The organism is Salicola sp. Rm-C-2C1-2 (assembly GCF_040196175.1).
Lineage (GTDB): Bacteria > Pseudomonadota > Gammaproteobacteria > Pseudomonadales > Oleiphilaceae > Halospina.
Genome location: NZ_JBEFNF010000001.1, coordinates 1086512 through 1200812 on the forward strand (window position 1 = coordinate 1086512; position 114301 = coordinate 1200812).

Annotated in this window: 111 protein-coding genes and 5 tRNA genes (2 of these 116 cut by a window edge); 48 read left to right on the forward strand and 68 right to left on the reverse strand. The window is 58.9% G+C overall.

Translation table 11 applies throughout. From position 1 onward, the window contains the following. Positions 1 to 1293 carry the 3' portion of a putative bifunctional diguanylate cyclase/phosphodiesterase gene (locus tag AAF659_RS04945; protein ID WP_349750575.1) on the forward strand. It extends 540 nt beyond the left edge of the window, so the window shows 1293 of its 1833 coding nt (coding positions 541-1833); its start codon lies off the left edge, out of view; it ends in the stop codon at positions 1291 to 1293. Between the two features lie 10 nt (positions 1294 to 1303). Here the strand turns inward: AAF659_RS04945 and AAF659_RS04950 are convergent, their stop codons facing one another. Then, positions 1304 to 1684 (reverse strand): PilZ domain-containing protein, encoded by a 381-nt coding sequence (locus AAF659_RS04950; RefSeq protein WP_349750576.1) that lies wholly within the window; start codon positions 1682 to 1684, stop codon positions 1304 to 1306. Positions 1685 to 1782: 98 nt separating this feature from the next. Here AAF659_RS04950 and AAF659_RS04955 point away from each other — a divergent pair, with 98 nt between their 5' ends. Then, positions 1783 to 2715 carry a DMT family transporter gene (locus AAF659_RS04955; RefSeq protein ID WP_349750577.1) on the forward strand — a complete coding sequence of 311 codons (933 nt, stop codon included), beginning with the start codon at positions 1783 to 1785 and terminating at the stop codon, positions 2713 to 2715. On the opposite strand, the gene msrA is transcribed toward AAF659_RS04955, so the two are convergent. From msrA to AAF659_RS05030, 15 genes are all read right to left on the reverse strand, one after another. Then, the gene (msrA, locus tag AAF659_RS04960; RefSeq protein WP_349750578.1) at positions 2712 to 3296 is read right to left on the reverse strand and encodes a peptide-methionine (S)-S-oxide reductase MsrA; all 585 of its coding nucleotides are present in this window, start codon (positions 3294 to 3296) and stop codon (positions 2712 to 2714) included. The genes AAF659_RS04955 and msrA overlap by 4 nt on opposite strands. Positions 3297 to 3301: 5 nt before the next feature. Further along, positions 3302 to 3841, reverse strand: coding sequence for a peptide-methionine (R)-S-oxide reductase MsrB (gene msrB, locus AAF659_RS04965; protein ID WP_349750579.1), 540 nt, complete (start codon positions 3839 to 3841; stop codon positions 3302 to 3304). A gap of 122 nt (positions 3842 to 3963) precedes the next feature. After that, positions 3964 to 4881, reverse strand: a complete 918-nt coding sequence (locus tag AAF659_RS04970) for a glycosyltransferase family 2 protein (protein ID WP_349750580.1) — start codon at positions 4879 to 4881, stop codon at positions 3964 to 3966. A 217-nt stretch (positions 4882 to 5098) separates the two neighbouring features. Next, positions 5099 to 6586, reverse strand: a complete 1488-nt coding sequence (gene prpD, locus AAF659_RS04975) for a 2-methylcitrate dehydratase (RefSeq protein WP_349750581.1) — start codon at positions 6584 to 6586, stop codon at positions 5099 to 5101. 195 nt (positions 6587 to 6781) lie between these two features. Then, positions 6782 to 7906, reverse strand: coding sequence for a bifunctional 2-methylcitrate synthase/citrate synthase (gene prpC / locus AAF659_RS04980; protein WP_349750582.1), 1125 nt, complete (start codon positions 7904 to 7906; stop codon positions 6782 to 6784). Positions 7907 to 7943: 37 nt separating this feature from the next. After that, positions 7944 to 8825, reverse strand: coding sequence for a methylisocitrate lyase (prpB, locus tag AAF659_RS04985; protein WP_349750583.1), 882 nt, complete (start codon positions 8823 to 8825; stop codon positions 7944 to 7946). Positions 8826 to 8899: 74 nt separating this feature from the next. Further along, on the reverse strand, positions 8900 to 9940 hold the full coding sequence (murB, locus tag AAF659_RS04990; protein ID WP_349750584.1) for a UDP-N-acetylmuramate dehydrogenase: 1041 nt from the start codon (positions 9938 to 9940) through the stop codon (positions 8900 to 8902). Next, positions 9937 to 10422 carry a low molecular weight protein-tyrosine-phosphatase gene (locus tag AAF659_RS04995; protein ID WP_349750585.1) on the reverse strand — a complete coding sequence of 162 codons (486 nt, stop codon included), beginning with the start codon at positions 10420 to 10422 and terminating at the stop codon, positions 9937 to 9939. Before AAF659_RS04995 ends, murB begins: the two co-directional genes overlap by 4 nt. Positions 10423 to 10428: 6 nt before the next feature. Next, on the reverse strand, positions 10429 to 11211 hold the full coding sequence (gene kdsB / locus AAF659_RS05000; RefSeq protein WP_349750586.1) for a 3-deoxy-manno-octulosonate cytidylyltransferase: 783 nt from the start codon (positions 11209 to 11211) through the stop codon (positions 10429 to 10431). Between the two features lie 12 nt (positions 11212 to 11223). Next, entirely contained in the window at positions 11224 to 11415 is a 192-nt protein-coding gene (locus AAF659_RS05005) for a Trm112 family protein (protein ID WP_349750587.1), read from the reverse strand. Further along, positions 11408 to 12433: a tetraacyldisaccharide 4'-kinase gene (gene lpxK / locus AAF659_RS05010; protein WP_349750588.1), complete on the reverse strand. Its 1026-nt coding sequence runs from the start codon at positions 12431 to 12433 to the stop codon at positions 11408 to 11410. Before lpxK ends, AAF659_RS05005 begins: the two co-directional genes overlap by 8 nt. 15 nt (positions 12434 to 12448) lie before the next feature. Next, a complete protein-coding gene (msbA, locus tag AAF659_RS05015; RefSeq protein ID WP_349750589.1) occupies positions 12449 to 14215 on the reverse strand; it encodes a lipid A export permease/ATP-binding protein MsbA in 1767 nt (588 codons plus the stop codon). After that, positions 14199 to 14627 carry an ExbD/TolR family protein gene (locus tag AAF659_RS05020; RefSeq protein ID WP_349750590.1) on the reverse strand — a complete coding sequence of 143 codons (429 nt, stop codon included), beginning with the start codon at positions 14625 to 14627 and terminating at the stop codon, positions 14199 to 14201. Before AAF659_RS05020 ends, msbA begins: the two co-directional genes overlap by 17 nt. Continuing rightward, positions 14624 to 15259 (reverse strand): MotA/TolQ/ExbB proton channel family protein, encoded by a 636-nt coding sequence (locus AAF659_RS05025; RefSeq protein ID WP_349750591.1) that lies wholly within the window; start codon positions 15257 to 15259, stop codon positions 14624 to 14626. The genes AAF659_RS05020 and AAF659_RS05025 overlap by 4 nt, the downstream gene beginning before the upstream one ends. Positions 15260 to 15295: 36 nt before the next feature. Further along, positions 15296 to 17323: a ComEC/Rec2 family competence protein gene (locus AAF659_RS05030; protein ID WP_349750592.1), complete on the reverse strand. Its 2028-nt coding sequence runs from the start codon at positions 17321 to 17323 to the stop codon at positions 15296 to 15298. A 96-nt stretch (positions 17324 to 17419) separates the two neighbouring features. On the opposite strand from AAF659_RS05030, the gene AAF659_RS05035 reads away from it, so the two are divergent. Then, entirely contained in the window at positions 17420 to 17953 is a 534-nt protein-coding gene (locus AAF659_RS05035; protein WP_349750593.1) for a DUF2062 domain-containing protein, read from the forward strand. On the opposite strand, the gene AAF659_RS05040 is transcribed toward AAF659_RS05035, so the two are convergent. Then, positions 17934 to 18623 (reverse strand): ABC transporter ATP-binding protein, encoded by a 690-nt coding sequence (locus AAF659_RS05040; RefSeq protein WP_349750594.1) that lies wholly within the window; start codon positions 18621 to 18623, stop codon positions 17934 to 17936. The genes AAF659_RS05035 and AAF659_RS05040 overlap by 20 nt on opposite strands. After that, on the reverse strand, positions 18616 to 19857 hold the full coding sequence (locus AAF659_RS05045) for a lipoprotein-releasing ABC transporter permease subunit (RefSeq protein WP_349750595.1): 1242 nt from the start codon (positions 19855 to 19857) through the stop codon (positions 18616 to 18618). The genes AAF659_RS05040 and AAF659_RS05045 overlap by 8 nt, the downstream gene beginning before the upstream one ends. Before the next feature lie 92 nt (positions 19858 to 19949). Here AAF659_RS05045 and AAF659_RS05050 point away from each other — a divergent pair, with 92 nt between their 5' ends. The 9 genes from AAF659_RS05050 (at position 19950) to infA (ending at position 26715) form a co-directional block, all read left to right on the forward strand. Then, entirely contained in the window at positions 19950 to 20546 is a 597-nt protein-coding gene (locus AAF659_RS05050) for a PilZ domain-containing protein (RefSeq protein ID WP_349750596.1), read from the forward strand. 74 nt (positions 20547 to 20620) lie between these two features. Further along, complete coding sequence (locus AAF659_RS05055) at positions 20621 to 21001, forward strand: hypothetical protein (protein WP_349750597.1); 381 nt, start codon at positions 20621 to 20623, stop codon at positions 20999 to 21001. Between the two features lie 49 nt (positions 21002 to 21050). Next, the gene (locus AAF659_RS05060) at positions 21051 to 22097 is read left to right on the forward strand and encodes an agmatine deiminase family protein (RefSeq protein WP_349750598.1); all 1047 of its coding nucleotides are present in this window, start codon (positions 21051 to 21053) and stop codon (positions 22095 to 22097) included. Continuing rightward, on the forward strand, positions 22087 to 22989 hold the full coding sequence (locus AAF659_RS05065; protein WP_349750599.1) for a carbon-nitrogen hydrolase: 903 nt from the start codon (positions 22087 to 22089) through the stop codon (positions 22987 to 22989). Before AAF659_RS05060 ends, AAF659_RS05065 begins: the two co-directional genes overlap by 11 nt. Continuing rightward, the gene (locus AAF659_RS05070) at positions 22989 to 23906 is read left to right on the forward strand and encodes an AAA family ATPase (RefSeq protein WP_349750601.1); all 918 of its coding nucleotides are present in this window, start codon (positions 22989 to 22991) and stop codon (positions 23904 to 23906) included. Before AAF659_RS05065 ends, AAF659_RS05070 begins: the two co-directional genes overlap by 1 nt. A gap of 69 nt (positions 23907 to 23975) precedes the next feature. Beyond that, positions 23976 to 24920 (forward strand): thioredoxin-disulfide reductase, encoded by a 945-nt coding sequence (trxB, locus tag AAF659_RS05075; protein WP_349750603.1) that lies wholly within the window; start codon positions 23976 to 23978, stop codon positions 24918 to 24920. Between the two features lie 9 nt (positions 24921 to 24929). Then, complete coding sequence (aat, locus tag AAF659_RS05080) at positions 24930 to 25643, forward strand: leucyl/phenylalanyl-tRNA--protein transferase (RefSeq protein WP_349750604.1); 714 nt, start codon at positions 24930 to 24932, stop codon at positions 25641 to 25643. Further along, a complete protein-coding gene (locus tag AAF659_RS05085) occupies positions 25640 to 26380 on the forward strand; it encodes an arginyltransferase (RefSeq protein WP_349750605.1) in 741 nt (246 codons plus the stop codon). Before aat ends, AAF659_RS05085 begins: the two co-directional genes overlap by 4 nt. Positions 26381 to 26496: 116 nt before the next feature. Next, positions 26497 to 26715: a translation initiation factor IF-1 gene (gene infA / locus AAF659_RS05090; protein WP_077531475.1), complete on the forward strand. Its 219-nt coding sequence runs from the start codon at positions 26497 to 26499 to the stop codon at positions 26713 to 26715. 96 nt (positions 26716 to 26811) lie between these two features. Here infA and clpA read toward each other — a convergent pair whose 3' ends face one another. Both clpA and clpS read right to left on the reverse strand, forming a co-directional pair. Next, positions 26812 to 29097: an ATP-dependent Clp protease ATP-binding subunit ClpA gene (gene clpA, locus AAF659_RS05095; RefSeq protein ID WP_349750606.1), complete on the reverse strand. Its 2286-nt coding sequence runs from the start codon at positions 29095 to 29097 to the stop codon at positions 26812 to 26814. Between the two features lie 14 nt (positions 29098 to 29111). Beyond that, the gene (gene clpS, locus AAF659_RS05100; protein WP_502949197.1) at positions 29112 to 29465 is read right to left on the reverse strand and encodes an ATP-dependent Clp protease adapter ClpS; all 354 of its coding nucleotides are present in this window, start codon (positions 29463 to 29465) and stop codon (positions 29112 to 29114) included. Positions 29466 to 29769: 304 nt separating this feature from the next. On the opposite strand from clpS, the gene AAF659_RS05105 reads away from it, so the two are divergent. From AAF659_RS05105 to AAF659_RS05135, 7 genes are all read left to right on the forward strand, one after another. Further along, positions 29770 to 30090: a cold shock domain-containing protein gene (locus AAF659_RS05105; RefSeq protein ID WP_349750608.1), complete on the forward strand. Its 321-nt coding sequence runs from the start codon at positions 29770 to 29772 to the stop codon at positions 30088 to 30090. Positions 30091 to 30175: 85 nt separating this feature from the next. Beyond that, positions 30176 to 30625 (forward strand): NUDIX hydrolase, encoded by a 450-nt coding sequence (locus tag AAF659_RS05110; RefSeq protein ID WP_349750609.1) that lies wholly within the window; start codon positions 30176 to 30178, stop codon positions 30623 to 30625. Between the two features lie 34 nt (positions 30626 to 30659). Beyond that, positions 30660 to 31826 carry a tRNA 2-thiouridine(34) synthase MnmA gene (gene mnmA / locus AAF659_RS05115; RefSeq protein ID WP_349750610.1) on the forward strand — a complete coding sequence of 389 codons (1167 nt, stop codon included), beginning with the start codon at positions 30660 to 30662 and terminating at the stop codon, positions 31824 to 31826. After that, complete coding sequence (gene hflD, locus AAF659_RS05120) at positions 31823 to 32449, forward strand: high frequency lysogenization protein HflD (RefSeq protein WP_349750611.1); 627 nt, start codon at positions 31823 to 31825, stop codon at positions 32447 to 32449. Before mnmA ends, hflD begins: the two co-directional genes overlap by 4 nt. A 69-nt stretch (positions 32450 to 32518) precedes the next feature. Further along, positions 32519 to 33916, forward strand: a complete 1398-nt coding sequence (purB, locus tag AAF659_RS05125) for an adenylosuccinate lyase (RefSeq protein ID WP_349750612.1) — start codon at positions 32519 to 32521, stop codon at positions 33914 to 33916. Between the two features lie 28 nt (positions 33917 to 33944). After that, positions 33945 to 35135: a JmjC domain-containing protein gene (locus AAF659_RS05130; RefSeq protein ID WP_349750613.1), complete on the forward strand. Its 1191-nt coding sequence runs from the start codon at positions 33945 to 33947 to the stop codon at positions 35133 to 35135. Then, positions 35132 to 36091 carry a GNAT family N-acetyltransferase gene (locus tag AAF659_RS05135; RefSeq protein WP_349750614.1) on the forward strand — a complete coding sequence of 320 codons (960 nt, stop codon included), beginning with the start codon at positions 35132 to 35134 and terminating at the stop codon, positions 36089 to 36091. Before AAF659_RS05130 ends, AAF659_RS05135 begins: the two co-directional genes overlap by 4 nt. 3 nt (positions 36092 to 36094) lie before the next feature. On the opposite strand, the gene AAF659_RS05140 is transcribed toward AAF659_RS05135, so the two are convergent. Beyond that, a complete protein-coding gene (locus AAF659_RS05140) occupies positions 36095 to 37105 on the reverse strand; it encodes a LysR family transcriptional regulator (protein WP_349750615.1) in 1011 nt (336 codons plus the stop codon). Positions 37106 to 37245: 140 nt separating this feature from the next. On the opposite strand from AAF659_RS05140, the gene AAF659_RS05145 reads away from it, so the two are divergent. Next, positions 37246 to 38043 carry a hypothetical protein gene (locus tag AAF659_RS05145; protein ID WP_349750616.1) on the forward strand — a complete coding sequence of 266 codons (798 nt, stop codon included), beginning with the start codon at positions 37246 to 37248 and terminating at the stop codon, positions 38041 to 38043. A 38-nt stretch (positions 38044 to 38081) separates the two neighbouring features. Then, positions 38082 to 40424: an ATP-binding protein gene (locus tag AAF659_RS05150; protein ID WP_349750617.1), complete on the forward strand. Its 2343-nt coding sequence runs from the start codon at positions 38082 to 38084 to the stop codon at positions 40422 to 40424. On the opposite strand, the gene msrB (AAF659_RS05155) is transcribed toward AAF659_RS05150, so the two are convergent. Beyond that, positions 40406 to 40804, reverse strand: a complete 399-nt coding sequence (gene msrB / locus AAF659_RS05155; RefSeq protein WP_349750618.1) for a peptide-methionine (R)-S-oxide reductase MsrB — start codon at positions 40802 to 40804, stop codon at positions 40406 to 40408. The genes AAF659_RS05150 and msrB (AAF659_RS05155) overlap by 19 nt on opposite strands. A 54-nt stretch (positions 40805 to 40858) precedes the next feature. On the opposite strand from msrB (AAF659_RS05155), the gene AAF659_RS05160 reads away from it, so the two are divergent. The 3 genes from AAF659_RS05160 (at position 40859) to htpX (ending at position 43505) form a co-directional block, all read left to right on the forward strand. Continuing rightward, complete coding sequence (locus AAF659_RS05160) at positions 40859 to 42076, forward strand: pyridoxal phosphate-dependent aminotransferase (RefSeq protein WP_349750619.1); 1218 nt, start codon at positions 40859 to 40861, stop codon at positions 42074 to 42076. 11 nt (positions 42077 to 42087) lie between these two features. Continuing rightward, positions 42088 to 42522, forward strand: a complete 435-nt coding sequence (locus AAF659_RS05165) for a hypothetical protein (RefSeq protein WP_349750620.1) — start codon at positions 42088 to 42090, stop codon at positions 42520 to 42522. Positions 42523 to 42620: 98 nt separating this feature from the next. Then, positions 42621 to 43505, forward strand: a complete 885-nt coding sequence (gene htpX, locus AAF659_RS05170; protein WP_349750621.1) for a protease HtpX — start codon at positions 42621 to 42623, stop codon at positions 43503 to 43505. Here the strand turns inward: htpX and AAF659_RS05175 are convergent. From AAF659_RS05175 to AAF659_RS05185, 3 genes are read right to left on the reverse strand one after another with little or no spacing between them, the layout of a single operon-like run. Continuing rightward, positions 43499 to 44629, reverse strand: a complete 1131-nt coding sequence (locus AAF659_RS05175) for a 4-phosphoerythronate dehydrogenase (RefSeq protein ID WP_349750622.1) — start codon at positions 44627 to 44629, stop codon at positions 43499 to 43501. The genes htpX and AAF659_RS05175 overlap by 7 nt on opposite strands. Continuing rightward, positions 44626 to 45963 (reverse strand): DEAD/DEAH box helicase, encoded by a 1338-nt coding sequence (locus AAF659_RS05180; protein ID WP_349750623.1) that lies wholly within the window; start codon positions 45961 to 45963, stop codon positions 44626 to 44628. Before AAF659_RS05180 ends, AAF659_RS05175 begins: the two co-directional genes overlap by 4 nt. Next, complete coding sequence (locus tag AAF659_RS05185; protein WP_349750624.1) at positions 45960 to 46538, reverse strand: elongation factor P hydroxylase; 579 nt, start codon at positions 46536 to 46538, stop codon at positions 45960 to 45962. Before AAF659_RS05185 ends, AAF659_RS05180 begins: the two co-directional genes overlap by 4 nt. 107 nt (positions 46539 to 46645) lie before the next feature. Here AAF659_RS05185 and dsbD point away from each other — a divergent pair, with 107 nt between their 5' ends. After that, on the forward strand, positions 46646 to 48496 hold the full coding sequence (gene dsbD / locus AAF659_RS05190; RefSeq protein ID WP_349750753.1) for a protein-disulfide reductase DsbD: 1851 nt from the start codon (positions 46646 to 46648) through the stop codon (positions 48494 to 48496). A 2-nt stretch (positions 48497 to 48498) separates the two neighbouring features. Beyond that, positions 48499 to 49362 carry a DMT family transporter gene (locus tag AAF659_RS05195; protein ID WP_349750625.1) on the forward strand — a complete coding sequence of 288 codons (864 nt, stop codon included), beginning with the start codon at positions 48499 to 48501 and terminating at the stop codon, positions 49360 to 49362. Positions 49363 to 49367: 5 nt separating this feature from the next. On the opposite strand, the gene tusA is transcribed toward AAF659_RS05195, so the two are convergent. Further along, complete coding sequence (gene tusA, locus AAF659_RS05200) at positions 49368 to 49604, reverse strand: sulfurtransferase TusA (RefSeq protein ID WP_349750626.1); 237 nt, start codon at positions 49602 to 49604, stop codon at positions 49368 to 49370. Between the two features lie 113 nt (positions 49605 to 49717). On the opposite strand from tusA, the gene AAF659_RS05205 reads away from it, so the two are divergent. Beyond that, complete coding sequence (locus tag AAF659_RS05205; protein ID WP_349750627.1) at positions 49718 to 50020, forward strand: antibiotic biosynthesis monooxygenase family protein; 303 nt, start codon at positions 49718 to 49720, stop codon at positions 50018 to 50020. Here AAF659_RS05205 and rlmM read toward each other — a convergent pair. Both rlmM and AAF659_RS05215 read right to left on the reverse strand, forming a co-directional pair. Then, complete coding sequence (rlmM, locus tag AAF659_RS05210) at positions 50004 to 51095, reverse strand: 23S rRNA (cytidine(2498)-2'-O)-methyltransferase RlmM (RefSeq protein WP_349750628.1); 1092 nt, start codon at positions 51093 to 51095, stop codon at positions 50004 to 50006. The genes AAF659_RS05205 and rlmM overlap by 17 nt on opposite strands. After that, a complete protein-coding gene (locus AAF659_RS05215) occupies positions 51095 to 51742 on the reverse strand; it encodes an alpha/beta family hydrolase (RefSeq protein WP_349750629.1) in 648 nt (215 codons plus the stop codon). The genes rlmM and AAF659_RS05215 overlap by 1 nt, the downstream gene beginning before the upstream one ends. A 100-nt stretch (positions 51743 to 51842) precedes the next feature. On the opposite strand from AAF659_RS05215, the gene ccoN reads away from it, so the two are divergent. The 10 genes from ccoN to hemN all read left to right on the forward strand — a co-directional run bounded on the left by ccoN (position 51843) and on the right by hemN (position 61708). Then, complete coding sequence (gene ccoN, locus AAF659_RS05220) at positions 51843 to 53285, forward strand: cytochrome-c oxidase, cbb3-type subunit I (protein ID WP_349750630.1); 1443 nt, start codon at positions 51843 to 51845, stop codon at positions 53283 to 53285. Next, on the forward strand, positions 53282 to 53890 hold the full coding sequence (gene ccoO, locus AAF659_RS05225) for a cytochrome-c oxidase, cbb3-type subunit II (RefSeq protein WP_349750631.1): 609 nt from the start codon (positions 53282 to 53284) through the stop codon (positions 53888 to 53890). The genes ccoN and ccoO overlap by 4 nt, the downstream gene beginning before the upstream one ends. Positions 53891 to 53892: 2 nt before the next feature. Then, positions 53893 to 54093 carry a cbb3-type cytochrome oxidase subunit 3 gene (locus tag AAF659_RS05230; protein WP_349750632.1) on the forward strand — a complete coding sequence of 67 codons (201 nt, stop codon included), beginning with the start codon at positions 53893 to 53895 and terminating at the stop codon, positions 54091 to 54093. Then, the gene (gene ccoP / locus AAF659_RS05235; protein ID WP_349750633.1) at positions 54086 to 55000 is read left to right on the forward strand and encodes a cytochrome-c oxidase, cbb3-type subunit III; all 915 of its coding nucleotides are present in this window, start codon (positions 54086 to 54088) and stop codon (positions 54998 to 55000) included. The genes AAF659_RS05230 and ccoP overlap by 8 nt, the downstream gene beginning before the upstream one ends. Next, positions 54997 to 56376 (forward strand): cytochrome c oxidase accessory protein CcoG, encoded by a 1380-nt coding sequence (gene ccoG, locus AAF659_RS05240; protein ID WP_349750634.1) that lies wholly within the window; start codon positions 54997 to 54999, stop codon positions 56374 to 56376. Before ccoP ends, ccoG begins: the two co-directional genes overlap by 4 nt. A gap of 16 nt (positions 56377 to 56392) precedes the next feature. Next, on the forward strand, positions 56393 to 56914 hold the full coding sequence (locus AAF659_RS05245; RefSeq protein WP_349750635.1) for a FixH family protein: 522 nt from the start codon (positions 56393 to 56395) through the stop codon (positions 56912 to 56914). Then, entirely contained in the window at positions 56911 to 59421 is a 2511-nt protein-coding gene (locus AAF659_RS05250; protein WP_349750636.1) for a heavy metal translocating P-type ATPase, read from the forward strand. The genes AAF659_RS05245 and AAF659_RS05250 overlap by 4 nt, the downstream gene beginning before the upstream one ends. Beyond that, positions 59324 to 59539: a cbb3-type cytochrome oxidase assembly protein CcoS gene (gene ccoS / locus AAF659_RS05255; RefSeq protein ID WP_349750637.1), complete on the forward strand. Its 216-nt coding sequence runs from the start codon at positions 59324 to 59326 to the stop codon at positions 59537 to 59539. Before AAF659_RS05250 ends, ccoS begins: the two co-directional genes overlap by 98 nt. Next, entirely contained in the window at positions 59536 to 60231 is a 696-nt protein-coding gene (locus AAF659_RS05260; RefSeq protein ID WP_349750638.1) for a sulfite exporter TauE/SafE family protein, read from the forward strand. Before ccoS ends, AAF659_RS05260 begins: the two co-directional genes overlap by 4 nt. Positions 60232 to 60313: 82 nt before the next feature. After that, positions 60314 to 61708, forward strand: coding sequence for an oxygen-independent coproporphyrinogen III oxidase (gene hemN / locus AAF659_RS05265; RefSeq protein WP_349750639.1), 1395 nt, complete (start codon positions 60314 to 60316; stop codon positions 61706 to 61708). 8 nt (positions 61709 to 61716) lie between these two features. On the opposite strand, the gene ttcA is transcribed toward hemN, so the two are convergent. Continuing rightward, positions 61717 to 62592 carry a tRNA 2-thiocytidine(32) synthetase TtcA gene (gene ttcA / locus AAF659_RS05270; protein WP_349750640.1) on the reverse strand — a complete coding sequence of 292 codons (876 nt, stop codon included), beginning with the start codon at positions 62590 to 62592 and terminating at the stop codon, positions 61717 to 61719. A gap of 105 nt (positions 62593 to 62697) precedes the next feature. On the opposite strand from ttcA, the gene AAF659_RS05275 reads away from it, so the two are divergent. Together AAF659_RS05275 and AAF659_RS05280 are read left to right on the forward strand one after the other, a co-directional pair. Beyond that, entirely contained in the window at positions 62698 to 63339 is a 642-nt protein-coding gene (locus AAF659_RS05275) for a DNA-J related domain-containing protein (RefSeq protein WP_349750641.1), read from the forward strand. Beyond that, positions 63336 to 64391, forward strand: coding sequence for a polysaccharide deacetylase family protein (locus tag AAF659_RS05280; RefSeq protein ID WP_349750642.1), 1056 nt, complete (start codon positions 63336 to 63338; stop codon positions 64389 to 64391). The genes AAF659_RS05275 and AAF659_RS05280 overlap by 4 nt, the downstream gene beginning before the upstream one ends. A 3-nt stretch (positions 64392 to 64394) precedes the next feature. Here AAF659_RS05280 and AAF659_RS05285 read toward each other — a convergent pair whose 3' ends face one another. The 15 genes from AAF659_RS05285 to AAF659_RS05355 all read right to left on the reverse strand — a co-directional run bounded on the left by AAF659_RS05285 (position 64395) and on the right by AAF659_RS05355 (position 78268). After that, positions 64395 to 65450, reverse strand: coding sequence for a MalM family protein (locus AAF659_RS05285; protein WP_349750643.1), 1056 nt, complete (start codon positions 65448 to 65450; stop codon positions 64395 to 64397). Further along, positions 65392 to 66996, reverse strand: a complete 1605-nt coding sequence (locus tag AAF659_RS05290) for an OmpP1/FadL family transporter (protein WP_349750644.1) — start codon at positions 66994 to 66996, stop codon at positions 65392 to 65394. Before AAF659_RS05290 ends, AAF659_RS05285 begins: the two co-directional genes overlap by 59 nt. 35 nt (positions 66997 to 67031) lie before the next feature. After that, positions 67032 to 68060 (reverse strand): transporter, encoded by a 1029-nt coding sequence (locus tag AAF659_RS05295; protein ID WP_349750645.1) that lies wholly within the window; start codon positions 68058 to 68060, stop codon positions 67032 to 67034. 67 nt (positions 68061 to 68127) lie between these two features. Beyond that, positions 68128 to 68928: a C39 family peptidase gene (locus tag AAF659_RS05300; protein ID WP_349750646.1), complete on the reverse strand. Its 801-nt coding sequence runs from the start codon at positions 68926 to 68928 to the stop codon at positions 68128 to 68130. Positions 68929 to 69134: 206 nt separating this feature from the next. Further along, on the reverse strand, positions 69135 to 71006 hold the full coding sequence (locus AAF659_RS05305; RefSeq protein ID WP_349750647.1) for a SurA N-terminal domain-containing protein: 1872 nt from the start codon (positions 71004 to 71006) through the stop codon (positions 69135 to 69137). Between the two features lie 86 nt (positions 71007 to 71092). Then, positions 71093 to 71169: transfer RNA gene (locus AAF659_RS05310), tRNA-Asp, on the reverse strand. A gap of 27 nt (positions 71170 to 71196) precedes the next feature. After that, positions 71197 to 71487, reverse strand: a complete 291-nt coding sequence (gene hbs, locus AAF659_RS05315; protein ID WP_349750754.1) for a non-specific DNA-binding protein Hbs — start codon at positions 71485 to 71487, stop codon at positions 71197 to 71199. Between the two features lie 191 nt (positions 71488 to 71678). Continuing rightward, positions 71679 to 74096, reverse strand: coding sequence for an endopeptidase La (gene lon, locus AAF659_RS05320; RefSeq protein WP_349750648.1), 2418 nt, complete (start codon positions 74094 to 74096; stop codon positions 71679 to 71681). Positions 74097 to 74259: 163 nt separating this feature from the next. After that, the gene (clpX, locus tag AAF659_RS05325; protein ID WP_349750649.1) at positions 74260 to 75543 is read right to left on the reverse strand and encodes an ATP-dependent Clp protease ATP-binding subunit ClpX; all 1284 of its coding nucleotides are present in this window, start codon (positions 75541 to 75543) and stop codon (positions 74260 to 74262) included. Positions 75544 to 75627: 84 nt separating this feature from the next. Then, positions 75628 to 76263, reverse strand: coding sequence for an ATP-dependent Clp endopeptidase proteolytic subunit ClpP (clpP, locus tag AAF659_RS05330; RefSeq protein WP_349750650.1), 636 nt, complete (start codon positions 76261 to 76263; stop codon positions 75628 to 75630). Positions 76264 to 76351: 88 nt separating this feature from the next. After that, positions 76352 to 77656 (reverse strand): trigger factor, encoded by a 1305-nt coding sequence (gene tig / locus AAF659_RS05335; RefSeq protein ID WP_349750651.1) that lies wholly within the window; start codon positions 77654 to 77656, stop codon positions 76352 to 76354. 156 nt (positions 77657 to 77812) lie between these two features. After that, a tRNA-Leu gene (locus AAF659_RS05340) sits at positions 77813 to 77897 on the reverse strand. Positions 77898 to 77935: 38 nt separating this feature from the next. Next, positions 77936 to 78011: transfer RNA gene (locus AAF659_RS05345), tRNA-His, on the reverse strand. A gap of 62 nt (positions 78012 to 78073) precedes the next feature. Continuing rightward, a tRNA-Arg gene (locus AAF659_RS05350) sits at positions 78074 to 78150 on the reverse strand. A gap of 41 nt (positions 78151 to 78191) precedes the next feature. Next, positions 78192 to 78268: transfer RNA gene (locus AAF659_RS05355), tRNA-Pro, on the reverse strand. A 140-nt stretch (positions 78269 to 78408) separates the two neighbouring features. Between AAF659_RS05355 and folD the strand changes: the two genes are divergently transcribed. After that, on the forward strand, positions 78409 to 79260 hold the full coding sequence (gene folD / locus AAF659_RS05360; protein WP_349750652.1) for a bifunctional methylenetetrahydrofolate dehydrogenase/methenyltetrahydrofolate cyclohydrolase FolD: 852 nt from the start codon (positions 78409 to 78411) through the stop codon (positions 79258 to 79260). A gap of 79 nt (positions 79261 to 79339) precedes the next feature. Here folD and AAF659_RS05365 read toward each other — a convergent pair whose 3' ends face one another. The 3 genes from AAF659_RS05365 to AAF659_RS05375 form a co-directional block, all read right to left on the reverse strand. After that, the gene (locus AAF659_RS05365) at positions 79340 to 81520 is read right to left on the reverse strand and encodes a malate synthase G (protein ID WP_349750653.1); all 2181 of its coding nucleotides are present in this window, start codon (positions 81518 to 81520) and stop codon (positions 79340 to 79342) included. A 132-nt stretch (positions 81521 to 81652) separates the two neighbouring features. Continuing rightward, positions 81653 to 83029 (reverse strand): cysteine--tRNA ligase, encoded by a 1377-nt coding sequence (cysS, locus tag AAF659_RS05370; RefSeq protein ID WP_349750755.1) that lies wholly within the window; start codon positions 83027 to 83029, stop codon positions 81653 to 81655. A 30-nt stretch (positions 83030 to 83059) separates the two neighbouring features. Then, entirely contained in the window at positions 83060 to 84739 is a 1680-nt protein-coding gene (locus AAF659_RS05375; protein ID WP_349750654.1) for a glutamine--tRNA ligase/YqeY domain fusion protein, read from the reverse strand. 127 nt (positions 84740 to 84866) lie between these two features. Here AAF659_RS05375 and AAF659_RS05380 point away from each other — a divergent pair, with 127 nt between their 5' ends. Beyond that, entirely contained in the window at positions 84867 to 85376 is a 510-nt protein-coding gene (locus AAF659_RS05380) for a peptidylprolyl isomerase (RefSeq protein ID WP_349750655.1), read from the forward strand. After that, a complete protein-coding gene (locus AAF659_RS05385; protein WP_349750656.1) occupies positions 85373 to 86113 on the forward strand; it encodes a UDP-2,3-diacylglucosamine diphosphatase in 741 nt (246 codons plus the stop codon). The genes AAF659_RS05380 and AAF659_RS05385 overlap by 4 nt, the downstream gene beginning before the upstream one ends. Here the strand turns inward: AAF659_RS05385 and AAF659_RS05390 are convergent, their stop codons facing one another. The 15 genes from AAF659_RS05390 to AAF659_RS05460 all read right to left on the reverse strand — a co-directional run bounded on the left by AAF659_RS05390 (position 86114) and on the right by AAF659_RS05460 (position 100832). Beyond that, positions 86114 to 86728: a MiaE family protein gene (locus AAF659_RS05390; protein WP_349750657.1), complete on the reverse strand. Its 615-nt coding sequence runs from the start codon at positions 86726 to 86728 to the stop codon at positions 86114 to 86116. Between the two features lie 79 nt (positions 86729 to 86807). Continuing rightward, complete coding sequence (gene putP / locus AAF659_RS05395) at positions 86808 to 88289, reverse strand: sodium/proline symporter PutP (RefSeq protein ID WP_349750658.1); 1482 nt, start codon at positions 88287 to 88289, stop codon at positions 86808 to 86810. Between the two features lie 37 nt (positions 88290 to 88326). Further along, positions 88327 to 91512 (reverse strand): bifunctional proline dehydrogenase/L-glutamate gamma-semialdehyde dehydrogenase PutA, encoded by a 3186-nt coding sequence (gene putA, locus AAF659_RS05400; RefSeq protein ID WP_349750659.1) that lies wholly within the window; start codon positions 91510 to 91512, stop codon positions 88327 to 88329. A 93-nt stretch (positions 91513 to 91605) separates the two neighbouring features. Next, a complete protein-coding gene (tmk, locus tag AAF659_RS05405) occupies positions 91606 to 92253 on the reverse strand; it encodes a dTMP kinase (protein WP_349750660.1) in 648 nt (215 codons plus the stop codon). After that, positions 92253 to 93308 carry an endolytic transglycosylase MltG gene (gene mltG, locus AAF659_RS05410; RefSeq protein WP_349750756.1) on the reverse strand — a complete coding sequence of 352 codons (1056 nt, stop codon included), beginning with the start codon at positions 93306 to 93308 and terminating at the stop codon, positions 92253 to 92255. The genes tmk and mltG overlap by 1 nt, the downstream gene beginning before the upstream one ends. Then, entirely contained in the window at positions 93308 to 94126 is an 819-nt protein-coding gene (locus AAF659_RS05415) for an aminotransferase class IV (RefSeq protein WP_349750661.1), read from the reverse strand. The genes mltG and AAF659_RS05415 overlap by 1 nt, the downstream gene beginning before the upstream one ends. A gap of 92 nt (positions 94127 to 94218) precedes the next feature. Then, positions 94219 to 94452, reverse strand: a complete 234-nt coding sequence (acpP, locus tag AAF659_RS05420) for an acyl carrier protein (protein ID WP_349750662.1) — start codon at positions 94450 to 94452, stop codon at positions 94219 to 94221. Positions 94453 to 94581: 129 nt separating this feature from the next. Continuing rightward, on the reverse strand, positions 94582 to 95322 hold the full coding sequence (fabG, locus tag AAF659_RS05425) for a 3-oxoacyl-ACP reductase FabG (protein ID WP_349750663.1): 741 nt from the start codon (positions 95320 to 95322) through the stop codon (positions 94582 to 94584). Between the two features lie 25 nt (positions 95323 to 95347). Then, positions 95348 to 96289, reverse strand: a complete 942-nt coding sequence (gene fabD / locus AAF659_RS05430) for an ACP S-malonyltransferase (RefSeq protein ID WP_349750664.1) — start codon at positions 96287 to 96289, stop codon at positions 95348 to 95350. 19 nt (positions 96290 to 96308) lie between these two features. Beyond that, positions 96309 to 97316, reverse strand: coding sequence for a phosphate acyltransferase PlsX (plsX, locus tag AAF659_RS05435; RefSeq protein WP_349750665.1), 1008 nt, complete (start codon positions 97314 to 97316; stop codon positions 96309 to 96311). Between the two features lie 7 nt (positions 97317 to 97323). Beyond that, positions 97324 to 97503, reverse strand: coding sequence for a 50S ribosomal protein L32 (gene rpmF, locus AAF659_RS05440; protein ID WP_349750666.1), 180 nt, complete (start codon positions 97501 to 97503; stop codon positions 97324 to 97326). 36 nt (positions 97504 to 97539) lie between these two features. Then, entirely contained in the window at positions 97540 to 98106 is a 567-nt protein-coding gene (locus AAF659_RS05445) for a YceD family protein (RefSeq protein ID WP_349750667.1), read from the reverse strand. Between the two features lie 41 nt (positions 98107 to 98147). Further along, positions 98148 to 99182 (reverse strand): S49 family peptidase, encoded by a 1035-nt coding sequence (locus tag AAF659_RS05450; protein WP_349750668.1) that lies wholly within the window; start codon positions 99180 to 99182, stop codon positions 98148 to 98150. A gap of 16 nt (positions 99183 to 99198) precedes the next feature. Then, positions 99199 to 99858 carry an HAD family hydrolase gene (locus AAF659_RS05455; RefSeq protein WP_349750669.1) on the reverse strand — a complete coding sequence of 220 codons (660 nt, stop codon included), beginning with the start codon at positions 99856 to 99858 and terminating at the stop codon, positions 99199 to 99201. Next, the gene (locus AAF659_RS05460) at positions 99855 to 100832 is read right to left on the reverse strand and encodes an RluA family pseudouridine synthase (protein ID WP_349750670.1); all 978 of its coding nucleotides are present in this window, start codon (positions 100830 to 100832) and stop codon (positions 99855 to 99857) included. Before AAF659_RS05460 ends, AAF659_RS05455 begins: the two co-directional genes overlap by 4 nt. A 170-nt stretch (positions 100833 to 101002) precedes the next feature. Between AAF659_RS05460 and AAF659_RS05465 the strand changes: the two genes are divergently transcribed. The 3 genes from AAF659_RS05465 to AAF659_RS05475 all read left to right on the forward strand — a co-directional run bounded on the left by AAF659_RS05465 (position 101003) and on the right by AAF659_RS05475 (position 105022). Continuing rightward, positions 101003 to 101251, forward strand: a complete 249-nt coding sequence (locus AAF659_RS05465) for a hypothetical protein (RefSeq protein WP_349750671.1) — start codon at positions 101003 to 101005, stop codon at positions 101249 to 101251. Between the two features lie 225 nt (positions 101252 to 101476). After that, a complete protein-coding gene (gene rne, locus AAF659_RS05470) occupies positions 101477 to 104473 on the forward strand; it encodes a ribonuclease E (RefSeq protein WP_349750672.1) in 2997 nt (998 codons plus the stop codon). Between the two features lie 9 nt (positions 104474 to 104482). Continuing rightward, on the forward strand, positions 104483 to 105022 hold the full coding sequence (locus AAF659_RS05475; protein WP_349750673.1) for a YecA/YgfB family protein: 540 nt from the start codon (positions 104483 to 104485) through the stop codon (positions 105020 to 105022). Here AAF659_RS05475 and AAF659_RS05480 read toward each other — a convergent pair. Continuing rightward, on the reverse strand, positions 105010 to 105891 hold the full coding sequence (locus tag AAF659_RS05480) for a PHP domain-containing protein (protein ID WP_349750674.1): 882 nt from the start codon (positions 105889 to 105891) through the stop codon (positions 105010 to 105012). The genes AAF659_RS05475 and AAF659_RS05480 overlap by 13 nt on opposite strands. 112 nt (positions 105892 to 106003) lie before the next feature. Between AAF659_RS05480 and AAF659_RS05485 the strand changes: the two genes are divergently transcribed. After that, the gene (locus AAF659_RS05485) at positions 106004 to 106303 is read left to right on the forward strand and encodes a YciI family protein (RefSeq protein WP_349750675.1); all 300 of its coding nucleotides are present in this window, start codon (positions 106004 to 106006) and stop codon (positions 106301 to 106303) included. A gap of 65 nt (positions 106304 to 106368) precedes the next feature. Beyond that, positions 106369 to 107058, forward strand: a complete 690-nt coding sequence (locus tag AAF659_RS05490) for a TIGR04211 family SH3 domain-containing protein (RefSeq protein ID WP_349750676.1) — start codon at positions 106369 to 106371, stop codon at positions 107056 to 107058. Positions 107059 to 107064: 6 nt separating this feature from the next. Here AAF659_RS05490 and AAF659_RS05495 read toward each other — a convergent pair whose 3' ends face one another. From AAF659_RS05495 to ppsA, 4 genes are all read right to left on the reverse strand, one after another. After that, on the reverse strand, positions 107065 to 107361 hold the full coding sequence (locus AAF659_RS05495; protein WP_349750677.1) for a PilZ domain-containing protein: 297 nt from the start codon (positions 107359 to 107361) through the stop codon (positions 107065 to 107067). A 153-nt stretch (positions 107362 to 107514) separates the two neighbouring features. Next, positions 107515 to 108012, reverse strand: a complete 498-nt coding sequence (gene rraA / locus AAF659_RS05500; protein WP_349750678.1) for a ribonuclease E activity regulator RraA — start codon at positions 108010 to 108012, stop codon at positions 107515 to 107517. 25 nt (positions 108013 to 108037) lie between these two features. Further along, entirely contained in the window at positions 108038 to 108964 is a 927-nt protein-coding gene (locus AAF659_RS05505) for an alpha/beta fold hydrolase (protein ID WP_349750679.1), read from the reverse strand. A gap of 41 nt (positions 108965 to 109005) precedes the next feature. After that, positions 109006 to 111381 carry a phosphoenolpyruvate synthase gene (gene ppsA, locus AAF659_RS05510; RefSeq protein WP_349750680.1) on the reverse strand — a complete coding sequence of 792 codons (2376 nt, stop codon included), beginning with the start codon at positions 111379 to 111381 and terminating at the stop codon, positions 109006 to 109008. Between the two features lie 168 nt (positions 111382 to 111549). On the opposite strand from ppsA, the gene ppsR reads away from it, so the two are divergent. After that, complete coding sequence (gene ppsR, locus AAF659_RS05515) at positions 111550 to 112368, forward strand: posphoenolpyruvate synthetase regulatory kinase/phosphorylase PpsR (RefSeq protein WP_349750681.1); 819 nt, start codon at positions 111550 to 111552, stop codon at positions 112366 to 112368. Here the strand turns inward: ppsR and AAF659_RS05520 are convergent, their stop codons facing one another. Next, a protein-coding gene (locus tag AAF659_RS05520) for an insulinase family protein (protein WP_349750682.1) crosses the window boundary here: on the reverse strand, positions 112369 to 114301 show its 3' portion. The gene runs 992 nt beyond the window's last position; 1933 of the gene's 2925 nt are visible here — the last part of the coding sequence; its start codon lies off the right edge, out of view; its stop codon occupies positions 112369 to 112371.

Sequence of the window (114301 nt, forward strand, 5' to 3'; positions counted from 1 at the left end):
GACAGCCTAACCAACCTGGCGAACCGGCGCCTGTTTCAGGACCGACTGGAGCAGGCGCTTCAGAGCGTAGGGCGTGGTCAGAGCCGTATCGCTCTGCTTTTTCTGGATCTCGATCAATTCAAACAGGTTAATGACAGCCAGGGACACGATGCCGGTGATATGCTGCTTCTGACAGTGGCCGATCGACTCAAATCCTGTGTCCGCGCTCAGGATACGGTAGCCCGGCTGGGCGGCGACGAGTTCACCATTCTCCTTCACGATGTCTCGGATACCAAGGATCTGACCATGATCGCCGAGAACATCCTTTCCAGCCTCAAAGCCCCCATCCGCCTAAAGGGGCAGGAAGTACTGGTCTCAACCAGCATCGGCATTACCTCTGCGCCCGCTGACGGTGATTCACCGGATACACTGATGAAGAACGCGGATCTGGCTCTGTACCGGGCCAAAGATAAGGGGCGGGACCAGTACGACTTCTATACTGAGAGCCTGAATAACCGGGCTGAACAGCTGATGACGCTGGAGCGTGAACTTCGCCACGGTTTGCGACGAGAAGAGTTTTTTCTTCTTTTCCAGCCCCAGGTGGACCTGCATACCGGCGACATCACGGCCATGGAGGCCCTGGTGCGCTGGCAGCACCCGGAGCGCGGCGAACTCCTGCCGTATGAGTTTATTCCAGTAGCGGAGGATACAGGCCTGATCATGCCGCTTGGCAACTGGGTGCTCCAGCAGGCCTGCATGCAGATCAAACTGCTGCACCAGCTTCTTGGGCGCGGTGTCAGAGTGGCAATCAACGTCTCCGCCCGTCAGTTCCGGGACCCAGGGCTAGAGCACGTGATTGACTTTGCACTCCGTACTTCCGGGCTTGAGGCCCGCTTTCTGGAAATTGATATCCGCGAGGTTATGCTTTCAGAGGAGCCGCAAGTGGCCAGGGATCAGCTCACCCGTATCCGCCGCACCGGCGTCACCATAACCCTTGATGACTTCGGAACCGGGTACAGCAGTTTGCGGCAACTACGCTCGCTGCCCGTGGATATGCTCAAGATTGGCCAGACTTTTGTGAAAGAGATCCCCGAAGATGGCCCGAACACGGATATCGCCACCGCCATCATCGGCATTGCACAGCAGATGGAAAAACAAGTGGTGGCGGAAGGCGTCGAAACGGAGCAGCAGGAATACTTCCTGCGCATGCATGGGTGCTCGCTGGTGCAGGGCTACCGTTATGCAACTCCCATGACTTTCGACGAACTCTATCGCTATTTCAGCAGCGACAACGAGCGCGAACTCAAGGCCTGAAGCAGCAGGCTCACTGCATTTTTTCGGCCAGCCCCTGATGGCGGTTCAGGATACCCTCAATCCGCTCCAGTGACTCATTGGTACTCTGGGAGGGCTCTTTGTCGAACTCCAGTCCAAAGAAATACCCGTTCTCATCCGTCTGGGCATGGCGCACGCTGGCTGCTACCTGATCCACGGTAATATCGCCGACCTCGGTATTCAGCCTTAGGCTTACCTGTACCCGACTGTCTGGTTTGAGGATTTCATCAGAGGCAACCACCCCAATCCCCAGACGGTTGTAATCCACCACTTCAACATCAACCCAGGTTGAGCCGATAAGGCCTTTACGGACCTTGACCCGGGCATCCATGGATACCCAGGGTAGGCGTTGTTCACGACGCCGTTCTTTCATCCCAAAAGTCTCCTTGTCGGTGTCTTTTTGTATTGTGGTCGAGGGTCGTCAAGCGGTAAAGTCTTCAACCCCATTTAAATAGCGGAGTGGCTGCTGAATTGGCTGTCTCAACGACCGCAAAATCGGATCTCCTATTTGTTGCCGCAGCTCTTCTAGCCGCCATCAGTTGGATGTTCTCCCGCGAGGCGGTGCTCGCAATGCCGCCGCTGCTGTTCCTGTCACTGCGTTTTCTGCTCGCGGGGAGCGTTCTGGCCGCTTTCGGTTGGCACCATTTCAAGGGTCTCACGCGGGAGCAGTTCCTTCGGGCCGCACGCGTTGGCGTTGTTTTCGGCGCCGGCATGAGCTGCTGGGTCACCGGACTGCATCTGACCAGTCACATCGGCGAAGGGGCGTTCATCATCAGCCTCAACGTTGTGTTCGTACCCGTTATCGCCCGGTTGGTCTTCGCCGAGGAACAGCCCATCACTACCTGGCTGGCGTTACCGGTAGCCATGGCGGGACTGGCTCTTCTGTCGCTGAACGGCGGGTTCGATCCGGAAGCCGGCCAAGTGTTCTTCCTGCTTGCCGCTCTGATTCTCGCGTTCTACTTCACGCTCAACGCCAGGGCAGCCAACACTCATCCGGCGGGCCGTAAGACACATCGTGCCGCCCTGCCCGTCTATCCACTAACCACCATTGCCCTATCAATGGTCGGCACCGTCACACTGGTGCTGTCATTGGTGCTGGAGCCCTGGGCACCGACATTCAGCGACTTTGGCGGTGATCTGGTGCTTTGGATCGTGCTCAGCGCCATTGTCGGGACGGCAGCCCGCTTCTTTGTCCAGACCTGGGCTCAGAGCCTCGCGGCCCACAGTCACGGTGTGGTAATCCTTTCCATGGAACCGGTCTGGGTCGCGTTTTTTGCCGTGGGATGGTTCGGCGAAACGATGGTTTTTCAGCAATTTGCCGGCTGTGCCCTAATACTGACGGCGCTTTTCGTGAACCGCTGGCACACAGTGCGATCGCTGATACGTGATCTCCGGGGCAATTAGTTCTCACCCCAGAGTGCTTCAAGACGCGAGTCACGGCCGCAACTGTTTCGGTAAAACCAGTACTGGATGGCGTTTTTATCGTAATAATTCTGATGGTAATCCTCCGCCGGGTAGAACGCCTCCAACTGTCGGATGGGAGTCACGATCGGTTTATCAAAACGACCGGAATCCGCCAGAGACTGCTTTGAGGCTTCCGCTGCCTTCCGCTGTGATTCAGACTGGGTAAAAACAGCGGTGGTGTACTGGTAGCCCCGGTCGCAGAACTGACCGCCGTCATCCAGCGGATCCACGTTGCGCCAGAAGACTTCAAGCAGCTTGTCGTAGGAGACTCTGTCCGGGTTATAACGCACGCGGACCACTTCCAGGTGCTCTGTTTCCCCTGAACTCACCTGCTCATAGGTTGGGTCCTCAAGATTGCCACCGGCATAACCGCTGGTGGTATCGGTTACGCCCTCAAGTTTGTCGTAAGGCGGTTCCATGCACCAGAAGCAGCCACCGGCAAAAACCGCCGTTCTGGTTTGCTCTTGGGCATGAGCCGTCAGGGCTATCAGCGAAAGCAGCAGCAGGATCGTTAAACGCACAGTTCTTATCCTCTCAGCGCCGGAAGGATTTCACCTCCTGGTACAAATTGAAGGGCCAGGCCGTTGTTGCACCATCGTTTCCCCGTGGGATCTGGGCCATCATCGAAAACATGCCCTTGGTGGCCACCGCAACGAATGCAGTGGTACTCAGTCCGGGGCCAGAAGGCCTTGTAGTCCGTTTTAGTGCCCATGTGCTTCTCATGAGCTGCCCAGAAACTCGGCCAGCCTGTGCCGGATTCGTATTTGGTATCAGAGCTGAAGAGCGGCAGATAACAGGCCGCGCAGACGAAGGTGCCGCTTCGGTCTTCTCCATTGAGTGGGCTCGAACCCGCGGGCTCCGTTTCAGCCTGGAAAAGAATCTGCCAAGCGGCATCCGGTAACTTATCACGCCACCAGTCAACGCCGTGCTCTAGAGGCTTAAGTGCTTTCTCGGGGACCGAGACATCATGGTGATACTGAGTCTGGCGGGCGACCACCCATGAACTCGGCAAAATGTACAAAGCCCCTCCAGCCAGTATTGATGAGAGCAGATGCCTGCGTTTCATGGTGGTCTCCGCGTTTCGAATTAGTATATCCATTGTACGCCCGCGTGGCGACCCGAGATGAGAGGTTTGGGCTCTGCAAATGATGCGCGTTCACTAAGAATTATTAAAAAGATTCTGAGGTATTACCCTTTCATGGCGATAGACAGAAGCTGTCTCCATGCGCGGGGCCAAAAGGGACGATACATCAGGGCTTGGAGTGCCGACGTTACGCTTTCACCAGCATTGCCGTTTAGGGCAAGCGCTTGAGCTCGCCTACAGTACAAGGCTGCCAGGCAGTGGCGTGCAAAGCGCGCGGGCACTGCTCTCTGGAAATGCTCCAACGCATACGTCATCGCCTCACTTCTTGCTTCAGAAACTGGATCAATACCTGGTGGTAAGATGCCCTCAATCGGGCGTATCTGAGCTAGCTCTGAAACGCATCCCGCCGATTCGAATGAGAGCTGGTGAGCCAGCCATAGAAGAAGCGCATGGTCATTGCCCAAAACGAGACGCATCCCGGTCTTCTCCAGTCCCCGAACCAAACGGCGACGGACCAGTATCGCAGTTAAGGGGATCTGCGGCGCCACGAACAATTCGCGAACCATGGTTGAGTATTTCTGACTTTGAGGAAGAGTTTTGACAACATTGCCCTCTGCGTCAAGCACCTGACTCAGTCCATAAACGGCACCGGTTCCCTTTGGAGACCGCTCGAGGCTCTGCAGCATTCCTTCAAGGAAATCGATAGGCCACAAAGTATGAGGATCCAACCAAGCAACATTTGCGCCTCTCGCCTTTTGCAGAGCCAAACGACGGCCGATAGCCCGGTCGGTTTCTTCAGCCGAAAGCACGCGGACCCGATTTTCATCCCGGGCCCAGTCCTCAAGACGCTCAAGCGTGCCATCCGTCGAAGCGCAGTCCACCGCAACGACTTCCCAATCCGTCAATGTTTGGGCACCAATACACCTGATCAGAGCATCGAGCCAGACAGAGCGGTTGGCTGTAACCAGCAGTAGGCTTATGGCCGGAGCAGCAGGAATGTTACTGGAAACCCAATGTGGCATTAGCCTGATTCCGTTTTTAAACCTATTGTATTGATTCGCTGAAGTGATGATAAATCTTTATGTAGGCCTCCGCCCACCAACCGATGACGACGAGTAACGATGGATTCAAGCTTATTATTCCGAGATACTTATGGACGCCAACAGTATCACCCAGCTCAAAATAAAAACGGCGCCTTGGGGCGCCGTTTTTTATGAACTGACCATAACGTCAGTTTATTCAACACCCTTCAAACAGGTCCATAAACTCGTTCACCGGCGTGCTCTCAAGCGTCTTCTGGTCCTTGCACAGGCTGAAGATCTGCTCGGAACGCTTCTGGGTGAAGCGCGTCGCAAGGTTGTTGCGGAACTTCTGCTCCAGCAACGGGATGCCGTCCTTCCGGCGGCGGCGATGCCCGATCGGGTATTCCACGGCCACGTTGTCAGTACTAGACCCGTCCTTGAAGAACAATTGGATGGCGTTGGCGATGGAGCGCTTGTCCTCTTCCAGGTACTCGCGGGTATAGCGCTCGTCCTCCTGGACCTCCATCTTGCCCCGGATCTCGTCGATGATGGGGTTGTTGGCGTGGAAGTCGTCCTCGTAATGATCCGCTGTGAGATTCCCGAAGATCAGCGGCACGGCAGTCATGTACTGCAGGCAGTGGTCGCGGTCCGCGGCGTTGGCCAGGGTGCCCTGCTTGGAGATGATGCGGATGGCGGATTCGTGGGTGGTGATCACGATCCGGTCGATCTCGTCCAGCCGGTCCTTCACCTGCGGATGCAGGGTGACGGCAGCTTCAGCGGCGGTCTGCGCATGGAACTCAGCCGGGAAGGAGATCTTGAACAGGACGTTTTCCATCACGTAGCTTCCGAATTCCTGGGGCAGCTTGAACTGGCGGTCTTCTTCCGGCTTGAGCTGCTGGTCGCGGTTGGTCTTGCTGAACAGCACGTTGTAGAAGCCCCACTGCGGTGCGCTAAGCGCGCCCGGGATGCCCATTTCGCCGCGCTTGGCGATGTCGGCCAGGCGCACGGCGCGGGAGGTAGCGTCGCCGGCGGCCCAGGACTTGCGGGAACCGGCGTTGGGCGCGTGACGGTAAGTGCGCAGGGACTGGCCGTCGACCCAGGCGTGGGACAGCGCGGCCATGATTTCTTCGCGGTTGCAGCCCATGAGCTTAGCGGTAACAGCTGTGGAGGCGACCTTAACGAGCACCACGTGGTCCAGGCCGACACGGTTAAAAGAGTTTTCCAGCGCCAGTACGCCCTGGATTTCATGAGCCATGATCATGCCCTCAATCACGTCACGCATGGTAAGCGGGTCTTTGCCCTCAGCAACGCGCTTCTGGGAGAGGTGATCCGCGATGGCGAGGATGCCCCCAAGATTGTCTGAGGGATGGCCCCATTCGGCGGCGAGCCAGGTGTCGTTGTAGTCGAGCCAGCGGATGATGCAGCCGATGTCCCAGGCCGCCTTGACTGGGTCGAGGCGGAAAGGGGTGCCCGGAACACGTGCGCCATTCGGAACCTGGGTGCCTTCCACGATCGGGCCAAGGTGCTTGGTGCACTCCGGGAAGCGCAGGGCCAGCAGGCCGCAGCCGAGGGTGTCCATCAGGCAGTTGCGGGCGGTATCGAGGGCTTCCGTGCTTTCGATTTTGTAGTCGAGGACGTAGTCGGCGGTTTTCTGGATGATGTCGTCGTAGTCCGGGCGGACGTTGGATTCTACGTTGGCGCTCATGAGCTTCCCTCTATATTTCCTGTCTGGATTGTTGAATCAGTTGCAGGAATCAGCCGAAAGGGACTGCTTCCCGGGAATCGCTATGAATCCATCCCTGGACGCTGCGCGATTGCCATCCCTGGCAATCGAGCTTCCCGGTAAGCAGTCCCTCACGCCAGATTCTCTCCGGTCGTGTCAGGACCGCTGTAAGCGAAGCTACCGTTCGTCGATGGGCAGCCAGTCCTGATGTTCCGGGCCGGTGTAGTCGGCGCTCGGGCGGATGATGCGGTTGTTGGCGCGCTGTTCTTTTACATGGGCCGTCCAGCCGGCGACGCGGGACATCAGGAAAATGGGCGTAAACAGTTTGGTCGGGATGTTCATGTAGAAATACGCCGAAGCATGGAAGAAGTCCGCGTTGGGAAAGAGCTTTTTTTCGCGCCACATGACTTCTTCACACCGCTCGGAGATGTCGTACAGGCTGGTGTCACCGTGATCCTCGGCGAGCGCGCGCGACCACTTCTTGATCATGGCGTTACGCGGGTCAGCGTCGCGGTAAACGGCGTGACCGAAGCCCATGATCTTGTCTTTGCGCTCGATCATCCTGAGGAGTTTTTCTTCAGCATCATCGGGGTCATCGAATCCTTCGATCATTTCCATGGCGGCTTCATTGGCGCCGCCATGGAGCGGACCGCGCAGGCTGCCGATGGCGCCGGTAACGCAGGAATGGATGTCCGACAGCGTTGAGGCGCAGACGCGGGCTGTGAAGGTGGAGGCGTTGAACTCATGCTCGGCGTAGAGGATGAGCGAGACGTTCATGACATCGGCGTGCAGCTGGCTCGGCTTGCGCCCGTGCAGCATGTGCAGGAAGTGGGAGCCGATGGTGTTGTCGTCCAGGTCCGTGTAGATGCGCACGCCATCGTGGCTGTAACGGTACCAGTAGCAGATAACCGCCGGCAGGGCCGCGAGCATGCGGTCGATGTGATCGTCCTGCTCGCCGAAGTTTTCCTCTGTCTCCAGGTTCCCCAACATGGAGCAGCCGGTACGCATCACATCCATCGGGTGCGCATCAGCTGGAATGCGTTCGAGTACCTCTTTGAGTGTATCCGGGAGATGGCGCTTGCTGGCCAGGCGCTCGCGGTAGGCGTCAAGCTCACGCTGATTGGGTAGATGGCCGTAGATCAGCAGATGGGCCACTTCTTCAAACTGGGCATTATTGGCCAGGTCCGTGATGTCATAGCCGCGGTACGTTAGGCCGGTTCCGGTTTTGCCCACAGTGCAGAGTGCGGTTTCCCCGGCTACCTGGCCACGCAGGCCAGCGCCACCTTGTGGTTTGTCGCTCATGGTTCTGTCCTCTCACCTGTCTTTCAGTCGTTTGTTGCTATTGTTTCTGCGCGAAGAGTTCGTCGAGCTTAGCTTCGAATTCATGGTAATCCAGAAAATCATAGAGCTCATCGCGGCTCTGCATCTGATCCACCACCGCTTTCTGGTCACCGTCATCCAGGATGTGCTGATAGACATTCAAGGCCGCCTTATTCATTGCACGGAAGGCACTTAGCGGATACAGAACCATGGCAACGCCGACTTGAGATAGTTCAGCGCGGTTGAACAGCGGTGTTTTCCCGAACTCGGTAATATTGGCCAGAACGGGCACGTCCAGCGCCTCAACAAACGCCCGATAATCTTCAAGGTCCGCCACAGCTTCCGCAAAAATGGCGTCTGCCCCCGCGTCCACGCAGGCCTGAGCCCGATCAATAGCGGCATCACGGCCTTCCTGGGCGAAGGCGTCGGTACGCGCGATGATGAAAAAGTCTGGATCCTGGCGCGCGTCTGCCGCCGCCATGACGCGGTCAACCATTTCTTCTTTTGATACGATTTCCTTGTTCGGCCGGTGCCCGCAGCGCTTCTGCGCTACCTGGTCTTCAATGTGGACCGCAGCAACGCCCGCCCGTTCCATTTCCCGGATAGTGCGGGCGATATTGAGCGCCCCACCCCACCCTGTATCAATGTCCACCAGAAGCGGTACATTCGAAGCGGCCGTGATCCGGCGCGCATCCTCAACGACATCATTCATGGTGGTCATGCCCAGATCCGGTAGGCCGAAAGAGGCGTTGGCCACGCCACCACCAGAGAGATAGATCGCTTTGTGACCGCTTTTCTCCGCCATAATGGCGGTGTAGGCATTAATAGCGCCGACAATCTGGAGCGGCTGTGCGCTGAGCGCGTCGCGGAAGCGTTTACCGGGGGAGCGGGAGTCTGTCATCAAAGCACCTGTCGGGTCGGGTCTGTAGAAATAGAAATTTTAAAACAGAATAGTCGTGACTCAGCGCACAACTGTCAATCACCCTGCGTACCAATCAGCCTTGGTTCAATCTCAAGATCAACGCCAAATCTGGTTCGCACATCGCTGCGGATGCGCTCAGACAGCGCCAGCAGCTCGGCCCCGCTACCATTACCGTGATGGATCAGCACCAGTGCCTGCTTCGAGTGAACCCCAACGTGGGCCTCCCGATGGCCCTTCCAGCCGCATTGGTCAATCAGCCAGCCAGCCGCAAGCTTGAATCCGCCAGAGTCCGGATAGGCCACCAGCCCTGGGAACTGTTCCCTCAGCGATTCGCCGGTTGCGTGGTCCACAACCGGGTTCTTGAAAAAGCTGCCGGCATTGGGCAACACCGCCGGGTCCGGCAACTTGGCCAGACGGATGCGGCTGACCATGGCCGCGACCGTCTCAGGCGTCAGCTCCTGGTCCGGATCCCTATAATCCGCAACCTCCTGAGCCAGCTCACCATAATCCAGGCGGAAGGTCGCCGAGCGCGATAGCCGGAGCCGCACACGCACAATGATGAAACGCTCCGGATGGCGCTTGAACAGACTGTCACGGTAACCGAACTCGCATTCTTCTGACTCCAGAGTCCGGAAACAGCCCTGCCGCCGATCCCAGGCATCCAGGCTCTCAAAAACATCGCTAAGATCCCGACCGTAGGCACCAATGTTCTGTATGGGGGCGGCTCCAACGGTGCCGGGAATCAGGGCAAGGTTTTCCAGCCCACGGTAACCAGTGGCAGCTGCATACCGGACTACGGCATCCCAGTTTTCCCCCGCCCCCAGGGTCAGAATGACCTGATCGTCATCCAGCACCTGCCAGTGACGCTCGTGGATGGCAATGGCCAGCACGAGTCCGTTGATCGGCGAGCACAGCACCACATTGCTGCCACCGCCCAACACCTGGACCGCCAGTTCCTGTGCATCCGCCCATTGCAGCAGCTGCGGGAGGGCGTCCGGCTCGGCAATGCGGGCGTACCATCGGGCGCTGCCAGGCAACCGCAGCGTGTTGCGCGGTTGAAGATCAACATCCTGCTCCACGAGCCCGGCGTTCATAAGCTGTGGCGGGACCGCAGCTCGGCAAGCAGACCCTCGCCGGCATCCGTGATCAGGTCCAGCACCCGCGTGAAGCCGGATTCCCCGCCGTAATAGGGATCAGGAACCTCGTCCGTATCCGCGTGGCGGGCATAACTGAGAAACAGCTCAACCGATGCATCCGCGTTGGGCGGCGCGATCGAGCGTAAATCACTGTGATTGGCGCGATCCATCGCCAGAATGTGGTCAAAGGTGTAGAAGTCCTCCAGCGACACCTGGCGTGCCCGTTGAGAGGTAAGGTCTATTCCGCGCTGACGAGCGGCCTCTGTAGCCCGCGGATCCGGTGATTTGCCAATGTGCCAGTGACCGGTTCCAGCGGAATCAATCTGGATACGGTCCTGAAGGCGCAGCTCCTCAAGCTGTCTGGCAAACACGCCCTGCGCGGTGGGCGAGCGACAGATGTTGCCCAGACACACAAACAGGATGGAAACTGGTTGCGTCATAATGCGTCACTCCTGCTGAGGTGATTGGCCGGCAAGGCGTACGCGAACCCGTTCGAGATCGGCCTCGGTATCCACGCCTGCCGGCGGCGTCTGTTCAGCGATGCCCACCTGAATCCGGGCGCCGTGCCACAACGCACGCAACTGCTCAAGCGATTCGGCCCGTTCCAGCGGTGTTGGCTGCCAGCCGACAAACTGATGCAACAGGCTTACCCGGTAGGCGTAAAGACCGATATGGCGATACCAGCCCGCGGTATCCGGCACCCACTCGGGCCCACTGCCGGTTTCAAAGGTGGCCCGATCCCAGGGAATGGGCGCCCGCGAGAAGTAGAGCGCGCGTCCGGCGTTATCCATCACCACTTTAACGGCATTGGGATTAAAGAGTTCATCCGGATTGGTAATGGGTTCGCAGAGTGTCGCAATGGCGGCGTCAGGCGCACCTTCGAGCAGGCCAGCAACCTGGTCGATCAACGCGGCGGGCAGCAGAGGTTCATCCCCCTGCACGTTGACGACGATCGCTTCATCATCAAGCGCCAGGCTGGAAGCCACTTCTTCCAGGCGATCGGTCCCCGAGGGGTGATCATCCCGGGTCATCACTGCCTGCCCGCCGAATCCATGCACCGCGTCGGCGATATATTCAGAGTCAGTGGCGATGATGACGCGCCCTGCGCCACTTTCAGCGGCCCTGTCCCAAACATGCTGGATCATAGGGCGCCCGCCAATATCCGCCAGTGGCTTGCCAGGCAGGCGGCTGGAGGCGTAACGCGCTGGGATAACCACAGTAAAGGCCATGATGGGCTCCGTTCAGCGTACCGGCGTAAGCCGTTCGTCCGTGGTCAGGGTTCGGGCTTCCTCCGGAAGCATCACCGGAATGCCCTCGCGGATGGGGAATGCCATGGCGTCATTGCGGCAGATGAGCTCCTGCGCGTCGGCATCATAGATGAGCTTGCCGTGGCATACCGGGCAGGCGAGCAGTGCGATCTGGCGTTTATCCATGGGTTCGGTCCTTTCCCGGCTGTTCAAGCTGTTGGTCGAGTGCGGTCACCAGCGAATCATCCGGCTGGGCGATCACGTCCAGAACCCAGACGTCGTCACTGGCAATTGCGCGGCATTTTACGCCATCCTTGGCCGTCATCACGACGGGTCCATGCAGAAAGTTCAGGTCTTGCGCACGGAAACGGTAGTGATCATCAAACGGATGAGGGATAACCCGGGCACCGAGTCCTGTTAGCGTATCAAAGAAACGGGCCGGGTTCCCGATCCCTGCCACGCCGTTCACGACACGCCCCTGGAGCCATTCCAGGCCTCGGATTTCGCCACTGTGAAGGTTGCGAAGGGCTGTTGGCACAAGTTCTATCGGGTGGCACTGCACGCTTTTGGGGAAGAGGGTCTGGAAAGCGTTATGTGTCGGTTGCCCCGTTATCACGCAGAAATCCACAGATTGGACGCGTTCCAGGGGTTCCCGCATTGGTCCTACCGGCAACAGCGCGCCATTGCCGATACCACGGGCACCGTCAAAAATGCAGAACTCCAGTGCTCTGCCGAGGGCGTAGTGCTGCAGACCGTCGTCACAGACAAGCACATCGCCGAGCTGATGGCGTTCTGCATAGGCTGCTGCGCGCGCTCGGGTGGGATCAACCAGCACCGGTGCGCCCGTTTGCTGCGCCAGCATCACCGGCTCATCCCCGCACTCCGCCGGGTCGGCGTCCGGTTTGGCCACGAAGGGGTAGTAATCCGGTGTCGCGCCATACCCCCGACTCAGGATGACTGGATGCCAGCCCCCAATCCGGAGATGCTCCACCAGCCATGCGGTGAAAGGTGACTTGCCGGTGCCGCCAACCGTAATATTCCCCACCACCAGCACCGGCAGAGGCGAATGATGAACAGTACGCCGGCCACTTGTATAAGCCTTACGCCGGCGTTTAACCAGCCAGCCATACAGCCAAGCCAGTGGCGCGAGCCATAATAGAGGACGTCGATCCGAATACCAGAGCCGTTCCAGCTTATTCCCCATAGCCCGGCCCTGTGGTCAGCCTTCCTCTGAAAACTGCAGGCGGTGCAGCGCTGCGTAAGCCCCGTCACGTTCCATCAGCTCGTGGTGGCTGCCGATCTCCGCCAGACGGCCACCGTCCATGACCGCGATGCGGTCCGCGGACTCGATGGTTGATAGACGGTGGGCAATGACAAGCGTGGTTCGCCCCGCCATAACCTCTTCCAGTGCCTCCTGGATATGGCGCTCAGACTCCGTATCCAGCGAGGAGGTGGCCTCGTCGAGTATCAGTATGGGGGCGTCCTTGATTAACGCCCGTGCGATCGCCAGACGTTGACGCTGGCCGCCGGAAAGGAGCACTCCGTTATCCCCAACAACCGTGTCGAAGCCGTCCGGCAGATTCTCAATGAACGACAGCGCATGGGCCTTACGCGCTGCCTCCCGGATCGACTCACGACTGGCACCGCTCATTTCACCGTAAGCGATGTTACTGGCCACGGTGTCGTTGAACAGCACCACACTCTGCGTGACCAAAGCAATCTGGCGCCGCAGTGACTCCAGGGTAAACTCCCGTATTGAAATGCCATCAATCCGGATGTCACCTTCCGTCAGTTCATAGAAACGCGGGATCAGGCTCACCAGGGTGGATTTGCCGCTACCCGAGCGCCCCACCAGAGCCACGGTCTCGCCTTGCGCCACAGTCAGGTTGATGCCCTGAAGCACGTATTCATACTGCGCATCGTAATGGAACCAGACGTCACCAAAATCGATGCGGCCATCAACGCGCCCCGGATCACGGGTACCGCTATCCTCTTCCTCGGGGTAATCGATGCTCTCAAAAATGCTCTGGGAGGCCGCGATACCCTTCTGGATCTTGGCATGCACTGAGGTCAGCTGGCGGACTGGCTTCGCCATGGTCGAGGCGGCCGTAATGAACGCCACAAACTGGCCGGTGCTCATGGCATCCCGGAATTCCGGAGACAGTGCCACCCAGATCAGGAAACCGATCGCTAGCGAGACCAGGACCTGGACCACTGGAGTGCTGATGGCCTGGGTCTTGGCCATTTTCAGGCTCTGGCGCAGGTTGTCGCGGCTAACCTTGCGGAAACGCCCGGACTCACGCTGCGCGCCACCGAAGGTGCGGACCACACGGTAGCCGGTAATGGCCTCGGACGACACATGGGTCACATCCCCCATGGAATACTGGATGCGCCGGCTGATGCGCCGGAAGCGGCGGCTTACATAGCTGATGATCCAGCCGATAATCGGCCCCACTGCCAGGAACAGCAGGGTCAGCTTCCAGTTGGTGTAGAACATGAAGCCGAGCAGCCCGACCACGGTCAGCCCTTCCCGGAGGATGATCGTCACTGCCTCCGTGGCAGCAGACGTCACCTGCTCGATATTGAAGGTGATCTTGGAAACCAGGTGACCGGAAGATGTCTGGTCGTAGAACCGTGAGGGCACCCGCATGAGATGATCAAACACCTGCACACGCATAACATTGACGATATTCCGGCCCACGTAGTTCATGTAGTACTTGCTGAGAAAGAAACCAACGCCGCGGACCGTGAACACGCTTATAATCAGCAGTGGCAGGAATCGACGATTCTCGGTTGTTGGATTCTGGAGCGCCTCAATCACGAACTCCATGGACCAGGCCATGGCCGTGGACGCACCGGCATATACGGTATTGCCCAACGTCGCTACAGCAAAAGCTACCCAGAAAGGAATTGCATAGCGCAGGAGTCGCTTATACACCTGCCAGTTGGTGAGGTCCGAAATATCAGCATCATTCGCCATTGGCATCGGGGCTTTCCTGGGTGCTGATACTGAGGCCGGTAAAGCCAAGGCTGCCAGCGATGTCCATGGCGCGGACGACCAGTTCATGACGGGCATCGGCGTCGGCGGTGATAATAAACGGCAGATCGGTATTGCCGTCGGCCACGCGCTCGACACGCTGGTTCAAAGCCTCGCGTTCAACACCCTCGAGGCGCTCGCCGTTGACGGAGTAGACACCATCCGCGCTGATCTCCACCTCGATGCGCTCCGTCTCCTGTTCCGCTTCGTTGCCTTCGGCCTCGGGAAGGTCAATCTGAAGCTCTGTCTCGCGAGTGAAAGTGGTCGATACCATGAAGAAAATCAGCAGCAGGAACACCACATCAATCAGCGGCGTGAGGTTGACCGAAACCTCCTGTTGCGATTGGCGCCGGAACTTCACTGCTCACCGCCCTCGTCGACAATAATGTCGCGATCGCCGTGGACAACTTCCACCAGCTTGATCGCTTCCTGCTCCATATTCACGACCATTTCATCAACCCGGCGGATGAAGAAGCGGTGAAAGATCAGCGCCGGAATGGCGACCGTCAGGCCAGCGGCTGTGGTGATCAGTGCCTCCGAAATACCGCCTGCCAGAACGCTGGGGTCGCCTACCCCGGCAAGCTGGATCTGCGAAAACACCTTAATCATGCCGATGACCGTGCCCAGCAGCCCCAGTAGCGGCGTGATGACAGCGATGGTCCCGAGCGGGTTCAGGAAACGCTCAAGCTCATGAACGACCTGCGCGGCCTCATGCTCGATGCTCTCCTTCATGATGTCGCGGCCATGTTTGGCGTTACTGAGCCCGGCCGCCATGATCCGGCCGATCGGCGAGGATTCCTGGATCGCCTTGAGGCGGCGCGAGTTCAGTTCTTTTTTTTTGATCAGGCGCCAGAGTTCATTGGTGGTCGCTGCTGGCGCCACGCGGTTGATCCGCAGTGCGTAGAACCGCTCAATGATGATGGCTAGCGCCAGTACGGAACAGATCAGAAGCGGAATCATGATGAATCCGCCAGGCCTCAGAAGCTCGAGCACACGCCTTCTCCATGCTGTTGAACAAGCGCCAATACTCTAGCACAGGCGTGCCTTCTGGCCACAATCCCGAGTGTACTCAACGCGCCAACCTGCTTGTTCCGGCACCAACCGGATTTCGCCTGTGTGGGGTGTGAACAGCACCCGGGTCTGAGCCTGCTGGTAACGCTTAATAGCAGGTGCGCCAGCCCTGCCCTGGTACCAGTCCGGTGGAGCCAGAACAGAGACCTCTGGGGAAAGGGCCTTGATAAACCCAAGCTGAGAGGATCGCCCCTGACCACCACGCGGCGCCAGCAGCATTCCAATGCTTCTGGCATCGTCCATTTGCGGCAAAAGACGCCTTTCGCCACGCCGGGTTACAGGGCCGGAGAGTAACGCTGTACGTTCTCCGCTGCGCAACAGCAGAGAGCATTGCCCCTCAGGTGTCACTACCCCACTGAGCGTGACGTTCGCCATAGCCCCTGCCTGTACCGTTTCGCACTCGGATGCTGCAGTCACATGCCGGAGCTTCGGCAACCTGGGGGAGCGCCAGTGGTGCTGCCTCGTCATCGCCGGATGCGCCATCACCAGGTGATCGATCCGCTCCACATCGAGTGCTTCCAGCCAGGAGCCGATCCGGTCGCGGGTTATGGCACGGACTCGGGCATCCGGTTCCCGCCCATCGAACAGTATCGTCCGTGTGCCATCCCGGATCAGAACTACCGGCCCACCCACACCATCCGGTATTCGCAGCTCCCGGACGTCGGCTACAGAAGCCGCCCTATCCTTCTCGGCTAGAGGCACGAGCGTCAGTACCAACACCGCCAATAGGCGGTAGGGCCAACCAACCGGCAGCAGCGTGCACAGTACAATACCAGCCGCCAAAACTGCGGTCTCAGCAGCGGGCAAAGGCAACTCAAACGCCCCTTGCTGGGCCCATCCCAGGAACGACCACAGGACAGTGACGGCTAAATCCACCCCGGGCGCCGCCCAACCAGCCGTTTCCGGGGTGAGCAACAGCAACGGAGCAGCAATCAGAAGCACTGGCATCACCACGACGGACAGCCAGGGAATGGCCACCAGATTTACTGCAAACGCGATGCCTGAGGGAGCCATTCCATGCCAAAGCAGCAATGGCGCGAGACCGGCCACGACGGAAACCTGGGCCAGCATCAGACCGAGTAGGGCCCCAGTCCCCCGCAAACGGGCTCCGAGCCCCAGGATCAGACAGGCAACGGCACCGAACGACAGCCAGAACCCGGGGCCCCACGGCGCTCTTGGCTCCAGCATCACGACGATCAGCACTGCCAGCAGCCAGCCATCCCAGAGCCGCCACTGGCGGCCAAAGTTCAGCATCCAGGCTGCCACAACCACCATCACCAATGCTCTCTGGGTTGGCACAGTGAAACCGGCGAGCAATGCGTACCCAGCCGCCACCAGGCCCACCAATGCAAACGCTGCCAGACGGCTCGCGGCGGGTCGCTGGTGCGCGATACGAGTAAGGGGTAACCCTAGGGCGACGCCGGCCAGCGCGGCGACCAGCCCAACATGCAGACCGGAGATAGCCACCAGGTGCTGCGCACCGGTCGCCTGAAGCCGTGCCCAATGCTCCTCATTGAGCCCCGCACGACTGCCCAGCAGCAGCGCCTCCACCAGCTCCGGGAAGCGCAGCCGCTCCCCGTGGTGATTCAGGCGGTGGATCAGCGCAATCCGCGCCGAATGATAATGGCAGCTTAGCCCGCACAGTTCCGGCGCGGGCTCGATCTCGCTGACGGCCGCAACAGCGCCAACACGCTCCCGCCAAAGCCATCGTTCGAATCCTCCCCCACCCGCATTAAGAGGCGCGCGCGGCGGGCGCAGACGGGCATCGAGCACGACGCCACCGCTGATGCTGTGCCGTGACAGGTCGCTGTCGAACGTGGCTCTGATCCGTTTGGGCAGCTCGTCGTTGTCACCGCCTGTACAGAGTACAAAGGCAAGACGATCGCCGCTGCTGGCGCTGGCGGGTTCACAGACATAGCCTTTAACCCTTATCGATTCCGGCCACGTCTGCGTTGTCGCGGGTGGCTGACCCCCCGACCATTCCATTAAGATACGTACAACTATCAACGCCAGCATCCCTGCGCGCATCGCACCCTTCCCTAGTCGTGCCGTGTTTCTATTCGGATGAGGTAAACTTCATTCATGGACAGACGTTTTTTCAAGCGCCTCATCCCTCATCCGGATCAGCTGCGCCGGTTTCGCGCGCTGCAGTTTCTCGGCCACGTGCTGCATGAACCCAATCTTTGGCACATCAACCGTCACTCAGTGTCCCGGGCAATCCTTCTTGGCGTGTTCTGGTGCATGATTCCCATGCCCTTCCAGAGCGTCCCTGCGGCCATGACCGCAATATGGTTCAACGCCAATCTGCCGTTAACCCTGGTCACCATTTGGATCAGCAACCCCTTGACAATGGGCCCAATGCTCTATGCCGGTTACGCCACGGGGGTTCTGATGCTCGGTCGCCCAGAGGAGGCCGACCGATTCCAACTCAGCTGGGAATGGATCAGCGGCCGTGTTATCGAAGTTGGTGTTCCCCTTTACATGGGATCGCTGATTCTGGGCCTTCTGCTCTCCCTTAGTGCCTATCTCGCCATTCAGCATTTATGGCGCCGGCGGGTGCGACAACGTTGGCAGCAACGCAAGCGCGAGCGCCGGATCACGAGGAAGCCGCACTGAGGCCGCCATGATCCAGGCGCATCACGCGCCCCATCCCCTGCGCGAGTTCCAGGTCATGGGTAACTACCACAAAAGAAGCGTCCAGCTGTTCGTTCAGCTCCCGCATCAGCCCCTGGATACGCTCGCCCGTTTCGTCATCCAGATTGCCCGTGGGCTCATCCATCAGCACACAGCGCGGATCGTTAACCAATGCCCTTGCGATCGCAACCCGCTGTCGCTCACCACCGGATAGCTCTGAGGGTTTGTGCTTGAGCCGCTCGCCCAGCCCCACGCGCTCCAGCAGATCCCGAGCCTTGGCCCTGGCCTGGCGCGGGTTGAAACGCCCCAGTGCCGCCGGTAGTGCGACATTATCCAGCGCACTAAACTCCGCCAGCAGATGATGGAACTGATACACAAAGCCCAGCGTACGGTTGCGGAACCGGCAGCGCTCGCGCTCGCGCATGCCATGGATTCGCTCTCCGCCAATCCACACCTCGCCATCGCTGGGCCGGTCCAGCCCGCCAAGCATGTTGAGAAGCGTGGTTTTGCCGGAACCGGAGCTGCCGACAATGGCCAGGGTTTCTCCAGATGCCACACTCAGGTTCACGTCCGAGAAGACTCGCAGGGTATCCTGCCCCTCCCGGTAAGTCTTGGCGAGATTCCGGCACTGGATAATCGGTGTTTCACTCATAACGCAGGGCCTCCGCCGGCTGAACCCGGGAAGCGCGCCACGCCGGGTAGATGGTTGCAAGCAGGCTCATTGCCAAACCTGCGCCGCCCACAATGAGCACGTCATTGAGTTGGAGTTCGGACGGCAGGTAACTGATGAAATACACATCCGCGCTCAGGAACTGCATGCTCAATATGCTCTCGATCCACTCGATCACGCTGCTGATGTTGAGCGCCAGCAGCACGCCCAGTCCGGTGCCGATGAGCGTGCCGCCCACGCCGATGACACCACCCTGAATGATGAAAACCGCCATAATGCCTGCCGGCGTCATCCCCATGGTCCGAAGGATCGCGATGTCCGCTTTCTTATCCGTCACCACCATGACCAGGGCCGAGACGATGTTGAACGCAGCCACCGCCACGATGAACATCAGCAACAGACCAATCATGGTCTTCTCCATCTGGATGGCCTGGAACAGATTCCCGTGAGTCTGAGTCCAGTTCATGGTCCGATAGGCGCCGGGCAAAGACTGCGCGATCCGGTTGGCCACCATCGGAGCCTGGAACAGCTCTTCCACCTGAATCCGAACCCCCTGAGCCCTGTCCCCAAGACGCAGTAGTTTGCCCGCGTCCTTGTAATGAATGAGGGTGTAGCTGCTATCCAGCTCCGCTCCCACGCTGAACGTTCCCACCAGCGTGAATCGCTTCATCCTGGGCAGCACTCCCGCGGGCGAAACGGACGCTTCAGGTAAGACTACCGTCACCTTGTCACCCATGCGGATGCCCAGTCGCCGTGCCAGCGCCTCCCCGAGGATGATGCCGAATTCATCCGCTTTCAGATCGGAAAGACTGCCATGGGTCATGTGTTTCTGGATGATCGATACGTCGGGTTCGTAGTCAGGATCAACACCGTTGATCAGCGCACCCTGGACCTCGCCCCTGCCGGTCAGCATCCCCTGGGCTCTTGAGAACGGGGCCACGCCAGTCACCTTGGAGTTGGACTCAGCCACGTTGGCCACATCCCGCCAATCCTCCATGCCCTCCGGGCTCTGGACTACCGCATGGGGTACCATGCCCAGGATCCGTTCGCGCAGTTCCCGATCAAAGCCGTTCATGACCGACAGTACCGTAATCAGGACCATGACCCCGAGGATCAGGCCCAGCATCGAGACCAGCGAGATGAAGGAAATGAAGTGATTGCGTCGTTTGGCGGCGGTGTAGCGCAGGCCGATGAATACGGAAAGAGGTCTGAACATAGATACGTACCGGAATCCTTGGGCAGGTCGGCCGTGCCTGCACTGTAATGAATCACTGTTACACTCTTGAGGAACGCGTCCAGGAGAAAGTCATGCCGTCAGAACACGATTCCGAGCGTCGCCAGTTCTACCGCATCGAGGACTGTATAGGCCTCGAATGCCGTCAACTCAGCGGGGAGCCAACCGCTCCCGCCGATACCCTTTTTGAGGGTGGTGAAACGCTCCCGCTGGAGGAGGAGCTGCAGCGGCATGATGCGGAGATCCGCCACCAGATCGGGCTGCTTTCGGAAAACGACCGGATTCTCTCCCAGCTCGCCCGTGCCCTCAACGAGAAGCTCGACACGGTGGCGCGGATTATGGCCTTTCAGAAGAATCCCTTGCAAGACAGTGATTGGGTTCACGTGACTCTGTCTGAAGGAGGACTATCTTTTGCCACTACCCAACTGACTCCCACGGTGGACGCGCGTATGGCAGTACGCCTGACCCTGATGCCCGAACTCAGCCAGGTAGCCGCCTTCGCCCGTGTGGTATCGCTGGAGGAAACCGGAGAAGGAACGCGCCTGCACCTGCAGTTTCAGCACATGGAAGACGCTGTGCGCCAGCAGATTGCCCGTCATGTGCTCCGGATACAGGCTCGCAAACGCCAGCAGATACGCCAGCGCCGAGAAACTGGCATGAACTCGGCCTGATTCGACGCAGCCTGCTGGTACGCTATAGTTAGGGCAACACTTACGGATCACCGAGTCTGACCGGAACTAAAACCATGCACACACGCAATACCCGCCAGCTTTGTTGCTGGCTTGTCTCTGTCACACTGCTGCCTCTGGTGGTTTCAACCACATTGGCCCAACAGATGGCCAACCCTGAGGCCGACGCAGCCAGCGCACGCAGCCAGCAGGAACAGAAGAAGGCAAACCACACCAGCCACCCCTTGAGCCTGAAAATCCAGCAGGCGGAAGGAATACGCACCCCACGCCGGGGTGAACGCATGGACTCTGTCCAGAACCGTTTCGGCAAGCCACAATCGCGGCGTGGCCCGGTGGGTGACCCCCCCATCACGCGCTGGCAATACCCGCAATTTGTCGTCGTATTTGAAGGCAAGTGGGTGATCGACACCGTAGTGGAGTCTGACAGCGACAACTGAACCCGGTATTGTTGCGCCTCTACAATCAATGCCTGAGGTTTCCTGAGCCGTGAGCCGTTTCTATCTTGCTGCTGAATGGGCGCCCCAAGGCGCCGTCCTGATGGCGTGGCCCCAGCCCGATTCTGACTGGACAACCCTGCTTGATCAGGCCGAGCCGGTTTTCACAGCAATCGCCAGGGCAATCCTTTCTGATCAAGACTTAATATTATGCGTCAAAAGTCAGCGACAGGCCTCTGATCTGAAAAAACATATAGTGACGAAAGAGGGTCGCGGGCAACTGTATACCGTTGTCGTGTCGACCAACGATACCTGGGCGCGGGACTTTGGTCCTCTGACCCTGACCGACGGCACAGAAACACGGTTACTGGATGCCACCTTCAACGGCTGGGGCAATAAATTCCTGTCCGAAAGGGATAATGAGGTCAACCGTGTTCTTCATCGTCAGGGCGCTTTCGGCACCCTGGCCATGGACAGCGATCCCATGGTGGTGGAAGGCGGTGCGATAGATACTGATGGCATGGGAACGCTTCTGGTCAACCGCCCCTGCATCATGAACCCAAACCGCGGCAACCCGGACCCCGTTGAGGAGCACATGACTCAATGGTTGCGCGAACGGCTGGGGGCTGCGCACATCCTCTGGCTGGGTCAAGGCTTCCTTGAGGGTGATGATACGGACGGTCACATTGATACCTTGGCACGCTTCGTCGACTACAGGCATATCGTCTACCAGAGCTGCAACGACCCGGAGGATGGCCACTACCCGAAGCTCCAGGCCATGGCAGGCGAGTTGGCAGCCCTTCACAGTGCCAGCGGCCAGCACTACCGCCTCACGCCCCTGCCCTGGCCGGACCCGATCCACGACGCTGAAGGCAATCGGCTTCCAGCCACCTATGCGAATTTCCTCATTACCAACCATTCCGTTCTGGTGCCACGCTATGAGTTGCCACAGGATGATGAAGCATGCCGTGTCCTGGCCGGCTGTTTCCCCGAGCGCCAAGTTCGGGGCATCCCGTGCCGCCCGCTGATCCAGCAGGGCGGCAGCCTTCATTGTCTCACTATGCAGTTACCACCGGGAGCCATTCCCAATGCGCCATAACCGCTCATTCACCGCCGCCGCCATTCAGCAGAGCTGCTGCACGGATCGGGAGACCAACCTGGCCCATTCCGCGCGCCTGATCGAAAATGCTGCGCAACGGGGGGCAGATCTGGTCGTGCTCCAGGAGCTTCACACCAGTCCCTACTTCTGCCAAGAGCAAGCCGTGAGTGTTTTCGACCGGGCGGAGCCCATCCCCGGACCCACCACCCGTTACCTGGGCGAGCTGGCTGCGGAACTGGGGGTGGTGATCGTAGGCTCGGTGTTCGAGAAGCGTATGGCGGGTGTACACCATAACACCGCAGTAGTACTGGACAGTGATGGCAGCCTGGCCGGCACTTACCGTAAGATGCATATTCCGGATGATCCCGGTTTTTATGAAAAATTCTATTTTACGCCCGGTGATGCCAGCCGGGATGCCTTCCGGCCCGTGGCGACAAGTCTCGGCTGGCTGGGTGTCATGGTCTGCTGGGATCAATGGTATCCAGAGGCTGCCCGGCTGATGGCGCTGGCTGGCGCCGAGGTTCTCATCTACCCCACTGCCATTGGCTGGGATCCGGCGGACGATCTGGATGAGCAGGCACGCCAGCTGGATGCCTGGGTTACCGTCCAGCGCGGCCACGCCATCGCCAACAATCTGCCCGTGATCGCGCCCAATCGGCATGGCTTTGAGGCGGCACCGGATGACGCCGGAGATGGTATCCAATTCTGGGGTAGCAGTTTCATCTGCGGCGGTCAGGGCGAATACCTGGCGCGCAGTGCTGGCGAGGGCGACGACGTCCTGCTGGCCTCAATCGATCCTGACCGAACCGATGCACTGCGCCGTATCTGGCCCTATCTGCGGGATCGGCGCGTGGATGCCTATGATCACCTGACCCGACGCGTGAGGGACTGATGCACAACGCCGACCTGCTCCAGCAAACCGCCGACCAGCTCAACCGGGTGCTGCTCGGCAAACGTGAACAGGTACGCCTCGCTCTGTGCTGCGTGCTGGCCCAGGGGCACCTGTTGATTGAGGACATCCCGGGCATGGGCAAGACGACCCTCTCCCATGCGCTGTCCGGAACGCTCGGCCTCAGCTACAACCGCATCCAGTTCACCAGCGATCTGATGCCCGCGGACCTGTTGGGCTTTTCCATGTACGACAAGGAAGCCGGTGACCTGGTCTTCCATCCAGGGCCAGTGTTTGCTCAGGTGATCTTGGCGGATGAAATCAACCGCGCCTCGCCGCGTACCCAGAGCGCCCTGCTTGAAGCCATGGAGGAGCGCCAGGTGTCCATTGAGGGCGAGACCCGGCCACTGCCCGACCCTTTCTTCGTGATCGCCACCCAGAACCCGCTCGACCAGCGTGGCACTTTCCCCCTGCCGGAAAGCCAGCTGGACCGCTTTCTCATGCGCCTGACTCTGGGCTATCCCGATGAACGCGCGGAACGCGAGCTGCTGATGGGGCGGGATCGGCGCCACATGACGGCCGAGCTGGCGCCCCTGCTTTCATCAGAGTCTCTCCAGCGCATGCAGGCACTGCTGCCAGAGATCGGCGCTTCCGACGCGCTTCTGGACTACATCCAGCGCATCCTGGCCTACAGCAGGGACATCCCCGGTGTTCTTTACGGGCTCTCGCCGAGGGCTGGCCTGGGCCTTCTGCGCGCCGCCCGCGCCTGGGCGCTGATGGAAGGCCGTGGCCATGTGCTTGCGGACGACGTTCAGGCCGTGCTGCCCAGTGTTGTAGAGCACCGCCTGGTGGATGACCACCACAACCGCCAGGAAATGCTCTCCCAGCGGATCCTGCGTGACGTGCCCGTAATCGTGTAGCGCCAGGCCCTGCCCCAGCGTTACCATGACCACCATTGATTGACACCGTTTTCCTGATAGAGGAACAGCATGAGCGACAGCAACCATCATCGCCTGATCATTCTGGGCTCCGGCCCCGCCGGCTACACGGCCGCCGTTTACGCCTCACGCGCCAACCTCAACCCGACGCTCATTACCGGCATCGAAGTGGGTGGCCAGCTCACAACCACCACCGATGTCGAAAACTGGCCCGGTGATGTGGACGGTCTGCAGGGTCCCGACCTCATGGAGCGCATGAAAACGCACGCTGAGCGCTTCAACACTCAGCTGGTGTACGACCACATCAACGCGGCCGACCTCAGTCAGCGCCCCTTCACGCTGACCGGCGACTCCGGCACCTACACCTGTGACGCCCTGATTATCGCCACCGGTGCCAGCGCCATGTACCTGGGCCTGGAATCCGAAGAGAAATTCATGGGCCAGGGTGTCAGCGCTTGCGCCACCTGTGACGGCTTTTTCTACCGCAATCAGGACGTAGCCGTGATCGGCGGCGGCAATACCGCTGTGGAAGAGGCGCTCTATCTCTCCAACATCGCCCGCTCCGTGACGCTGGTGCACCGTCGTGACGAGCTGCGCGCCGAGAAGATCCTGCAGGATAAGCTGTTCTCCAGGGACAACGTCAGCACCATCTGGGATCACACTCTGGATGAAGTACTGGGCGATGCCACAGGTGTTACCGGCGCACGGCTGAAAGACAAGCATTCGGGTAAGACTCAGGACCTCAACGTCGCTGGCGTCTTCATTGCCATCGGCCATAAGCCCAACACCGACCTCTTTGAAGGCCAGCTCGACATGAGCGGCGGCTATATCAATATCCGCAGCGGTCTTGAGGGCATGGCAACCGAAACCAGTGTGGCCGGCGTCTTCGCTTCCGGCGATGTGGCCGACCATGTCTACCGTCAGGCTGTCACCTCAGCGGGTTTCGGCTGCATGGCAGCACTGGATGCCGAAAAATACCTGGACGGCCTCGCCTGATCGCCGCCTATGTCCGCGCTCCCCTGGCTGGACACCCGCTCCCATTGGTTCCCCGACCCGGAAACCGCCCTGGATGAACCAGACGGGCTCCTGGCAATCGGGGGCGACCTGCATCCGGAGCGACTGGTCCAGGCCTACAGCTGGGGGATCTTTCCCTGGTTCTCGGATGATCAGCCCATTCTCTGGTGGTCTCCCAACCCGCGCTGCGTTCTTTTCCCTTCGCGCGTGCATATTTCCCGAAGCCTGCGCCGTCGCCTTAACCGCGATGACCTGCGCATCACAGCCGACTGTGCCTTTGAGGAGGTAATCCGCAACTGCGGGGCTCTGCGAGAGGAAGGCACCTGGATCACCGGCGATATGGAAGCGGCCTACAGCCATCTTCACGAACTCGGTCATGCTCATTCCTTTGAAGCCTGGAACACAGAGGGCGACCTCGTGGGTGGCCTATATGGCGTCGCGATCGGCCGATGTTTCTTTGGCGAGTCCATGTTCAGCCGCGAACGCGATGCCTCCAAAGTGGTGTTCGTCCACGTTGCCCGCCAGCTCGAAAGCTGGGGCTATGCGCTGATGGACTGCCAGGTGGAGAACGGCCATCTGATGAGTCTGGGCGCTGAACGGATTTCACGCCGGCAATTTTTGACTATACTTAAACAGAACGTGAATCGTCGCGCCGGGCACGATTGGCAGATGGACTGGTTCTGGGGCCGGGAGCCGGAGGCATGAGCAGTCTCAACACACTTATTTTTTTCGCCACTCCGGAACACCCGTGCAGTTACCTGACCGACCGTCAGGCAACAACCATGTTCGTGGATCCACGCGCCCAGGTAGACCGCAACCTCTATACGCAGCTTACGGAGCTGGGCTTCCGACGCAGCGGTTCCCACTACTATCGCCCCCACTGCCGCGGCTGCAATGCCTGCATTCCTGTACGCATCCCTGTGGCCCGCTTCCAACCGGATCGTTCCCAACGCCGTGTACGTCGTGACAACCGGGATCTGACCCTGATCCAGACTCCGGTGCGCTTCGACGAGGAAATCTACGAACTCTACGAACGCTACATTGTCGAGCGCCATCACGACGGGGATATGTACCCGCCCAGCAGGGAACAGTTCACCTCTTTTCTGATCGAGGGCAGCATCGATGGGTTCTTCCTGGAGATGCGGCGCGAGGGCCGGTTGATTGCGGTGGCAGTGGTGGATGTGCTTGATACCGGTTTTTCCGCCATTTATACGTTTTTTGAACCCGGCGAGGAAAAACGCAGCCTGGGAACCTTTGCCATTCTGTGGCAGATTCAGGAAGCCCACAGGCTGGGTCTGCGGCATCTGTATCTGGGCTACTGGATCCGCCAGTGTCGCAAGATGAACTACAAGACCCGCTTTCGCCCTCTGGAACAGCTGATCAGTGGCCGCTGGACTGAACTGATCAGCAGTGACGGCGCACACCAGGATTCATCCAACTGATTTGGCAATGAACGCAAATTAAGGCAGAATTGCGATCCTCTGCCCTGGCACAGGCGCGTGTCTTGATTCTGCCGGGTGCATACCAGCATTTCATCACAGTACGGAGAAGCAACTGAATGGCAAAGTCCGATGCCGTTGAAATGGAAGGCGTAATCGTCGACACCCTTCCCAACACCATGTTCCGTGTGGAGCTTGAGAACGGGCATACCGTTACCGCCCACATCTCGGGGAAGATGCGAAAGAATTACATCCGCATCCTGACCGGCGATAAGGTCAAGGTAGAGCTGACCCCCTATGACCTGAGCAAGGGCCGGATCACTTACCGCTACCGCTAGCCCTTTTTTTCGGGCGCACCCGCTGCGGTTTCTGTCCGACATTAAAAAAACCCCGCCATCCAGTGGATGGCGGGGTTTTTCATTATGGTGCTACTGTTACTCGACGGGTTCAGCCGGCTCCTCTGTCTCAAATTCGAAGGCGATATCATCGTCCTTAACCGTGATCGAGACATCGCCGCCGCTCTTGGACAGGCGTCCAAACAGGATCTCGTCCGCCAAACCTTTCTTGATCTTCTCCTGAATCAGGCGGCCCATGGGACGTGCACCCATGTTCTCATCGTAGCCGTGCTGAGCCAGCCAGAGCTTGGCTTCATCGTCCACGTGCAACACGACCTGCTTTTCGTCAAGCTGCGCCTGCAGCTCCGTGAGGAACTTGTCGACCACATGCGAGATGATTTCCGGACTGAGCGAGCGGAACTGAATGATGCCATCCAGGCGATTGCGGAACTCCGGCGTAAAGGTCTTATTGATGATCTCCATACCGTCGCTGCTGTGGTCCTGATTGGCAAAACCGATGGAGCGCTTGGTCAGTACTTCCGCGCCCGCATTGGTCGTCATCACCAGGATCACATGGCGGAAGTCCGCCTTGCGCCCGTTGTTATCCGTGAGCGTCCCGTGGTCCATGACCTGCAGCAACAGGTTGAACACTTCCGGGTGCGCCTTCTCAATCTCATCCAACAGCAGAACGCAGTGTGGGTGCTTGTTCACGTTCTCGGTAAGCAGCCCGCCCTGATCATAGCCTACGTAGCCCGGGGGCGCCCCGATCAGGCGTGACACTGTGTGTCGCTCCATGTACTCGGACATATCAAAGCGCACGAGCTCAATGCCCAGCAGGTTGGCCATTTGACGCGTCACTTCAGTCTTGCCAACACCCGTGGGGCCCGCAAACATGAAAGCCCCCTCCGGCTTCTCTGGTGCCTTAAGCCCGGCGCGTGCCAACTTGATGGCGGTGGAAAGCGACTCAATGGCCTCATCCTGCCCGAAGACCGTCATCTTCAGGTCGCGCTCAATGTTGCGCAGCACATCCTTATCCGACGTCGAGACGTTCTTCGGCGGAATACGAGCGATCGAAGCCACAATATCCTCAATGATGGTCTCGTTGATGACCTTGCGGCGTCTCGACACTGGCAGCAGCTGCTGACGCGCGCCCGCTTCGTCGATCACATCAATCGCCTTGTCCGGCAGGTGACGGTCTGTGATATAGCGCCCCGCCAGCTCGGCCGCACTGCGCAGCGCCTTGTCGGTGTACTTGAGCTCGTGATGTTTTTCGAAGTGACTCTTGAGGCCCTTGAGGATGCGGTGGGTGTCCTCAACACTGGGTTCATTCACATCGATCTTCTGGAAACGCCGCGCCAGAGCGCTGTCCTTCTCAAAGATACCGCGAAACTCAGAGAAGGTCGTAGAGCCGATGCAGCGTATCTCACCGGAACCGAGCATGGGCTTGAGCAGATTCGAAGCATCCATTACCCCACCCGAGGCCGATCCGGCACCAATGATGGTGTGGATCTCGTCAATGAACAGGATGGCGTGTTCGCGCTTTTTCAGCTCCGCCAGCAGTGCCTTGAGACGCTTCTCAAAATCACCCCGGTATTTGGTGCCGGCCAGAAGCGCTCCCAGATCCAGCGAGAACACCTCGGCGTTGTTGATTACGCCGGGCACGTCGCCATCCACGATCTTCTTGGCCAGACCCTCGGCAATAGCGGTCTTGCCCACGCCGGCCTCACCCACCAGCAGCGGATTGTTCTTGCGTCGGCGCACCAGAGTCTGGACCGTCCTCTCAACTTCGTACTCGCGCCCGATCAGTGGGTCAATGTGGCCCTGAGTCGCACGTTCATTCAGGTTCTGGGCATAAGCTTCCAGCGGATTGGAGCTGGTACCCTCTTCCGCGCTTTCATCCTGCTGCATTGAATCCGACTCCGAGCCCTCTTCTTTCTCATCCGGCCCTGACACTTTGGAAATGCCATGGGAAATGAAGTTGACCACGTCAATTCGGGCGATGTTCTGCTTCTTGAGCACAAAAACCGCCTGGCTCTCCTGTTCGCTGAAGATAGCCACCAGCACGTTGGCGCCGGTAACCTCTTTTTTGCCGGACGATTGCACGTGGAAAACAGCCCGCTGCAGAACACGCTGAAAACCCAGCGTTGGCTGCGTTTCGCGCTCCGTGTCATTTGAGGGAATCAGCGGCGTCGTGGAATCCACGAAATCGTTGAGTTCCTCGCGCAGTCGCGGCAGGTCGGCCCCGCAGGCTTTGAGCACGCGCACTGCCGATTCGTTATCGAGCAATGCCAGCAACAGATGCTCAACGGTCATGAACTCATGACGCTTATCACGCGCGTTGCGAAATGCCTCGTTGAGGGTCAATTCGAGGTCTTTACTGAGCATGGGCCACCCCGGTTTCAGTCAGCTCGTTCAATCTCACACAGCAGCGGATGATCATGCTCGGAAGCATATTGATTCACCTGAGCCGCTTTCGTTTCCGCTATGTCCCGAGTATAGACGCCACAGACTGCTTTGCCCTGTGTATGTACCGCCAGCATGATCTGTGTCGCCTTTTCCTCCGGCATGGCGAAGAAAGTCATCAGAACCTCAACGACGAAATCCATCGGCGTGTAGTCGTCGTTCATAAGCACCACCTTGTACATCGAGGGATGCTTGACCTCCGGTTTTTCCGTTTCAACGGCAGTGCCGTCGTCCTGGCCCGGATCCCCTTCTTCGCCATCTTGGTTCCATACTAGTAGAGCCTGATCCATCTTTACGAACCTGTCTTCAATCATAATGTATCGCCATGTGCGGATTCTCACCCATGCTCATGATCATTTGCGCAGATTTTATCACGTTAATCCCGCACGACACCCGTACGGATCACGCTCGACCATTCCTCAAAACCAATTTACGTCTGTTGACTCTGATGGATTTTTGGTCAACAGTCTCACCAACAATTTTTACAAGGCGTTACATTCAATCACCCGCTGTAGTCGGAGAGCGTTACGGGGCGTCAACTCCGGGTGCCAGGCGGGCGGCAGTCAAGGAACCTCTGCGAGCAAGGAGGAGGCGATGCATCAGGGCAAGGTCAAGTGGTTCAACAATGCCAAGGGCTACGGCTTCATTATTGAGGAAGGGGAAAGCGAGGATCTGTTCGTTCACTTCTCCTCCATCCAGATGGAAGGCTACAAGACCCTCAAGGCGGGTCAGCGCGTGGAATTTGAAAAACAGCCCAGCGCCAAGGGCATTCATGCAGTGAACATCATCCCCCATGAAACGACTTCGCGGCGGAAGGAAGCCAGTGACCCAGCTGCGTCACCGCAGGAGCCCAATGATACCGATAATGGTGAGTCCCGGTCCCAGCAGCCGGAGTCGCGACACGAGACAGCCTGAACCTGTCCGCTGTCGGCCGCCACTTCCCTTCCACTGCTCAAGGCCCTAGAGTCTGACTCCGAAGTCCAAGACCGGAGGTTACCTGATGCAGTGGAAACCCAATGCAACCGTTGCCGTTGTGGTGCCGGACGGCGAACGGCTCCTTATGGTTGAGGAACACAGTGAAGGCGCTGTGGTCATCAACCAACCGGCCGGCCACATTGAGGAGGGCGAATCCATACTCGAAGCCGCCCGGCGTGAAGCCCTTGAAGAAACCGGCTACCCGGTAACTCTCAACGCCTTTCTGGGAGTTTATGTTTTCCGATCCCCGCATAATGGCATCACCTATCATCGTTACGCCTTTATCGGCGATGCCGGCTCCCGTGAAACCCACGCACTGGACGAAGGCATCATCGCCGCACACTGGTTTACCCGCGGCGAGCTGGAAGCCCGGCACGATCAGCTGCGCAGTCCTTTAGTTACCAAATGCATCGATGACTATCGGCATGGCCGCCACTTCCCGTTGGATCTCATTCACGAGATCGACCTGAAGTGACGCACCCGCACCAATACATTACAATAGGCTCTCTATGAACGATGTGCTCAATACCGGTAACGATGCCGCCCCACGCGTCATCGTCGGCCTGTCCGGCGGTGTCGACTCCTCCGTGGCAGCCCTGCTCCTGAAACAGCAGGGCTACCGCGTTGAAGGGCTGTTTATGAAAAACTGGGACGAGGCGGACGGTACTGAACACTGCACAATCATGGAGGATCTTGCGGACGCACAGGCCGTGGCCGGGTGCATCGGAATTCCACTGTACACGGTCAGTTTCTCGGGCGAATACTGGGATCACGTATTCGAGCACTTTCTGGCCGAATACAGCGCCGGGCGTACACCCAATCCGGACATCCTGTGCAACAAGGAGATCAAGTTCCGGGCATTTCTGGATCACGCAGTGACGCTGGGCGCCGATTACATTGCCACCGGCCACTATGCACGCCGCCGGCTTGTGGGTGACGGCTCCCAGGCGCAGCTGCTGCGCGGCCAAGATGCCAACAAGGATCAGAGCTACTTCCTGCACGCAGTGGCTGGTGAACGGCTGGCGCGTACTCTGTTTCCGCTCGGAGACATGGATAAGGCCGAGGTGCGCCGGATCGCAGAGGAAGCCGGCCTGGTCACCCATGATAAAAAGGACAGCACCGGCATCTGTTTCATCGGTGAGCGTCGTTTCAGTGATTTTCTCAAGACGTACCTGCCGGCCCAGCCGGGTGACATTCAAACCCCGGAGGGCGACGTGATCGGGCGTCATCAGGGGCTGATGTACCACACGATCGGTCAGCGTCAGGGCCTCGGAATCGGAGGTCTTTCCGGTTACAGCACCGACCCCTGGTACGTGGCGGACAAGGACCTGGACCGCAACGTCCTGATTGCCGTCCAGGGTGGCCACCATCCTTTGCTTTACCGCCAGGGCCTGTACACAGACCACATTGACTGGGTCACCGGAGAACCTGAATTGCCATTGCGCTGTTTTGCAAAGAACCGATACCGCCAGCCGGACCAGAGTTGCATTCTGGAGGCGGCCGGTAACGGTTATCGTGTGCTTTATGACGAACCCCAACGTGCTGTCACGCCCGGCCAGTCGGTCGTCTTCTATCAGGGCGAGGTCTGCCTGGGGGGCGGAGTCATCGAACGAACCTTCATGGACAAAACGGGTTCTCCGGGGGAATCCATCCCCATGCAGGGGCAGACCGCGTGAGCGCCAGCCTGCGCGACCAGACCCTCGCCCTGGCTGGCATATTCCAGGCTGCCAGCCTGGTCCATGAGACCGCGACCAAGGGCCAGTGCCAGCAGGAGCCGCTGGAAACCACCATCCAGTCCCTTTTCCAGACGGACCCCAGCAATACCCTTGATGTTTACGGCGACCTGTATGGCCTGCGCGAAGGGCTCAAGACCCTGAGTCGAGCCATGAGCGAGCAACCCGCCGGCCAGGACGCACAGATCCTGCGCTACAGCCTCAGCCTGGTTCAGCTTGAGGCACGTCTTCGCAACCAGAAGGATATGATGGACACCGTCGGTGAACGCATTGAACAGGCCCGGCGCAGCGTTGAGCATTTCGGCGCTACGCACACGAACGTTCTGCGCAACCTTGCCAGCATCTACCAGGACACTCTGGGCACCTTCCGCATCAAAATCAACGTGAATGGTCACCGCCAATACCTTGAAATTGAAGAAAACGCGGCCCGAATCCGAGCTTGTCTGCTGGCCGGCATCCGCTCTGCCGTCCTCTGGCGTCAACTCGGTGGCCGGCGCTGGCAGCTGATCTTCCGACGCAAGCGCCACGTTGCCATCGCCGACGGCATCCTTCACGACCTCAACTGAGCGCCTGCCTGCATCCCACCTGGTCATGTATAATGAGCGTCCTTAACCATTGATGAGAGGCTTGTCTTCATGGATCTGAACGCCCTGACGGCGATCTCGCCCGTTGACGGACGTTACGCCAGCAAAGTGGCACCGCTGCGCGAAATCGTCAGCGAGTACGGACTCATCCGCGCCCGCGTCACGGTGGAAGTCCGCTGGCTCCAGCACCTGGCCGCCCAGCAGGCCATCCCCGAGGTACCCGCCTTTTCTGAGGCTGCCGCCCGTTTTCTGGACAACCTGGTGACCGGTTTCAGTCTGGAAGACGCCGAGACTATTAAGGCCACCGAGCGCACGACCAATCATGACGTCAAGGCGGTGGAGTACTTCATCAAAGAACGCATCGCCTCGGTCAGTGACTCGCTGCCGGAGCTGACAGAGGTTTCCGAGTTCGTCCACTTTGCATGCACCTCCGAGGACATCAATAACCTCTCTCACGCATTGATGCTGCGCGAAGCACTCGATACCCAGATGCTGCCGGCGATGAACGAACTCCTGGAGCAACTTCAGAGCATGGCCGAGGACCTGGCGGAACAGCCCATGCTCGCTCGCACCCATGGCCAGACGGCGTCGCCCACCACAGTCGGCAAGGAGCTGGCGAACAGCGCCTACCGCCTTGCGCGCCAGCGTGAACAGTTGAGCAACGCCGTGCTCATGGGCAAGATGAACGGCGCGGTAGGCAACTATAATGCGCACCTGTGCGCCTACCCGGAAGTGGACTGGGAAGACCTGAGCCGGCGCTTCGTGGAAGAACTCGGGCTGAGCTGGAACCCTTATACTACCCAGATCGAGCCCCATGACTGCATGGCGGAACTTTTCAACGTCCTGAGCCGCTTCAACACTGCCCTGATCGACCTGGATCGTGATCTGTGGGGGTACATTTCTCTGGGCTATTTCAAACAGCGCACCGTGGCCGGCGAAATCGGCTCCTCAACCATGCCGCACAAGGTCAACCCGATCGACTTCGAAAACTCGGAGGGCAATCTCGGGCTGGCCAATGCCATCTTCGACCACCTTGCCGCCAAGCTGCCCATCTCCCGCTGGCAACGCGATCTGACCGATTCCACAGTATTACGTAACCTGGGCGTGGGCGTGGCACACAGCCTGATCGCCTGGCAGGCCAGCCTCAAAGGTCTTTCCAAGCTCGAAGTGAATCCACAGCGTCTGGATGAAGACCTTCAGCAGGCGTGGGAAATCCTGGCCGAACCCATTCAGACTCTGATGCGGCGCTATCGGGTTGAGAACCCGTACGAGAGGCTCAAAGAACTGACCCGCGGTAAAGCCATGACGCCGGACGTAATCCATGCCTTCATCGATAGCCTGGACATCCCGGAAGCGGCCCGCGATCAGCTGCGCACCCTGACGCCAGCAACCTACACAGGCAACGCGGCAGAACAGGCAAAGGCCATCCGCGAGCGCTCCCCGAACTGAGACCCGACACCTACGACCTGGAACTGCTATGTCCGTACTCGGCGAAACCAGTATCGAAACCTTTCTCTGCGATTACTGGCAGAAGAAGCCACTGATCATCCGCAACGCCTTCCCGGGAATTGAGTCCCCGGTATCGGTAGACGAGCTGGCGGGCCTTGCCTGCGAGGAAGCGGTCGAATCCCGACTCGTATTCGAGCAGGAAAACAGCAAGCCCTGGCAACTCCATAACGGACCGTTCCAGGAGTCTTACCTGCAGTCATTGCCTGACAGGGACTGGACGCTGCTGGTCCAGGGGTTGGATCACTGGGTGCCCGAGGCTGCGGAGTACCTCGAATACTTCCGCTTCGTCCCCAACTGGCGCCTGGACGACATCATGGCCAGCTTTGCGCCCGTTGGCGGCAGCGTGGGCCCGCATTTCGACCGCTACGACGTCTTCCTGCTCCAGACCATTGGTCAGCGCCGCTGGAAAATCGGAGGTGTGCATGACGACAGCTCGCCCCGCGTAGAAGGGTCATCACTGCATATCCTGGCGGACTTCGAGACCCAGGAGGAAGCGGTTCTGAACCCGGGAGACATGCTCTATCTACCCCCAGGGGTGGCGCATTGGGGCATCGCGGAGAACGACTGCATGACGCTGTCCATCGGCTTCCGCACGCCCAGTCATGCCGATGTAGTGACCGGAGTCGCGGACTTCGTGGCCGACAGCCCTGAACTCGACCGCCAGCTTGAGGACCCAGAGCCGGCAATACAGGATAACCCTGGGCGAATCACTGAAAGGCAGATCAATGAGTTACGCTCAATTCTCGAAAATGCGCTCAAAGATCCTGACGCCATTGCCAGCTGGTTCGGCCAGGCTATGACCGAGCCTAAGCACGCTGGCATCGTGGAACCCCCGGACGATCCTCTGGATACCGAAACGCTTCAGACCCTGGTCAGCGACGGTACCCCTCTGGTCTGGAATGAAGGCAGCCGCTTCAGCTTCCACGACCTGCCCGAAGACGGTGGCCGACTGCTTTTCGTGGATGGCCAGAGATTTCGGCTCACTGGAAAAGCCACGGCCATTGCCGATGTACTGTGTGCTGGCCGTCATCCAGACATGAATGCTCTCACCAGCTATCTTCAGGAAACCGCACTCGCAGAGCTTGTGGTCTCCCTGGTCAACCAGGGCAGCCTGTATCCCGAGGATGAAGATGAGAGCGGGGAGGACGATGAGGCATGAGGATCCAGGCACACCCTGCTGGCTCTCTGCCTGAAGCCGCCATAAGCCTGCGACGCCGCGTATTCACCGCGGAACAACAGGTCCCCGAGGAGTTGGAATGGGATGACGTGGACGCCAGTGCGGTACACTACCTGGTCCATGACGATGACGATGAGCCCATCGCAACGGCACGCCTCTATGAAACCGCCGCCGGCTGGGGCGGCATTGGCCGCATGGCAGTATCCGCCAGAGCCCGTAGCGAGGGTGTTGGAACACGCCTTCTGAGCCGCATGCTTGAGGATGGTCTTACGAGCTGGAATCGGTTTACCCTCAGCGCTCAGGAACCTGCGGTTGATTTCTACCGTCGGCTGGGTTTCTACGTGGTTTCTGACAGATACATGGACGCCGGCATTCCCCACCGGCGCATGAACTGCACGGCGCCATCTCTGGTCACCCAGCAGCAAGCGGAAACCCGGTGCCCCTTCCTGCTGGCCTCCGACACCACCAGCTGGCAGCTCAGCGCCAATGGTGATCAGCTGGAAGCGCTGCTTGCCATGGCGGAGCAGGCGACCCGACGTCTCTGGATCTACGATACGACGCTCAGCCACACGCTCTACGACGACAGCACGCTGCAACAGGCAGTGTCGCAGCTGGCCCGGCGTAGCCGCCATAGTGATATCCGTTTTCTCATCCACGACGACACGCCACTGGTCAAACGCCGCCACAGTCTGGTGCAACTGATGCGCCGTCTGCCAAGCCGCACGGCTCTCAGGCTGGTCAACACCAGCTACTCCCACGGTACCCGCCCGGTCATCCTTGTGGACGACAGCGGCGTTATCAGTCGGCATGACTTCGACTCTGCGGAAGGTTTTGCTAACGCTTCGGCACCAAGACGACTGCGCCCCTTTGTTCAGGAATTTGAGCGCGCGTGGGAATACGGCTTCAGTTCACTGGAACTGCGTGAGCTGCCACTGTGAAACTTAGCGCTCTGAGGGAAAGGCCGGCTCTGGCCCGGCGGGAATGAAATCCGCCGCAAAGGGTTCAAATGCCCTGTTCAGCTCCTCAGCCCCTTCCACGATCCGTTGGCGCAGCCATTGATGATCGGGATTGTGCTGCAACAGCGGGCTCCACGCCATTTTCAGCTCAATCGGTGGAATCGGGAACGGCGGTGCCTTAACCACCAGCGCCGGATTGTCCTTCTGAAGCCAGGCAGCACGACACGGCAAGGTCGCCATCACATCGTGCTGCTCCGCCAGCAGGGTTGCCACCTGGTAGTGGCGCGTGAACACCGAGATCTGGCGTTTCCGCCCCAGCTTTCCGAGCGCTTCATCCACCCAGCCGAGGCGCTGCACGTCCCGGGGGTTCACACCCACCCCCACGCCAAACCCTGTCTTGCTGACCCAGATGTGATTCGCCTCCAGATAGGTGTCCAGCGTGAATGGCTCACGTAAAACCGGGTTCTGATCGCTCATCAGACACGCGAACCAGTCCGTCCAGAGCGTACGCTGATGGAACGACTGCGGGATGGTGTCAAACCGGTTGATCGCCATATCCACTCGCCCCTGTTCCACATCCAAAAAGCTGACATCCGAGGGGGTGAGCACATCCAGTGTGACATGCGGCGCCAGCTGGCGGATCAGTCGCAGAACCCGCGGCATGAGTGTGGACTCGGCATAGTCACTGGCCATAATGCGAAAGACCCGCTCACTGGCACCCGCATCAAAAGAGCCGGTCTTCTGTACCGTCTGCTCCACCTGGGCCAGTATCTCGCGAACCCGGGGCTGCAATTGCAGGGCGCGCTCTGTGGGGCTCATGCCTTCACTCGTGCGCACCAGCAGCGGATCGTCAAAAAGCTCGCGCAGCCGGCGCAGGCCATTACTCATGGCAGGCTGGGTCAGCCCCAGATAACTCGCCGCGCGTGTCACACTTTTCTCGCGCAACAGCACATCCAGGTACACCAGGAGATTGAGGTCGACCCGGGACAGATCCATGGCAGCTCCAAGCTTGATTGGACCGTCATTATGCCGTCGGAGCAACGTCCCCTGCCAGCCTGAACGGCCGTATTGATCGACCATTCATGCAGTTATCGGGCATCTGGTCTATAATGGAGCCATTCTGGATAACCCAGCGTGTGTTGACTATGACCGCTATCGCCATCATCAGTGTTCTAGCACTGCTGCTGATCATCGGCCTCGTACTTGTCGTTGTTAGCCAGATGCGGGAAAAATCCCGTATCGAACAAATGCGTCGCATCAAGGCCCTGGAGGATGGCCACAGCCTCCTGCGCCGTTTTGTGGATGAGCTACCCAACTCCTTCCTCGATAAGGCCCTGCGCCGGCTTATACTGCAACGGGCGCTGGAGCTCGCGGGTCAGCTCCGGGAACTCAACGCACCGGGCAACCCCACAGCGCTCGAAGAGGCCGACCAGGCGGCGCTTAACGCGCTGGAAGCCGGGCAGATCGAGGGGCCCGGCGAGTTCCCCATGAACGACCAGGAGCGGGTCAAAGAAATCCGCAATCTACTGCAGATGCTGTTCCGCTTTGTGGAACGCCAAAAGAAAGCCGGCCGCGTCTCGGCGGAGGCCGCCCGCCAGCATCTGGTCAACGTCCTTTTCCTGGTTCATCGCGTCTATGCGGATCTGATGGTCTACCAGGGGCAGGACCATGAAAAGGCCAAGCGCTACCGCAAGGCGATCCACTGCTTTCATATGGCAGCGAGCGAGCTGGAGAAATCGAAGGACCACCCGGACGCTGCGGAAATGGTCAACCGGTATCGCGAACGGATTAAGGAACTCAATCGGCTTGCGGAGGGCGAAGACCCCAGTGCGGAGCGCCGGGAAGCGGTCATGCCAAGCAGCGTAAACCGTGAATGGGAAGAATTTATCCAGGACGAAGAGTCCTGGAAGAAGAAAGCGGACTACGATGACTGACGGCCGCCTGCGAAACCTCTGACAAGGGATGGCAAAGTGTGGATTCAAGGCTCTCACAGCGTTTATCGTTCCGTCTGACCCGCAATGTGGTGCTTTCAGCGCTCACCCTTGGAATCCTTCTGAACCTGGGCGTGGTGACGCTGGACTACTTCAATGCCCGGTCCAACATGAACAGCGAGATCCGGGCACTGATGGAAATCAGCCACAGTCCCGCCTCCCAGATCGCCTACAACATTGATACCCGCCTGGCAGAAGAGCTTCTGGACGGGTTGCTGCGCCATCCCGCCATCGTTCAGGCGCGCATTGAGGATCCCCAGGGGCGCATCCTGGCACAGCGCCGGCGCCCTGCCTCCGACAGCCCCTACCGCTGGCTGAGCGACTCATTGTTCCAGCCCCGGCGCGATTACCGCGAGCAGCTCCATGTCTCCCAGCTCGCGGACATGGCACTCGGCCATCTCCACGTAACCATCGACACCTACTCTTTCGGCAGCACTTTCCTTGAGCGCGCTGGTTACACTCTACTCAGCGGCTTCATTATGAGCCTTGCTCTGGCGGGGCTGCTTCTCGTTATTTTCTATATAATGATCACGAAACCGCTGCTACGCGTTGTCAGCGGACTCCAGGACGTTGACTCCGAGAAAGCGGAAAAGGCGCGTCTGCCAACGCCCCCGCGCCACGAGCACGACGAGATCGGGCTGCTGGTACACATTACCAATGAGCACCTGGACACCATTGATAATAGCCTCCAGAAACTCCGGGAAGCCGAAGGCCGACTCAAGGATTACAACGAAAGGCTTGCCCAGATCGTTGAGACGCGGACCTCCGAGATCCGGGATAAAAACGAAGCATTGCAACGCTCCAACAGAGCCCTGATCGAAGCCCGCGAGGAGGCCCTGAAGACAGCCCGGGCAAGGGCCGATTTTCTCGCCAGCATGAGCCATGAGATCCGAACCCCCCTGAACGGACTCCTGGGCATGCTGCGGCTGACCCTGGAGGGGCGGCTTAACGCCACCGAGAGAGAGCGCATGGAGCTGGCGCTCGGCGCCGGTGAGAACCTGGTGGCGCTGGTCAACGATATTCTGGACATTTCCAAGGTCGAGGCGGGCAAGCTTACGCTTGAGCGGATCAGCCTCGACGCTGGTGCGCTTGCCGAGGAATGCGCAACCCTCTTTGCGCAACAGAGTGCCTGTGCCGCGGATGTCGATATCGTGACGCGCATTGCTCCGGACATCGAACCCGCCTATCTCGGGGATCCCACCCGGCTGCGCCAGATCATCAATAACCTGATGGGCAACGCCATCAAGTTTACCTCTCAGGGGCAGATCATCCTCAGCTTCGCCCCCGGCAATAACGGCCTTGAGCTGGTGGTTGAAGATACCGGCATCGGCATGTCTGAGGAGGCCCAGAAGTCAGTTTTCTCTCCCTTTTCCCAGGGACAGGCGGACACGGCACGCCGTTTTGGTGGCACCGGACTCGGCCTGACCCTGTGCCGGCAGCTGGTGGACCGAATGGGTGGCACCATCGACGTTGATTCCCGGGAACAGGGGGGAACCCGGGTCCGTGTCCTCCTACCACTGGAAGTCGACCCGGAAGCGCCTGCCCGCAATGGTGAGAACGACTTCAGTGGCATGCGAGCCCTGTTGCTCGCCGGACACGATACGCCCCATGAGCCTCCCCTGCAGGATCACCTGCGTTATTGGGGCATCCGGATACAACACCAGACCACCATCCCGCAGGACAGCTCAATACTGGATCTGGACAACCAGGACCTGATCATCGTCAACAGCCGGGAACCGGGATGGCAGATTTTACTGGAGCAGATCCAACAGTGCTCGCCTGTGGTTGATTTGGGTACCGACGGCGGCGCGCAACGCTCCGAAATCATTCAGTTGCCACTGGTTCGCCGGCAGCTGGTGAACACGCTACGGATCTGTATCGGCCTGACGGCTGCGGCGTCCGAGTCGCACAGCAGCGCGCCACGCGCCACTGTTGCCCTGGATGTCCTGCTGGTCGAAGACAACCGGGTAAACCAGATGGTGGCCAGCGGCATGTTGCGCAAACTGGGCCACCGGGTAACGATCCGCGAAAACGGCGAGCAGGCTCTGGAATACCTGCGCCACCATAGCGGTGACCTGGTTCTGATGGACTGCCAGATGCCAGTCATGGACGGTTTTGAGGCGACCCGACAGCTGCGCGCCATGAGCGGACTGGAACATATTCCAGTGATTGCGGTTACCGCCAACGCCATGGAAGGCGACCGCGAGCAGTGCCTGAATGCCGGAATGAACGACTACCTCACCAAGCCCTACAGCATCGAAGCCATGCGGGAGGTTCTGGAGCGCTGGAGTGGCACGGATGGCGTTCAGCTTTCCCGCGGCTGAAGCTCCAGCGCCGCCGAATTGATGCAGTAACGCAGTCCGGTTGGATCCGGACCATCCGGAAACACATGCCCCAAATGGGCCTCACACTGGGCGCAAAGCGCCTCGGTGCGGACCATACCGTGACTGCGGTCCACCCGTTCCGTCACCGCTTCTTCGTTGACCGGCTGCCAGTAACTGGGCCACCCAGAGCCGGAATCAAACTTGTGACGAGCATCAAACAACGGCTCACCACAACAGATGCAGCAGTAGACGCCGTCCTTTTTACAATCGTTATACTCGCCGCTGAACGGCTTTTCCGTGCCACCCTCACGGGTAACGCGGTAACTTTCCGGGGATAGGCTCTCGAGCCATTCCTGATCCGAGCGGTTTACTTTTGTCATTTCGCAGGCCTCCGCTACAATGCCGTGTGCGCCAACTCAGGGGTTTACAATAGAATGCAGCAATTTGAAAAATCCGCCAAGCTCGAGAACGTCTGCTACGACATCCGTGGTCCCGTCCAGCAGGAAGCCCACCGGCTCGAAGAGGAAGGTCACCGGATCCTTAAACTCAACATCGGTAACCCCGGCGCATTCGGCCTTGACATTCCCGAGGAGATCCAGCAAGACGTCGTTCACAACCTGCCGGTGGCTCAGAGCTACTGCGATTCCAAAGGCTTGTTCTCCGCACGCAAGGCGGTGATGCAGTACAGCCAGCAGATTGGCATCCCGGATGTGGACATCGACGATGTCTTCATCGGTAACGGGGTGAGTGAGCTGATCGTCATGTCCATGCAGGCACTGCTCAACACCGGTGATGAGGTTTTGATTCCCGCTCCGGATTACCCACTCTGGACGGCCGCCACCACCCTTTCCAGTGGTCGCCCTGTGCACTACCACTGTGATGAGCAGCAGGACTGGTACCCGGATATCGACGATATCCGTGCCAAGATCACCTCGCGCACCCGTGCCATTGTTCTGATCAACCCCAACAACCCCACCGGCGCCGTCTATTCTGCGGATCTTCTGGAACAGGTCATCCGCCTGGCCCGCGAACACGACCTGGTGGTGCTGGCCGACGAGATCTACGATAAGATCCTTTATGATGGCAACCGCCACGTACCGGCGGCATCGCTGGCAAACGACATCCTGTTCTTCACCTATGGTGGTCTCTCCAAGAATTACCGAGCTGCAGGCTACCGTGCCGGCTGGATGATCATCAGCGGCGCCAAGCACCGCGCAGAGGGGCTAATCGAAGGCATCAACATGCTGGCCTCGATGCGGCTATGCTCCAATGTACCGGCGCAAACCGCCATCCAGACCTCTCTAGGCGGCTATCAGTCCATTGATGACCTCGTCGTTTCCGGTGGTCGCCTCTGCGAGCAGCGGGACCTGGCCTGGAAGATGCTGAATGACATTCCCGGGGTGAGCTGCGTCAAGCCCAAGGGCGCGCTTTACCTGTTTCCCCGTCTGGATCCGGAAATGTACCCCATCCACAACGACGAGAAGATGGTGTATGACCTGCTGCGACAGGAGCAAATGCTGCTAGTGCATGGCTCAGCCTTCAATCTGCCGGATAACCAGCACTTCCGGGTGGTCTTCCTGCCTCGGGTGGATATGCTCGAGGATGCCATCGGCCGCCTGGGTCGCTTCCTCGAGCATTACCGTCAGGACTGACAGAGGCGTCCATGGCCGATCTTCACATCGAGGATTTCTACCGGGACACGGCAGCGATCCTCATCCACCTCTACAACCGATTCCCGCGTAAGGGAGCGGTGTTCGTGGAGGACATCGCAGGTGACGACGAACCTGATGAATTCGGCCTGCACAGCAGCCGGCATATGGCCTGTTTCGGCGCCATGCTGTGGCTGGCGGAGGAAGGGTTGCTGCGCTATGAATCCGTGATCGGTCAGGACGCCATTGATCAGGCTGTGCTCACAGCCGAGTGCTTCAACCGCTTGGCAACCCAGTATCCGGAAGGCGAAGCCGCCGGCGACAGCGGGCTGGTGCGTGAGGCCGCTCTGGCCGTTAACCGCATACGCCAGTGCATGGCCGGTGCTACCTCCACGGAACTGTCCGAGACGGTTCACCAGTTCCTCTTTGACCCCCCTACCCGAAACTGAACATTTCTCCATGGGCGATTTTCAGGCTTGAATACCGTTACGCAACCCCCACTATAAGGCGTTGAATAACGGCATCCCCACTCAGGAGATCTGACTCAATGAGAATACTGCTTCTGCTCGCTACAAATCTGGCGGTCATCATCCTGGCCAGTGTTACATTGCGCCTTCTGGGTTTCGACAGCTACTTCGAACAGCAGGGGCTCAACTTCACTGCCTTGCTGATCTTCGCCGCCGTCATTGGTTTTGGCGGTTCCTTTGTCTCACTGCTGCTCTCCAAGTGGATCGCTAAGAAATCCACCCGGGCGCGGATCATCGAGAACCCATCCAACCCGGCGGAGCAATGGCTGCTCGAAACCGTGCAGCAGATCGCCCGGGAGGCCGGCGTAAAGACGCCGGAAGTGGCCATCTTCCCGGCTCAACAGTCCAATGCTTTTGCCACCGGCTGGAACCGTAACGACGCCCTGGTGGCCATTAGCGAAGGCATGCTGCAGCGCTTCAACAAGGATGAGATCCGCGCCGTTCTGGCCCATGAGATGGGCCACGTCGCCAGCGGCGATATGGTGACGCTCACGCTGATCCAGGGCGTGGTAAACACGTTTGTGATCTTTCTGGCCCGGGTGGTGGGCTCTTTTGTCGATCGTGCCGTGTTCAAAAACGACGGTGGTCACGGCATCGGGTTCATCATCGTGACCATTGCGGCGGAAATTGTTCTGGGCATTCTCGCCAGCACCATTGTGTTCTGGTTTTCGAGACGCAGAGAATTCCGGGCCGATGCCGCAGGGGCTCGTTGGGGCAGCAATGAGGCGATGATATCAGCCCTGCAGCGGCTCAAGCGCGAAGCAGGCATGCCCGATGAAATGCCGGACAGCATGCAGGCCTTTGGCATCACCAGTGGCCTGCGTTCAGGCATTCAGAAACTGTTCGCCAGCCACCCGCCACTGGATGAGCGCATTGAGGCACTGCGCAACCGGACCCATCAGTAAATAAGGGTGAAACCGGCGCCCTCAAGCTGCCGGTTCACAACGGGATTGCCGCTGGCCGGCAGATGGTGGAAACCAAATTCCCGGCGCACGGGGTATTCCTTTCGCAGTCGGTCAAACGCACTGGCTCGCTCGGTTTGGGGCGCGGCTAGTGTCGCCCGGAGCTCGCCGGAATCCCGGCGCGGGTCATAAGCGGCGCGTAGTGTCGCCTCCAGATCGTCTGGAACCGCCTCCAGCTCAACTGGCTCCGGCACCAGGGCTTCTAGCCGAACAGTTGAATCCGCGCCAAGCCATACACTCAGGGCCCGCGCCAGCATCACAGTGCCTCTGAGTTTGCCTTCCAGACTGTAGCCGGCAATGTGCGGGGTGGCGATGCTTACCTTTTGCGCCAGCTGAGGGTCAATCAGAGGCTCACCTTCCCATACGTCCAGTGCTGCCCAGGGGCCGCCGTCGCTGGCTTCCAGCCGCTCAAGCAACGCCGCATTGTCGACGACCGCACCCCGTCCGGCGCTTACCAGCGCCTGATCCGGCGTCAACGCCTCGACCACCGGCGCATCCAGCAGGTGCTCCGTGGGCCAGGGGCCACTGCGCACCAGTGGCGCATGCAACGCAATCCGGTCACAGGCCAGCACGTCTTCAAGCGTTGCCAGTCCCGTAACACCGGTTTCCGCCAGCGGCGGATCCGTAACCTGGGTTTCAATACCCAGAGCCTTCAGGCGCTGATGAACGCGGCTTCCAACATTGCCGTAGCCTACGATGCCAACAGAGCCGTCCGTCAGCTGCCGCCCCTGAGCTTTCGCCGCCAGCGCCAGTACCGCCAGCACGTAATCAGCAACCGCCTCGGCATTGCACCCCGGTGCGGAGACCCAGGTGATGCCCTGCGCATCAAGCCAGCCGGTATCCAGATGATCCGTGCCAATGGTAGCCGTGCCTACCCAGCGTACCGGTGTTCCCGCCAGAAGACTCTCATCAACACGCGTGACAGAACGGACAAGAAGAACATCTATATCCAGAAGATCGGACTGGCGGATGGCCCGACCCGGGAGGGTTTTAACTGTGCCGTGATCGGCGAAGCAAGCGCCCAGTGCCGGTATATTCTCGTCGGCAAGAATGCGCAGCCCGCTCATCCTGAGCGGTCGTGCCGACGGCGCCGATTGCCGGATGGATCGGTTGCGGATTTGTCCTTCCTGTCGCTGGTCGCTTCGCGAGGCGGTTTCTCCGGCTCGGGCAGCGCTACCATCAGCGGGTCTGGAGGGCGCACGAAGGTCAATGACTGGCTCAGGTAATTTTCCAGATCCGGCAATACAAAGCTGTCATCCTCGCCCGCCAGCGTCACCGACGTACCATAGGCCCCGGCTCTACCAGTACGCCCAATCCGGTGGACGTAATCCTCCGGGTTGTCGGGGAGATTGTAGTTGAATACGTGCGAGACGTTCTCCACATGAATACCACGGGCCGCGACATCCGTAGCAACCAACGCCTGGATATCGCCCTCTTTGAACCGGTTAAGGGTACTGATACGCTTATTCTGGGCAATTTCACCGGACAGCAGCGCTGAACGAATACCGTGACGGTGGAGCTTCTCTTCAAGATTGCGTGTCTGATCCCGCCGATTGGCGAATACGATGGCCCGGCTGACCTCGTCCCGCTTGAGATAGTTGATGAGCACCATTTCTTTGTCAGCATCGCTGACGGTAAAAAAGAGCTGCTCAACCCTTTCCGCCGCTTTGCTTTCCGGCTCAATCTCAATGAATTCAGCCGCCTCACTCCACATCGCAGCCAGGTTGAGCACATCCTGGTTGAAAGTGGCACTGAACAGCACCGTCTGGCGCCTCGACTTTGGTGTGCAATGGCGAATGATCTTCTTAACATCCGGAATGAAGCCCATATCAAGCATCCGATCCGCCTCATCCAGGATAAGAACCTCAACCTGATCCAGGAAGAGATCCTTGCTGCCAAGAAAATCCAGCAGCCGACCGGGAGTGGCGACGAGAATATCAATGGCTTCGCCGCGCACCTGATTGCGCTGCTGCTCATAGTTCATACCGCCCACAGTCGTGACCACGTTATGGTTGCTGTGGCGCGTCAGCGCCTGCCCATCCCGAGCGATCTGCATTGCCAGCTCGCGGGTCGGCGCCAGCGCCAGAACCCGCGGCTCACTGGCATAACGGTGTTCAAAGGGGATGGGATTGTCCAGCATGCGCTGGATGGCGCTGATCAGGAAAGCAGCAGTTTTTCCAGTCCCCGTCTGCGCCTGGCCGATTAAATCCAGCCCCTTCAGCGTCCGGGGGAGCGCCTCACCCTGAATGCCAGTGCATTGCTCAAAGCCCAGCTCATCGATGGCCCGCTGGAGCCGCTCGTCCAAGTTGAAATCCCGGAATCTCGGCTGCTGCACCGGCTTCTCCTCTGGCGCTGATGCCGCTGGCTCAGTTTCCGTTGGTGTTTCGGATTGGTCGCTCATTGCACCTCCTCTGATCCAGTCAGTTGCGCCCGGGTGTAAGCATAACGCTGAAAATGGCGCGCTGTGCCATACCAAACCTGGAGCGCCTCCAGAAACCGTGCTGCTCGAGGGGGCATGCCCTCATCCAGGCAGTACCGTGCTTGAGCATACACCCGGTCGGCAAAGCGCTCACGCTGGCCGGGAACCTCACCGGCAAGATTATCCATGCTCAAATGGAAACGGCGTCCAGCCGCCACAGTGAACAGCCATTCAAACGCCTGGGGTCGGGCCTCGACCAGCTCAAACAGGGCCTGGCGATCCGTATCCCGGCCATCGGGCTCGTACCAGTAACCGTAGTCATAAAACTGGCGACGACGCTGGCCGGCAATGCACCAGTGGCTAATCTCGTGCAGGGCACTGGCGAGAAAACCGTGGGCAAATACTATCCGATTCCACCGACACCCGCCATCGGCCGGCAGGTACTCTGGCTCATCGCCACCAGGCACCAGTATGGTGGCATGAGTCGGCTGGAAAAGGCCGTTGAACAGTCGCACAACATCCGCGTAAGCATCGGGGAGTGGTTCATCTGATATCATGGCGCCAGTCTAGGGATTGTGCCGCAACCTGCAAGCCTTCGTTATAATGGTCGTATCAAGTTTATAGCCGATCCACAGGAGTCACTAACATCTTTACCCGCCTGCTGATCCTGCTGCTTACTCTCGTCGGCCCGGCTGCCGCCCAGTCGCCATTTTCCGACGGCAATGGCGGCGAGTTCCCGCCAGTCGAGGAAGCGTTCCCGTTCACCACCTGGGTGGACAATGGTGAGCTCGTATTGAGCTGGGAGGTCACACCGGAGTTCTACCTGTACGAAGAACGCATCAGTATTGAGACGGAACCGGCGCAGGCCCTCACCCTGCCCCCGCAGTTCAGTATCGAAAGTGAGATCAAGGACGACCCCTATTTCGGGGAAACACCGGTCTTCTACGACGACGTCACCGCCAGGCTGGCTCCAGTCGATGATCACAACGGACAACCTATTCACGTAACCGTGGAATGGCAGGGCTGTGCCGAAGCGGGCCTGTGCTACACGCCCCAGACGGAAACGCTGCGCCTGGACCCGGCCGACGGCAGTGTCATATACCCGGCACCGGCGAACGACACTGCCAACACAACATCCACTGATGACGGCGAGGCTCAGGCTTCGGCGCCAGCTGGTGGCGCCAGCCGGGATGACGGCCGGTGGCGTGGTGGCAGTCTGGAGGCACTGCTGAGCAGTGATTCGCTGTTCTGGGCCATGCTGGTGTTTTACGGGCTCGGACTGGGACTTACCTTCACACCCTGTGTTCTGCCAATGATTCCAATCATCTCAGCGGTGGTTTCCGGCCAGCGCCAACTCAGCACCCTCCAGGCCTTTTACCTGTCACTGGCCTATGTCCTGGGCATGGCGTTGATGTACGCCGCAGCCGGCGTTCTCGTTGGTCTGCTCGGTGCCTCTTTCAATCTCCAGGCACATCTTCAGGCTCCCTGGGTTCTGGCGCTCTTTGCCGGCCTGTTCTCACTGTTCGCGCTGGCCATGTTTGGCGTCTTCGATATCCGCCTGCCTGAGACGCTCACAAACGGCCTAAGCCACCAGAGTGAACGCCTCAGTGGTGGCAATGTGGGCGGAGTAGCAGGCATTGGCGCGCTCTCCGCCCTGATTGTCTCCCCCTGCGTGACCGCCCCGCTTGCCGCTGCCCTGGTCTATCTGAGCGCCACCCAGGATGCGGCCATGGGCGGGCTGGCGCTGTTCGCGCTGGCACTGGGCATGGGCACGCCGCTGATCATCATTGGCACTGGGGGCCGGCGTTTCATGCCCCAACCCGGCCCCTGGATGAACCGCATCAAGGCCGCTTTTGGCATCCTCATGCTGGCGGTGGCCATCTGGCTTCTAGAGCGGGTTATTCCGGGGCCCGCCGCGCTGGTTCTGTGGGCCCTTCTGCTGGCAGTGACTGGGGTCCAAATGGGTGCCTTTGAACCGCTGGGAGAGGGTTGGCCCCGCACGCGCAAGGGTGTCGGTGTTGTCCTGGTACTTGTTGCCACCATGCTGCTGGCGGGGGCCATGGCCGGAGCCAGTGATCCCCTGCAACCACTGGCGCCTTTCCATGCTGAGGCCCGAAACGGCGATTCCGTATTGCCCGAAGAACCCTTCGAACGGGTGACTGATGCTGAGAATGTTGAAACCCGCCTGCAACGCGCTGCTGATGCCGGCAACCCCGTGATTCTTGATTTCTACGCGGACTGGTGCATCAGCTGCAAGGTCATGGAACGACAGGTCTTCGATACCCAGCCCGTACTCGAGGCTATGGCCGAATTCGAGCGCCTCCAGGTGGATGTGACGGACAACACGGCGGCCGACCAGGCTCTTCTTGACCGCTTCAATCTCTTCGGTCCACCGACTCTACTGTTCTTCAATAGCGAGGGTGAGGAACTCAAACAGGCACGCATACTCGGTGAAATGGACCAGCAGGCTTTCCTTGACCACCTTGAGCGGGTCCGCGAGCGGATCGGCAGCTGAGCTTGGCCGGTTTCAGCCTGCGTTCATCACTGCACAGGGGCGCCGCCTGCGTCCTTGCCGGCGAGCTGCTGCTCGCATTGATGGGCGCCCAAGTCAAAGCGCTCGCACCGGAGCTGGATAACACCATGCTGGTGTTTGCCCGCAACGCACTGGGACTGGCCATCATCCTGCCAATCATGCTCTGGCGTGAGGGCCCGGACTGTTTGCGCACCATCAATCTGCGCTTCCATGTTGTGCGTGGCGTGGTCGGGGTCTCCGCCATGTACTGCTATTTCTTCAGCCTGGGCGGGCTGGCACTGACCGACGCGGTGCTTCTTAAGCTCACCTCACCTTTTTTCATTCCGTTGATAGCGCTTCTCTGGCTGGGTGAGCGCACGTCGCCATGGGCACTGATGACGATAGTACTGGGCTTCTGCGGCGTCGTGGTTCTGCTTCAGCCCGGCCATGCAGGCATCCAGGACGTACTCTTTGTTATGGCAGGGGTATCCGGCGCAGTAATGGGCGGCACCGCCAAGGTCGCCATACGGCGAATGGGCACACGCGAGCCGAGCGCACGAATTGTGGTTTACTTTGGCATCGTCGCCACGACGGTATCGGCACCGGCTGCGCTTCTGAACTGGCAGTGGCCCACGCTGTGGCAGTGGCTCGGCTTACTGTCCATCGCTGCCTGCGCCACGGCGGCCCAGATGCTGATCACCACGGCCTATCGTATCGCCCCCGCAGGGCGTATCGGCCAGTTCACCTATTCTTCGGTCATTTTCGCAGCGTTACTGGGCTGGCTGATCTGGTCGGAACCCTTCACCCTCAACCAGGCTCTCGGTTGTATGTTCATAGTGGGAGCGGGACTTTTGAATATGCGCCGCTGAGAGGCTCAGACGGCGCGCTCAATCCAGTAGACATAATGCTCATCATCCACCTGTTGTTCCAGCAAATGATGCCCCAGAAACTGGCAGAAACGCGGGATGTCGCGCTGGGTCGAGGGGTCCGTGGCGATCACGCGCAGGACCCCGTTGACGGGAACATCCGCAATCCGGTTGTGAAGCATCATGACCGGCTCCGGGCAAACCAGACCAGTGGCATCAAGCGTTGCATCATATTCGCGGGTCAATGACGGAACCTCCGTACACGCGCTTCCGGATTTTTCTGCCAGAATGGTGAAACAGGATAACACATTCAGTGTAATTATATGACAGACAGGTAAACTTCAGGGAGACCCAGACCATGATTCGCGTCATCATTGAACGCTACATTGCGGAATCCATGGAAACCACCTATGACGCTCAGGCCCGCGAGGCGCTGCGCAACGCCATTGATATTCCCGGTTTCATTTCCGGTGAATCCCTCAAGGATGACCATAATCCGCGCCACCGTGTGATTGTTTCAACCTGGCGGTCCACGGCAGACTGGTACCGTTGGTATGCGTCATCCGAGCGCCGCGAGAAGATTGAACGCATCCGGCCGCTTCTGGAGGCAGATGAGCGTATCACGGTGCTGGAATACGCCGTACCTACCGGCAACGTCTGACAGGGGCGACACAACAGGTGATTTCCTCACGATCGTGGTAGAGGTGGGCCGCCGTGACGGCCAGATCCGCACTGCTGGCGGCAATACTTTCCTCCAGGCGCGCGCGGTAGTCCTGCCAGCAGTTCCAACGCTGTTTCATGGGCAGTTTCAGGTTGAATACCGCCATCCGACAGAGCTGGTTGTCAAACCACTCTGTGATCAGCTCCACCACCCGGGCGGGGCGATCAACAATGTCGCACACCAGCCAGTCCACGGGATGCGAGGGGCGCCAGGTAAAGGCATCCTCAGTCCTGTGGGTAACCAGCCCGGATGCCATAAGCGCCTCATCCATCGGCCCGTTATCCACGGCAGTGACGGCCAGACCGCGCTGCACCAGTTGCCAGGTCCAGCCCCCGGGGGCAGCGCCCAGATCCACGGCCGTCATACCATGGTGGAACAGACGCTCGCGCTCATCCGGGGAAAAAAACCGGTGCAGGGCCTCCTCCAGCTTGAGGGTTGAACGGCTGGGGGCAGTTCCCGGCATCCGCAGCCTGGGCACGCCTTCGTGAAACCCGGAGGACAGCCCCGGATCCCGGCGGGCCAACAGGGCGCGCCTGAAATCCGGGAGCAGTATCTCCAGCCCCGGTGCTGAAGGATCGGCATCAGCGCTGGCATGCAGAATACCGGCACCGCGCAGCGCTTTCGCCAGTGGACTGGTCCATTTGCGGGCAAAGCGAGGCAGTGCTTCTTCGACATCAGCCGAGGGCACATGCACATCCACGCGTCCGAAGGGGCCAGTTTCGCCGGCATCGCGCAGTCCTTCCAGGACCGCACTGACACGGTCTTCTCCTGGCAACGGGTCAATAACACCGATACCAACATACCAATCCCGCACAAAAACCAGATGGGTAAGCGCCACCGCCCGCATGATCTTTTCCGCTGGCTGGTCCGGCAACTCAAACCGGACCCAGCCGGCCGCTTCCGGAACGAAGAATCCGTAACCGCCGACCTCTGACGCGCGCGTCACCAGCTCCTGTCCGGCATCGGCCTCAAAGCCGGGTCGGCACAGTGCCCGGATCACCCCAGTGTCTGTCATTACTTGCTCATCTCCTTTGCCCTCACAAAGGCTCTCGCGCTTTCGGCAGTCGTTGTCAGAACCCGATTCGGATCCAGTCCACTACGACGTGTGGGCATCAGCTCGTGGTCGCCATCGGCCACCCATTCAACCTGCACCGGTCCCGGGAACGGCATCCGTGCCTCCACTTCGCCGCGCTTACCAAAAGGATCGCGCTCCCCCTGCGCAATCCAGAGAGGTCCGCACAGAGTGGCAAAATGGTCCGTTCGCCATTGCTGCGGCTTACGTGGCGGATGGAACGGATATCCGAAGACCAGGGCGCCACTCGCCAGCTCCGGACTCTGCTCCGGGGTCAGCAGCACTGATGCCATGCGCCCGCCCAGTGAGCGGCCACCAATCCAGACGGGCCCCGTATCCGACTCCTGGCGTTTGACCTCTTGAACAGCCTCTTTCCACGTCTTAAGCAGTATCGGAGCACGATCCGGGGGGCGGCGTTTCCCCGTGCTGCGGCGCTGCTCCATGAAAGGGAACTCAAAACGCCTTACACGAAAGCCCGATGATGCCAGTGCCATGGCCAACCGCTCCATAGGTGCCGAGTCAACAGGCGCGCCAGAGCCATGGGCGAGGACCAGAAGCGGCCCCTGATTGCCATTACAGAGTATATCCAAAGGCACTACCATGTTAATAATTTGATATATATCATTGAGGGGCAGCGCCGCGTTGCATAGGCTGCGCATACCCTCCAAAACAGTCCCGGAAGAGACGAACATGGAAACACAGACGTCTGCGGAAACCTACAACTACCGGGTGGTACGGCAGTTTGCCATAGCCTCGCTGGTATGGGGTATTGTCGGAATGGGTCTCGGTGTATTCATCGCGGCTCAGATGTTCCTGCCCCAGTTGAACTTTGACCTGCCCTGGACAAGCTTCGGGCGCCTGCGCCCGCTGCATACCAATGCGGTCATCTTTGCCTTTGCCGGCAGTGCCCTGTTTGCCACCTCTTATTACGTGGTTCAGCGCACATCCCAGGCAAGGCTGATCTCGGACGAGGCTGCCGCTTTCACGTTCTGGGGATGGCAGGCGGTTATTGTGCTGGTCGCCATAACCCTGCCGCTGGGCTACACCACCACCAAGGAATACGCCGAACCGGAGTGGCCGATCAACATCCTGATCGCCATTGTCTGGCTGACTTACGCCTATGTGTTCTTTGGAACCATTGCGCGACGCCGGGTGAAGCACATCTACGTGGCCAACTGGTTCTACGGCGCCTTCATCATCACCATCGCCATCCTGCACGTGGTGAATAACCTGGCGATTCCGGTAGGTTGGTTTGAGTCCTACTCCATTTTCCCCGGTACCATCGACGCCATGGTCCAGTGGTGGTACGGCCATAATGCCGTGGGTTTCTATCTGACCGCTGGTTTCCTGGGGATGATGTACTATTTCGTGCCCAAGCAGGCCAACCGCCCCATTTACTCCTATCGACTGTCGATCGTGCACTTCTGGGCGCTGATCGCCACCTATGTATGGGCCGGCGGTCACCACCTTCATTACAGCCCGCTGCCGGAGTGGGCCCAGACCGCCTCCATGATCATGTCCCTGATCCTGCTGGCGCCAAGTTGGGGCGGTATGATCAACGGCATCATGACCCTCTCGGGTGCCTGGTATAAGCTGCGCACGGACCCGATCCTGCGCTTCCTCATCGTGGCCGTTTCCTTCTATGGCATGGCCACTTTCGAAGGGCCGCTGATGTCCATCCGTACGGTAAACGCACTGTCCCACAGCACAGACTGGACCGTCGGCCACGTGCATTCGGGGGCACTGGGCTGGGTTGCCATGATCAGCTTTGGCGCGCTCTATCACCTGTTCCCGCGTCTTTATGGTCTCAAGTCCATGTTCAGCTTACCGCTAATCAACCTGCACTTCTGGCTCGCCACCATCGGTGTGGTGCTCTATACCGTCTCGATGTGGATCAATGGCCTCCTCCAGGGGCTCATGTGGCGCGCGGTGAATGACGATGGCACGCTTACCTACAGCTTTGTGGAAGCCGTTGAAGCAAGCTACCCGGGCTATGTGGTGCGATTCATTGGCGGCGCTTTCTTCCTGGGCGGTGTTCTGGTGATGGCCTACAACGTGTGGCGCACTGTTGGCCAGAGTGAAACCGGCGCACTTGATGATTCTACTGACGCAGTGCAGGGAGTGAACGAATGAGCCACGAGAAAGTTGAAAAGCACTTGGGTCTACTGATCGGGCTGATTATTGTGGTGGTCAGCCTTGGCGGGTTGGCGGAAATTGTTCCCCTGTTCTTTGACAAACAGGTTAATGAACCCGTGGAAGGCCTGGAACCACTCAGTGCTGTGGAACTGGAAGGCCGTGACATTTACATGCGTGAAGGTTGCCATGTCTGTCACACGCAGAAAGTGCGTCCCTTCCGGGCCGAGACCGAGCGTTACGGCCACTATTCCGTTGCCGGCGAGCAGGTTTATCAGCACCCCTTCCTGTGGGGATCCAAGCGGACCGGCCCCGACCTGGCACGGGTAGGTGGACGCTATTCCGACGCCTGGCACCGCCTGCACCTGTACAACCCGCGGATGGTGGTTCCCGAATCCAATATGCCGGCCTATCCATGGCTGTTTGAACAGAAGGTGGATCCGGATCAGACCGCGCGGAAGATGCGTGCCATGCGGACTCTGGGCGTCCCCTACACGGATAAGCAGATTGAGAATGCCGCGGAGAATGTTCGCGGCACTTTCGAGATCCAGGCGCTGATCGCCTACCTGCAGCAACTTGGCACAGCAATTCCGGAACAGAGGTGATCATGGCATGGGAGACGCTGCTCAGTCAGTTCAAGGGTATTCACACTCTATTGATGATCGCCCTCTTTGTGGGTATCTGTATCTGGGCGTTCAGCCCGTCCCGGCAGCGGGAAAACGAAAAGGCCGCGCATCTGGTGTTCGAAGAAGAGGACATGGAGACGCGTACCATCGAACAGCAACGGAGAGACAACCACGATGAGTAGTTTCTGGAGCATCTGGATCAGCGCACTGATCCTGCTTGTGGTTTTTGGGTGCTGGTGGCTCCTCTGGATTGTCCGCCGCAATCAACCAACGGATAAGGTTGAAAACCGCAGTATCGGTCATGAGGTGGACGGCATCGAGGAGCTGGATAACCCGCTGCCAAAGTGGTGGTGCTGGATGTTCGTTGGACTGATCCTCTTTTCCCTGCTGTATCTGGCACTATACCCCGGCCTGGGGAACTATCAGGGCCTTCTGGGGTGGAGCCAGACGAAAGCATGGGAACAGGAAATGGAGCAGGCGCGGGAAGAGTACGGGCCGCTTTTTGCCCAGTACGCGGAGACGGATGTGCCTGAACTCGCACACAATGGCGAGGCCATGCAGGCCGCCCAGCGGCTTTTCTCCAACAACTGTTCCACCTGCCATGGCTCAGCCGGGCGCGGCGGCTACGGCTTCCCCAACCTTACTGATGACAATTGGATCTGGGGCGGCAGTGTGGACGCCATCAGGCACACTCTGACCAATGGCCGCCAGGCCAACATGCCGGCGCGTGGTATCAACCCGAACCTGAGCAATGATCAGCTGTCTGACATTACGGAATACGTACTGTCACTCAACGACCGGGACGGCGTGGATAGCGCCGCAGCTGAGCGCGGTAAGCCGCTGTTCTCGCAGGCATGCGCCACCTGTCACGGCCAGAATGCGAAGGGCAACCAGAGCATGGGCGCGCCCAACCTGGCCAATGACACCTGGCTCTATGGCGGGGATCGCAAGACCATCATGGAAACACTACAGTATGGACGTCAGGGTCATATGCCAGCTCAGGCCCAGCTCACTGAAGATCAGATCCATCTGATGACTGCGTATGTCTATCGGCTCTCAGGCCAACACGTTGATGAAGGAGCGCAATGAGCGATATACCCGTCCGGCAGATTGACGCCGGTCCCAATCCGGACCGGATCTACGTCCGCAGCACCACTGGTTTCTATCAGAAACTGCGGACGGTCACTCTATGGGCACTCATGGGCCTTTACTTTGCGATTTGCTGGGTTCAGGTCAACGGAAGGCCAATGATCCATTTCGATCTACCGGAACGCCAGTTTCACCTCCTAGGGTCGACATTCTGGCCCCAGGACTTCTTCATCCTGACTCTGCTTCTGATCATCGCTGCATTCGGACTTTTTTTCGTCACCACCCTCTTTGGCCGGGTGTGGTGTGGATTTACCTGTCCGCAGACTGCCTGGACATTCATCTTCATGTGGATTGAAGAGAAAGTAGAGGGTAGCCGTAATCAGCGTATGAAACTAGATCGCAAGGGGTCTCTGAAGAAGCGGATACCGCGCAAGTTCATCAAACATGAACTCTGGCTACTCGTTGCTTTCTGGACGGGCGTCACTTTTGTCGGCTACTTCTACCCCATCCGCGAACTCGTGCCTGACCTGTTCACCTTCAACGTGACCAATGGCTGGGCAGTGTTCTGGATTGGCTTTTTCTCCGTGGCGACCTATATCAATGCTGGGTGGATGCGGGAGAAAGTTTGCCTCTACGTTTGCCCGTATGCCCGTTTCCAGAGTGTCATGTTTTCGCCTGACACCCGTACCGTAACTTACGACACCAATCGGGGTGAGCCACGAGGACCCAGAAAGAAGGATACTGATCGCTCCGAGGCTGGCCTGGGCGATTGCATCGACTGCAACATCTGCGTCCAGGTCTGCCCGACCGGTATCGACATCCGTAACGGGATGCAGTACGAGTGCCTGGACTGCGGGCTCTGCGTGGACGCGTGCAACCAGGTCATGGACCGGATGGGCTATGAGCGGGGCCTGATCCGTTACGCCACCGAGCGCGAAGTCGAGGGGGCTCCGAAACGCCGTTTTCAACCACGCACACTGGGCTATGGTATCGCCATGGCGCTGCTTCTTGGGAGCATGGCGACACTGCTGATGCAGCGGGATACTTTGACTATTGAGGTAAGCCGCGATCGCGGTGGCCTGTACCAGACCGGTCCGAATGCCACTATTGAAAACTCATACAGCCTCAAGCTCAGCAACCGTACCAATGATCCACGACAACTCAGCGTACAGGTGAGTGGCCCGGAGGGAACGCACCTGCTTGAGCCCATTAGTCTGGAACTTGAGCCACTGGACTCACGTTCGCTTGCCGCCGTGGTGAGGATTCCCCGCAGTGAGCTTGAAGGCATGAGCACCCCTGTACAGTTTGAAGTCACAGCCGAGGGTTCCGAGGCCAGCAACAGCGCCCGAACCTCGTTCATCGGCCCGAGCCGCTGAGGCAACCGTAAATAGCATGACTGATGACAATGAAAGCAATCGCCCTTGGTATCGCGAACCCTGGGTCTGGGTTATTATTGCGATTCCCGGTATAACTATTCTCTGGAGCGTATTCCTCATCCTGTTCTCGATGCAACAGCACGTGTCGATGGTGGAGGATGACTATTACGACAAGGGCACGGGGATCAATCGTGAGCTTTCCCGGGATATTAAGGCTGCCGACCTCGGGCTTACCGGCCGTGTCAGCTTCACTGATCAGCAGCGGCTGGACATTGTTCTGAAATCGCCAGAGCGCCGGAACTGGGAACGCCTCGAAGTGGAGCTATCCCATGCGACCCTCGGCGACCGAGACCAGACCACTATTGCTGAGCGCGTCGGTGAAGGGCGCTACCGTGCTTCCATCAATGCACTGAGTGACGGGCGCTGGTATATCGACATTCGCAATATTGGTAATGACTGGCGCCTGCGCAGCGCACTCAACACGCCCTTGGAGGAACCGCTTACGCTCAAGCCGATCCGGGAGGCGCGCCAGCAATGACGGCAGGGTCCGGAGCCTGCTTCCACTGTCAGGAACCTCTGCCGGAAACGCCGCCAGTCACCGCCGAAATCAACGGGCAACCCCGAAGTTTCTGCTGTGACGGATGCCTTGCCGTCTCACGCATCATCGAAAACGAGGGCCTGGACCGCTTCTATCAACAGGTCGATGGCCCCCTTATCACTCCGGACCCGGTAGATGACCGTGTTCGGGCCGAGTGCCTGCACTACAACGACCAGCGGCTTACCGATGAGGTCGTGCATACCCGCGATGACGATCTCCACGAAACCTGGTTGATGGTCGAGGGATTGAGCTGCGCCGCCTGTATATGGCTTATTGAAAATCATTTGGCGCGTTTCGACGGACTGGAATCCATCCGCATCAATCACAGTACCCAGCGTGCTCATCTGGTCTGGAATCCGGAAACCACCAGCCTGGGCCATCTCCTTCTGGGCATCCGCGAGCTGGGCTTCCAGGCTTCACCCTTTCGACCCGGCGAGTGGGAAGAGACCATAAGGGCCCAGCAAAAACAGGCCATGATCCGAATCGGGATCGCGGGTATTGCAGCCCTTCAGACCATGATGCTGGCCTACCCACTGCAGTTTGGGCTCAGCGCCGAATCCGACCCAGCCATGGTCCAGCTTTTCCGCTGGGCCAGTCTGGTCATTGCCACGCCTGTCGTACTTTACAGTGCCGTTCCCTTTTTCCAGGCCGCAGTGCGGGATCTGCGCTACTGGCATCCGGGCATGGACGTTCCTGTTTCCATTGCCATCCTTGCCGGTTATATCGCCAGCCTCCATGTTACTGTCTTCGGTGGCGAGCATGTCTACTTCGAATCCATCTCCATGTTTACGTTCTTCCTGGGCCTGGGTCGGTTCCTCGAGGGACGGGCCCGCTACCGCGCCGGTCTTGAGAATCTTTCGCTCATCAATGCCATGCCCGGCACGGCAATCCGCATGGAGGGCAATGACGAAACGGTCGTAGGCGCCCGTGACCTGAACCCTGGCGATTGCATCCGCATACGCCCCGGAGACACCCTGGCTGCCGACGGCCATGTTGTCAGTGGGCATTCTTCTGTTGATGAATCCATGCTCACCGGCGAATCACTCCCTGTCACTCGGGGCCCTGGCGACCCGGTTTCCGCCGGCACCATCAATACTGAACACCCACTTGAGGTTGTCGTGGATCAGGCCGGCGACAACACCCGACTCTCTGCCATCACTCGGCTCCTCGACAGGGCCCAGGCTGAGAAACCCCGCACCCAACAGGTTGCGGACCGTGTTGCCGGCGCTTTCGTGACTGCAGTGCTGGCTTTCGCCGCTGCCACATGGCTGGTCTGGTGGTTCATTGATCCCGAGCGGGCTTTCCCCGTGACTCTCGCTGTTCTAGTGGCCACCTGCCCCTGCGCGCTGTCGCTGGCGACGCCGACAGCTCTCACGGTGGCGACCAACCGCCTGCGCCGCACCGGTTTCGTACCCACCAGAGGTACTACCCTCGAAACCCTGAACACGGTCAATACTCTGGTGTTTGACAAGACCGGAACACTCACATGCGGCCAGCTCAGTATTGCCGCCATCGATCCGTTTCACGGCAATACCGAAGCGCAATGCCGTGCGCTGGCCGCGGGATTGGAACAGGGATCCGAGCACCCAATCGCCAGAGCCTTCCGGAATGAGCCGGCAGTAAGCGTGAGCAACAGGGAAAACCACCCTGGAGGGGGTGTAACCGGATTCCATGGGGGCCGCAAAGTTGCCCTGGGGCGCGTAGACTTCGTCGCGACGGAACTCAACCTCAATACACCCCCGGAAATGGACGAGGACGCCGCGCTGGCTATCCAGCTGGCCGATGATACCGGCTGGCTCGGTCGTATCACACTGGATGATACCCTGCGGGCCGATGCGGAGCCGGTCCTGGCAACCCTGCGTTCCAGGGGGTGGCACTGCGTGCTTCTAAGCGGCGACCACTCCGGCCAGGTGGCGCGGGTTGCGCAGGCGCTGGGTATTAATCATTGCGAGGGGCGGCTCTCACCAGAAGCCAAGCTAGCGCGTATCCGCGCCCTGGAGGCGGATGGCCACAGGGTCATGATGGTGGGCGACGGGCTCAATGATCTACCCGGCCTGGCGGGCGCACGGCTGTCCGTGGCAATGGCTGGCAGCAGCGATATAGCCCGCCTGAGGGCGGACGCGGTAGTCCTGGGGGAGCGGCTCTCGCCGCTTTTGGCAGCGTTGAAGGTTGCTCCCCTGGCCCGCCGTGTCATCCGCCAGAATCTGAGCCTGTCACTACTGTACAATGCCGCTATACTGCCGCTTGCCATGGCCGGACTGGTTATTCCTTGGATCGCGGCAGCGGGGATGTCAGCCAGCTCCGTTGTTGTCGTAATGAATGCGCTGCGTCTAGGAGGGGCAAGCCGCGATGGCAATACTCTATATACTGATTCCACTGTCACTGATACTACTGGCAATCGCCGTCAGGCTCCTGATCTGGGCGGTACGCAACGACCAGTTCGATGACCTTGAAGGGCCGGCGCATCAGATCCTTTTCGATGACGACGAGGACCGCATACCGCCTGAAGCCCGACAACAATCCGAAGAAAAAACCAGTAGCCGTAGCGGAGGAAATTCCAAATGACTGACGCCCTGATCACCACCCTGGGCTCGGCGTTCCTGATCGGGTTTCTCGGCAGCACCCACTGTCTGGGTATGTGCGGCGGCATAGCCAGCTCGTTGAGCCTGGCGCTGCCGGTTGGGCCGGGGTTCCGGCGCCGTCAGATATCACTGCTCGCCGGCTATAACCTCGGGCGCATCCTGAGCTACAGCCTGATTGGGCTGATAGCTGGGTTGCCCGGAGCCCTGCTCACGGAAGGGGTTCCCGGGGCGGGTATGGCACTGCGTTCCCTGGCAGGCATTGTCCTTATTCTTCTGGGCCTCGCTGTAGGCCAGTGGTGGCAAGGGATCATGAGCCTGGAGCGCATTGGCGCCCCGCTTTGGCAGCGTCTGGCACCCCTGACGCAACGGTTCATGCCAGTGGATCGTCTGAGCCGAGCCCTGCCGCTGGGGCTGCTCTGGGGCTGGTTACCCTGCGGACTGGTCTACAGCACTCTGGCGTGGGCGCTCACTCAGGGAGATGCGCTACTTTCTGCACTGCTGATGTTCGCCTTTGGTTTGGGCACCGTTCCGGCAATGGTTGCGACCGGGCTTCTGGCGAACCGTATCACCCGTCTGCGGCAATCTACTGCTTTCCGTCGGGTCACGGGCCTGGCTCTAGTTGTGTTCGGACTATGGACGATCCCGTGGATCCGGCATCTGATCCTACCGCACTAAGGTGGTTTGACCGATATCAACAGGCCCATCCGCAGTCTGCGTTACGCTGAAGGTACCACAGCGCACGCCGGCGGAGAGCACAATGACCTCGGAACGCATCAACCTTCTATGGGACCCGGAGCTGATCGAACGCTACGATCTCGCCGGACCACGCTACACCTCCTACCCGACCGCCCTGGCGTTCAGCGAGGATTTCAACGGTGAGGCCTACCGCCAGACCCTTGAAAGAAGTCGTGCTTCCGGCGCACCTTTATCGCTGTACCTGCACATTCCGTTCTGTGCACACCTGTGCTATTACTGTGCCTGCAACAAGATCGTGACCCGCAAGCGGGACCGCGCCGGCCCCTATCTGGAGCGACTGCATAAGGAAATCGCAATGCGCTCTGAACAGTTCGGCGGCCAAGAACGGCCGGCGACACAACTCCACTGGGGCGGTGGCACACCGACTTTCATCAGCCATGACGAAATGCGTGAACTGATGCGCGTTCTACACCAGCATTTCCGCCTGGCCGATGATGACAGCGGTGATCATTCCATTGAGATTGATCCCCGCGAATGCGGGCCGGAAACTCTGGAAGTCCTGCGTTCCATCGGTTTCAACCGGATAAGTCTGGGCGTTCAGGACTTCAACCCCAACGTCCAGAAAGCAGTCAACCGGATCCAGCCCTACGACACGGTGGCCAATCGGATCAACGTCGCCCGCGATCTGGGCTTTGGTTCCATCAACATGGATCTGATCTACGGGCTGCCTCACCAGAATCGTGAAACATTCCGTGAAACGCTTGAGCAGGTGCTCGCACTGGAGCCGGACCGACTCTCAGTCTTCAACTATGCCCACCTGCCTGATCGTTTCATGCCGCAGCAACGCATCCTTGAGGAGGACCTGCCGTCTCCGGAAGAAAAGCTGGGAATCCTTGAAGACACCATCAACCGGCTGCTCGAAGCCTCCTACGTGTACATCGGCATGGACCACTTCGCCAAGCCCGATGACACCCTGGCCATTGCCCAGCATAATGGGGACATGCACCGCAATTTCCAGGGCTATACGACTCATGGGGAATGCGACCTGATCGGCATGGGCGTTTCCGCCATCAGCCAGGCCGCTGACAGCTACTTCCAGAACCATCACGATGAAGGCGTGTGGAACCTGGAACTGGACTTCGATCGTACGCCCCTGAAAAAGGGTTATCAGCTCAGTGACGATGATCGCATGCGACGTGCTGTCATCATGGAGCTGATCTGCCATTTCTCATTGGATAAGCAGGCGTTTGCGGCTACGTGGGGTGCTCCCTTCGATCAGGTCTTCGCCGATACCCTACCCGCGCGCCAGACCATGCAGGATGATGGACTTATTGAAGACAATGCGGAACGGTTGGCAGTGCGCACGCCCGGGCGGCTTCTGATCCGTGCCATCTGCCAACTGTTTGACGCCCACGCACAGAAGACGCAGGCTGGGCGTTACTCACGGATTATCTGAGTACCACCTCAGAGATTAAGCACCTCGACCTGACCGTAATCAGTCCCGGGTTCGGCGCGTTGAGGCGTCTCTGATACCGAGTCTCCGCTCTCTCCCCTTCCGGAGAAATCAAACAGCTCCGGATCTGCCAGATGGGAGGGCGCGACGTTCTGTAACGCCCGGAACATGTTTTCGATCCGCCCCGGAAATCGATGATCCCAGTCGTTGAGCATATCCTTAACCATCTCGCGCTGCAGGTTCTCCTGCGAGCCACAGAGATTACAGGGAATGATCGGGAAATCGCGCAGCTCCGCGAACCGGCTGATATCTTTCTCGCGGCAATAGGCCAATGGCCGGATCACGGTATTGCGGCCGTCATCGCTGAACAGCTTCGGTGGCATGGCTTTAAGCGTGCCTCCATGGAACATGTTCAGCATCATGGTCTCAAGGATGTCATCCCGGTGATGGCCCAGCGCAATCTTGGTGCAGCCCTGCTCTTCCGCGAAGTTGTACAGAATCCCGCGTCTCAGCCGTGAGCACAGGCCACAGGCGGTCTTGCCCTCAGGGATCTTCTCCTTGACGATGCTGTAAGTGTCTTTTTCCAGAACCTGGAAGGACACCTCCAGCCGCGCCATATAGTCCGGCAGTACATGCTCGGGGAACCCCGGCTGCTTCTGGTCGAGATTCACCGCCATCAGCTCGAAATTCACCGGCGCCCGGTGGCGCAAGACCATCAGCATATCGAGCATGGTATAGGAATCCTTGCCACCACTGAGACAGACCAGGATACGATCGCCTTCCTCGACCATATCGAAATCCGCGATGGCCCGCCCTGTCTCCCGCTGCAGCTTTTTCTGCAGCCGCTTGCGCTCGTCGCGCGGATCAGTGGAGGTTTTTTCCTGCATTGATTGGCCCCGGTCGTACTATGTAATGCCGGATTATACCGGATCGCCGCCGGCCCTCACCAACCAGGATTTGCATTGCCTGCTCTGGCGACGCATAGTCGGAGTATGACGGAGTTGACCGCCCCACAGAACACCACCCGGGACAGCGCGCTGGAGGATCTGGTCGGACGCATCATGGATGCAGCCGAGGCCCTGCTGCGCACCCATCCGGAAGGCATGAGCGAACTGGCAATGCTGCGTACCCTTCAGGATGACCCCTGGCGGCTGCTCGCAAGCATCGACTTCAGTTCACCAACAGCGCTTTACCCTGTACATTTTCTGCTGTTTCACAGCCTCTACAGGCAGCGCGAGCGACTGGTAGCTGAAAGCGGTGAAACCATCGACATCAGCGCCCTGAATATCCGTATCCGGCCAACACCCGACAGAGGACTACAGGAAGCGGGGCAACATGATGCCCTGCATGCTTTCTATCGTGATATAGCTAATCATGACCTCGGCGAGACTACCATCAATCGCATGCTGGACGATTTCTGGCAGGGCATCACACGTCCTGCAGATGAGGACTTACGACTGGCCTGCGACACGCTGGCCATTGATAGGCCACCCCCGGACCTGAATACGGCGCGCAATGCGTTCCGGCGCCTGGCCATGCGCCACCATCCGGATCGCGGGGGCTCAAACGAACAGCTCCAGGCCCTTAACCGTGCCATGGCTACCGTCAGACACCATTTCAGAGGATACTCATGAAACCAACAAACCGGTTATACCGATTTGCAGTCACTACGACACTGAGCCTGGGTATGGCATCCGGCGTGCATGCTGGTGTTGCCACTCTGGCCTACCACCATGTCTCCACTGAAACACCTCCTTCAACTACAACATCACCATCGCTGTTTAAGGATCAACTGGCACTGATTGAAAAGCTTGATCTTGAAAAGGTCTCAATCACTCCGGAACGCATCCAAGCCACCTTGAAGGGTGAGGATTCAGGGACGATGGGTGTGGCCCTGACCTTCGACGATGCCTATGAAAGCGTCTACACCAAGGCTTGGCCCCTGCTGAAAAAAAAGGAGATTCCTCTGACCGTTTTCGTGCTCAGCGGCTCCGTTGGCGACCATGGCTACATGAGCTGGGAACAGCTGCAGGAGATGGCCGAGCATGAACTGGTAACCATCGGCAGCCACAGCCTGAACCACGGATCCATGCTCCGGCGTCCGCGAGAGAGCGCGCAAGCGCATGCCGAGCGCATTGCCCGGGAATTGGATCAGGGAGCCCAGCGCATCGAAGCGCAAATCGGGGTAAAAACCCGACTTTATGCTCATCCCTACGGTGAATTCTCACAGCCGGTGCTTGAGGCATTACAGGAACGCGGCTGGTACGGATTCGCCCAGCATTCGGGCGTAATCGGCGAACATTCGCATCCCGGCGCAATGCCACGCTTTGCAGTGGCCGATGCCTATGGTGGCATCGATACACTTGGGGATAAGCTCAAGGCACGCAATTTCCCGGTATCAAGAGCCAACCTGCCGACCCCCGTAATCAGCGACAATAACCCACCCCTTCTGGATATGACTGTGCCGGAAGGCTGGGATAGCGCCCAAATGAACTGCTTCGCGTCGGGCGAGGGGAAAATGGGCCTGGATGCGGAGCCAATTGCCAACGGCCTGCGCATCCGCGCGCGAGCCAACAACGCCATTAAGGCACGCCGTTCACGTTACAACTGCACCTATCCGGCAGGTAACGGCCGTTTTTACTGGCTTTCCCAACCCTGGTTCAACCCGCAAGCACCGGAAGGCTGACACCTAGTCTACAAGCCGCAGTGACAGGCTGCCCGCAGATTCGTGGGTGAGCCTGTGCCGCTGCCCCTCCTTACCGACTTCCGTACTGGATTCCAGATCATCGGAACGGGTAAACAGAACCAACCAGCGCTCATCAGACTTCGGTCTTATTGCCAATCTGGCTGACATATGCCCATAGCGGCGCCAGGTCTCAGGGCTGTATTCCATGACCAGGTCCGTGACTATCCTTACCGGTTGGAATCCACCATTCAAGAATACGGCGCTCGGAACCAGATACCCACCATTGCGGACAAAACTGCGGATTCGTATAAGGGACCGCTCGGGCTCCTCAGGCAGACGCACCAGGCAGAAACGGCTCTTGCCTGTGGAAAAACGATGAACTCTGGTTTCCTCGCCGAGATTGACCGGCAGGGTCCGCTCAGGCTCAAGCTTCTGGAATTCAAGGCGTGGTAGTTGCCCGCAGCATTGTTCAGAGAACGAATTCAGGCGATTCCGGCCCCCCTTACCCACGCCCAGAACGTCGGCTGCCTCGGAGTCAGGCCGGAAACCGGGGGCATTTACGGCCTCTGAGGTTATAACCCGGGCTTGCGAGGCCCGCACCGGTGCCTCCTCGCGAATAACGCGCCCCATGGTTTCCTCCTCGTAGAGGTAGGGCGTGTTGAATACCCGGCCTTCAGCATTGCGCCAGCTGTAAAAAAGCTCATTCGTATCGCCGTTCTGAGCCTTCTCTCCGGCATCCGGATACTGCTCCAGGTTGAATTCAGGGTGAGCTCCCCCCTGCCCCTGCCTGTGCGGGGATGCAGTATTTTCAAACCCGGAGTCCTTTTCGGGCTGACTGTCCGTCTCGTTGGCGTCATTCTCCTGGGGACCAGGCGCATAGCGAACCTGCCCGCGCTCGTCCACCCAAGCGCGCATCCCGCCCTTGGCGGCCTCGGAGCCCCCTGTGGTACAGCCACCTGCTACCAGAACCATCAGCGCCAACAGTGCCGGCGCAAGCCTTTCAGAACCGGCTGCGAATCGTGAGATTGGCAAAGGTGAGCGTGGTTTCGGTTTTGACATCCAAGCCTGCGTAAGGGTTGTACACGATATTAGTAATGTCTGTGCAGTTGATGTTACAGCTCGAATCTGCCGGGATGTTCTGGGTACTCGTGAACTGGCTCAGGCTCATGTCGATCTGGGTGTGCTTGGACCATTTGTACCCAATCCCGACGCCATACATTGTACCCTCGCCTATGGGGGAGAAAAGACTTTCCGCGCCATTGGGGATAACAGAGCTGCGGTTCTGGGCCCCTGCCCTGAGATCCAGACGGTCATTCACATGAAGCGTTGCACCATAGCCTAGGTTCCACACGTCTGTGAATTCACGGGCGATTTTCAGGCTTGAGGGCGTCGCTTTCTCGGGTGACAGAATACGGGCCGCGTTCAGGAACTCAAGCTCACGGTCGAATTTGAGCTCCAGGTACTTCTGGGATGCCAGATCCACATAGTCCATATCCGCATTGAGGGTAAGGAAAGGCAGCACCCGCGCGCTAATGCCCGTGGAAAAATGCTGGGGGTAACTTTCCTTAATCGTGACATGCCCTTCCTCTTTGGGCACACCCGAGGGCAGGCTCAGAATGGCAGCCCCGATAGCGCCGAGCACCGAGCTGTTGACGCTCTGCCAGAAGCCCGCCCAGTCCTCGGTGTAGTCAATCTGAAAGTCTCCTTTCAGATTCATGTCATCGCCGGAACTGTACTGGGCGCCCCAGGTGAACCAATCATTGGGCTCCCAGAGCACGCCCAGCTTGTAGCTGGTTGAGAGACTCTCCTCAGCCCGGAAATTGACATTACCGATGTCCTGAAACGGACCGATCTTGCCACCGCAAAGGGCCAGCCAGGGCGCAAGCGGCTCCTGAGCCTCCTCATCACACCCAAAAGCATTCTGCAGGGTCGCCCCCACGCCCACCAGCATGTTGGGCGCCCGGGTAAGCTGATTGACCTCAATTCCCTGGTGGGAAAAATGTATGCCTGCCCCAACCGTCCACTCATCGTTGATCTCGTAAGAGACCGTAGGCGAGAGATAGGTGACGCGCTGGATGGCCGCCTGGGTCGGCTGGTAACGCCCTGGGTCATCGTCCGCCCTTGAGAAACCACCAGAGTTCTCGATAAAGGCGGCATTACCGAAGGTCAGCTTGGAACCCGGAGGCTGAATACTGAAGCCCGCGTTGAGAGGCGCAGCAGGCGCTGCGCTCTCCATGAGGCCGATCCCCGGAATGTAGTTGGCCCCCACATCCGTTTCACTCGTGCTGTTGGCTACCGGGTCATTCTCCGCACAGGAGATACCGAAAACATCACAGCCCTCCTCAGGCACCGTGAATTCTGCCTCGAACACGGTATTCGGCATGGCGCCCCCCAGTTCCCACTGGCGCCCTTCCAGCCTGCTCAGACCGGCCGGATTGCGGCGGATCGACATAATGCCCGGAGGATCCGCAGTGACCGCGTTGCCGAGCGCCGCGGCTTTCGGGTGCACCAGCAGCTGATGGCTGAACTGGGCCTGCGCCCCCACGGACACGGCGGTCAGCGCCAGTGCGCCGAACACCCGTTTGGCAACGCCATTCGCTCGCATTACTCCCTGCTCCTTATCGCCCTTGATCCACCGCATCAGGATGATTCAGACAGCCCGGAAATATTGATGGGCATGGAGAAACCGATGGTGAAATCCGGCGCCCCCCGGGTCATGCCAAAGCCCACGCTGGTATTGACGATGGTCTGATCGCTGATCCGGGTGCCCAGTGACATGTTGATGATACCGGCCATCTGGGAGCTGGCTGTAGCCTCAGAACCGTCGTTGAAGGTTAGGACCGTTTCGTCGTTATAGGTCAGCTGGACTGACATGCTCAGAGAGATGTCATAGGACAACGAGTAGGAAAAACCACCGGAGCCGGAAAGGGTGAAGCCAGGATCCAGCTCACGCAGCAACCGTCCACCACGCACCTGCTTCAGATCCTTTTCCCCGTGGTTGTACCTGAGACTTCCAGAACCGAACAGCACCACTGGATCGAGCACTTTGGAAACACTGGCACCACCACTCACCGAGTAGTAGCCGCTGCCCGTTGAGAGTTGGCGTTTGACGTCAATCTGGTAAGGACTGACCCCGGTCTTGGTACTGAATGTGCTAAACACTGTCGTGGACATGGTGCCAGGAACATGCGGGTTGGGCTGCCACCGGGCTGTGAAGGAAATATCGCCCACGTCGTTGACGTTCAGATCCTCCTGGGTATCAAACTTGGTCGCGAGCGGGATGCGCGTGCCCAAGGTCAGGTTATCGTAGTACCCATAATCGTAGGAGAAAGAGTTTGTGAAGTTATGGGTTGCTGCTGGGGTGACATCCAGATTGCGGACCTGGCCATTGATGACTTCCAGGTCCAGGTTCTGACTGCCGGAATAGGAGTAATTGAACGAATAGTTCAGCGACTGGCGACCGGCCTGCAGCAACGAATAGTTCTTCTCGGCTGCCTGGAACACCTCCTCTAACTGCTCGGTGGAATCCTCATCCCCTTCCTGCTGGGCAAGTGCCTCCCGGGCATCCTCCACACTGGCACCATCGTCGTCCTGTTGGGCAACCACGGGGACTGCCACTAAGGAAAGCAGAACGACACCTGTCAGATGCCATAGCACAGAGCGCGTCATAGCGGGCTCCCTGTATCCAGTTCGATGCATAAAACCACCAGTTACCTGATCCTGTCCTCCATGATCTTCAGCGATCACGGAAATAGAGCTGTTTGCGGGTGTTCTCAACGCTGCCGTCGGGATTGTTCTTCAGCCGTTCAAGTTCGTTCTGAATATCCCACATCAAGGATTCGTGGAATGCCGGGAATTCCTGGCGCGCCTGCAGAGTTATCGTCTGGTCATCAACAAAACGCATGTCCTCTTCCTTGAGCGCCAGGTTGTTCAATGGCGGCTCCTCGCCCGGAAAGACGATGAAAAGAACATTCTTGGCCCATTTCTCCTGGAACTCATGCAGTGTGAAGGACAGATTCCCGGAGGAAGGATCCGCGACAAAGACCCGTCCTTCCCGGATGTCACGTACGACCACAAAATGCTCGAATCCGGCATGTTGGATGGGAACAATGGCCGGGTGATCCAGCTCCGCCAGATCTGAAATCTCGGCCCGGAATCCACCAGAGGGAAAGCCCAGTTCAGTAACCAACCGCTTCATGTCCAGCAGTGAAAAAGCCCGGCGGTCGACAATGCGCTCGCTCTCGCCAAATTGCAGCAGCCCTTCCATCACCTTACGTTCGTTAAGATTCTGCCCCACATAGTGGCGCAGAATCGTGGTCAGCGATGCGGCACCACAGCTGTAGTCATACTGCTGACGGACCACATTACGGAATTTCTGTGCCTTTAAAGGCTCGACCTGATAACGGTGCAGGAGCGAATCCGGGCTCTCGTTGTAATACTGCTCATAGATGAAGGTCCCCTTGGGGTGAGGCTCCACTTCGACAACTTCCTGCGTCATCGAGAAAGTCAGCAGTGATCCGGCCAAAACGAAAAGCATTAACGCCTATCCCTTATAAACCCGACGGAAGACGGTGTCGGGAGGGACAATAGCGAATTTAGAGGGGACTGAAAGATAACTGGTCCTCAATTCTCGGCGTCTTAAGCCGTTGGAATTCGGACCATTCCCTGGCGGGAATCAATTTTGTGACACATGTGGAAAGGCGATGGAGCCGGGTTTGACGGCCCGGCTCCGGAAGGTCTGGATCAATCGCGGTTAATGTCCGCTTCAGCCCTGAGGGATTCGATGTAAGCCTGATACGCGACCTGGCCATGGCGCTGCCCGAGGGACCCGCCAAGGTTGGACGCCATCATGCTGACTGTGGCGGATTCCGGTGGATTAACCGCATCCAGACGGACCAGCGCCATCGCCTCCGGAAGCTCTATAGTACGTGTACTCGTAGTTTGCCCTTCCGGTGCAGGCATCTCAAAAGCCGCGTCACGCACCATTGCGGGAGCTTCCAGTGAACGCCGGTTCACCCCCTCAAAGGTCTGCCATGTCGAATCAATGGCAGACTCAAGCTCCGGCAGTGGCGTGTCTTTGCCACGTATGGAATCGGCCACGCCCTGAAGTGCTTCGGTCAACGCCTGGCGGGCCTTCTGCTCGCGCACCAGCTCGACTACTTCATCCCGAACGGACTCGAGAGCTTGCTGCTCACGAGGATAATACTCACGAACACGCGCCACCACTGAGACCCCATTGGCGGTTTCGACCACCTCAGTATTGAAGCCTTCTTGCCGAACCTCTTCGCTGAACAGCTGCTCACGCAGGCCATCGTGATCGAACGGCGCCTGTGCCTGATCAGGACGGATGCCATCGCGGGTCTGGATGGTGGCTCCAATCAGCTCCGCTGGTGCCTGCAGGTCATACTCGGAGTAGGCCATATCAGCAAGCTCTTCACTTAACTCCATATAACGGCCCTGAGCCCGCTCTTTGGCAATGGTCTGGCGCAGGGATTTCTCCATGCTTTCGAAGTTGGGTGGATCCTCGCTTCGGACGCCAAGAAGTTTTATGAAATGCTGCCCGAACGACGTGTTGATCGGGCCAACCACCTCGCCGGCTTCCTCGATTCCGAAAAGTGCCTCGGAGAACGACTCATCAAAATCGTCACGGGAGGAGAAACCAAGCTCACCGCCATCATCTGCGGTAGATCCATCATCCGAATATTGCGCCGCCAGCTCAGCAAAGGAGCGCCCGTTTTCCAGGCCCTTCTGGATCGACTTAACAGTCGCCTTCGCATCCTCCTGATCGCCACGAACGAGAATATGGGCGGCGTTGCGCTGCTCATCGGCCTGCATCGCCTCGATGCGTTCATGATACCGCTCGCGGACCACGCTTTCCTCGATATCACCAGGACTCACAAGGTCAGACTGCTCCAGTGTAATCCAGGCAACATCGACCGATTCCGGCTGCACGAAACGACCCTGATTATTCTCATAGTAGGTCTTGATTTCGGACTCGGAAACCTCGACCGATTCCGCCCGCTTTTCAACCGGCACCTCAAGCACCGAAAAATCGCGGGTCTGGGTCAGTAGCGAGGCGACACGTTCAGTTTCCGAGGGCGCACTGAACGCACTGCCCTGGATCACGGCCTGCACAACGCGGGTAAGATGGTCCTGTTCAAGCATGTTGCGGAACTGGTCCACGGTCATTCCCTGGTTGCGCACCGCCTGAAGGAACCGCTGCTGACTGAATTCCCCATCGACCCGGAACTGCTCGGCTCGGGTGATCATCCGGTCCAGGTCGGCTTCAGCCAGCTGCAGCCCCCGGGAACGGATGTCCTGGCCAATCAGCTCATCACGGATCAGCGAATCCATCACCTCTTCATTGAGCGCATCCATATCGATGCGGGATGAATCCGGGTTTTCCATTTCCTGAAGCCGCTTTTGCCGCCGGATCTGGACTGCGCGCTCGAATTCTCGCTCGGTGATGGATTCGCCGTTGACTGAGGCAACCTCGCTCTCGCCGCTACCGCCCACGATGGAGTCCAACCCCCAAATGGACAGGGACAGGATCAGGACCACGATGATGGTCTTGGCGATCATTCCCTGGGCGTTCTCCCGGATGTTCTGAAGCATTCCGCGCTCCCCTGTGCCCGCACTTCCACGGGTGACCTGTGTTCAACGTAAAAAGGCGCATCCCTTTACGGCATGCGCCCGGAATCTGGCGGAGCGGACGGGACTCGAACCCGCGACCTCCGGCGTGACAGGCCGGCATTCTAACCAGCTGAACTACCGCTCCATTGATACAGAATGGCGGGATCAGCCGTTACTGGACGGCGTCCTTCAGAGCTTTGCCGGCCTTGAAGCTGGGAACCTTGGATGCAGCGATCCGGATTTCTTCGCCGGTCTGCGGATTGCGACCGGTACGTGCGGCGCGCTCTTTAACAGAGAAGGTCCCGAAGCCAACCAGAGTGACTGGGTCGCCGTCCTTGAGTGAGCCGGTGATGGAATCAACCATCGCGTCCAGTGCACGACCTGCTGCGGCCTTGGAAATATCGGCAGAATCTGCGATAGCGTCGATCAGTTCGGACTTATTCACACTAAACCCCTTTTGTATCTGGTTCCATATTAGACATTATGTTTTTTTCTTCGGCACCACTGACTATGGCACACGCCATCGGAGAATTCCATGGCCGCAGGCCGGGGAATCCCTCACCCTGCAAGCCCTGACAGGGTGGCTCATGGCTCCGCTGTAAAGCGGACTACGTTATACCAACGGGCTTTAAACGGTGTCAATGGACCGTACCCTCAGTGGGTGTTCACCCGCTCACTGCCTTCGGCGTCATCATCGCGGCTTCCGGGATGCACCGGGCCGTCCTCCGGCAAAGGTTCCGGCTGGCGAGTGAGCGCAATATCGAGCACCTGATCAATCCATTCTACCGGACGAATCTCAAGCGATTCCTTGATATTATCCGGAATTTCCCTCAGATCGCGCATGTTCTCTTCCGGAATCACCACTGTCTTGATTCCGCCCCGATGAGCAGCAAGAAGCTTTTCCTTGAGGCCACCAATCATCAGAACCCGACCCCGGAGCGTTATCTCACCGGTCATTGCCACATCGGCGCGTACCGGTATGCGGGTGAGCGCCGAGATCAGCGACGTGCACATGCCGATACCCGCGCTGGGCCCGTCCTTAGGTGTAGCACCTTCCGGCACGTGGATATGCAGATCCTGCTTATCCTGGAACTCCGAGGATAGCCCCAGCCCGGGAGAACGGCTCCGGACCACTGTCAGGGCCGCTTGTATGGACTCCTGCATGACGTCACCGAGAGACCCTGTCTTAACCACCTTGCCTTTGCCGGGGGTCACCGCGCATTCAAGTGTCAGGAGCTCACCACCAACCTGGGTCCAAGCCAGCCCGGTTACCTGCCCGATCTGGTTCTCGTCCTCGGCCAAGCCGTACTTGTGGCGGCGTACGCCAGCATAGTGCTCAAGCGTCTCAGGCGTGACTTCCACCGCATGACGCTCGCCGGCTTCCACATGCTCACGGACCACCTTGCGACAGATCTTCGCGATCTCACGCTCAAGATTGCGCACACCGGCCTCGCGGGTGTAATACCGGATGACGGCAAGCAGGGTCTCTTCAGGCAGACTCAGTTCCTCTTCCTTCAACCCATTGCTCTTGAGTTGCTTGGGCAGCAGGTAGCGACGGGCGATATTGACCTTCTCGTCTTCGGTGTAGCCCGGGATACGGATGACTTCCATCCGATCCAGAAGGGCATCCGGAATGTTCATGGAATTTGAGGTGCACACGAACATGACGTCCGAAAGATCGTATTCAAGCTCCAGGTAATGATCGCTGAAGGTGTGGTTCTGCTCTGGGTCCAGAACCTCCAGGAGCGCTGAGGATGGATCCCCGCGGTGGTCCATGCCCATCTTGTCCACCTCGTCCAGCAGAAAGAGCGGGTTTTTAACCCCAACCTTGGACAGCCGCTGGATGATCTTGCCAGGCAACGCCCCGATATAGGTTCGTCGATGCCCCCGGATTTCCGCTTCGTCGCGAACACCCCCCAGTGCCATACGGGTATATTTACGATTGGTCGCCCGTGCAATGGATTGCCCCAGCGACGTCTTGCCAACCCCGGGCGGGCCTACCAGGCAGAGCACCGGCCCTTTAACCTTGCGCACCCGGCTCTGAACCGCCAGGTATTCAAGGATGCGCTCCTTGACCTCATCAAGACCGTAATGGTCTTCATCCAGAATGCGGCGGGCACGATCGATATCATGGCGTACACGACTGCGCTTTTTCCACGGAATGGACAGCATCCAGTCAATGAACCCACGCACCACTGTCGCCTCAGCGGACATCGGCGACATCATCTTTAGCTTGTTGAGCTCCTGCTCCGTTTTTTCCCGGGCTTCTTTCGGCATGCCCGCAGACTCGATCTTCTGCTCCAGCTCCTCGAAGTCCTGGCCGCTGCCGTCCCCCAGCTGACCCATTTCCTTCTGGATGGCCTTCATCTGCTCGTTCAGATAGTACTCACGCTGGCTGCGCTCCATCTGCTTCTTGACGCGACCTCGGATGCGCTTTTCCACCTCAATCAGATCAATCTCACTGTCGAGTTTGCCCAGCAGCTGTTCAATGCGCTGGCGCAGGTCCAGAGTTTCCAGAAGCTCCTGTTTTTCCGCCACCTTGAGTTCCAGATGGGACGCCATGGTGTCCGCCAGACGATCCAGCTCTTCAATCCCCTGGAGCGTTTTACTGACCTCATCGGGTACTTTCTTGGACATGCGCGCGAACTTTTCGAACTCTTCCATCAGAGTCCTGACAAAAACCTCTTCCTCGCGCGCTTCAACTCCGGTTTCCGGCAACTGGCGGCCACTGGCGGTCACGTACTGATCGTCACCGCCAACCTCATCCAACGAGGCACGAGCGTGGCCCTCGACCAGCACCTTCACGGTGCCGTCAGGAAGTCTCAGCATCTGCAGCACGGTGGCGATGGTCCCGATGCCATAAAGATCGGTCCGCCCGGGATCGTCAGTATCCGCATCCCTCTGGGCGACAAGCAGGATCTGCTTATCATTCTCCATGGCGGCTTCAAGGGCATTGATGGATTTCTCCCGCCCAACGAAGAGCGGAACCACCATGTGCGGAAACACTACCACGTCCCTTAGGGGCAGCATGGGGAATTCAAAAGGGGAATGGCCCTGGGGCTGCTCTGTCATGATCTGACCTCTGAACTGGGGATATGGGCGAAACACGAGGCCCGGAAAGCGGGGCACAGTCCCGTTTCGCTATTAACTCTATAGACAATGGGGATTAAGAGGGGCGGCTTCAACCCGCCTGCCATCGGATGCTGGCAGACGAGCTGAAGCAGACTTGCTGGAATCAGTCCTCCGGGACTGCGCGGGCGGTCTCATTGTTGGTGTAGATCTTGATCGGGTCAGATTCCCCGTTGACCACGTTCTCATCAATAACAACCTTGCAGACATCCGGCTCGGAAGGAATCTCATACATGATATCGAGCAGAATGCCTTCCATAATGGAGCGCAGGCCACGAGCACCTGTATTGCGCTCCATCGCCTTACGAGCGACCGCACGCAGCGCGTCTTCCCTAAAGTCGAGTTCCACGTCTTCGATCTCGAACAGCTGATGATACTGCTTAGTCAACGCATTTTTTGGCTGGGTCAGGATCTCGATCAACGCATCCTCATCCAGCTCCGTAAGCGTTGCCACAACCGGAAGACGACCGACGAACTCCGGGATCAGGCCATAGTTCACCAGATCCTCAGTCTGAATCATCTTGAGAATCTCGGAAGAGCTCTTGCCCTCGGACTCACTCACCACCTGAGCAGCAAATCCGATACTGGTCTTTTCGGACCGGTCTCGGATCACCTTGTCCAGGCCCGAGAAAGCGCCGCCGCAGATAAACAGCATGCCGGCCGTGTCCACCTGCAGGAACTCCTGCTGTGGATGCTTGCGGCCACCCTGGGGCGGTACCGACGCCACAGTGCCCTCGATCAGCTTAAGCAGTGCCTGCTGTACGCCTTCACCCGAAACGTCACGAGTAATGGAGGGGTTATCCGACTTGCGCGAGACTTTGTCAATCTCATCAATGTAGACAATGCCGCGCTGGGCCTTATCCACATCATAATCGCACTTCTGAAGGAGCTTCTGAATGATGTTCTCGACGTCCTCACCCACATAGCCGGCTTCGGTTAACGTGGTCGCATCCGCAATGGTGAACGGAACGTTCAGCATACGCGCCAGTGTCTCGGCCAGAAGCGTCTTACCACTACCGGTAGGCCCGATCAGCAGGATGTTACTCTTGCCAAGTTCAACTTCTGGCCGCTTTTCCCCAAAACGCAGGCGCTTATAGTGATTGTAAACGGCAACAGACAGTACCACTTTGGCACGATCCTGCCCAATCACATACTCGTCCAGCGTCTCCTTGATCTCATTGGGAGATGGCAGCCGGTCGCTGGGCTCTTCCTCAGTGGTCTCCTGGATTTCCTCGCGGATAATGTCGTTACAAAGATCCACGCATTCATCACAGATGAACACCGAGGGGCCCGCGATCAGCTTGCGGACCTCATGCTGGCTCTTGCCGCAGAAGGAACAGTACAGCAGCTTGCCGTTATCGTCGCCCCTGCCGCTACCTTTCTCTGCCATTGAATTACCTCTGTTCTGTTTCCGGCCGCTCTTCAATGACCTCGTGTTATGGTCGAGCGACCGGATTGGGGATTGATACCAGTATTATGTATTCCCCGAGCGTTTATCAAGTACGGCATCCACAAGCCCGTACTCTGCTGATTCACGAGCATCCAGGAAGTTGTCCCGGTCCGTATCCTGAGCAATCTGCTCATAGCTCTGACCGGTATGCTCCGCAAGGATGCCGTTCAGCCTTTCCTTCGTCTTGAGGATCTCGCGGGTATGTATCTCAATGTCCGAGGCTTGGCCCTGGAAACCGCCAAGCGGCTGATGGATCATCACCTTGGAATTGGGAAGGCAGTAACGCTTGCCCTCAGCACCAGCTGCCAACAGCAGCGCGCCCATGGAGGCAGCCTGCCCCACGCAGAGCGTGGAGACGTCGGACTTGATGAACTGCATGGTGTCATAGATCGCCATGCCGGCAGTTACCGCACCACCCGGCGAATTAATATAGAAGTGGATGTCCTTGTCCGGATTCTCTGACTCCAGGAACAACAGCTGTGCCACGATAAGGTTGGCCGTATGGTCGTCCACCGGACCCACTAGGAAGATCACGCGTTCCTTGAGCAGCCGGGAGAAGATGTCGAAGGACCGTTCACCCCGGGCGGTCTGCTCAATCACCATCGGGATCAGGCCGGAATTGGTGACGTCGCTCGCGCCGTCGGATATCTGCTGTGTCATGGGTATTGTCGTCTCCCGGTTGTTGCCTGTTTGGCGGATTTCAGAACCCAATTGTAGACGAGCTGTCCGGGTTTTCACCCCCGGGATCTCACGCGCCCTGTTCAGGCGGCTTCACAGCGTCTTCATACTTGTACTTCTTCTGCTTGACCTTGGCATTTTCAAGGACGTAATCAACAACCTGATCCTCAAGGACCGAAGACTCAATCTGCTGCTTCTCCTCGGGATTGTTGTTGTAGTACTCGATCACTTCGTCCGGCTCCTGATAGGTCGAGGCGACTTCGCGGATCTTTTCATCAACCCGCTCACTATCCACCTCAAGTCCTGCGTCCTGGACCACCTGCTGGAAAATCAGGCCGGTTTTGATACGCCGCTGCGCCTGGTCCTGGAAGAGTTCGGAAGGCAGCTGTGACGGATCCATCTGGCCTCCGAACTGCTGGACCGCTTCCTGCTTCATGCGTTCGATCTCCTGATCGACCATGCTCTGCGGGACTTCCATCTCAGTCACTTCCAGCATACCGTCAATAACCTGCTGCTTGATGCGGTTCTGGATGCCGTTCTTGAGCTCGCGCTCCATGTTCTTGCGCACTTCTTCGCGGAACGCTTCTTCGGTATCCGCTTCCACACCAAACTGCTCGAAAAATTCCTTATCGAGGGCTGGCAGCTGCGGTTCCTCAACCTTTTTGATGGTTACCTGGAACTGCGCCTGCTTACCCGCCAGTTCCTCGTTCTGATAATCCTCCGGGAAGGTTACGTCGAGCGTGTGTTCCTCACCGGTTTTAGCTCCGATCAGCTGATCCTCGAAATCCGCGATCATCTGGCTCTCACCCAGAGTCAGCTGCTGGTCTTCGCCGCTACCGCCTTCGAACGCCTCACCATCGATGGTGCCGGTGAAGTCAATGGTCATGGCATCTTTCTTCTTGGCCTTACGCTTGACCTCTTTGAAGGTCGCCTGCTGGCGGCGCAGGTTATCGATCATCTTATTGATGTCTTTGTCCTGAACCTCGGACCAGGGCTTCTCAACATTGATCTGAGTCAGATCACCAACCTCGGTTTCCGGCATAACCTCAAAAACGGCAACAAACTCGAAATCCTTGCCTTCTTCAACCGTCTTGGGCTCAAGCCGCGGCTGGCCGGCAGGCTGCACATCCTGCTCTTGGATGGCTTCCATCCAGGAATTACGCATTACTTCGCCGAGGACTTCCTGACGTACGCTCGGGCCAAAGCGTTGACGGAGCACTTTCATAGGGACCTTGCCCGGGCGGAAGCCGTTAAGACGGACCTGTTTCGCGGCTTCGCGCAGGCGCTGATCAACCTGCTGCTCAACTTCCTCCGCGGGCACGCCAATGGTCATGCGACGCTCAATGTTGGAGGTCGATTCAAGGGAGACTTGCATGGAATATCCTCAGTTGTTGCCGTTCCGATTCAATGTAAAGCCGGGGATCATAGAAATGTGAACGCGACTTGGCAAGGTCGCAGCTTTCGGGACGCTGATTCTATCACGTTATAACCGCACAGTCCGAGAGGGTAAAAATCCGGAAGAGAAAAGGGGTGGTGCGAAAGGAGAGACTCGAACTCTCACGGGTTGCCCCACTGGAACCTAAATCCAGCGCGTCTACCAGTTCCGCCACTTTCGCCCATAAAAGAGCTCAGCCTTGATGGCCGGAAAAGGAAATGGGGTGGACGAAGGGGATCGAACCCTCGACCGCAGGAGTCACAATCCTGAGCTCTACCAACTGAGCTACGTCCACCACTGAAAAGCGCGACTTTAACGCACCTGAAGCACTTCACCAAACGCTGAACACCAGAAGGTTGGTGCGCCCGGTAGGACTTGAACCTACGACCTACGGCTTAGAAGGCCGTTGCTCTATCCAGCTGAGCTACGGGCGCATTCATCCGCCCACAACGGCCTGCCCGAGTGAGTGCTTATATGGTCGGGGTAGAGAGATTTGAACTCCCGACATCCTGCTCCCAAAGCAGGCGCGCTACCAGACTGCGCTATACCCCGTAAAAACTCACCTACGCCGGCTCTCAGCGAAGTTGATGCGAATCATACCGAGGCCGAGTGACAGCGTCAACACGATTGGCGATGAAGTGTAAAACTGCGACAATATTGCGCTTTATGACCCACCCTGACAAGGCCCCTGTATGACAGCTCAGATCATCGACGGCAAGGCCATCGCATTGGAGGTTCGACAGACGATTGCGGAGAAAGTCAACCAGCGGATCAGCGAAGGGCGCCGCCCTCCTGGTCTGGGTGTTGTACTGGTCGGCAGCGATCCGGCTTCCAATCTCTATGTTAAGCGTAAGCGCGAAGCGTGTGACGCAGCAGGTCTCCATACTGAGGATCACCACCTTCCTGCGGAAACCACTCAGGAAGAACTGAACCAGATCGTGGACCGGATGAATGAAGACGCTGCCATTGACGGAATCCTCGTACAACTGCCGTTGCCCGCGCACATGAACGCGGACGAGATTCTGCTGCGCATCCGACCGGACAAAGATGTTGACGGCTTCCATCCCTACAATATTGGCCGCCTCACCCAGCGCAACCCGGAGATCCGCCCCTGCACTCCGGCCGGCATCATCCACCTTCTGGACTATATCGGCACGCCTTACAAAGGCCAGCACGCCGTCATAGTGGGGGCCTCTAACATCGTCGGGCGCCCCCTCTCCATGGAACTGCTGCTCAAAGGCGCCACCGTCACCGTGGCCCACCGTTTCACCGGCGATCTACCGCGCTTTGTCGCTGACGCGGACCTGCTCATTGCCGCCGCCGGCAAGCCGGGTCTGGTGCATGGCGACTGGGTCAAGGAAGGCGCAACAGTGATCGACGTGGGTATCAACCGCACCAATGAGGGCAGGCTGATCGGCGACGTGGAGCACGCTCCGGCGGCGGAACGGGCCGCCTGGATCACGCCCGTACCCGGCGGCGTGGGGCCCATGACCATCGCCATGCTGCTTCAGAACACCCTGGAAGCGGCGCAACGCCACGACTGAGCCCCCGAGAAAACCTTCCCGCCGCACAAAGAAAACCCCGCCGAAGCGGGGTCTTATGCCAGGCCGATCAGCTTTTGCCTCACTGACCGTATTTAGCCTTAGCCTTACGGCGGTAAGCGTGCAGCAGCGGCTCGGTATAGCCACAGGGCTGCTCACGGCCCTTAAAGATCAGGTCGCACGCTGCCTGGAAGGCCACGTTGCTCTCGAAATCATCCGACATCGGGATGTAACTCGAGTCGCCCTCGTTCTGACGGTCCACAACCTTCGCCATACGCTTGAGCGTCTCCATTACCTGCTCTTCAGTGCAGATACCGTGGTAAAGCCAGTTGCAAAGCAGCTGGGAGGCAATCCGGAGTGTCGCGCGGTCCTCCATCAGGCCTACATCGTTAATGTCCGGGACCTTGGAGCAACCCACACCCTGCTCGATCCAGCGCACCACATAGCCGAGAATTCCCTGGGCGTTGTTGTCCAACTCCTGCTTGATCTCGTCATGACTGAGCGCGGACGGATCCTTCATCAGCGGCACGGTCAGGATATTGTCCAGGCTGGCACGCTCACGCTTGCTGAGGTCCTCCTGAACTGCCATCACATTGACCTGCTGGTAATGGATGGCATGGAGAGTCGCCGCCGTCGGTGATGGCACCCAGGCGGTGTTAGCACCCGCCTTTGGGTGACTGATCTTGGCGTCCATCATCGCGGCCAGCTTGTCCGGCATGGGCCACATGCCCTTGCCGATCTGGGCACGACCCTTGAGGCCGGTTTCCAGACCGATGTCTACGTTCCAGTCTTCGTAACTGGTCATCCAGGGTGCCTGTTTCATTTCGCCCTTCCGGATAACGGGACCGGCCTCCATACTGGTGTGGATCTCATCCCCGGTGCGGTCAAGGAAGCCGGTGTTGATAAAGATGACCCGGTCCTTCGCCTGGCGGATGCACTCCTTGAGGTTGACCGTGGTACGGCGCTCCTCGTCCATCACGCCCACCTTCAGCGTGTTGCGCTTCATGCCGAGCGCGTCCTCGACACGACCGAAGAGCTCGTTGGTGAACGCAACTTCTTCTGGACCGTGCATCTTGGGCTTGACAATGTAAACACTGCCGGTGCGGCTGTTGCCCACACGATTGTTGCCCTTGATGTCATGGATAGCGATAAGGGAGGTAATCATGCCGTCCATGATGCCTTCGGGCACCTCATTGCCTTCTGAATCGAGAACGGCGTCGTTGGTCATCAGATGGCCGACGTTGCGCACGAGCATCAGGCTGCGACCATGCAGGCTCAGCGCTTTGCCCTGGGCATCCAGGTACTCACGATCGGAAGCCATGCTCCGGGTCACAGTCTTGCCGCCCTTGTCGAAGCTTTCCTCCAGATTGCCCTGCATCAGGCCCAGCCAGTTGCGATAAACGCCAGTTTTATCCTCGGCATCCACTGCCGCTACCGAGTCCTCGCAGTCCATGATGGTCGTCAGCGCGGACTCCATGGCCACGTCCTTCACGTGAGCTGCGTCATCCTTACCAATGGCATGACTCGCATCAACCTGAATCTCCATGTGTACGCCGTTACGCACGAGCAGTACGCCATCCGGCTGGCTTTCGCTGCCCTTGTAGCCCACGAACTGAGCCGGGTCCTTAAGGACCGCCTCACTGCCGTTGTTGAGTTTTACCTTCAACTGCGCGTTCTCAACACGGTAACCGGTAGCATCCGCGTGGCTGGCACTCTCAAGCGGGGCGGATTCGTCCAGAACCGCGCGGGCATAGGCGATGACCTTTGCGCCACGTACCGGGTTATAGCCCGGACCTTTGGTAGCACCGCCTTCCTCAGAGATGAGGTCGGAGCCATAGACGGCATCGTAGAGGCTGCCCCAGCGCGCATTGGCGGCGTTCAACGCAAAGCGTGCATTGGAGATGGGCACAACCAGCTGCGGACCGGCGACTTGGGCGATCTCTTTGTCCACATTCTCAGTCGTTGCAGTGAAATCCTCGCCCTCGGGCTTAAGGTAACCAATCTCCTTAAGGAAGGTCTTGTATTCGTTCAAGTCGATCGACTGGTCTTTGTTCTCGCGATACCAGTTGTCCAGCTTCTCCTGGAGTTCATCCCGAACTCTGAGAAGCTCGCGGTTACGCGGCGCCATGTCCACGACAATGCGGCCAAACTCGTTCCAGAATTGCTCAACGTCGACACCAGTTCCTGGAATGGCTTCGTTATTAACAAAGTCGTACAGGATTCGGGCGACCTGCAGGCCACCTGCATTCACGCGTTCTGTCATCTTTTTGCCTCAAGCTGCTGTTTTTAATAGGTTTAATGCATAAGATTGCCGGCCACAAACGGGTATGGCCGGCAGTCGCGGATCCAACGTGGCGATATTCTAAGCCAAACCCGCCGCGAAAGGACAGGCGCCCTACTCCCGGCGCCAAGTGGTGCCTTGCCGGCTGTCTTCCAGCACAATGCCTTGTTCAAGCAGTTCATCACGGATGCGATCAGCCTCCGCAAAGTCCTCTGCCTTCTTCGCCTGGGTACGCGCTTCGATCAGTGCCTCGATGCGCTCCGGCGCGATATCCCCGCCTCCCCCTTGGAGAAACTCGGACGGTGGCCGCTCCAACACGCCCAGCACACCACCAAGGCGCCTCAACACCCCAGCCAGCTGGGCGGCGTTCGCCTCATCGCCACTGCGCTGAGCCCGGTTCAGTTCGCCGGTCAACGCGTGCAGCTCAGCCGTGGCCTCAACCGTATTGAAATCGTCATCCATCGCATCGATAAAGCGCCGATCATACTCGGTCTCCGCCGGCTCCGGCTCCGCGTCGATGCCATCAAGTGCCTGATAGAACTTCATCAGTGCACTCTTGGCTTCCGCCAGGCTGTCCGGCGTATAGTCGATCTGGCTGCGGTAATGGCTGGCGATCAGGAAATAGCGCACTACTTCCGGGTCGTGCTCCTGGAGAATATCCCGGATAGTGAAGAAGTTACCCAGAGATTTTGACATCTTTTCGTGATTAACTCGCACGGCACCAGCGTGCATCCAGTAGTTCACAAAGGGTTGTTCGTGGGCGCATTCGGACTGGGCGACCTCGTTCTCATGGTGCGGGAACATCAGATCCGGGCCGCCGCCATGGATGTCGAAGGTGCGCCCCAGGTGCGAGCGGGACATGGCCGAGCACTCAATATGCCAGCCGGGCCGGCCTTCCCCCCAGGGCGAGGGCCAGGCTACCTCGCCAGGTTTTGCTGCCTTCCAGAGCACGAAATCCGCCGGACTGGCCTTGGCCTCCGCAATCTCCACCCGGGCGCCGGCGACCAGGTCTTCAAGCTTCTTGCGGCTGAGCTTGCCGTAGTCCTCAAAGGTGGAGACCGCGAAATAGACGTCGCCGTTATCGCCCTGATAGGCGTGGCCCTTTTCAACCAGTGTCTCGATCATGGCGATCATCTCATCGATGGTCTCGGTAGCCCTAGGTTCCTCGGTGGGGCGCAGCACGCCCAGTGCGCCCTCGTCCTCGTGCATAGCGGCAATCATGCGATCGGTCAGCGCGCGGAAGTCCTCGCCGTTCTCCCGCGCGCGATCCAGGATCTTGTCATCGATATCAGTGATATTGCGGACGTAGTGCACGTCATAACCGCGATGGCGCAGATAGCGGGTTACCACGTCGAACGCCACCAGCACCCGGGCATGCCCCAGATGGCAGTAGTCGTAGACCGTCATACCGCAGACGTAGATGCCGAGCTTGCCTTCCTTAATCGGCTGAAAGACTTCCTTCCGGCGGCTGAGAGTACTGTAGAGCTGGATCACTGGGTCTCCATCCTTTCCGGTCTCGATTTACTGGCCGCTTATCTTGGCCCATGAGTCACGCAGGGTGACGGTACGGTTCATCACGATCCGGTTTGCGCTGCTGGCTTCGGGATCGAAGAAGAAATAGCCCTCGCGCTCGAACTGGTAGGGAATGTCCGTAAGCGGTGAGGTCAGATTCGCCTCCCCCTTACAGCCGGTCATCACCGTCAGGTTCTCAGGGTTGAGATCCTCGACAAAATCCCGCTCCTTGTCAGTGCCCGGATTTTCCACCCCGAAAAGGCGGTCATAGAGGCGCAGCTCGAGATCCACGGCCGTCTCGGCGGATACCCAGTGGATCACGCCCTTGGGCTTATAGCCCTCGGGATTCACACCCAGTGTCTGCGGGTCGTACTCAGCATGGATCTCGGTGACATTACCATCATTATCAGTCACGAAGTCATTGCAGGTAATGACGTACCCGCCACGCAGGCGTACGGCGTTGCCCACCGAGAGCCGCTTCCACTTCTTATTGGGGGGCACTTCAACGAAATCCTCCGCGTCGATGTACATCTCACGCGTCCAGGTCACCTCCCGGGTGCCCATCGACTCATCCTGAGGATGCACCGCTGTGGTCAGGATCTCGGACTGGCCCTCCGGGTAGTTGGTCAGGATCAGCTTCACCGGTCTCAACACACACATGGCGCGCGGCGCGTTGCGGTTGAGGTCGTCACGGATGGCATGCTCAAGCATGCCCAGATCCACGGTGCCCCCCGTCTTGTTCACACCCACCATATCGCAGAAATGGCGGATAGACGCCGGGGTAAAACCACGCCGGCGCATGCCGGAGAGAGTGGGCATACGCGGGTCGTTCCAGGCATCCACGTAGCCTTCGTCCACCAGCCGCATCAGCTTCCGCTTGCTGGTGATGGTGTAGTTCACGTTGAGGCGTGCGAATTCGATCTGACGCGGGCGGCAGGGCGGCGTCACATGCGCCAGCACCCAGTCGTAGAGCGGCCGGTGATCCTCAAACTCCAGGGTGCAAAGGGAGTGCGTCACGCCCTCCTCGGCATCCGACAACGGGTGCGTGAAGTCATACATCGGGTAGATACACCACTTATCCCCGGACTGATGGTGAGTCAGGTACCGGATGCGGTACAGGATCGGGTCGCGCAGGTTCATGTTGGGTGACGCCATATCAATCCTGGCCCGAAGTACATGCTCTCCCTCGGCGAACTCGCCCGCGCGCATACGCCGGAACAGATCCAGGTTTTCCTCAACCGAACGCTCACGAAAGGGGCTGTCCGTGCCGGCCTCTTTCAGCGTTCCGCGATACTGCGCCGCCGTTTCCGGATCCAGGCTGCACACATAGGCGTAGCCGTTGCGGATCAGCTCTTCCGCGTAGTCGTAGAGCCGATCAAAGTAATCCGAGGCATAACGAACCGGACCCTGCCACTCATAACCAAGCCATTCCACGTCGCGCTGAATGGCCTCGATGTATTCCTGGCTTTCCTTCTCCGGGTTGGTGTCATCAAAACGCAGAGTGCAAGCACCGCCGAAATGCTCGGCCATGCCGAAATTCACCACGATCGACTTGGCGTGACCAATATGCAGGTACCCATTAGGTTCCGGTGGGAACCGCGTCACGACGTGATTGTGACGGCCTTCGGCAAGGTCGTCCTGAATGATGGTGCGGATGAAGTTGCTGGCCGGAGCTGATTCGGAACTCATGGATGCTGTGACACCGCCGGATTGAATGTAAGACCCATTATTATACCTGCTCACCACCACGATCTCATGCATGGCGGGGACGGATGCCTTATAATGCGGCCATTTGGACGCGAAAGGATATAATGTAATGGTCGTTCTGGAAACCAGCGAAGGCCGGATCCTGCTGGCTACTGACGCGGAGAACGCCCCCGTCACCACTGACAACTTCCTGTCTTACGTCGACTCAGGTTTCTACAACGGTCTTATATTCCACCGGGTCATCAGCAACTTCATGATTCAGACCGGCGGGTTCGGTCCGGACATGGAGCCTCGAAAACCCGGTGAGCCGATTCCCAATGAGGCGGCCAACGGCCTGAGCAACAAGCGGGGGACCCTGGCTATGGCCCGGACCATGAGCCCCCACACCGCCGCCTCCCAGTTCTTCATCAACGTGAATGACAATGGTTTTCTGGACCATACCGACAAAACCCAGGACGGCTGGGGGTACTGCGTCTTCGGTAATGTTGTCGAAGGCATGGACGTGGTTGATCGGATCCGCGCAATGCCCACAACCGCCCGCGCCGGGCACCGCGACGTGCCGGTTGAGGACGTTGTGGTCCATAACGCATACCGCATCGATCAAGGAGAGCAGGCATGACCACACGCTTCATTGCCGACCTGCATCTGGAAGAAGACCGCCCGGATATAACCAATGCTTTTCTGGCATTCCTGCCGGCCTACGCACACGGCATCGATGCGCTCTACATCCTGGGCGACTTTTTTGAAGCCTGGATCGGCGACGACGAACATACCCCCCTCCAGGAAACTATCGCCGAGGCCCTTCGGGCGGTAACCGCATCAGGCACAGCTCTCTACCTGATGCACGGCAACCGGGATTTTCTGATCGGCGAGGACTTCTGCCACCGTATTGGCGCGACACTGCTGGACGACCCCAGCGCGATTGACCTCTACGGAGAACCGACCCTTCTAATGCACGGTGACAGCCTGTGCACGGCCGACGTGGAGTATCAGAAGTTCCGGGCCGGTATGCGTGACCCACGCTGGCAGCAAGCCTTTCTGCAGCGACCTCTGACGGACCGCCAGACAGTAGCCCGACAGATGCGTGAGCTCAGTCAGGCGAAAAACCAGGGTAAGGAACAAACCATCATGGACGTGACCCCGGAAGAAGTGGTTAAGGTGATGGAAGAATGGGGAGTTCAGCGCCTGATCCATGGCCACACCCACCGTCCGGCGGTGCACGAGCTGATCGCCAGCGGCCAATCCGCCCGGCGCTATGTGACAGGGGACTGGCATGAACAGGCCTGGTACATTGAGGCGCGTCCTGGCGTCGAGCCGGCGCTGCTCAGCATCCCTTTCGGTCAGCTGACAGACTGATCATCGCCAATCCGGCAAACCACTGTGGAAGCGGAAGCTGTCATCCGGCGACTGGATGAGTTCCGCCTCCACTGCCAGCAGTGTTTCCACCCGCTCCTTCACCGCTTCACCTGCTGCTTTCTCGGCCAGCCTAAGATAATCCTGATAATGACGTGCCTCGGACTTGAGCAGTGAATCATAGAATTCCGCCAGTTCCTCATCCAGAAGAGGGGCCACCGCCGCGAAGCGCTCGCACGAACGAGCCTCGATGATGCCGCCTATGATCAAAGTATCGACGAGCCGACCGGGCTCTTCCTTGCGCGCATACTGATGCAGTCCCTGAGCATAACGGGCGGGCGTCAGATGGCAATACTGAATGCCGCGTTTCTGCAGGATCGACAGTACCTGCTCAAAATGGCGTAATTCTTCCCGCGCCAGCCGGGACATACGGTGCAGCAGGTCCGGGTCGTCCATATAACGGTACATCAGACCCAGCGCCGTTGAGGCAGCCTTCTTCTCGCAATGGGCATGATCAATCAGAAGCAGCTCCTGGTTCGCCAGTGCAGCGTCAATCCAAGCCTGTGGCGTAGCGCAGGGGAGAAAGTCATGAATCGGGGAAATATCAACCTGGGCCATGCAAGCACTCCGTAAAAAGCGCCAAGCATAGACCCCGGCTGATCACAGGTGCAAGCCGCCCCGGGGGGCGGCGGAAGGGTTAGCCGTTAACCTTGGCGAACTCGTCTGCGATTTCCTTTTCAGGCTCACCAGTCGCCATGGAGCCAATCACAACGGCAATAGCCGCAAACAGGAAACCCGGCACGATCTCGTACATATCAAAAAGACCACCGGAAAGCTGCTTCCAGACCACAACCGTGAGACCGCCAACAACCACACCCGCAAGGGCGCCCATCTTGTTCATTCTTGGCCAGTACAGTGACAGAAGGATGACCGGCCCGAATGCCGCGCCGAAGCCAGCCCATGCATAGGAAACCAAGTCAAGCACCATGGAACTGTCATCCAGAGCAATCACACCAGCCACAACGGCGATGACGATCACCGCCACGCGGCCAACACGTACCAGTTCAGCAGCATCCGCATCCGGTCGGAAAAAGCCCTTGTAGAAGTCCTCAGCCAAGGCGGAGGAGGACACCAGCAGCTGCGAGTCCGCGGTGCTCATGACGGCCGCGAGAATCGCTGCCAGCAGGACACCCGCAATAACCGGATGGAAAAGCGCATCCACCAGCATCATGAAAGCCTTTTCACGGTCATCCAGTCCTTCCGGACCGAAATAACCGACAGCAGCCAAGCCTACGAGAACAGAACCAACAAGAGTGATTGCAGTCCATGAAACAGCGACACGTCGTGCATAAGGCACAAGCGATTCATCACTGATCGCCTTGAAGCGGGCGAGCACGTGCGGCTGGCCGAAGTAACCAAGGCCCCATGCCAACGAGGAGATGATGGCAACAATTCCAAGCGTTTCCCCATTGGCATCCGAGAAAAGGGAAAGTGTGCCCTGGCCTTTCTCCAGCAGAGACGCTTCCATGCCGGACCAGCCACCGACTTCACCACTGTTGATGGCAAGAACCGGCACCAGCATAAGTGCCGCCAGCATCAGAAGGCCCTGCACCACGTCGGTCCAGGAAACCGCAAGAAAGCCCCCGAACAATGTATAGGAAACCACCGCCAGTGTTCCCACAATCACAGCCCACTGGTAGTCCAGTCCAAAGACCGTTTCGAACAGTTTACCCCCCGCAACCAGGCCGGAACTGGTATAGAACAGGAAGAACAGCAGGATGAAGAAGGCTGCCATAATCCGCAGCACACGCGTATCATCCCGGAACCGGTTCTCCAGAAAAGACGGGATGGTGAGCGAGTCCTTGGCCGCCTGGGAATAGTTCCGCAGCCGCCTGGCTACAAAAAGCCAGTTCAGATAGGTGCCAACCAGCAGCCCAATCGCGATCCAGCTCGCCCCAACGCCGTTGGCGTAGGCGGCACCAGGAAGGCCAAGCAGCAACCAGCCGCTCATATCAGAGGCCCCGGCACTCAGTGCCGAGGGGATGGGGCCCAGATTACGCCCGCCAAGGATATAATCGGACAGGTTCTGGGTTCGCATGTAAGCAATAACGCCCAGAGCCAGCATCAACGCAAGGTAGATGATAAAGGTCCAGGTTACCGCAACGGTATCTTCAATCATGATCCGGCTCCATCGGGGAACGCCCGTTTGTTGTTGTTTAACCTATTTCCTCGACACCCAGTGACAGGAGGGTCGCATTGCCACCCGCCGCCGTGGTGTTATTGGTCCTGACACGCTCCGTGGCGAAGCGCGGCAGGTAGTTCGGGCCACCCGCCTTGGGGCCAGTCCCGGACAGCCCGCGCCCGCCGAAAGGCTGGACGCCAACGACCGCACCAACCTGGTTACGGTTGATGTAGGTATTGCCGACTTTAACCCGCCGCTCAATGTAGGCTGCGGTGGATTCACTGCGGCTGTGAATGCCCAGCGTCAGGCCGTAACCTGAGCCGTTGATCTCGTCGATCACGGCGTCCAGTTCACGGGCATCATATCGGACCACATGCAGAATGGGCCCGAAGTATTCCCGGTCCAGGTCTTTCATGGCGTTGATCTCATAGGCCACCGGCGGCACGAAGTACCCTTTCTCTGCCTTATCGGGCAGTGGGGCCTCGCCCACGAGGCGATTACGTTCGCGCAGATCAGCAATATGACTCATCAGCTCATCATAGGCGTCGCGGTCGATCACCGGGCCCACATCCGTTTCCATCTGAATCGGATCACCCAGACGCAGGTCGCGCATAGCGCCCGCAAGGGTTTCCTCAACCACATCCGCCACATCTTCCTGCAGATACAGAACCCGCAGTGCCGAGCAGCGCTGACCAGCGCTGCCGAAGGCGGACATGATCACATCCTTGACCACCTGTTCCGGAAGCGCGCTGCTGTCCACGATCATGGCATTCTGGCCCCCGGTCTCCGCGATCAACGGAACGATGGGCCCTTCACGGGCGGCCAGAGCGCGGCTGATATGGCGCGCAACGCCGGTTGAACCGGTAAAGGTCACGCCCGCGAGCCGCTGATCCGGCAGCACCTGATCACCGATACCAGCGCCGTCACCGGGGAGATACTGGATTACCCCGGGCGGGAAGCCGGCTTCAAACATCAACTCCACCGCGCGGAAGCCGATCAGGCTGGTCTGTTCAGCGGGCTTAGCTAGAACAGTATTGCCGGCAGCAAGAGCCGCCATAACCTGCCCGGTAAAGATCGCCACCGGGAAGTTCCATGGGCTGATGCACAGGAACACACCGCGACCTTCAAGATAGTATTCATTGGACTCACCCGTCGGTCCCGGCATCTCCATAGGCTCAGCGAACTGTCGCCGTGCCTGCATGGCGTAATAGCGGCAGAAATCAACCGCCTCACGCACTTCGGCGATGCCGTCCAGCAGGGACTTACCTGCTTCGCGACTGCACAGCGCAATCAGCTCGTGCTCATTGGCCTCCAACCGATCCGCAAAAGCTTCCAGGCACTTTGCCCGCTCCTCAGCTGGCGTGCGGTTCCACGGCTCAAAGGCTTCATGAGCCGAACGCATGGCCGTCTCGACAATATCCTGACGGCTCCAGCTGATTTCTCCTGCTACGCGATCCCGGTCGTGCGGATTGGTGATCCGTGTCTTTGACTCGGATTGACACCGCTCGCCATTCACAATGGGTGCAGCCTTCCAGTGATGCTCCGCCCAGCGCTCAATGCCTTGCTGGAAGGGCCTGAGTTCCGAAAGCACCGCCAGATTATGGCCACGGGAGTTGCGCCGCTGCGCGCCATAGATCTCCGGCGGGCGGGGAATCCGAAGATCCGTCAGACTGCTGTAGGCGCGCAGGGCGTCCGCCGGATGGCCAGTCAGGTCTTCAATAGGCGTTTCCGCATCCACCAGCCGATGCACAAAGGATGAGTTGGCGCCATTTTCCAACAGCCGGCGTACCAGGTAAGGCAGCAGATCCTTGTGGGCCCCGACGGGCGCGTAGATCCGCACCGGAACCTGCGGCACCTCGCCAAGAACCACTGCATAAAGCGCATCGCCCATGCCATGCAGGCGCTGGAACTCGTATTCCGCGCCGTTCTCCTCCGCCATGTTCAGAACTGACGCTACAGTGTGCGCATTGTGACTGGCGAACTGCGGGAAAATGTAGCCCTGGGCGTAGTCACTGAGCAGGAACCGGGCACAGGCCAGATAACAGACATCGGTGCCCTCCTTGCGCGTGTACACCGGATAGCCCTCAACCCCCATCATCTGGGCATGCTTGATTTCTGTGTCCCAATAGGCGCCCTTGACCAGGCGCACCGGAATACGGTCTCCCTGCTTGCGCGCCAGCGCCGCGACCCAGCACAGCACGGGCAGTGCCGGCTTGGAGTAGGCCTGAACTGCAAGGCCCAGTTCACCCCATCCTCTGGCGGCATCGGATTCATAGACGGCCCGGAAGATCTCGAGTGACAGCTCGAGCCGGTCCATTTCCTCCGCGTCCACAGTCAGCGGCACCTGCTTCTCGCGGGCAAAGGTCACAAGGCGACTCAACCGGCGGACAAGTTCGGTCTTTGCCCGATCTTCCTGAGCCCGCTCGTAACGCGGATACAGAGCGGAGAGTTTGATGGAAACCGAAGGCACCGGGCGCTCACCACGGGGATAGCGATCGTTGCCAACCGCTTCAATGGCCGTCCAGTAGTCATTGAAGTAACGTGAGGAGTCGGACTCATTGAGCGCAGCTTCGCCCAGCATATCGAACGAATAGCTATACCCCTGATCGCGGTACTGACGCCCTTCCTGAAGGGCCTCATCGATATCACGCCCGAGCACAAACTGGCGTCCCATAATCGCCATGGCCTGATACATGGCCTTGCGGATCACCGGCTCACCACAGCGGTTAACCAGCTTGTGCCAGATGGATTTGGGATGACCGTCGAGGCCCGGGTCCATTTTTACAACCCGACCGGTCATCAGCATGCCCCAGGTGGATGCGTTGACCATGACAGATTCGCTGCGTCCCAGGTGCCTGCGCCAATCAGCATCGCCCATCTTGTCGCGGATCAGTTCATCCGCGGTATGGGCGTCAGGAATCCGGATCAGCGCTTCGGCCAGGCACATCAGCAGAATGCCCTCTTCGGTGTCCAGGCTGTATTCCTGCAGAAGCGCATCCACCATGTGTACGGAATCATCCTGCTCACGTACCTTGCGAATCAGGCCAGTTGCGCGGTCCGCAATCGCCTGACGCTCACGCTCGTCGGGTTGCGCGAGCGCAAGAAGTGACTCAAGGTAGGCAGTTTCGTCGGTATAGTGGTTGTCGACGATACCCTGCCAGAGAAAATCAGTATCATCGCGTGGAAAAGACGGGTCTAGAACCCGGCTGGCATCAAACATAGCCTTCGGTCTCCAGTGATCCTGGGCGTGGTGGTGCTCTGCACGTGTATTCACCGTTATATTAAAGCAGAGCCTGTAAAATCCCGCTAACAATCATCGCAGGTACTGCCACTCCCTGTGGAGTTCTCCCATCGTCCGCCGAACGCCAGCAGCGACCTCCTCCACTGATCCCGCCGCATCAATACGCCGGTAATGGTTGGTGGGGTCTGCAGCGCGCGCCTCATAAACCTGACGCACGTTTTCAAAGAACCGGATCCGTTCGTACTCAAAGCGATCCGGTCCCCCGCCACGCCCGGCAATCCGGGCCATTCCGGTTGCCACCGGCGCATCGAGCCAGAGCACGGCATCCGGGCGCAGGCTTTCTCCCTGCACCAGGGACTCGAGCTGCGTGACCGACACTGCGTCCAGACCCCGCCCACCTGCCTGGTAGGCATAGGTGGCATCCGTGAAACGGTCACAGAGCACCCACTCTCCGGCCTCCAGAGAAGGTCGGATGAGGCGTGCCAGATGCTGCGCCCGGGCAGCGAACATCAGCAGAAGCTCGCAGGTGGGATCAACCACCTCCTCCCGCGACCGCAGCAGCAGCTCACGGATTTCTTCCGCCATGGGCGTCCCTCCAGGCTCCCGGGTCACCCGGTGCGCTACGCCCTGTTCCGTCAGCCAGTCACTGGCACTGGCAATGGCTGTGGATTTCCCGACACCCTCAGTGCCCTCAAAAGTAACGAACAGCCCCTGTTTCATCACTCCGCTCCGTCGTCCGGTGCCGGAAAAGACCGATAATCGGCGTCACGATTCAGCTGATACTCGCGCACTGCCTTATTGTGGGCCTCAAGGGTTTCAGAAAACGCATGCGAACCATCCCCTTTCGCCACAAAATAGAGCGCATCGCCGTCGGCCGGATTCACGGCAGCCCGTAACGACGCCTCACCCGGCATCCCAATGGGCGTGGGCGGTAAGCCATCGATCCGATAGGTGTTGTAAGGTGTGTACTGTCGCAAATCAGAGCGACCGATACGGCCCTTGTACGCTTCCCCCATACCATAAATGACGGTGGGATCAGTCTGCAGGCGCATGCCCTGTTGCAAGCGCCGGATAAAAACGCCAGCAACGCGGGGTTTCTCATCAGCGAGAGGGGTTTCCCGCTCCACAATGGAAGCAAGAATCAACGCTTCATAAGGGCTTTCCAGTGGCAGGTCATCCCTGCGCTGCTGCCAGAGAGCGGACAGAACCTGTTGCATCCGGTCATGGGCCCTAGCGAGAACATCCAGATTCGAATCGCCATGCTTGTATTCGTATACCGCCGGAAAAAACCAGCCTTCGGGATGCATGTCGGGTTCTTCAAGGCGTGCCATCACAGCCTCACCACCCATTCCCTGCAACTCATTGTCCAGTGGCTCGGCATCAGCCAGGCGTGCGCGGACACGCTCGAAGGTCCAACCTTCCGGAATACGCACTGTCCAGGTCTGAGTATCCCCAGATGCCACCCGCCGGACAAAGGCCATTGGTGACATACCATCATCCATCCGATAGACCCCGGACTGGAGGCCGGCAAGACTGGGCTCCAGCTTTGCCCGCACTCGGAGCCAGAAAGCGCTCGGCAGATACCCGCGATTTTCCAGTTCACGCGCCAGCCCCTGAAGCGTAGTGCCGCGTTCGATCTCCATGGTGAGTGGCCCGTCGAGCTGCAGAGGCTCCTCCATCCTTTCAAACTGCCACTGCACGAACCGCCAGCCAGCAATAGTCGTCACAGCTAACAGCAGCACCACAAAACCAACAGACCGCTTACCCGGCAGCATCACTCGAACCCAAACTCTCTATTCACACTTTCAACCAGCTGGCGCGCTTCATTCGTCAACGCCAGTACCCGTCCGTCACACTCACGGACGGGCACCAGGCCCATGACGCTGTTACCCAACAACAGACCATGCTTCCAGAGATCCGACCATGTCAGCCCCCGCTCTTCAACGGTCAGTCCCATGCGGTCCAGGTTGGCGACGAGCCAGTCCCGCAGCACTCCGGCAACAGCCAACTGGTCGCGAGGAGGCGTAACCAGGGTCTGACCCATCACAGAGAACAGACAGCTGCGGGTTCCCTCAATCCAACCCGACTGTTCATCCACCGCCATAAGGCCTTCAAACTCATCGGCGGCAAGCTCGGCACTCGCAAGCACCTGGTCCAGACGCGCGAGCGTCTTGTATCCCTGGGCTGGCGCCCCAGCGGCTAACGTCTGCCGGCAGAGCCGGATTCGGGCCCCTTCACGCGGCACCTCCGGCACCGGGGCAACAGAAGTAATCACCCTCGGCGAAACGACCTCGGGAGGCCGATACCCGCGACCGCCCGAGCCACCGGTGACGGTGACCTTGAGCACGGCTGGTGTCTCAGGTGCAAGCAGCCCGTCCGCGGATGCCTGTCGCCACCAGGCTTCTGCCTCTCTTGAGCCAAATGGAATCCCAAGCACCCGGCACCCGGCAATAAGCCGATCGAGGTGTGCCTCCAGCAGTGCCGGGCCGGCCGGCGTCACCCTGAGGGTTTCGAAAACACCCTGGCCATAGGCCAACCCACGGTCATCCCCCGCGATGGCCAGGCTGTCTCCCGGCCAGATCCACTCGGGCATCAGCTGCACTCCCGCTTCAGGAACCAGTGACAATCAAAAAAGCCGCCCTTACTAAGGGCGGCTTCGGTACTGATCGAACCGCGTTCGTCCGTTCAGCTGTGGGACTCGATATAGTCTACCGCGTCCTTGACCGTGGTCAGCTTTTCAGCCTCTTCGTCCGGGATTTCGGTCTCGAACTCTTCTTCCAGCGCCATGACCAGCTCAACCGTATCAAGGGAGTCGGCGCCCAGGTCTTCTACAAAAGAGGAAGTGCTCTGTACTTCTGACTCCTTGACCCCCAGCTGTTCACAGACGATCTTCTTAACGCGTTCTTCAACTGTACTCATAATGTCCTCATTGTGTACCTAACCAGCAATGCTGGCGTGCCAGTTTAGTTGGTTGCCCCGGGCCGAACAAGCAGCCCGGAAGCGGCTGACCGGAAGTCGTGACCCGCCCCAGGACAGGCACGCCTTCCTTCAGTTCATATACATGCCGCCATTGACATGTATAGTTTCACCATTGACATAACCCGCCCCTGAAGAGGCGAGAAACAAGGCCACCTCGGCCACTTCACTTGCCTCACCGAGCCGACCTGCCGGGATAGCCGAAAGCATGGCATCACGCTGGCTTTCGTCAAGCTCCCGAGTCATGTCTGTTTCAATAAAACCGGGTGCAATGGCGTTGACGGTTATGCCGCGGCTGCCGACCTCTTTGGCCAGAGATCGGGTTATACCCTCGATACCCGCTTTGCTGGCGGCATAATTCATCTGACCCGCATTGCCCATGCGGGCAACCACTGAGCTCAGATTGATGATACGTCCGGTACGCGCCTTCATCATGCCCTTAAGAACGGCCTGACTGGTGCGATAGACCGCTGAAAGATTGGTATTGACCACCTCATCCCAGTCTTCCGGCTTCATACGCATTGCAAGGCCGTCACGAGTAACCCCGGCATTATTCACCAACACCGTTGGTGAGCCGAAGCTGTGTGTTACCGCCTTAATGCCCGCCGTAACACTCTCTGCATCAGCCACATTCATGACGATACCGTCCCCCTGCCAACCCTGATCACTGATCCGGCTGGCAATGGCAGAGGCACCGGATTCCGACGTGGCCGTCCCGACCACGATCGCGCCGGCACCGGCAAAGCATTCCAGAATCGCGCTGCCAATACCTCGACTGGCGCCGGTTACCAGAACCACCTGTCCTTCCAGCATCCTCTTCTCCAATTGCAGGTCGTTTTCAGGCGCTTTCGCGAACTGCTTCCAGCGCCTTGCCCATCTGTTCAGGGGTATCAGTCGGATGACACCCAATATTCCGGTCAATACGCCGAATCAACCCGGAAAGGACCCGGCCCGGCCCGCACTCGGTCATGACGCTAACACCCTGCTCCGCCATGAAACGCACGGACTCACTCCAGCGCACCGGCGATATCAACTGCCAGTACAGATTGTCGCGAATGGTACCGGCATCAGTCACGGCGCCAGCGGATACGTTCTGTACCACTGGAATGGCAGCATCCTGAACACTGACACCCGCCAGCGCGCCGGCCATACGATCAGCCGCAGGCTGCATCAGGGTACAGTGAGACGGCACGCTGACATCGAGAGGCGTGACTTTCTTCGCGCCTTCCTCGCGCGCCCGTTCAATCACTGAATTGACCGCATTCAGCGACCCGGCAATCACCACTTGCCCCGGCGCGTTGAAATTCACTGCCTCAACCACACCCTCGGCGACATGCTCCTGACAGAGGCTTATAACGGCCTCACCATCCATTCCGATAATGGCCGCCATGCGACCTTCTCCCTGCGGCACGGCGTGACGCATGGCATCGCCACGGATGCCCACAAGCTCCACGGCGTCCGCAAAATCCAGACAGCCGGCTGCCACCAGTGCGGAATATTCACCGAGGCTGTGGCCCGCGAGATAATCCGGTACGGGGCCGCCAAGTTCTCGCCATACCCGCCAGAGTGCCACGCTGGCAGTCAGAAGTGCAGGCTGTGTGATATCCGTTCGGTTCAACTCCTCCGCCGGGCCTTCGCGGCAGAGCGCGGCCAGGTCATAACCCAGCACATCGGACGCCTGTTCAAAGGTCTGCCCGACCAGCGGCCACTCGGCGGCCGCTTCATCCAGCATCCCTACCGACTGGGATCCCTGACCGGGAAACACCAATGCTGTCGTCATCTGTCTGTCCTGTTGTGTTCTAGAATTCAACCTGTTCCAGCAATTCGCCAAGCCTGCGTGGCAATTCGTGCTCAGTTTCACGGGCTGCCTGCTCGATCGCGGCAACCAGCCCGGTCACGTCCGCATTACCGTGGCTTTTGATCACCACACCGCGCAGGCCGATAAAACTCGCGCCATTATGCCGCGCAGGATCGAGGCGCCGCTTGATCCTGCGTAACACCGGTGCGGCTAGGAGCGCGACGAGCCGTGAATACCAGCCATAGCGGAAGGTACGACGTATCAGATCGCCTATAAGCTCCGCTACGCCTTCGCCCGTTTTCAGAGCTACATTACCCACAAAACCATCGCATACGACCACATCCGCCACGCCACGAAAAAGATCGCTGCCCTCAATATAGCCGATGTAACCAGACTCCTCCCGTACCTGCAGCATGTGGCCCGCGAGACGCACCTGTTCATTGCCCTTGACGGCTTCCTGGCCCACATTGAGCAGTGCGACACGGGGATTCCAGATACCATCAACGGCCTGGGCCATGAGACGTCCTATCAGTGCGAACTGCACGAGATGCTCAGAGCTGGTATCGACATTAGCGCCAAGGTCCAGAACATAGCAGCAGTGCTCGTCATGGAAGGGGATGCGCTTGATGATGGCTGGTCGCTCAATACCGGGCCAAGTCTCGAGGGTACTACGGCCGAGGGCCATGAGCGCACCAGTATTGCCGGCGCTGACACAGGCGTCGGCATCACCACTGCGAACCAGGGATAGGGCCTGGGCCATGGAGGACTGCTGACGGTACCGCAGCGCATGGGAAGGGCGGTCCTCCATGGTAACCACGTCCGGCGCATCATGGATCTCGATGCGTTCATGGCCTGCAGACAAAAAGGCCTCAAGCGCTGTGCGTCTGCCGAGCAGCACAACCCTCAAGGCCCTGTTATTCGAGACTGCAACTTCCGCGGCGCGGACCACCGGCTCACAGCCGCGGTCGCCACTCATGGCATCAACGGCGATGGTGGTCACGGCCGCCACCGGTCACTCAGTCTTCGGGTGTTTCGATCACCTTCTTGCCCCGGTAGAAACCGTCGGGCGAGATGTGATGCCGGCGATGCACTTCCCCGGTGGTCGGATCCATCGAGATAGCGGGCTTGCGGAGCCCGTCGTGGGAGCGACGCATACCGCGCCGTGAACGGGTCTTGCGGTTCTTTTGAACGGCCATAGCAGATTACTCCTGGAGTCTTACTTTTCTCTTGAATTACGAGTCCGTTCCGCCCTGATCCTTGCCTCCACTGCCAAGGCCGGCCAAAACACGGAACGGATTGTCGGTATCGTGCTCGCGCGCCTGAGCGACGGCGTCGTCGGCATCCCGGTTGATGCGCTCCAGCGTGGCGGATGCGCTGCAGCCTGACTCCTCATGAACCGGATCATCCGGCAGGCACATGATGAGTTCATCCTCCAGAACCTCACGGATCGGCAGTTCCCGTTTCCCCGATACCATGGGCTCAAGGCTCGCTGGCAGCTGATCCGCCATGGCCTCTGAATCGACCACGCCCACCTGGAAGTTTGACTCCACGGGAAGCCGCATTGCCTCAAGGCACCGCTGGCACTGAACTACCAGCTCCGCCCGGATCCAGCCTTCGATGACGCGACGCCGCTCGTCATCAAAATAGAACGCCAGCCTGACCATCGCCTCACCATCATTTTCGATGACAAGCGGTTCGAGCCGGTTCATACCGGCAAGGGCCAGACCACCCTCTCGCACAGACCCCTGTTCGAATGGCTTCAGCGCATCAATAGACAGAGGTATTTCCGGGTTCGACATAAGGCCGCGATTCTAGGGTTCCCTTCATTGAATGTCAAAGATCAGCGCAGTACGGGGCCACTGTTCATGAGCGTTTCCGTTACACCTTGCCCAACGGAACTGCCCAGATCACGCATGATGCGCTGGAGCGGCGAGGGCTGATAGCTGTAATCGACAACTTCCTCAGCGCCCACCACGTTGCGGGCGACCTGGCCTGCGGAATTGAAACTGTCGACCAGCCCCAGCTCCCGCGCTTTCTGACCGGTCCAGATCAGCCCGGAGAACAGTTCCGCCTCGGATTCCTTCAACTTATCACCGCGACCTTCGCGCACACGCTCAATAAACTGGCTATGGGTGCGATCAAGCACACTTTCCCAGAACTTAACCTGCTCCGGATCCTCAGGAAGAAAGGGATCCAGGAAGGCCTTGTTCTCACCGGCTGTGTACAGCCGGCGCTCAATCCCCAGCTTTTCCATCACACCTGTGAACCCGAAACCGCCACCACGCACGCCAATGGACCCAACCAAGCTGGAGGGGTTCGCATGGATACGATCCGCTGCCGCCGCAATGTAGTAGGCGCCAGAGGCGCCAATATCCGAGATCACTGCATGCACTTTCTTGTCAGGATATTCGTCACGCAGGCGATTAATTGCCTGATAGACATAGTCCGCCTGAACCGGACTGCCTCCTGGACTGTTAATACGCAGGATCACGCCTTTTGACTCTTCGGCCGCAAAAGCATTCTCGAGCGCAGTCACCAAATTGTCTGCACTGGCATCCTGACCCTGGACAATGGCCCCTTCCACGTCGACCAGCGCGGTGTGAGGACCGCTGGTGCCTGGAGCCAGGTCACCCGAACCAAAAGGCGCCCTGAACGTGAACAGAAGCGCAAACAGATACAGCAGCACCAGAGTTTTGAACAGAATACCCCAGCGCCGGCTGCGGCGCTGCTCAGCCTGCATCGAAAGCATCGTCTTCTCAATCAGGCGCCACTCCTTGGAATCCTCCCTGGGCTCCTGGTGACGGCTTTCGGATGGCTGCGCGGACTGCTCCCGGGTCACCCCCCATTCCGCATTTTCCGAATCCCACTCGGACATGATGTCTCCTCGCCTGTTATTGATCGGTACTGATGGGAGCCATCAGCTCCCGCAGCTTAAAGATATCGGAGGCAATCGCCACCGGGCTGTGCCCGGAAAGCTGCTCCTGCGAATGAACCCCCCAGGTTACCCCGATGGCAGGCATGCCGATCCGGCGTGCCATTTCCATGTCGTAAATGGTATCACCCACCATCACCATGCGCTCTACGGCAACGCCGGTTTCAGACACAATCTGACGCAGCATCAGGGGATCCGGTTTCGACGCCGTCTCATTCGCGCACCGCGTAAGCGGAAAATACCGCTCCAAGCCACTGGAACCAAGCGCCCTATCAAGACCTGGCCGACTTTTACCCGTAGCCACCGCCAGCGTTGGACCACCATGCAGGCTGGTCACCAGCTCACTCACCCCCGGGAAGAGGTCATCCGGCGTGGTATCGCGCTGGAAGAAGTAATGGGCATAAACTTCCCGGAGCCGCGTCATCTCTTCTCTGGTAATTCCGGGCCAGAGCTGACCCAGAGCTTCCTCCATGCCGAGTCCCACGATATGACGCAGGGCTTCACGCTCACGAGCCGGATACCCAAGATCCCGGGCAGCCAACTCAAGACTGTCCGCGATGTGATCCACGGAATCGACCAGGGTGCCATCCCAGTCAAAGATCACTACATCAAAGCTCATTGACGCTGCCTCAGTCGCTGAATCTGTGCTCCAAAATCTTCCGGTACCGGCGCCTCAAACGTCACCTTTTCGCCTTCAGGCGTTTCGAAAGCCAGCTGATGGGCATGCAGCATCAACCGGTCACCACCACCCCGCTGCCAGGCTGACTGCGAGGCGCGGTCCAGATATTTTTCATCCCCGGCCACCGGACAGCCCTGCACGGCTGTATGAACCCGGATCTGATGCGTCCTGCCAGTCAAAGGAGTGGCCTCCAGCAACGTGTAACCCGGGAAACGTTCAAGCGCCCGGAAGTCAGTTCGTGCCGCCTTACCATGGTCGGTACTAACCCGCACCAGGCGTTCACCTGCCCCCCCCGTAACCCGCTGCAATGGCGCCTCCACGCGATCCACACCACGGGGCCACTCGCCCACCACGAGAACCCTGTAGACCTTGTGCGTACTCTTACGCCGGAATTGATCTTGCAACGCCTTCAACGCCGAGCGACGGCGAGCCACAAGAATGAGCCCGGAGGTATCGCGATCCAGCCGGTGCACCAGCTCCAGGTAACGGTCATCCCGCGCCGCGCGCAATGTCTCAATCAGGCCGAAATCAACACCGCTGCCCCCGTGTACCGCGATACCAGCAGGTTTATCCACCACCAGATAATCCGGCGCCTCGTGCACCACCGCCGCCTGCATACGCCGCTGCACCCTTCGCCCAGGTTGAGCGCGCTCCGGCCTCGCGGCAGGTTCGTACATCGGCGGCACCCGTATGGAGTCGCCGGGGGCTATCCGGTAGTCAGGTTTCACCCGCTTGCGATTAGCCCGAACCGCGCCCTTTCGAATTACCCGATAGATGACGCTCTTGGGCACGCCGCGAAACCGGCCCATAAGAAAATTGTCGAGACGCTGCCCCGCCCATTCCGGCGCTACCTCCAGCCATTGGACCCTGGGTGTGGATTCGGCGCTGTCTCGGCTGCCCGGGTGGCCTGGCATTAGACGATTCTCCTGAGAAGCGGCGTCGTTCCGCAGCTCGTTGATGAGGCAGGGGATTACTGCTATATTGACTTTGTTTTCCGACTTCGATCCGACCGACGAACTCGGCGGCTGGACTGGCGGATAGGGTCAGCGAATGAATCCGCAATTATAGAGCCTACGGGCCCGGTATGAAACGATCAGCGGACGCACCGGTATCCACCAGGCAGGAAAACAGCGAGAGCCAACAGAAATCACGCGGACGCGCGGCTGAGTCCCTTCACCCGCAGGGCGACCTCTCGGGAGCGCCTTGGCGGACGATCATGGAATCTGAGAACAACGCGCGTCGTGATGGGTGTTCCGCCCGGCTGGAGTCAGAGCCGGCGGAACTGATGTCAATCCGGGCGGAAGCGCGCCGCAGGGGCATCGCAACGGTTTGAGAACATAGAAGCACCGGTTCGGGCTGTCCTGCTCATGAATATGACATAAGACCTCGTAGCCGGTACGAGACAGACTTCGGTGGCGTGCGGTCGTAGAGCGCGCGCCTCAAGCAAGGGGCGGGCCCAAGCATTCGCCCCGCTGCTTTACTGGAGCGAACCAGATTCGCTGTCTCGCCATTGCGCCCCGCACCGCTTCCGTCGCAGAACGATGGAAGTTTGTTCCACATGAAAAGAATGCTGATCAATGCAACTCACGAAGAGGAGTTGCGTGTCGCACTGGTCGATGGCCAGCGTCTGGTCGATCTTGATATCGAATCCAGTACCCGCGAACAGAAAAAGTCCAACATTTATAAGGGCCGCATCACTCGCATCGAGCCCAGTCTTGAAGCTGCCTTCATTGATTACGGTTCCGATCGCCACGGCTTCCTGCCCCTGAAAGAAATCGCACGTGAGTACTTCAGCAAGGCCCCGTCCGAGATTGATGGCAAGATCAACATCAAGGATGTGCTCAACGAAGGCCAGGAGCTGATTGTCCAGGTCGACAAGGAGGAGCGCGGCAATAAGGGCGCGGCTCTGACCACCTTCATCACGCTTGCCGGTCGCTACTTGGTACTGATGCCCAACAACCCCCGGGCTGGCGGTATTTCCCGCCGCATCCAGGGTGATGAGCGCAGTCAGCTCAAAGAGGCCATGTCGGGGCTCAAGGTACCCAAAGCGATGGGCGTGATCGTGCGCACTGCCGGTATCGGCCGCGAAACCGAGGAGCTGCAGTGGGATCTGGATTACCTGCTGCAATTCTGGGATGCCATCACCCAGGCGGCGGAAGCGCGCAAGTCGCCCTTCCTGATCTATCAGGAAAGCAACGTCATTATCCGCGCGGTGCGCGATTACCTGCGTCAGGACATCAGCGAGGTAATGATCGACTCACCCAGCGTGTACGAGGATGTACTCAACTTCGTCCGTGCGGTGATGCCCTCTTTCGAAAACCGGATCAAGCTCTACACCGATGACATCCCACTGCTGAGTCGGTACCAGATCGAGGCCCAGATCGAAACAGCCTTTCAGCGGGAAGTCTCCCTGCCTTCCGGTGGATCGCTGGTAATCGATCCCACCGAGGCGCTGGTGTCGATCGATATCAACTCCTCTCGCGCCACCCGCGGTGGCGATATTGAGGAAACCGCCTTCCAGACAAATCTGGAAGCAGCGGACGAGATCGCAAGGCAGCTGCGCCTGCGCGACATCGGCGGGCTGATCGTAATCGACTTCATTGATATGTCTCCGAACCGGCATCAACGCGAGGTTGAGCAGCGTATGCGTGAGGCGCTGGAACTGGATCGCGCCCGCGTCCAGCTTGGTCGGATCTCGCGTTTCGGTCTTCTCGAAATGTCACGCCAGCGGCTGCGCCCCTCCCTGGGCGAAACCCGCAGCGAAGTCTGCCCCCGGTGTAACGGCCAGGGGGCGATCCGCAGCATGGAATCTCAGGCCCTGAGCATCATGCGCCTGATGTACGAAGAGTCCTCCAAAGATAAGACTGCGGAAGTACGTGCTCTGGTTCCGGTCACAGTCGCAGCCTTCCTTCTCAACGAAAAACGGGACGAAATCAACGCCATCGAGCGCCGCGAGAACGTGCGGGTACGGGTAATTCCTTCCCAGAACCTGGAGACACCGCACTTCGAGGTGCAGCGTTTGCGGACTGACGATACTGCCGTAACCGTCGGTGAAGCCAGCTTCGAGATTGCCGCGCAATACGAGGAAGAACCTGAGGATGCCTGGTCCGTGGGACAGAGCTCCGGAGAGCGCGAGGAAGCGGCCGTCAAGGCGGTAACACCGGCGAACCGCACGCCGGCCCCGGAACCGAAAGCCGAAACAAAAGCCAAAACACCGGCCGCTGGCGAACCTCTTGGATTCTGGCAGCGGGTTGGGCGCAAACTCCAGGTACTGTTTACAGCGCCGGCGGAATCCGGAGAAGCCGAGAAAGATTCCAGCGCCCAGAGCCAGGATAATAACGCTTCCGACCAGAAGCCTGGGCAAAACGGCAACAGGAAGCCGAACCACGGTGGTAGTCAGCAGCAGAGTGGCCGTCAGGAGGGCAACAACCAGCGAGGCGGTCAGAATCGGCGACGTCGTGGCGGCCAGAACCGCAACCGGAACCAGCAAGAGTCCGACGGACAACAGAAGTCCGGCGGCAAACAGGACGGGGTTTCCCAGAGCGGTAAAGGCAATGGTGAAAACGAGCCCCGGTCATCCGGGAAAGGTGGTGGCGGCAACCGGGGCAGCGGACAGAAATCCGGGGGTGATCAGAAAACTGGTAACCAGAAGTCCGACGGTAACCAGAAGTCCGCCAATAATCAGAAATCCGGCGACAGCCAGAAGTCCGCCAATAGTCAGAAATCCGGCGACAGCCAAAAGCCTGATACCGATCAGAAATCCGGGGGTGGCCAGAAGCCCAGCACCGACCAGAAGTCCGGCGGCAGTAAAAAAGGCGGTAAGAGCAACGACGGATCCAGGAAATCCCAGGGAGATGGCAGTCGCCGAAACGAAGATGGCGATCGCGGCGATCGCCAGACGGAGGAGTCTGCGGACAAACAGCCCGAAAGCGGTAAGGCTAAAAGTCCGGACAGCGGCAATGAGCATAAGGGCCGCTCGGACAAGCGGAAAAAGAACCAGGGTCGTGATGATGCCAATGATAAGGATACGCCCAATCCCGAGTTTCAGCGTCCCCGTCGGCCTCGTGGAAAAGACGGTAAGCCTGCAGATCAGGACCCGGCCGACGTTGTAAAAACACAGAGCGAAAAGGCAGAAAAAGAATCCGATAAGGCAACTGAGGGTACGGATTCTCATACGCCACAGGCTTCTGAATTCGCACAGCTGGAAGCTGCAGAAAAAACGTCAATACAGCCTGCGGATGGGGCGACAACAGCTGCGGACGCCCCTGCCGATAAGGCCGCACCGACTGAAAGACAGGCGGACGCCAGCGCTGAAGCGCAAAAGCAGAACCAGGCAGGCGCTACCGAAACGGCCTCCGAGGCGGAAACGCTCGTATCCCCGGATACAGCAGCAACGGAAAACGATACGGGTGGGTCAGACAACAGCCCAGCTGAAGACGAGATTCACCTGGCTCCGATTAAAGGCCGGGCTTACAATGACCCGCGCGAAATCCGACGGCGCCAAGAGGCTTTCCGGCGAGCTCGCAACCAGGCAGAAGCCAATGAACAGGAGTGAGACTTCAGCATGCTGACTGATCAGGACGTAGAAACCCTGGAATCAATCCTGTTCGCGCCCGGGCAGAGCGACGAGGCGCTTGATGTTTTCGGCCTGCACGGCGTTGTCACTGCGTCAGTGGTTGGGCCGGTACCGCTGTCGATCGAACGCATCTATGCGATCGCCACGGGCCAGCCTGAAAGCGGTGGGGATGCCATGCCCGACGAATTCCAAACCCTGGTAGCGCGGCTGGCAAGAACTGTTCAGCAGGAACTGGAGCAGGGACACACACTGGAACTGCCTGAACCGGAAGACGAAGAGACCTCTGAAGAGGCGCTGGAAAACTGGTGCGCAGGTTTTACCGACACTTTCCTGCTGGATGAGGATCAGTGGCTGGGAGAGGATGAGGAAACAGTCGGGGAGATGATGACCCCCATACTGACCCTATCCAACCTGTTTGATGATGAGGCTTTCCAGCAGGCGCGCAAGGACCCCAAACGCCTGGCGGACTACGCGGACGCAATACCGGAGCTTCTCTCCGACCTGTACCTGCACTATCATTCGCCTTGAAGACGACCCCGGGTTGTTTCCCGGAAATGCCGCCACACCGGCTCGGGCCCGTCAGGCAGGACCGGGAGCCGCCCCAGTTCCGACCAGGGCCGGCCCGGCCAGTGGAAATCACTGCCCCCGGACGCCCATAGCCCGTTATCCATGCACAGCCGTGTGAGATAGCCGCTGTCCTGACGCGAATGGCCCGCACTCAGAACTTCCAGTGCCTGACCTCCGGCCTCGTGAAACGCATCAACGAGCTTCCTGAGTTTGTTATTGGTCAACCGGTAACGCCGGGGATGGGCCAGTATGGCAATCCCTCCTGCCTCCCGGATCCATTTCACAACTGTCGCCAACTCCGGCCAGCACGTTGCCACATCGCCCACCTTACCGGTGCCGAGGTAGCGCTGGAATGCCTGGCGAGTCCCCGCAACCACCCCGGTATCAACCAGCGCCTGAGCAAAATGAGGCCGTCCCGGGACGCCCGCAGCGAGAGCACGAGCCTCTCCCAGAACCGAGGGAAGGCCCTGCTTTTGCAGCCGCTCATCGATGGTTCCAGCTCTCTCATGGCGGACCTGGCTTTGCCCGTCCAGAACCCGCTGGAACCCGACATCCTGCGGATCAAAATCCAGGCCTACCACATGAATCGTCTGACCATGCCAGAGGCAGGACAGCTCCACGCCACTGATCAAGTGAATGCCCTCAGCCGCTGTCGCCGCCTGGGCTTGAGGCAGACCTGCCAAAGTGTCATGGTCTGTCAGCGCTAACACGCCCACGCCCTGCTGCGCGGCGCGGGTCACCACAGCCGCTGGTGAAAGGCCTCCGTCGGAGGCGTTGCTGTGACAATGCAGATCCGCAAGCAGCGATCTGGCTCCATCATCAATACGCATAATGCTCCGCGATGCTGTCTCCGAACCGGGATTGGCGCGGATGACGCCGGGAGCTTATCATAGCCGGCTATTGCCACTCATCGCCACCAGAGGGTTCAGGAAGGAGATTCAGATGTACTACGCCATCATCGCCGAAGATATACCCGACAGCCTGGAGCAGCGCAAACAGGCACGCAGCGCCCATCTTGAACGCCTGGAAGCCCTGAAAACCGAAGGGAGACTGCTCATGGCCGGGCCTTTCCCCGCGGAAGACACCACCGAACCCGGCAATGCCGGCTTCACAGGCAGCCTCGTTGTCGCCGAATTTGAATCACTGGCCCATGCCCAGGTCTGGGCGGATGCAGACCCCTACGTCAAAGCAGGCGTTTACGAAAAGGTAACAGTCAAGCCATTCAAACCGGTTCTCCCCTGAGCCTCACTGGGCAACGCCGTTGGGCTGTGGCAGAATCCTGACTTCATTTAACAGGGAATGACATCATGACCCCTCAGAAAGCCATGAACAGGGCACTGCGCTTGCTGGTGCCGCTGATCCTTGTGCTCGCATCCGTGGCGCAGGCGGAAAAACGCTATGTGGACGATGTGATCTACGTCCCCGTTCGTTCCGGCCCCGGCAATGAATACCGGATCATTGAGTCCGCGCTACGCAGCGGGACACCCGTAGAAGTCCTGGAGAAAGACGAGGAAACCGGCTATTCAAAAATACGCTTTGGTGATGGCGAAGAGGGTTACATCGCAACCCGATTCCTGAGCGCAGAACGCATTGCGGAGGAGCGCCTCCAGGATGTCCAGGAGCAGCTGACCAGAACCGAGGACGAGCTCTCACAGGCGCAGTCCAAGCTTGAACAGAGCCGTTCCAAGCTTGAGCAGGCCCAGCAGGCGAAACAGGATCTCGAGTCCCGGCTTGAGGAAACAAATAATGAACTTGAGCGCATCCGCTCCATTTCAGAAGATGCGATCAAACTTGAAAAACGCAACCGGGAATTGCGCAAGGAACGTCAGGAACTGCGCAAGGAGGTGGAACTGCTCACCAACGAGAACCAGCGACTCGAAGACAGCCGGGAATCCAGCTTCCTCCTCACTGGTGGTGGCTTGGTGATTGCAGGCATTTTCATCGCCGTTCTCTTTCCGTTGCTCAAACCCAGCCGTAAAAGCGACAGCTGGGCCTGATCAGGATCAACGCTTAACCTCATCGATCCGAAGACCAACGCGCCACCGACCATCATCGAGCGGTTCGCTGCGCAGAACGGTGGCAACGGTCTCAAACGGCGGAAAGTCGGGATTATGGGAGGGCAGTGACGTGTGAAGGCACTGACCTTCCGCCAGCTCCTTCTCCATCTCAACAGCCATGCCTGTTGCGCTGAGATCCACACACCGCCCTTCCATCCTTTGACCTTGCTCATCCTCGATCAGCTCAATGGCCGTATCGACGTTCATACGGATGAAGTCGCGCTTATCAGAGTTGTCCCGCATTGAATCTCCAGTCATGAGAGGTTCCTGCCTCAACGTTGTTATTATTACTGGTTCCGGTACGTTATACCGGCAGGAGGCAGCGGGCGTCAAAGAATTAGATAGCATAAGGAGGGACGGGAGCCGAACCGACACGCCGGCCCCCGGGAAAGCCAGCTACGCGGAAGCCTCCGGCAGCGCCTCGGCAGACAGAATAATGCCGTTGTTATCAGCGTAAACGTAGTGACCGGGCTCAAAAGTAACACCGCCAAAGCTCAGGGCCACGTTAAGATCTCCCAGACCACGCTTCTCACTCTTGCGGGGATGAGTGGCCAGCGCCTGGACGCCGATGTCAGTCTCACCGATTACATCCACGTCACGAATACAGCCATAGACGATCACACCCTGCCAGCCGTTTTTGGATGCTTTTTCCGCCAGCATATCGCCCAACAGGGCGATCCGGAGCGAACCACCACCATCGACGACCAGAACCTTTCCCTGCCCGTCCTGGCCAACCTGTTCTTTGACCACTGAATTGTCCTCAAAGCACTTAACGGTGACGATCTCGCCTCCAAATGCACTGCGTCCGCCCAGGTTCACAAACATAGGCTCAACCACAGCCACTTGCGGATGCTCATCCACAAGATCCGGTGTAACGATTGTCTGTTCCGACACAGTTTTCTCCTTATCCAACGCAATTTCAGTCAACACTATCCGCCCGCAGGTTACGGGTGTGTTCTGCCAGCCAGGCACGGATATCATCCTGGACCGCAGTGCCCGGGTTACCCTGACCGGTAGCGGCGCTTCTACTGTCATTCCTCGGGCTCAGAGTATGGCGGACCTGACCACCAAGACTCCTCGCAAAACTCTGTATGGTGTCAGTGTCGTCCTCAACACCCACCACGAGCCCCGGACAACGAATCACCCGCAGCCCCTCGTGGGTAGGATGCCCCTTGCCCTTGCGATAGCGTTTCTGACTTCGGTAAAGGTCCCGGAACAGAGCACTGGGCTCATCCTCCGGCCCCCAGCCATGGAGCCCGCCGAGAAAACGCTGCCGGCGCCGCAATCCGAGCTTTTCGCCCAGGGTGGCCCGGGATTCGGTCCAGTGGGACCCGGCTCGCCCCGGATCAACAAATACAGCTGCAGGCACAAGGCGCAGAAAGCGCTGATGGTTGATCATGGCGTAAGCCAGAAGGCGGGCCCCCACCCCCTGGCCGAGCCAGGCTGGTGGCACACCACTCTGTTCTTCCACAAAACGCTGCACCGGCAGCAGGTCCTCTTCCGCCAGAAGACCAATGTGTCCCTGGGACCAGTCACGATTGCGGGGCGACATGCCATGACCCCGCATCTCTGGAAGCCAGACGTCAAAGCCATAACGGGCAAGCAGCGCAGCCAGCCCCTCCCCTCCGGGCGAGAGCCACTGACGCTTATTCTGGAATTCCCGGTGAATGAGCACCACTGGCACGCGCGCACCTTGCCATGCCGGATCCCGGACCCGGGTCACCGCGATGCGAACGCTCGGATCCGGGCTCACGCCAGGGTTCAGCAGGTAGACATCCTCATAGAGGTCAGCGGCCATTTCAGTGGCCGACAGGGTCACCGGAAACAACCGGCTGCTGCTCTGCATACCCGCCTTTCTCCGTGTTATCCGGGATTACACCAGACTGGTCAGGACTGTTGCCCTTCCGCCAGGAAGAACCAGGTGTCCAGCACTGAATCCGGGTTCAGCGAGACACTGTCGATGCCCTGGTCCATGAGCCATTTGGCCAGATCGGGATGATCCGAGGGACCCTGGCCACATATGCCAACATATTTGTTGGCTCTGCGGCAGGCGCCGATCGCATTCTCCAACAACGACTTGACCGCTTCATTGCGCTCATCAAACAGGTGCGCCACGATTCCCGAGTCCCGATCAAGCCCCAGTGTAAGCTGCGTGAGATCATTGGAACCGATGGAAAAGCCGTCAAAATGTTCCAGAAACTCGTCCGCTTGAAGCGCATTGGCCGGCAACTCGCACATCATGATCACGCGCAGATCCTCACGACCTCGCTCCAGACCATTCTCAGCCAGCAACTCCACGACCTGACGACCCTCGCCGGGGGTACGCACGAACGGCACCATGACCTCAACGTTATTGAGGCCCATTTCATCGCGAACACGGGTCAGAGCGCGGCACTCAAGTTCAAAGCAGTCCCGGAAGGAGTCCGAGATATAACGGGAAGCACCCCGGAAACCCAGCATTGGGTTTTCCTCATCCGGCTCATACAGGGTGCCACCAATAAGGTTGGCGTATTCATTGGACTTGAAGTCCGAAAGACGAACAATGACGGGCTTCGGATAGAAGGCAGCCGCGAGCGTTGAAATCCCCTCAACCAGTTTGTCGATGTAGAAGTCCACCGGGGAATCGTAACCGGCGATCCGTTTCTCAACCGTCTGTTTGATATCGCCGGGCAGTGATTCAAAATTCAGAAGCGCTTTAGGGTGAACTCCGATCATGCGGTTGATGATGAATTCCAGCCGGGCAAGTCCGACACCTTCGTTGGGCATGGCCTGGAAATCAAAGGCTCTGTCTGGGTTGCCGACGTTCATCATGATGCGGAACGGCAGCTTCGGCATGGACTCGACGGAGTTCTCGCGCAGTTCGAAATCAAGCCGTCCGTCATAGACCAGACCGGTATCCCCTTCGGCGCAGGAGACTGTCAGCTCCTGCCCTTCCTGGATGAGTTCAGAGGCATTGCCGCAGCCCACAACCGCAGGAATTCCCAGCTCCCTGGCAATGATGGCTGCGTGACAGGTGCGTCCGCCGCGGTCGGTGATGATTGCTGCAGAGCGTTTCATGACCGGCTCCCAGTCAGGGTCGGTCATATCGGTCACCAGCACATCCCCTTCTTGGACACGATCCATTTCGTTGATACTGGTGACGATCCGGGCCGGACCGGCGCCAATGCGGTGACCGATACTCCGCCCCTCGACCATGACCGACCCTTTCTCCTTGAGCAGGTAGCGCTCCATGGTATGCAGCCCCTTACGGCTGCGGACCGTCTCCGGGCGCGCCTGAACGATGAACAATTGCCCCGTATCACCATCCTTGGCCCACTCAATATCCATGGGCCGGCCATAATGCTTCTCGATAGTCAGCGCCTGGCGAGTGAGCTCGGTGACGTCCGCATCCGATAGGCAGAACCGATTGCGGTCGTCAGCGTCCACTTTAACCGTCTCAACCGATTTGCCCATTTCACCGTCACCGGCATAGACCATTTTAATGGCCTTGCTGCCGAGATTACGTCTCAGGACCGCGGGGCGGCCAGCCTCAAACGTGGGTTTGTGTACGTAGAATTCGTCCGGGTTTACAGCACCCTGAACCACAGTCTCACCCAGGCCATAGGACGCGGTAACAAACACGACGTCCTGAAATCCGGACTCGGTATCCAGCGTGAACATAACGCCGCTGCTACCGGTCTCACTGCGCACCATTCGCTGGATACCGGCAGAGAGTGCCACTCTATTGTGATCAAAACCATGATGCACCCGGTAGGAAATCGCTCGGTCGTTGAACAGCGACGCAAAGACCTCTTTGATGGCGAGCTTGACATTGTCCAGCCCAACAATGTTCAGGAAGGTCTCCTGCTGACCCGCGAAAGAGGCATCAGGAAGGTCTTCTGCTGTCGCGGAGGAGCGCACCGCCACCGTCATCATCTGCTCATTGTCGCCCTGCATGGCAGCAAAACGTTTCGCGATCACCTCCTCCAGCGCTGCCGGAAAGGGGGTATCGATGACCCACTGGCGGATCTTGGCTCCAACCCGGGCCAGTTCGTTCACATCATTGATGTCCAGACTGTCCAGAGTCTCATCAATGCACTGGCGCAGCCCGTCTTTCTCCAGAAACTCGCGGTAGGCCTTAGCTGTGGTGGCGAACCCACCGGGCACTGTCACCCCGGCATTGGCGAGATTGCTGATCATCTCCCCGAGGGAAGCGTTCTTACCTCCCACACGCTCGACATCGTCCATGCCGAGTTCCTCGAAACCGATGATGAAATCGTCCAAAGCCAATCTCCCTCGTTATTGCCTGTCACCCGCGGCGCTACACGCCCTGCAGAGCCCGCTTATCATACTGGAACCGGCGGGGTCATCTCCACCATTATGCGAGGCGGGTTCACAACATCTGTGCATCGCCCTAGCATACCGCTAAAGTCTGAACCGAGTCTCACCGCCATGAAACGCACCGCTTTCTTCATCTCCGACGGCACAGGCATTACTGCCGAGGCGCTCGGCAACAGCCTTCTTGCCCAGTTCGATAACATTCAGTTCGAAAAAATCACCCTTCCCTACATCGACTCCGTTCAGAAGGCGCTGGAAGCAGTAGCGCAGATCAACAAGGCAGGGCAACTTGACGGCGCACGGCCGTTGACTTTCGACACCATTGTCGACAGCAAAATCCGAGGCGAGCTTTCGCGGGCAGAAGCGTTCATGGTGGACATCTTTGGCACTTTCCTGTCGCCACTGGAAAACGAGCTTCACGCCAGCTCCTCCTATACTGTGGGCAAATCCCACGCTATCTCCAGCGACGGGGGCTACGAGGAACGGATCAAGGCCGTCAACTACGCACTTGAAAATGATGACGGCGCCCGCACCCGCTACTACGACGATGCTGATCTGGTCCTGGTTGGGCCATCGCGTAGCGGCAAGACGCCAACGTGCTTGTACCTGGCTCTGCAGTACGGGATCAAGGCAGCAAACTACCCCCTGACCGAAGAGGACATGGAAGAGCAGCGGATTCCCTCAACCCTGCAACCTCACCGGCAGAAGCTATTCGGGCTAACCATTGATCCCAACCGCCTCTCTGCGATCCGCAATGAACGTCGCCCAAACTCCAGCTACGCCTCCATGCGCCAGTGTGCACTTGAGGTCAACGAAGCTGAGAGCATGTATCGGCGCGAGCGGATTCCGAACCTGAATACCACCGACTACTCGGTGGAGGAGATTTCCACCCGCATCCTTGTCCAGACCGGGATCGAGCGCCGCGCACGCTGATCAGATCTCGAACACTCTCATACCAAGGTCCGTCACACGCTCACGGTTACCATGCCCGGTAACCACAGCGGTACTGGCACGCTCAGGCGTGAGCCAACGCTCCGCAGCCCGCTGCATTGATGCCAGATCCACTGCAAGCACGCGCTCGCGGAAACGTTGCTGTTGTTCGGGGGTGCGTCCGAAAAGTTGGCTCTGATACGCAAAACGCGCCTCGCCCGCGGGCGAACGCGGACTATCCAGCTGGGAAATAACTCCCAGTATGGCCTCTTCCACGGAGGCGGGTGCCTGCCCTCCTCCGTGAAGCCAGTGCAACGATCGGTCGAAGTCCGCCAGTGTTTCCTCAAGCCGCGGATCACGGTAGGAGAAGAAGCGGAAAACCCCATTGGCACTGTCCTGCCCTGCGCCACTGCCATAGGCGCCCCCCTGCTCGCGGATGCTGCGATGCAGGTGCTCATTGCGCAGAAGTACACCCAGCACACTCAGCGGCGCGGCATCAGGGTGTTCCACCGGCACGGTCGGAAAAGCCCGCGCACAGAAGTTAACCTGAGTAGCCGTGAGCCAGCCCTCATTGACCTGCTCATTGACCGGATCCAGCCCAAAACCGCCTTCTGCTCTGGCGCTATCCATGGTCCAGCGCGCGCTGACGGCTTTTTCCGCCCCCTCCAGACCGGCACTCTCGCCGATCAAAAGGAAGTCCGGCCCACCGGAGTGGATCTGTTCATGGAGCTCCGACAGTTTCTGGCAGAACCGATCAAGCTCGCCATCCTCATCAAGACGGTCATCCAGTGCCACCAGCTGCCGGATACCCTCGAGGCCGCCAAGCTCATAAGTGAGGCGCGCGCCCGGGCTGGCACCCTGTGAGGCAGCGCCCATGGCCAGCGCGTGACCACTGCCAGTAATCGAGTGCTCACGCCGGGCACGCATCTGGGCTACCAGCTCCCGCACCCGTGCCTTCTCATCAAACCGTGCGGCAGTGGCTACATCGTGTAGAAGTGCCGCCAGATGATCGCTGTTCGCGGCCAGAGCCTTGCCACCCAGAGTAAAGTAGCCACGCACAGATTGGACATCGTCCACCTCACCCTTGATCGTGGCTGCCCCGCTGATGCCGCCACTGCTCGCCGAAATACGGTCCTGCATCCGCAGGTAGTCATCAGAGCCCGCACCCACCTCGCTCAGCATGCTCGAATAGATGGGCAGAAGCTGGCGGTGCTCAGGTGCCAGATCCGGAAGCGGCACAACCAGCTGCTGGTAGACCAGTCCGTTGGTGCCCATGTGATAGCGGGTGATGCGCCCGGATCCGTCCACCTCGCCTTCCGGGACCCGGATTGAGGCTGGCACATCCTCAATGCCCACTCTCGGCAGCATGCTGTCGTCCGCTTCCTCATTCTGACGCGCTTCCAGGGCCTGCGCCTGTTCAACAAGCGTGCGTTGCTCGTCATCGGTAAGGCTTTCTCTGCGCTGCTCAAGTGCTTCACGGACAGCATGATCGCGACGTTCGTTCAAGCTTGTATCTGGCGCCAGAGCCAACCGCACCCGGTGCGGATTATCCAGCAACAGACGACGGATCAGCCCGGGCACATAGTCGGGATCACGAATACGCTCCCGCAGCCTTTCCAGCACCGGTTCCAGATCCAACAACTCCACCGGGTCGCCGCCATGCACCATGGGCGATAGTGCCTGCATAATCAGCTGCAGGCCGTACGGAAAGCCATCTCCGGAAATCTCGCGCTGTTGCAGCTCCAACTGATGCACGATGGCTTCCAGCTTTTCATGAGCAACGCCTTCCCGTGCCACGCGCTCGACTGTCTCCAGGATCAGCGCCTCAACCTCTCCAGCCCGACCCGGTTCGGTCCCCTCAATACCGCAGACAAAGGTCATTTCCCGGTTGGAATCCTCCAGCCCGCACAGCGGCGAGGGAGCCTGGCCCAGATCG

Bases quoted from the DNA above. Each gene is read 5' to 3' on its own strand.
- AAF659_RS04950 (WP_349750576.1), bottom strand. From the start codon at position 1,684: ATGAAAGAACGGCGTCGTGAACAACGCCTACCCTGGGTATCCATGGAT.
- msrB (WP_349750579.1), bottom strand. From the start codon at position 3,841: ATGAAACGCAGGCATCTGCTCTCATCAATACTGGCTGGAGGGGCTTTG.
- AAF659_RS04970 (WP_349750580.1), bottom strand. From the start codon at position 4,881: ATGCCACATTGGGTTTCCAGTAACATTCCTGCTGCTCCGGCCATAAGC.
- prpD (WP_349750581.1), bottom strand. From the start codon at position 6,586: ATGAGCGCCAACGTAGAATCCAACGTCCGCCCGGACTACGACGACATC.
- prpC (WP_349750582.1), bottom strand. From the start codon at position 7,906: ATGAGCGACAAACCACAAGGTGGCGCTGGCCTGCGTGGCCAGGTAGCC.
- prpB (WP_349750583.1), bottom strand. From the start codon at position 8,825: ATGACAGACTCCCGCTCCCCCGGTAAACGCTTCCGCGACGCGCTCAGC.
- murB (WP_349750584.1), bottom strand. From the start codon at position 9,940: ATGAACGCCGGGCTCGTGGAGCAGGATGTTGATCTTCAACCGCGCAAC.
- AAF659_RS04995 (WP_349750585.1), bottom strand. From the start codon at position 10,422: ATGACGCAACCAGTTTCCATCCTGTTTGTGTGTCTGGGCAACATCTGT.
- kdsB (WP_349750586.1), bottom strand. From the start codon at position 11,211: ATGGCCTTTACTGTGGTTATCCCAGCGCGTTACGCCTCCAGCCGCCTG.
- AAF659_RS05005 (WP_349750587.1), bottom strand. From the start codon at position 11,415: ATGGATAAACGCCAGATCGCACTGCTCGCCTGCCCGGTATGCCACGGC.
- lpxK (WP_349750588.1), bottom strand. From the start codon at position 12,433: ATGGGGAATAAGCTGGAACGGCTCTGGTATTCGGATCGACGTCCTCTA.
- msbA (WP_349750589.1), bottom strand. From the start codon at position 14,215: ATGCCAATGGCGAATGATGCTGATATTTCGGACCTCACCAACTGGCAG.
- AAF659_RS05030 (WP_349750592.1), bottom strand. From the start codon at position 17,323: ATGGAATGGTCGGGGGGTCAGCCACCCGCGACAACGCAGACGTGGCCG.
- AAF659_RS05035 (WP_349750593.1), top strand. From the start codon at position 17,420: ATGGACAGACGTTTTTTCAAGCGCCTCATCCCTCATCCGGATCAGCTG.
- AAF659_RS05040 (WP_349750594.1), bottom strand. From the start codon at position 18,623: ATGAGTGAAACACCGATTATCCAGTGCCGGAATCTCGCCAAGACTTAC.
- AAF659_RS05045 (WP_349750595.1), bottom strand. From the start codon at position 19,857: ATGTTCAGACCTCTTTCCGTATTCATCGGCCTGCGCTACACCGCCGCC.
- AAF659_RS05050 (WP_349750596.1), top strand. From the start codon at position 19,950: ATGCCGTCAGAACACGATTCCGAGCGTCGCCAGTTCTACCGCATCGAG.
- AAF659_RS05055 (WP_349750597.1), top strand. From the start codon at position 20,621: ATGCACACACGCAATACCCGCCAGCTTTGTTGCTGGCTTGTCTCTGTC.
- AAF659_RS05065 (WP_349750599.1), top strand. From the start codon at position 22,087: ATGCGCCATAACCGCTCATTCACCGCCGCCGCCATTCAGCAGAGCTGC.
- AAF659_RS05070 (WP_349750601.1), top strand. From the start codon at position 22,989: ATGCACAACGCCGACCTGCTCCAGCAAACCGCCGACCAGCTCAACCGG.
- trxB (WP_349750603.1), top strand. From the start codon at position 23,976: ATGAGCGACAGCAACCATCATCGCCTGATCATTCTGGGCTCCGGCCCC.
- aat (WP_349750604.1), top strand. From the start codon at position 24,930: ATGTCCGCGCTCCCCTGGCTGGACACCCGCTCCCATTGGTTCCCCGAC.
- AAF659_RS05085 (WP_349750605.1), top strand. From the start codon at position 25,640: ATGAGCAGTCTCAACACACTTATTTTTTTCGCCACTCCGGAACACCCG.
- infA (WP_077531475.1), top strand. From the start codon at position 26,497: ATGGCAAAGTCCGATGCCGTTGAAATGGAAGGCGTAATCGTCGACACC.
- clpA (WP_349750606.1), bottom strand. From the start codon at position 29,097: ATGCTCAGTAAAGACCTCGAATTGACCCTCAACGAGGCATTTCGCAAC.
- clpS (WP_502949197.1), bottom strand. From the start codon at position 29,465: ATGGATCAGGCTCTACTAGTATGGAACCAAGATGGCGAAGAAGGGGAT.
- AAF659_RS05105 (WP_349750608.1), top strand. From the start codon at position 29,770: ATGCATCAGGGCAAGGTCAAGTGGTTCAACAATGCCAAGGGCTACGGC.
- AAF659_RS05110 (WP_349750609.1), top strand. From the start codon at position 30,176: ATGCAGTGGAAACCCAATGCAACCGTTGCCGTTGTGGTGCCGGACGGC.
- mnmA (WP_349750610.1), top strand. From the start codon at position 30,660: ATGAACGATGTGCTCAATACCGGTAACGATGCCGCCCCACGCGTCATC.
- purB (WP_349750612.1), top strand. From the start codon at position 32,519: ATGGATCTGAACGCCCTGACGGCGATCTCGCCCGTTGACGGACGTTAC.
- AAF659_RS05130 (WP_349750613.1), top strand. From the start codon at position 33,945: ATGTCCGTACTCGGCGAAACCAGTATCGAAACCTTTCTCTGCGATTAC.
- AAF659_RS05135 (WP_349750614.1), top strand. From the start codon at position 35,132: ATGAGGATCCAGGCACACCCTGCTGGCTCTCTGCCTGAAGCCGCCATA.
- AAF659_RS05140 (WP_349750615.1), bottom strand. From the start codon at position 37,105: ATGGATCTGTCCCGGGTCGACCTCAATCTCCTGGTGTACCTGGATGTG.
- msrB (WP_349750618.1), bottom strand. From the start codon at position 40,804: ATGACAAAAGTAAACCGCTCGGATCAGGAATGGCTCGAGAGCCTATCC.
- AAF659_RS05160 (WP_349750619.1), top strand. From the start codon at position 40,859: ATGCAGCAATTTGAAAAATCCGCCAAGCTCGAGAACGTCTGCTACGAC.
- AAF659_RS05165 (WP_349750620.1), top strand. From the start codon at position 42,088: ATGGCCGATCTTCACATCGAGGATTTCTACCGGGACACGGCAGCGATC.
- htpX (WP_349750621.1), top strand. From the start codon at position 42,621: ATGAGAATACTGCTTCTGCTCGCTACAAATCTGGCGGTCATCATCCTG.
- AAF659_RS05175 (WP_349750622.1), bottom strand. From the start codon at position 44,629: ATGAGCGGGCTGCGCATTCTTGCCGACGAGAATATACCGGCACTGGGC.
- AAF659_RS05180 (WP_349750623.1), bottom strand. From the start codon at position 45,963: ATGAGCGACCAATCCGAAACACCAACGGAAACTGAGCCAGCGGCATCA.
- AAF659_RS05185 (WP_349750624.1), bottom strand. From the start codon at position 46,538: ATGATATCAGATGAACCACTCCCCGATGCTTACGCGGATGTTGTGCGA.
- AAF659_RS05205 (WP_349750627.1), top strand. From the start codon at position 49,718: ATGATTCGCGTCATCATTGAACGCTACATTGCGGAATCCATGGAAACC.
- rlmM (WP_349750628.1), bottom strand. From the start codon at position 51,095: ATGACAGACACTGGGGTGATCCGGGCACTGTGCCGACCCGGCTTTGAG.
- ccoN (WP_349750630.1), top strand. From the start codon at position 51,843: ATGGAAACACAGACGTCTGCGGAAACCTACAACTACCGGGTGGTACGG.
- ccoO (WP_349750631.1), top strand. From the start codon at position 53,282: ATGAGCCACGAGAAAGTTGAAAAGCACTTGGGTCTACTGATCGGGCTG.
- AAF659_RS05230 (WP_349750632.1), top strand. From the start codon at position 53,893: ATGGCATGGGAGACGCTGCTCAGTCAGTTCAAGGGTATTCACACTCTA.
- ccoP (WP_349750633.1), top strand. From the start codon at position 54,086: ATGAGTAGTTTCTGGAGCATCTGGATCAGCGCACTGATCCTGCTTGTG.
- ccoG (WP_349750634.1), top strand. From the start codon at position 54,997: ATGAGCGATATACCCGTCCGGCAGATTGACGCCGGTCCCAATCCGGAC.
- AAF659_RS05245 (WP_349750635.1), top strand. From the start codon at position 56,393: ATGACTGATGACAATGAAAGCAATCGCCCTTGGTATCGCGAACCCTGG.
- AAF659_RS05250 (WP_349750636.1), top strand. From the start codon at position 56,911: ATGACGGCAGGGTCCGGAGCCTGCTTCCACTGTCAGGAACCTCTGCCG.
- ccoS (WP_349750637.1), top strand. From the start codon at position 59,324: ATGGCAATACTCTATATACTGATTCCACTGTCACTGATACTACTGGCA.
- AAF659_RS05260 (WP_349750638.1), top strand. From the start codon at position 59,536: ATGACTGACGCCCTGATCACCACCCTGGGCTCGGCGTTCCTGATCGGG.
- hemN (WP_349750639.1), top strand. From the start codon at position 60,314: ATGACCTCGGAACGCATCAACCTTCTATGGGACCCGGAGCTGATCGAA.
- ttcA (WP_349750640.1), bottom strand. From the start codon at position 62,592: ATGCAGGAAAAAACCTCCACTGATCCGCGCGACGAGCGCAAGCGGCTG.
- AAF659_RS05275 (WP_349750641.1), top strand. From the start codon at position 62,698: ATGACGGAGTTGACCGCCCCACAGAACACCACCCGGGACAGCGCGCTG.
- AAF659_RS05280 (WP_349750642.1), top strand. From the start codon at position 63,336: ATGAAACCAACAAACCGGTTATACCGATTTGCAGTCACTACGACACTG.
- AAF659_RS05285 (WP_349750643.1), bottom strand. From the start codon at position 65,450: ATGTCAAAACCGAAACCACGCTCACCTTTGCCAATCTCACGATTCGCA.
- AAF659_RS05290 (WP_349750644.1), bottom strand. From the start codon at position 66,996: ATGCGAGCGAATGGCGTTGCCAAACGGGTGTTCGGCGCACTGGCGCTG.
- AAF659_RS05295 (WP_349750645.1), bottom strand. From the start codon at position 68,060: ATGACGCGCTCTGTGCTATGGCATCTGACAGGTGTCGTTCTGCTTTCC.
- AAF659_RS05300 (WP_349750646.1), bottom strand. From the start codon at position 68,928: ATGCTTTTCGTTTTGGCCGGATCACTGCTGACTTTCTCGATGACGCAG.
- AAF659_RS05305 (WP_349750647.1), bottom strand. From the start codon at position 71,006: ATGCTTCAGAACATCCGGGAGAACGCCCAGGGAATGATCGCCAAGACC.
- lon (WP_349750648.1), bottom strand. From the start codon at position 74,096: ATGACAGAGCAGCCCCAGGGCCATTCCCCTTTTGAATTCCCCATGCTG.
- clpX (WP_349750649.1), bottom strand. From the start codon at position 75,543: ATGGCAGAGAAAGGTAGCGGCAGGGGCGACGATAACGGCAAGCTGCTG.
- clpP (WP_349750650.1), bottom strand. From the start codon at position 76,263: ATGACACAGCAGATATCCGACGGCGCGAGCGACGTCACCAATTCCGGC.
- tig (WP_349750651.1), bottom strand. From the start codon at position 77,656: ATGCAAGTCTCCCTTGAATCGACCTCCAACATTGAGCGTCGCATGACC.
- folD (WP_349750652.1), top strand. From the start codon at position 78,409: ATGACAGCTCAGATCATCGACGGCAAGGCCATCGCATTGGAGGTTCGA.
- AAF659_RS05365 (WP_349750653.1), bottom strand. From the start codon at position 81,520: ATGACAGAACGCGTGAATGCAGGTGGCCTGCAGGTCGCCCGAATCCTG.
- AAF659_RS05375 (WP_349750654.1), bottom strand. From the start codon at position 84,739: ATGAGTTCCGAATCAGCTCCGGCCAGCAACTTCATCCGCACCATCATT.
- AAF659_RS05380 (WP_349750655.1), top strand. From the start codon at position 84,867: ATGGTCGTTCTGGAAACCAGCGAAGGCCGGATCCTGCTGGCTACTGAC.
- AAF659_RS05385 (WP_349750656.1), top strand. From the start codon at position 85,373: ATGACCACACGCTTCATTGCCGACCTGCATCTGGAAGAAGACCGCCCG.
- AAF659_RS05390 (WP_349750657.1), bottom strand. From the start codon at position 86,728: ATGGCCCAGGTTGATATTTCCCCGATTCATGACTTTCTCCCCTGCGCT.
- putP (WP_349750658.1), bottom strand. From the start codon at position 88,289: ATGATTGAAGATACCGTTGCGGTAACCTGGACCTTTATCATCTACCTT.
- putA (WP_349750659.1), bottom strand. From the start codon at position 91,512: ATGTTTGATGCCAGCCGGGTTCTAGACCCGTCTTTTCCACGCGATGAT.
- tmk (WP_349750660.1), bottom strand. From the start codon at position 92,253: ATGAAACAGGGGCTGTTCGTTACTTTTGAGGGCACTGAGGGTGTCGGG.
- mltG (WP_349750756.1), bottom strand. From the start codon at position 93,308: ATGCTGCCGGGTAAGCGGTCTGTTGGTTTTGTGGTGCTGCTGTTAGCT.
- AAF659_RS05415 (WP_349750661.1), bottom strand. From the start codon at position 94,126: ATGCCCGAGTGGATCTGGCCGGGAGACAGCCTGGCCATCGCGGGGGAT.
- acpP (WP_349750662.1), bottom strand. From the start codon at position 94,452: ATGAGTACAGTTGAAGAACGCGTTAAGAAGATCGTCTGTGAACAGCTG.
- fabG (WP_349750663.1), bottom strand. From the start codon at position 95,322: ATGCTGGAAGGACAGGTGGTTCTGGTAACCGGCGCCAGTCGAGGTATT.
- fabD (WP_349750664.1), bottom strand. From the start codon at position 96,289: ATGACGACAGCATTGGTGTTTCCCGGTCAGGGATCCCAGTCGGTAGGG.
- rpmF (WP_349750666.1), bottom strand. From the start codon at position 97,503: ATGGCCGTTCAAAAGAACCGCAAGACCCGTTCACGGCGCGGTATGCGT.
- AAF659_RS05445 (WP_349750667.1), bottom strand. From the start codon at position 98,106: ATGTCGAACCCGGAAATACCTCTGTCTATTGATGCGCTGAAGCCATTC.
- AAF659_RS05450 (WP_349750668.1), bottom strand. From the start codon at position 99,182: ATGTCCGAGTGGGATTCGGAAAATGCGGAATGGGGGGTGACCCGGGAG.
- AAF659_RS05455 (WP_349750669.1), bottom strand. From the start codon at position 99,858: ATGAGCTTTGATGTAGTGATCTTTGACTGGGATGGCACCCTGGTCGAT.
- AAF659_RS05460 (WP_349750670.1), bottom strand. From the start codon at position 100,832: ATGCCAGGCCACCCGGGCAGCCGAGACAGCGCCGAATCCACACCCAGG.
- AAF659_RS05465 (WP_349750671.1), top strand. From the start codon at position 101,003: ATGAAACGATCAGCGGACGCACCGGTATCCACCAGGCAGGAAAACAGC.
- rne (WP_349750672.1), top strand. From the start codon at position 101,477: ATGAAAAGAATGCTGATCAATGCAACTCACGAAGAGGAGTTGCGTGTC.
- AAF659_RS05475 (WP_349750673.1), top strand. From the start codon at position 104,483: ATGCTGACTGATCAGGACGTAGAAACCCTGGAATCAATCCTGTTCGCG.
- AAF659_RS05480 (WP_349750674.1), bottom strand. From the start codon at position 105,891: ATGCGTATTGATGATGGAGCCAGATCGCTGCTTGCGGATCTGCATTGT.
- AAF659_RS05485 (WP_349750675.1), top strand. From the start codon at position 106,004: ATGTACTACGCCATCATCGCCGAAGATATACCCGACAGCCTGGAGCAG.
- AAF659_RS05490 (WP_349750676.1), top strand. From the start codon at position 106,369: ATGACCCCTCAGAAAGCCATGAACAGGGCACTGCGCTTGCTGGTGCCG.
- AAF659_RS05495 (WP_349750677.1), bottom strand. From the start codon at position 107,361: ATGCGGGACAACTCTGATAAGCGCGACTTCATCCGTATGAACGTCGAT.
- AAF659_RS05505 (WP_349750679.1), bottom strand. From the start codon at position 108,964: ATGCAGAGCAGCAGCCGGTTGTTTCCGGTGACCCTGTCGGCCACTGAA.
- ppsR (WP_349750681.1), top strand. From the start codon at position 111,550: ATGAAACGCACCGCTTTCTTCATCTCCGACGGCACAGGCATTACTGCC.